Here is a 115343-nt window from a genome sequence, read left to right as displayed (position 1 = left end):
GCGGACGCGGGCATTACGCAGGCTCATCATGACCTCCGTTATATTCGATATCCGCCGTCATTCCCGCCGCCAGTCTCTGCCTCCGGCGCATGGCGCGCAGACCATGACCCAAGGTATCGCGCAGGGCCGGGACCGTGAGACCTTTCAGAACGTCGCGACCACGCGACATGTCGGCTCGCCACGTGCGCAGTCGCCCCTCCCGTATGGCTTGCGGCCAGCCATAGGCCCGCATGGCCGGGCCGACATAGGCGGGGCAGCCGTCGGTTCTGACAACCGGTCCGTTGCCTATGAACGCCGCCGTCAATGCCGCAGGATCGTGCGCCAGCAAATGCAGGCCCGACGTCGCGCGCGGATTGCACTCCAGCAGCCACAGCCTCCCGTCCCTGTCTTGCCGAAGGTCGCACGCGATCTGCCCCGTCAGGCTCAGCCCTGCGATCAGGGTACGGGCGATGGACTCCACCCTTTGCGACAGATCGGCCTCGACCGGATCGATATAGTAGCTGGCCCCGCCGCGCGTCCGCCACGCCGAACGATAAGCCGAAAACGCGGTCAGGCGACCGTCGCGGGCGATGGCGTAGAAACTCAGGTCTTCGCCGTGGATATGGCTCTGGATCAGCCACGGATTGCCGGGATCATGCGGTAACGTCGCCACCGTCCGTTCATCAGGGCGGATAAGCACCCGCGTTCCGAACCGTGAAAATTCCGGTTTGAGAACGGCCTTAGTCATGTCATCCCGCGCGTCGCCAAGGTAATGCGTGGTCGGTATGTTCAGGCCCAGGTCGCCCGCCATGCGGATAAAGTCTAACTTGGAATGGAGTTTGATCAGCAAGGATCGATCCGCCGCAAACAGCGGAATTTCAAGCTTCGCCCAATGAAAAATTTCCTCGCATAAACAAATGACTGCATCCATATGTTCAGCGATAGCCAGAGCATTGATCCTAAAACGTTCAGGCGCAAATACCGGCGAAGCGTAACGCGTGAACGAGGACACCGGCAAGCAATCGACGACGGCGCTGTGGCAGACATCGGCGGCGTGGACCTCATGGCCTTGCGAAATCAGGGCGCGGATCAGGTCGACAGCGACGGGCGCACGGACGCCGGTGACAAGTACCCGGCTCATGGCGTCCACCGGACATGGCGACGTTTAGGATAATCCTGCGCCGGATCGTAGGTCACGCGCGACACCGGCTGCCCGAACCTGCGCAAGGCCTTGGCCACGGCATCGGCGTCTTCATCGTGCGCCACCGAAAACACGATGCCGGTTACGCTGCCCGTTGCCGTCCAGCCGTGATCCGGCGGCAGACAAGGCGCGACCTGCGCCTCGACCTCGCCCGGAAAAACGGGCCTGTCACCCCAGCGCCAGATATCCTGAATCCGCCCTTCGACCGGCCTGACCGCCCGCAAAGCAGAGCCGCAGGGACAGGTCGCTTCCTGCAAAATATCGTCGAGTCTGAGACGGATCACCGCCTGCGACGTTCGCCGCAGATCGGTGACGACGGGCCGGAACCGCCCCTGATTGTCGAGCGGTTCGTGCTCGACGATCAGGCTGTCCTCGTTAAGATGCAGCGTCCCCAACCGGCAAGGCGCGCCTAGAAAACCTTCGGTCGCCTGATAGATGGGGTCGGGTCGAACACCGAGACGCGCGGTTATGCCGTCGCGTTCGATCGCATTGAGGGTTTCCGCGCCATAGAACAGGCGGTTCAACGACGGCATGGGGCGGAGCTTCAGCAGGACCTGCGGCGGCGCGACCAGCACCTCCGGATCGAAGGCCTCGATATCGGCCACGTCGCCCCCCAGCGGGAAGAAGCGTAAATCGAACCGCCCGGACCGGTAAAGATCGTTTGGCGCGCGCAGACACAGAGCGACGCGGCGGTAGCGCATCAGTTCAAGCGGCGTCAGCAACTTGCCCAGCAACTGTCCCATATAGGCTGCCCGCTCGATTGGCGTCGTCACGAACAGGCCGCGCAGCCCGCCGGAGGTGCCGGTCGAAAACCCGGCGCGCAGACCGGGCGATTGCGGCGCGCCGGTTTCCGCGCCTTCGGCCAAGGCCACGGCGTCCGTGTGGCTGAACCCCGGTGTAAAGGCGTCGAATCGCGCCCGAAAATCGGTGACGTCGGTGATCGGAACATCGCTCAAGGCGTCACCTGTAACCGCCGCAAAAGCGCGCACGCCGCGCAAGGCCGCGCGTTTACGCCGCCATAGCCTCCCCTGATGGCGCTCAAGCACGGCGCGCATCCAGTGGCGGCTGATCAGCGCCGTGCCATAAGCCGACAGGAAGGCGCGGACCTCAGCCACGTCGCACCCATTTTTCAGCCGTGCGCGCGCAATGCGACGGAATAATCTCAACGGTACCGCGTTTCGACAGGGCATTCAGCGCGTCGAGCGTGGCCCGATAGGTCGCTGTATGCCCCAGCAAGCCGGTCGTCAGGGCGGGTGGCGGCACGTTCTGTTCGACCGCCTCCAGCGACCACGCCGCGTCACCGATAAAGAACCGCCGCGCGTCCGGCACCCATAATCCCCAGTGCCCGGAACAATGGCCCGGTAACTCGATGCCCATTAGACGGCCATCGCCGATCAGATCGACGCCGTGCGCAAAGGGGCTTAAGGCGTCATCCAGCGCAACCGGCGACAGGTCTTCGAAAAAGGTCGCGCGGCTATCGATATCATCCGGCACCAAGGCGCTCAGCAAACCCCGCCGGACGCGGTTGAACCGTCCACCGCGCCGGGTCGCCTCTAAACCCGTACGGGCGCAAAAAATCCGCGCCTTGGGGAATTGCATCAGCCCGGCGACATGATCCCCGTGGAAATGCGAAACCACGATTCCGGCGATATCGTCGACGGCGTATCCGATATTTTCCAATTGTATATCAAGTGGTTGTGGCGGCAGGCTCACGGGTGTGGCGAGGCGGTAAAGCCGCTCTGGAAACGCTTCTGTCGCGGTTAAAAAGCGTTGATCGTAGCCGGTATCGAACAGGACCGGCCCAAGTTCGTCATGCAAGATCAGCCCCACCAGAGCCGGGAAATCGACCGGACACAGATGCCCGCCCTGCCGGCTCATGATCTCAGGATGGCGGCATGCCCCGACCTGTAGGATATGCACGGCCGACACGCTCATGACGCCGCCTCGATGGCGCTTTGAAAGGCATCGTAGCACGGTTTATACCCCAAACGCTCGCGCGCCAGGCTCAGGTCGAAGGTCTGCGAAAAGGCCAGGGTCGTAAGTCCGTAAACGGTCAGGGGCGGTTCCGGCTGACCGGGCAGGATACGGCACATGGCCTCCATCCCGGCGACGGCGACGCTCAAAGGCCCATAGGGCACGGGGACGAACCGCACCGGCAGGTTCAGGGCCTTGGAAAACCGTTCGATCATATTCCTGACCGGCAGCGCCTTGCCGCCGGAAATATTTACGACTTCGCCATTGAGCAAAGGCGCACGCTGTTCGGCCAACACCAAGGCTTGCGCCACATCGCGCACATCGGTCAGTTCGATCAGGACCTTGCCGCCTCTTAGAAGCGGAAACCGGCCCTTGCGCAGCAACCGAATGACGCGCGGCAGCAACACGGTATCGTCAGGCCCGATTATGGCGCGCGGCCGTATCGACACACAGGCCATGTCCGGACCGGCAAAAACGGCGACCCGGCGCTCGGCTTCGATCTTGGTCGCGGCATAGGCATTGAGCGGACGCTGTGTGACCGGATCGCTTTCTTTCAGGTCGGGCTGATCGACGGCACGGGCATAGACCGAGGGCGAAGACACGAAGACAAACCTCTGACATTTTTCGCTTTTGGCCGCCTGCAACAGCGCTTCGGTCGCCTCGACATTGATCGCGCGGAAGGCGGCTTTTGCCCCCCACGGACTCGACAGGGCGGCGGTATGAATGACGCTGTCCATACCGGCGACCAGCACCTGACCCACTCCCGGCGCGCATAGATCGGCAGCGATAAACTCGGCCCCCAAGGTTTCCAGTCGTGCGCCGCGTGCCATATCACGCCCTGTCGCCCGAACCCGATAGCCCTGCGCCCGCAGCGCCTCGACGACCGCCATCCCCAGTCCGCCGGTCGCTCCGGTTACCAGCACCCGCCTCACAGACGTAACACCATGGCGCCGATGCTGACTCCCGCCGAGGTGCCCAGCAACAGCGCCGTCGATCCCGGTGTCAGGCGGCCCTCACGGTGTGCCACGTAAAGCGCCGATGGCAGGGACGCGGCGATCTGGTTGCCGTGGTCGGCAAAGATATCGACCACGCGTTCGGGACGATCCTTCACCAGATGCCGGATATATTCCAGCCCCGGTTGGCTGGCCTGATGGCAGACGATCGTGTTGATGTCGTTGAGGGTCAGTCCGGCCTGCGCCAGAACCCGATCGACCATCGCCGGGACGTGGCGTCCGGCGGCCTTGAAAACGGCGAACGGGTCCATCTGAAACATGGCGGCCGCGCGCAAGGCGTCGATCCCGTCATCGATCCGCACCCCGGTCCCGCCCGCGCGCAACACCGCCGTATCCTTGCCCGCGCTATAGGTGGCAAATGCCGAGCCCAGAATGGCCGGGCCGTCCGATGCCGCCTCGACGCAGACTGCCGCCGCCCCGTCGCCGAAAATGGCCGAGATTTCAGGGTGGCTGTAATCGAGGCCCGCCGAGGCGATATCGCTGGCAAAAATCACCGCCCGCCGACAACGGCCTGCGGCGATATACAGGCTGACCGTATCCAGCGCCTGAAGGAAGGACAGGCAGGTCATGTTGATGTCGAAGGCCGTAATGCCGGATTTCGCCAGCCCCAACCGGTACTGCACCAATGGCGCGGTGCCAGGGATGGGCTGCTCCATCACGCCGCACGCCCCCACCAGCAGATCAAACTCGCCCTCGCCCCACCCGGCCTGCGTCAGGGCTTCGCGGCAAGCGCCCGCAGCCATGAACGAGGTCGTTTCCTCCCGGTCGGCGATCCCGCGCGAAGCAATACCGAACCGGGCCTCGGTCCAACCCTCAGGCTGCCCGAAACGGGCATCGAGCACCGTGGAAGGTTGCGCGGTTTTGGGTCGATAACGGCCAAATCCGGCTATCCTCATACCAATGGGAAATGTCATTCAGGCAACCCTACAGTCGACCGGTATGCACGGCATATATCTACGCTAACCCTGCGCGTCGTCCGGTCTCAGACTGTCCCCACTTTTGCTATAAAAGGCCCTCGCGCCGTTGTCTATCGGGCCATGACCAAAATTGTCTCACGATTATGTGCGATGGATTCTCACAGTTAAGTGGATGGTTACCTTATCCTGCTACCGTGCCCGGTATCATATTAGCGGCAAGCGATATGCCGAAACGTGCCAGGACGCTTTTTGGGGTTTTCGGCATATCGCGACAAACTCATCGAGGTAGCGATCTATATGGCATCGGCAACACACGACACGCATCGACTGACGGCGCTTATCCGCGCCGACCAGCTGGCGACCGTGCGGCGCAGCGTCAAGATCTCGATCCCGATCAATATCGCCCTGTCGCTGATCATCATGACGGTGACCGTCTATTACGGCCATGCCGAAGCCGGTGTCCTGTGGTTTGCCGCCGCGCTGGGCATCAATATGGTCCGCGTTGCCCTGTGTCAGGCCCCCTTCCCCGGCGCGACGGCCAAGGGCGCGTTCGCTGGTATGGCGAAACTGTCCGTCGATCGCCACCTGTTCATCGCGTCGCTGGCCGCGCTGGTCTCCGGCTCGGTCTGGGCGCTGATACCCGCCCTGTGCGAAGGCTACACCTCGGCACAGTTCGGCTTCTACCTCGTGGTCATCTGCGGGATTACGGCGGGCGCGGTCGTCCACGGCAATGCCTATGCCATCATCCCCATCTGTTTTATCGTGCCGCCGCTGATGTCGATGGCCGGTTGTCTGTTCTACGCCGGGGGCTTTGACCGTATCGGTCTGGCGCTGGCCACCCTGCTCTATCTGGGGGCGCTGATACGTTCGGCTTTGGAAAGCGAAGTCATGTTCCGCGACGGCAGCGGGCGCAAGAATGAGGCGACATCGCTGGCCGGATCGCTGAAACAGGCCCACGCCCGCACGACCGAAGTCGCCGAGGAGATGCGCCACCGCGCCGTCCACGACGCCCTGACCGGGCTTCTGAACCGCAGCGGGTTCGCTGCCGAGGTCGACCGTCGCGTGTCGCAGGACTCCACACCGTTGTGCCTCATGATCCTCGATCTGGACGGGTTCAAGTCGGTCAACGATGTATTCGGCCACCGCGCCGGGGACGATGTGCTGGTCGAGGTCGCCCGCCGCCTGAAGGACACCCCCAGCGACGGCTTTACCATTGCGCGGCTTGGCGGTGACGAATTCGCCGTTCTCTTCGACCCGGATAAGGTCGCCATGCCGGTGCCGGACATCGCCAACCGCATCATAACCGCCATAGGCGAGCCGTTCGACGGCTTCGACGCCGGTCGTGTCGGCGTGAGTATCGGCATCCATCAGACGCGCGAGCGCGTCAGCTTCTCCGAAATGATGGTCTGCGCCGACACCGCGCTTTACGCCGCCAAAAGCGGCGGCCGCAACCGTTTCCACCGGTTCGACGAGACTTTGAGCAATCGTCTGGGCATGAAGCGCGACATCGAACGCGATCTGCCGCGCGCCCTGTCCGAGCATCAGCTCCATATGTGGTATCAGCCCATTTTCAGCGACGGCGGGCGTCGGTTCAGCCATTTCGAAGCCCTGCTGCGTTGGGAACACGATAAGCACGGCTGGGTCTCGCCCGTCGATATCGTCGAAAACGCCGCTGTCCTAGGGCTGTCGGAGCCTTTGCTGAAATATATTCTGCGTGAGGCCTGCGCCATGACCGCGCGTCTCAAGGCCTCGGGTCTCGATCGATCATGGGTCGCCGTCAATATCTCGCCACGCGAAATGTCGCGCCTGCCGGTAGAGACGATGGTCTTCGAGGCGCTGAAACAGGCCAATGTCGCCCCGTCGACGATCGAAATCGAAATCACCGAAGAAACCGCGATGGACATGCGCGCCGTCGAAGGTAAACTAGCCGTTCTGGCGGAAGGCGGTATCCGCCTGGTCATCGACGATTTCGGCGTCGGTTATTCGTCTTTGTCGTCGCTGCGCCACCTGCGCGTCGATCGTCTCAAGATCGACAATTCCTTCGTCATCGGCCTGACCGACTCGACGTCGGCGCAGGTCATGGTGCAGGCCATCGTCAATCTGGGCCACTCGCTCGGCATGGAAGTCGTGGCCGAGGGTGTGGAAAACGCCGAAACCCAGGCTCTGCTGCAACGCTTCGGCTGCCGCAACATGCAGGGCTATCATCTGGGCCGCCCAATGACCGGCGATGCAGCTTTGGAATGGGCCATGAAAAAACCGGCGGACACATTGCCCGCCGGTCAGGTCGCTTAGTTTTTTTGTCGCGCATCTGGGTCCGAAAACCGCTGCACACTTTTCGGGATGCGCTTGTCTTAACTAAACAGCAATCCGCCGTTCACATCGAGGTTGAGCCCGGTCAGAAAGCTCGACGCGTCCGACGACAGATAGGCGACCACATCGCCGACATCGTCCGGATGGCCTTCGCGGCGCAACGGAGTTCCCGCCACGACTTTCGCGCGGCCTTCGAGGTTCGAGAAGGTGTCGTGGAACGACGTTCCGATCAGGCCGGGACACAGGGCATTGACGCGGATGCCCTTCGGCCCCAGTTCCTTGGCCATGCCACGCGTAAAGGCCATGACGGCGGCTTTCGACGCCGCATAGGCGCTGGCGCCCGGCCCGCCGCCGTCGCGTCCGGCCTGAGACGACAGGTTGACGATGGTCGCGCCCGCTTGCATGTGCGGCACGACGGCTTTCGTCATCAGGAAGGTCGAGGTGGCGTTCAGCCGCATGACATGTTCGAAGAATTCGATATCCATCAGATCGACGGTCTTGCGCGCCACCATGCCGCCGGTGACATTGACCAGCCCGTCGATCTTCGGTCCGAAGGCGTCGGTCGCGGCTGTGACCAGCGCTTCGCATTGCGCCGGATCGGTGACGTCGGCCCTGACGATGATCGCCTCGCCGCCGAAGGCCTTGGCGGCCTCAAGCGTCGCCTGAGCGGTTTCGGCGTTGGAATGATAGTTGATCACCACCTTCGCCCCGGCTTCAGCCAGTTTGAGCGAGACGGAACGACCGATGTCGCGCGCGCCGCCGGTAACGATAATGACTTTATCTTTGAGGGACATAGGAACAGACTTTCAAGTAAACAAACTAGGATTTTGGCCCTTCGAGGCGGCGCACACGGCCCCCCAGAAGCAGCAAGGCGAGGAGCGAAACGGGGACCAGAAGCCCCGCCATGAGGAAGACCGGCGCGAACGACACCTTGGTCGCCATCGGCACGACCCAGGTGGTCAGCAAGACCCCCAGATTGGCCGCCGTGCCGCCGAGGCCGGACAGGGAGCCGACCGACTTGCCGGAGAAATAGTCGCCCGGCAGGGTCTGAATATTGCCGATGGCCATCTGAAAGCCGAACAGGACGACGGCGATGAGCAATACGGCCAGCAAGGGCGTGGCGGCGTTCATGCACAGGACCAGCGCCGGGATCATGATCAGCGCGCCGATGATGATGACCGATTTGCGCGCCTTGCCGACACTGACGCCGCGGCGGATCAGGAGACCCGACAGGGCCCCGCCGAGCAGACTGCCGATGGCCGCGCCGACGAACGGCACCCAGCCGAACAGGCCGATCTGCTTGATGTCGAAGCCGAAGGTTTCCGCCAGATAGATCGGCAGCCACGAGACGAACAGCCACCAGATCGGGTCGAGAAAGAAGCGGCAGAGGATGATGCTCCAGCTTTCCTTATGCGACAGCAAGCCCTTGATATTGGGGGCGTATTCGGTCGTCGAGACCTGCGCGTCCTTGCTGACGCGATGCAGCAGGATGTAATCGCGCTCGTCTTCGGTCAGCCACGGATGGGTTTCCGGGTCTGCGCGGTAGACGAACAGCCACGGTATGATCCAGATAAAGCCCAGCACGCCGATCATCAGGAAGACCATCTTCCAGCCGATGAGCAGGAACAGGAAGGCGATCAGCGGCGCGGCGACAATGGCCCCGACCGAGGCCCCGGCGTTGAAAATACCCTGCGCCAAGGCGCGTTCTGTGGCGGGGAACCACAGGGCATTGGCCTTGGCTGCCCCCGGCCACGCCCCGGCTTCCGACATACCAAGCGTGGCGCGCAATATGCCGAACATCAGCAGCGTTCGTGCCAGAGCATGCCCGGCGATCGACAGCGACCAGATCAGGATGGCAATGGTGAAGCCGATCCGTGTGCCCACCGCGTCTAGTATCTTGCCGAACAGCGACTGCCCGAAGGCGTAGGACAGGGTGAAGCAGGTCAGCAGCAGGGCGTAGTCATCCTTGCTGAGGCCCAGTTCCTTGGAGATTTCCGGCCACATCACCGCCATGGCGTTGCGGTCGATATAGTTGATCACCGTGGCGATGGCGATCAGGCCGATAATAAACCAGCGTAGACCTTTGATTTTCATTGTACTCTTCCCTTAGCCTGTCACGCCGAAAGCGCCGCGCCAGGTTCGCGTCTTGCCGTCGAGGGTGACGCTGTTCTGATCCTCACCGTCCCAGGTAACGCCGATGGCCAGCGTCTGACCGGTCTTGAGCGTCAGGATGATCAGGTCGTTCGCGCCGTCCTGATGCAGGCGCACGCCCGTCACCGACGGCAGGATATCGCGCACGGACTCCTGGGCCGGATCGTAGTCGCCATAGGCTTCCAGCACGGAGACGCTGTTGAAATCCCTGGCGTTATCGGCGCGCAGGATCACCGCGCGTTCCGGCCGCAGATTGTCGTCCGGGTCATTGGCCCCCAGTTCTGTGAGGAAGGCCTTCGACACGCCCGGTGCGTCGTAATTGAGGCTGTAGAAGCGGTCGCGGTTGAACCACGACAGGCGCTGACCGCCTTCGGGGACCGCCGCCTCGGCCTTTTTCCACAGATGCTGATAGCCGTTCTTCGTCCCCAGCGGCGCAAGGCCGGTCGTGCTGGCCTTGAATTTCGTCGAAGCGTCGAGAAACACGCCCTTATAGTGCAGCGGCAGGTCGTAACGATGGGCGCTTTGCCCGCGCGCCCGGACCAGATCGATGACCACGGGCCGCCCCAGTTCCGGGCGCTCGACGACCATCACCGCACGCCAGATCGTCACCTCGCCATAGGCCTTGTCGAGCCGCGCCGAGGCGAACTGCACACCGTCCTTGGTCGCGAACGTCAAAAACGTCGTCGGCACCGGCTGCGCCGCATCGACATCGGCGTTGAACTGGCTCGTCTCGTCGACCACCAACGTATTGTGGGCAATGGATTGCTTGGCCCAGGTCTCGTTCTCAGCGAGATAGCGCCCGCCCTTTTTGGCCTCGACATTGAGGTAGCGCGCCGCGCCATAGTCGGCGACGGCCTCGCGTTTGGCGTCATAGAAGATGTAGCTCAGGCGGTCGAAATGGCCGTGGCCCATGCCCTGCGCGGTGGCCTTGAACACAAGCGCCTGCGCACGGTTGCCCTTGCCGGAGCGGATGACCGCCACCCCGCCCTCGTCGCCCTTGGCGCCGTCGCGGAAAAGCTGGGATTTGTAGTTAAACGGCTTGGATTTTCCCGCCGCGATATCGGCGGCGACCAGCGCCCCTTCGCGGGTGAAGGCGACCGTCCCCTGAGCCGTCGAGACCGACAGCAGTTGCGGGTCCTTGTTGCGCGCATAGACGATGGCCAGCGCCTGAATCAGCTCCGGCGAATCGATGCCCTTGTCGACGATGGCGTCGTTGAGCGGGAAGAATTTGCCCTCGTAGGACAGGTCGATCAGGGCATAGACCGCCTTGACCAGCATCCCATCGCGGTAATCGAATATCTTTTTCGCCGGGTCGTAGCGCTCGATAGAACCGGCGAAGACCTCGAACGGTTGCAGGGCGTAACGCTGATAATAGGGGCCTTCGGTATAGTAGCCGTCGGGCGAGAACAGCTCGTCGATCTGACGCAGGAAACCGGTCTTGCCGTCGCCTTTAAGGCCGTACAGCGCCGCCTTGACGTAGGCGGGCTCATTGATGACGTAGCCGGTCATGCCGACGCCCGCCACGGCCCAGGTCGCGTGGTTATGGATGCGCTCGAAGGTCTTCGCCGAATCGACCATCGAAAAGGCGCACATGGGCCGGAAGACATTGGCTTCGATGCGCTGACGGTCGGCGGGCGTCAGGACGCTGCGCACCTCGGCATAGCCCTGAATCGCCTCGACCAGCCAGACGGCGTCGTTCAGCGACTGCCAGAACAGCTTGCCCTTCTGCGGCGCAGCCTCGATCGGGTGCGGCTTGAGCCCCGGATAAAGGTCGGCATAGGCGAACAGCACGTCGCGCACCAGATCGGCATAGCGCCGCTCACCGGTAAAGGCATAGAGCATCCCGGCTTCGCGGATGACGCGGTAATTGTCCTTGTGGCGTTCATGGGTGTAGCCGCCGCCCGCGTCCTTGGGCACCGGCACATCGGGACGCTGTTTCAGGTACGGCGCGACCGATTTACGCGCCTTGTCGAGTGTGGCCTTGAACAGCGGCGCGGGCGGCGGGGTTTTGGTCGCAGGCGTCGCGGCTTGGGCCGACAGCCCGACCAATCCGGCACCCAATACGCCTGCGCCTAATAGTCGGCGGGAAATCTGCATGGACGTTCGCTCCGTGTCTTATTTTTTATTCGTGTAGTCGAAGTGTCTGGCCGCATCCGAGACCGTTAAGGCCACGCCATCGACGGTGATCACGGGCGCTCCGGCCTCGCGGACAAAGGTGACCGCGCCGCTGTTGATGAAGGCATTGCGTTCAAGCGTCACCGCCGTCGCACCGTGCAGATGCGCCGGAACCGATACCGTCTCGAACCGGTTGCCGGTCAGAGTGATGCGCGGCCCGAAGGTGCTTTCGTCGCGCCCACCGCGCAGGATATCGAGCGCGGGGCTTTTGAGATTGGCAAACCGGCTATCCGTCACGCGCACGATCTCGGCCTTGTAACCGCCCTTGACCGCCTGTTCACCCGACAAGGCGACGACCGGCGTGTCGAGGTTAGAAAACGTGCTATGGCTGATGTCGATCGAGGCGATAAACACCCCGTCATCGGCGGCAACCACTGGCCCGGTGACGTTTGTTACCGTGATCTTGTTCAGCGCGATGTGGTAATTATGCCCGCTGTTCGACGGCGTGGCGCGGATCAGCGCACCCTCGCCTGTGAGCGTCAAGCCGTCCAACGTCAGATCGCCTGTATTGGCCAGAGTGAACGCGCCCTCGACCGTCGCCGCACCGCGCAGCGTCACGGCGGTTTTGACCGTTACCGGTCCGATCTTGTAAACCCCTGCCGACAGGTTCAGCACATCGCCGGATTGGGCCGTGGCCATCGCCTGCGTCAGGCCGTCGGTCGTCGTTACCTTGATCATGCGGGTCGACACCTTGGCGTCGAGATTGGCTTTCGGATACCAGCTGACCCCCGTAGAGTCGCGATCGAGCACGGTGAGGTCGCGCGGCGCACCGGCTCCGGCGGGCGCGGTAATCTTAGGCAAGGTCAGGCCCTTGGCGATGTCGGCGCGCACTTCACCGGCGGCAAATCCCGGCAGCGGCGATTGCACACCCGCGCTGATCACATTGTCTGAAAACGCCACACCAGACATGTCGGCCAGCACCTTGATGCGCGACTTTCCGATGATCAGGTTGTCGTGAAAGCGGCTGTCGATAGCGGGCAGGGTGCGCTCGGCATCCGCGCCGCCGCCGAACAACAGATCGGAGACCTCGACAAACGTATTGTGGTGGATGTCGGCGTTTTTGACCTGATGGTAGCGGTTGAGCACCGAATTGGGCACGCCGTTCATGATCGTGAAGGCGCTCGCGAAGCCCGTCCCGGTCAGGCCGACAAAGACGTTATTGCGAACCGTCTGGTTGGCATTGATGACGCGGACGCCGCCGGTATTGGCTTCGCCGCCGCCGAAAAAGACATTGCCTTCAACCAGATTGCCGTTGCCGTGGCGCAGCGTCACCGTCCCTTGCGAACGGTTAAACAGATTGCCGCGCACGACATTGCCGCCGGACTTGACCGAGATGATTTCGACCTCGCCGGAACAGCCTTCGAACAGGTTGCTTTCCACGACGGTCAGCGAGTCCGACAGCGAATTATGGCTGGTGCCGATGCGAATTGTCTCGCCGCCATTGGCGCCCAGCGGCGGGCGCGGCCCGAAATAGGTGTGGTCGATGCGGTGGCGGTTTTGCTGGCTGACCTCGTCCTCGATGCGCACGGCCAGAGTCACGCCGGGGGTGATCTTGCCTTCGACGTGGTTGTGATCGAAGCGGTTATCGCGCCCGAACAGGGCGATCCAGATGTCGTTTTCGGGATTGGCCCCCGCCACACGCGGCTTGTTGAAACGGTCGACCACGGTTTCGGTCACCCGCGAATGCGTCGCCAGCCGCTTGCCGCTGCGAAAGGCGATGACCTCGTCGCGCGGCGAATAACCGTCGCGAAAGACCAGCCCGCTGACCAGCAGGTAGTCGCCGCCCAGTCGCAGGGCCGACTGCCCCGACAGAATCACCTTACCCGGCGTTTCGGCACGCAGGGTGATCGGCGCGGCTTCGGTGCCCTGCCCTGTAAAGTCGATATCGAAGTCGCGCCAGACGCCGTTTTTGAGAATAACCGTATCGCCCGCGCGCAGTTCCTTTGCCACGGCGGCATATTCCGCAGGCGTAGCCACCGTCACCGTCCGCGCGGCTTCGGCAGCGACGACCGGCGAGGCGGCGCATACAAAGGCACTGGCGATGAGATGATGTCGCAGACGGATCACGCCGTCCTCCCTTGGTATGATTATATGGATCAAACGTCCTTGCCGCTGAAAATGACAGCACCGACCATTTTGTCAACCTATGTTCATACCAATTTTAAAAAAAACGGTTGGCCAATTTTACAAATACCAAACCACCCACGCCTCCAAAATGGTATGTACGGGTGCAAAAATGCCGCAAAATCGCATAAATACAGGTATTTTCGGTAAATTTGGCGCCTTTAGATCGGTAAAGGCCGATCAATTTCTTAATTTTCTCCATACCAGTAGATTGACATTATGAAACATATAGGTCAACCATATTGCCAGACCCATAAACAAACCAATCGGGCATACGGAGGAGACATATAATGGAAACCCAATCCCGGGGCCCTGCCCTGCGCGCCGCTCTGTGCGGCACGACCGCCATCCTGGCCGCCATTATCTTTACGCCGGTTTTCGCGCAAGAGGCCGAACCCGCTAAATCTGATGATATTCAAACGGTTGTCGTCACCGGCTATCGTGCGTCGCTGCAAAGCGCCCTGACCACCAAGCGCAATTCCGAAGACATGGTCGATGCGATCAATGCCGAGGATATCGCCGACTTCCCGGACGCGAATCTTGCCGAATCGCTGCAACGCATCCCCGGCATCTCGATCGATCGCGACAATGGCGAAGGCCGCACCATCACCGTGCGCGGTCTGGGCGGCGACTTTACCCGCGTGCGCATCAACGACCTCGAAGCGCTCTCGACCGCAGGGACGAACGACACCAATTCGACGGCGATGAACACGACGCGGACCTTCGATTTCAACGTCTTCGCGTCGGAACTGTTCAACAGCCTCAAGGTGCGCAAGACCGCGTCGGCCGAAACCGACGAAGGCTCACTCGGCGCCACGGTCGATCTGCAAACCGGTCGCCCGTTCGACTACAAGAAGGACCGCTACGCCTTCGCCATCGAGAACGCCTATTACGACAATGGCGGCTACAATAATCCGCGCATCACCGGCCTGTTGTCGAAGCGCTGGGCCGGGGGCCGCCTCGGCTTCCTCGCCTCGGTCGCCTATTCGGAAAAGGATTCCGAGAACGATCAATACCGCCGTCAGATCGTCACCGGCGAATATGTCTACCGCTCGACGACCTGGGCGACGCTGGAAAATCCGCGTCGTTCAGGCTTTTCCGCGCCAGCCGGGACGACCTTCGGCAGCTCGCTGACCGCCGCCGGTGTGGTTCAGCCGACCACGCCCTCGATCACCAATGCCGCCTATATCGCCGCGGTCACCGGCTCCGACCCGACCGCCTATGCCATCCTGCACCCTGCCGCTGCGGACGGCACCATCGATGGGTCCAAGGTCATCTTCCCGGCCCTGGCTGGCCCGGAACAACAAGATCTGCATCAGGAGCGCCTCGGCCTGACCTCGTCCTTCCAGATGCAGATTTCGTCGAAAACCCGCGCGACGATCGACCTGCTCTATTCCAAGCAGAACAGCACCTCAACGCTGAATCAGTTGCTGCCGTTCGGCCTGAACCGCAACAACACCAACAATACCTACGCCAAGGCGAGCGCCACGACGGCGCTGGCGTCGAAGCGCGGCCTTTATCCCGGCACCTGTACCTATACGGCGGGCGGCGCCTATGCCTCTCCCATCGACTGCGGGCAGGCGCTTTATGGCAATACGCTGGTGGCGGGGACGAACTTCTCGTACAACCCGTATAATCTCGACGTCTACGATTACTACAACAGCCCGACCTCGGTCGGTTATGTCGCCTCTGCCGATGGCCTCGCCGTGCGCGACAAGCAGATCGGCCGTCCGGCCACCGACGTGCTGGCCGCCCATGTGACCAACGGCGTCGCCGACTATCTGCAACTGCGCAATGTCGACTGGTCGGCCCGCGCCGATCAGGGGTCCTATGAGACGACCTTCCAGCAGGTGTCGTTCAACCTGACGCACGAATTCACTGACAAGCTTAAAGGCGATTTCACCTACGGCGCGTCGAAGTCCTACCTCGACTCGACGGGCAAGATGGCCGAATGGGGCCTCTACGATCAGTCGGCGACCTTCACCTACGATGAGCGCGGTGGCGGCGACATGCCGCTGTTCGACGCGGGCTTCAACGCCGCCGATCCCACGCAGTGGACCATCCTCAAGGGCGTCTCCTTCCTGCGTCACCACAAGAAGTTCGTGGAAAATCGCTATGGTGCATGGAAAGCCGACTTCGAGTATGCCTTCAACGACAATCTGAACTTCAAGTTCGGCGGCACCGGTCGCGACTACAGCTTCTCGACCGCGCAGTATGAACGCCAGAACGTCCAGATCAATCCGACCGAAAAAGAAGCCGGCGTCACCATCGCCAGCCTCGGCAAGGTTATCAATTTCGGTCAGGGCCTCGACGTCCCGGCCGGTTCGACAACGGCCTGGTTCGGCCCGGATATCGACAAGTTCGATGCCCTGTTCGGCTTTACCTGTAACTGCATCAATAAGTGGGGCGATTGGCGACTGACCCAGTTCCGTCAGCAGGGCCGAGAAACCTTCGATGTGACCGAAAAGACCGGCGGCGTCTATGCGCAGGCCAGCTTCAATTACGACTTCTTCGATGGCTGGAACGCCTTCGGTAACCTCGGCGTGCGCTACGCGACGACGGATATCGTGTCCAATGGCCGTTCGACCGGCGGACGCAATGTTCAGGGGACCAATTCGTATTCGGATACCCTACCGTCGTTCAATATCGCCATCCGCCCGCGCGATAACCTCTATTTCCGCTTTGGCGCTGCCAAGACCATGTCGCGTCCGACGCTTCAGCAACTGGCGCCGACCATCACCGCCCTGTCGATCCCGTCGGACGGCAATTCGTCCGGTGCGACGCTCACCATAGGCAACCCGAAACTGTCGCCGTTCCGCGCCAATAATTACGACGCCTCGGTGGAATGGTACTACGCCAAGGGCGGCCTGATCTCGGTGGCCGTGTTCAAGAAGGAAATCGGTTCCTATCCGCAGACCGTGCGCTTCTCCGGCCCCCTGTCGACCTTCCTCGACGCCGCCGGTCGCCAGAGCCTGATTGAGCAGTACGGTGCGACCAGCGCCGAAGCCGCCTACATCACCAACGACTATCCCGCCACCGCGCGTCAGTTCCGCGATGCCCCCGGCGGCGAGCTGAAAGGCATCGAGATCAACTATCAGCAGGCCTTTACCTTCCTGCCGGGACTGTTGCGCAACACCGGCATTCAGTTGAACGCCACCCATATCGACTCGGAGCTGACCTATATCCTCGATCCGGGCTCTGACACGACACCGCAGGTCACCGGTAAGGGGCCGTGGCTGGGCGCTTCGCCGAATGCGGTCAACCTGACCGTCTATTACGAAGACGAGAAGATCAATGCCCGTATCTCGATGGCGCAACGTGACGGCTACTACACCACCTATCCCGTCGTCGCCGGTTCGTGCGCGGCAGGTGTGGTCAACGGCGTGGCCTGCGATACGCCGCTGATCAACGACTTCGGCGGCTCGGAAGACACCCTGAACGTCGATTTCGCCCTCAGCTACAATCTATCGAAGCGCCTGTCGGTCTCGCTGGAAGGTCTCAATATGACCAACCAGACGACCAACCGCTACTACTATTCCGATCAGCCGGTCACCGCGCTTTATGGCTCGACAGGCCGTCAGTTCACGGTCGGTTTACGCTATCGGATGTAAGCTCATCCCCGCCTCCTCTGCCAGTGGCTGACCTTTTGGTTTGACACTGGCAGGGACCTTCTTCCCAAGGGATGGGATTTTGTGTAACTTGTACTGTCCGCAATCACAGATTCGGACCACAGGAGTAGATGCAACCCCATGACGACCGACCGGCGTTATCAGCTTATCGCGAAACAGATCATCGGCCTGATCGAGTCGGGCGAATTTCCGGCGGGTAGCCGGTTGCCGGGCGAGCGCGAACTGGCCGAGCGTCTGGGTGTGTCGCGCGTCACCATCCGTGAAGCCGAAATCGCACTTGAGGCTCAGGGCTATATCGTCATCAAGACGGGCTCCGGCGTCTATGTGCAGGCGCGTCCGGCCCCCGACATTATCTTCTCCGCCGACGTCAATGCCTTCGAACTGACCACCTCGCGCGCGGTGATCGAAAGCGAGGCGGCGGCACTGGCGGCGCTCAACATCACGCCGTCGGCGCTGGAAGCGCTTGAGGCAACCGTGCGCGTCATGGCGCGCAACGGCGACGATGCCGAAGAGGCCGACGAGGAGTTCCACACGATCATCGCCCAGAATACGGGTAGCCCGATCATCGAACACTTCGTGCGCACCCTCTGGCGCATTCGCAACGAAGCGCCGCAAGTGGCGCATGTCTACGGCAATGTGTGCAAGGGCGGTTTCGAGGACCGCGTCGAGGAACATATGGTCGTGCTGGAGGCCATCCGTAACCGCGACCCGAACGCCGCGCGCAACGCCATGCGCGAACACTTCCGCCGTCTGTTCGAGGCCATGCTGGTCGCCGAAGAGAAAGAAGCGCTGGCCGAACTGCGCAAGAAGACCTTGGAACACCGCGACCGCTTCAAGCTATCGACCCAGCACAGCGCCGCGTAAACCGTAAGTTTCCCTCTGAACCTGCCCCCGCAGACCGCGGCCGTACCTTAGTAGACGGCGCGATCCCCCTTGGCCATTTCCCCTCTTTAACTCAAGGGTCTCCTGCGGGCTTTTTATCCGACAAAGGACGCGATATGAAAAAACTGATCTTCTGCCTCGCCCTGTTTGCCTTGCCCGCCGCCGCGCAGGACGCGGAGACGACTGACAAGACCCCCATCGCCACGGCCTATCAAAACATCGTCTATACGCACGATCAGATGGTCGATGTCTTCGTCAATCCGAACGCCACGGCGGCCAAACCGGCACCTGTGCTGGTCTATTTCCACGGCGGGGCGTGGGCGCGCGGCGAACGCCCCAAGGCGGCCTCCAGCTTCGGCTCGTTCATCAAGATGGGCTTTAGCGTCGTCAGCGTCGACTACCGCATGACCGCGCAGGCGACCGCGCCCGCCGCCGTGACCGACGCCCTGTGCGCCCTGTCTTGGGTCAGGGCCAATGCCAAACAGTACAATCTCGATGCCTCGCGCGTCGTCGCCTACGGCACCTCGGCCGGCGGGCATCTGGCCCTGATGGCAGGTATGCTGCCGGGTAATACCGACATCGCGGACCCGAAATGCGGCCCCTTGCCGAAGGTCGCCGCTATCCTCGACTATTACGGCCCGACCGATCTGGTCCCCGGCGTCACCGCCGAAAAGCCGTGGGCGTCGCTGGTCAACTGGATCGGTCCGGTCAAAGACCCCGCCGCCCTAGCCAAACAGATGTCGCCGATCAGCTATATCCGCAAGGACTTGCCGCCGGTGTTCATCGTTCACGGCACGGATGACCCGACGGTCGCCTATACGCAATCGACCCTGCTGCTCGACGCACTCAAAAAAGCGGGCGTCGCCACCGACATGTACAGCGTTCAGGGCGGTGTCCACGGCAAGTTCGTGCCGGAGGAAAAGACGAAGATCAATGCGGCGGTCAAAACCTTTCTTACTGCGCAGGGCGTACTGGATCAGGGCGTTTTGGGAAAGTAATCCGCATACCTCACCAATAATTAAGGATAACAGTGTATCAGTCACAGCGATCGCTTCCGAAAGGGGTTCGGAAGCCACCAGCAAGAAAGCGGGTACGGCGTGGCTGAAGGTTTGGCGTTGATCATCGAAGACAGCATGACTCAGGCGAATATCGTGGGGCGTATGCTTCAGGACGAGGACTGGGATTTTGTCGTCGCCCGCTCGCTGGCCGAATGTCACGAAGTCCTGATGCATCAGCGCCCCAACCTGATCTTCGTCGATGTGTTTCTGGGCGAAGAAAACAGCCTTGAGCACCTGACCCAGATCCGCGAACGCGCGCTCGATGCGACGATTGCGGTCATGACCGCCGGCAGCCGCAAGGAATCGATCGACGAGACGCTGAAACTGGCGCGCAATTCCAAGGTCGATTTCGTCCTGCGCAAGCCGTTTTCGCGTCCGCAACTGCGTTCTATCGTCGAGTCGGCCCAGGCCGACGCCGCCGAAGGCCGACGCCGCAAGCACGCCCTCGTCATCGACGACAGCCATACGGTCGCGACCCTTACCGCGCAGATCCTGACCGATAACGGCTACCGCGTGTCGATCGCCCATTCGATGGAAGAGGCGCTCGACAATACCGACATCGCCCACGTCGACCTGATCGTCACCGATGTCTTCATGCCGGGCATGGGTGGTCTGCAAGGCATTCGCGTCATCAAATCGACCTGGGACAATGTGCGCATTCTGGCCATGTCGGCGGGTTTAGCCTCGCGCGTCAGCTCGGATCGCGCAACCTCTGCCGCCGTCGCCGCCGGGGCCGATGCCGAGATTCAGAAGCCGTTCAAGCCGGTCGAACTGATCAACACGGCCATCCACCTGATGGCCTCGTAGGCCTGTGACATAATTACGTCATTCCGCGTGCCCTATAAAAAATTTACGCAACTGCGAAGAAAAGCAGTTGACGGATCATAAAACTTATATGACGCTGTTATGGTCAGCCAATGATGGCTGATCCGGGTTCGGGCCATTGGGGGCAAGAACCTACACAACAGGACAATGACGTCTCAGTCTTTACCGCACCGGGTTTCCGGCGGTTTGGCACTGGGGCGTTTTTTTTTGCTTTTCATTCAGGGGATATGACCGTGGCACCTTCTTGGCTACGTCGGACACGTGCGTCCAAATTTTTGTGCAGTGCCGCATTTTTGGCCCTTAATGTCGCCCCGGCTCTGGCCGAGGACACTTTTTCCGAAGCCCTGGCCGCCGGGAAACCGATCCTCGAATCCCGCCTGCGCTACGAAGGCGTCGATCAGGCCGGATTGAAAGAAGGCCACGCCCTGACCCTGCGCAGCCGCATCGGGTTTCAGTCGTCGGACTTCAAGAACCTGAAATTCCTCGTTGAATTCGAGGATACCCGCGCGCTGGACGACGACTACAACTCGACCACCAACGGCAAGACGCAATATCCGGCGGTCAATGACCCGACCGTGACCGAACTGAACCGTCTTCAGGTCGTATGGACACCGTCGAGCTTCACGACCGTCACGGCGGGCCGTCAGCGCATCATCCTTGATGACGCCCGCTTTATCGGCAATGTCGGCTGGCGTCAGGACGAACAGACCTTCGACGCGCTGAAGATCGACACCACGCTCGGCAAGTTCGCCGTTTCCTACGCCTATCTGTTTCAGGTCAACCGCGTGCTGGGCGAAACCGCCGACTGGGATTCCGACAGCCACCTGCTCAATGTGACCCTGCCGATCAGCGAGGCCCTGAAGCTTCAGGCCTTCGATTACGCGCTGGATTTCGAGAACGCCCCGGCCAATTCAACCAATACGCTGGGCCTGCGTGCCACGGGCCAGACCTGGCTGTCATCGGTAAAACTGGCCTATAGCGGCTACTACGCCAAGCAGACCGATTACGGCTACAACACCGCCGATTTCGACCTCGCCGCCTATAATGCCGACGCCGCCCTGACCTGGGACATGTTCACGTTCAAGGTCGGCTACGAAGTCTTCGAGGGCAACGGTACGCGCGGCTTCATCACGCCGCTGGCCACCACCCACGCCTTCAACGGCTGGTCCGACGCTCTGGCCTTTTCCGGCAACAAGACCCACGCCAACGGCTTCAAGAACCTCAGCTACGGCCTGACGGTGGCGGGCTACACCCATCCGTCCTTTCCGCTGATCAAGAACCCGACCCTGACGCTGGTCTATCACGATCTGGAAACCGAGCGCCTCAGCCAGTCGATCGGTACCGAATTCGACGCGCAGTTCGCCGCCGGCCTGACCAAGAACGTCTCGCTGCTGCTGAAATACGCCGACTTCGAGCGCGCCAACACCGCCATGCCCGCCTCCCGCACCAAGGTGTGGGTCGGTTTTGAATACAAGCTCTAAGGATCAATCGACATGACCGATCTTACCCGCCGCCAGGCGATTGCCGCCACCGCCGCAACGCTGGCCGCCGCCAAGCTGGCCCTGCCCTCCGGCGCTCATGCCGCTGGCAAGGGTCCGGAAGTCTCCGGCGCCAAGCTGGGCTTTATCGCCCTGACCGACTCCTCGCCGCTGATCATCGCCAAGGAAAAGGGCCTGTTCGCCAAGTATGGCCTGCCCAATGTCGAGGTCCTGAAACAGGCCTCGTGGGGCGCGACGCGCGACAATATCGTGCTGGGCTCGCAAGGCGGCGGCATCGACGGCGCGCACATCCTCAGCCCCATGCCGTATCAGTTCTCGCTCGGCGTCGGGGCGAAAAAGACCCCCATGTATATCCTCGCTCGCCTCAACACCAACGGTCAGGCGATCAGCGTCGGCAACGACCTGAAAAACGTGCAGGTCGGCCTCAATGCTGCGGGTGCCAAGGCCAAGTTTGCGCAGCTCAAGGCCGCGGGCAATATGGCCAAGGTCGCCATGACCTATCGTGGCGGCACGCACGACCTGTGGGTCCGCTACTGGCTGGCCGCCGCCGGGATCAACCCCGACACCGACGTCTCGACCATCGTCATCCCGCCGCCGCAAATGGTCGCCAACATGAAGGCCGGGACGCAGGACGCCTTCTGCGTCGGCGAGCCGTGGAACGGTCAGCTGGTCAACCAGAAGATCGGCTACACCGCCGCCACGACCTCGGAAATCTGGATGAATCACCCGGAAAAGGCGCTGGGGATGCGCGCCGATTGGGTCGACAAGTACCCGAACGCCGCCAAGGCCCTGATCGCCGCCGTGATGGAAGCCGCCCAATGGTGCGACAAGAACCGTCCCGCCATGTGCGCCATCACCGCCGGTCGTCAATATATCAACGTGCCGATCAACGACATCCTGCCGCGCCTTCAGGGCAAGATCAATTATGGCGACGGGCGCAATGTCGCCTCGACCCCGAACGTGATGAAGTTCTGGGCCGACAACGCCAACTTCCCGTTCAAGTCGCACGACACCTGGTTCGTCACCGAGAACAAGCGCTGGGGCATCATCGATAACGATGTCGACACCAAGGCGCTGGTCAACAAGGTCAACCGCTCCGACCTGTGGCGCGAAGTGGCCAAGCAGTACGGCATCGCCGCCCCCGGGGATACGCGCGGCGTGGAAAAGTTCTTCGACGGCAAGACCTTCGACTGGACCAATCCCGGTGCATACCTCAACAGCCAGCCGATCAAGAAACTGGTTTAATTTCCCCTCGCCCCTTGGGGAGAGGGTGGCCTGAAAGGCCGGGTGAGGGGGTCTTTGCGACGTCCAAACCCCCTCACCCCAACCCTCTCCCCCCCCCCTCAAAGCTAAAGAATGGGGAGAGGGGGCTATTCGTTAAGGCCTCTCCCCAATGCCATTCGAAGTTCAAAAAATGACCGCCGCACCCATTTCAGAACCCGCGACCGACCCGGTCGCCACGCAGGCCGAAAAGCTGCTGGCCGCCGCGCAGGCGAAACAGATCGCGGCTTCCAAACGCCGAAAGATCGCCGACAAGGCTGGGAATATTCTGATGCCGCTGCTGACCATCGGCGTTCTGCTCGCCGTATGGGAAGGCCTCGGTCAGGCCTTTCCCGGCGGCCTGCCCTCGCCGTCTATGGTGCTGCTGGAAGCGCAGGAGCTGATCTTCAATCCGTTCTACGACCGCGGCGGGGTGGATAAGGGCCTGTTCTGGCACGTCTTGACGTCTCTGTCGCGCGTTGGGATCGGCTTCGGTTTGGCCGCTGTTTGCGGCGTGCTGCTGGGTTCGTTCCTCGGCACGGTCGAATGGGCGCGCAAGGGCACCGACCCGATCATTCAGGTTCTGCGCACCGTGCCACCGCTGGCCTGGCTGCCGATCTCGCTGGCGGCGTTGCGCGAAGCCCAACCCTCGGCTCTGTTCGTCATCTTCATCACCTCGATTTGGCCCATCGTCATCAACACCATGGTCGGCGTGCGCAACATCCCTCAGGATTACGTCAATGTGGCCAAAGTCTTGCGTCTGACTCCGGCGGAATATTTCTTCAAGATCATGCTGCCCGCCGCCACGCCGCACATCTTCACCGGCCTGCGCATCGGGGTGGGCATGAGCTGGCTGGCTATCGTGGCGTCCGAGATGCTGCTGGGCGGTGTCGGCATCGGCTTCTTCATCTGGGATCAGTACAATTCGTCGCGCATGTCGGACATCATCGTGGCCCTGCTCTGGGTCGGTATGGTCGGCTTTGTCCTCGACCGTCTCGTCGCCTTGCTCGGTCAGTATGTGTCGCGCGGCACCGCGGCGGATTGATCCTTACTTTCCCTTCGCCCCTCGGGGAGAAGGTGGCTGAGCCTAGCGAAGCCGGATGAGGGGGTCTGCTCCCTCCGACAGTTGCCCCCTCACCCCAACCCTCTCCCCAATGGGGAGAGGGGGAGAAACAAAATGTCCAAACCCATTCTTTCCCTCGAAAACATCTATGTCGATTTCGAACGCGACGGCGTCATCTCGCAGGTGCTCGACAATGTCAGCCTCACCATCAACAAGGGCGAGTTCCTGTCGATCATCGGCCATTCCGGCTGCGGCAAGTCGACCCTGCTCAACGTCGTCGCCGGTCTCGTGCCGGTGACGCTGGGCGCGGCGATCCTTGAAAACAAGGAAATCACCGGCCCCGGTCCGGAACGCGCGGTGGTCTTCCAGAATCACTCCTTGCTGCCGTGGATGACGGTCTATGAGAACGTCCGCCTCGCCGTCGCCAAGCTTTACGGAGCCAAGGAAAACCTCAGCCAGCTTCACGACCGCACCATGCGCAATCTGGAACTCGTCAAGATGACCCACGCCAAGGACAAGCGCCCCGGCGAAATCTCCGGCGGCATGAAACAACGCGTCGGCATCGCCCGCGCGCTAAGCATGGAGCCCAAGGTGCTGCTGCTGGACGAGCCGTTCGGCGCGCTCGACGCCCTGACGCGCGGCCATTTGCAGGACACGGTGATGGAACTGCACGACCGCATCAAGGCGACGGTTCTGATGATCACCCACGATGTGGACGAAGCCGTGCTGCTGGCCGACCGCGTGGTGATGATGACCAATGGCCCCAAGGCGCGCATCGGCGATATCGTCGAGGTTAGGTCGCCTCGCCCGCGCGACCGCAAGGAACTTCTTAAAGATGCGCATTTTCAGGATTGCCGCCGCCGTATCGTGCAGTTTCTCGAACAGCACGACCACGCCGTGGCCGTCAAAGAGCCCGCCTGATCCCCCTTTACACCAAACTCACCCCCGGGCCTTTCTCAGGAAAGGCCCGTTTTTTTATAACGAGGGTGCTCCCAGTCCTTGCGAAATGCGCTTGGCATAGCTTTTGACGAGTTCCAGCGCCGCCTTGCGTGTCACCTGCTCGGTGCCGTCGATCAACTCCAGAAACGGCACGGTCAGGGTGCCCACCGCATAGCCGTCGAACCCGATGATCGGGCAGGCCATATCGGTCACGCCGCGCGTGCGGATGCTGGGCATCATTTCATAGCCCTGCGCGCGCACCTTTTCGATGCGCGCGGTTTCCTCTTCCGGCAGGACCGGGTTCTGCGCTAAAACCTGCGCGGCGATGGACGGCTCGCAAAACGCCATCAGCACATGCCCCGAACAGGTGCGAACGGCATCGATGGTCACTCCGCGCTTGACCACGAACGCCGTTGGCCCGGGACTTTCCTGCCGCATGATGATCAGACCCTTTGCCCCGTTCAGCACCACCACGTGACACGATTGCTGAATGGCCTGCGCCAGCTCCAGCATCAGTGGCGCGGCCACCAGCGACAGTTCATGCGTCGGCAAGGCCCGGAACACCGTCTCCAGCACCTTGTGCGTCACGGCATAACGATCCGTATCGGGATTCTTGGCCAGCCAACCGCGGCGCTCCATGACGATGATGATGCGGAAAATCTCGCTCATCGAGTTGAAACCCATCCGCGCGGCGATTTCCGACAGGGTCAGGCCGTCCGGTGCCGTCGCCAGCAGCTCGATAACGTTGAATCCCTTCTCCAGCGCGGGCGCGGAATAGGTGCTCTGGGGTTTGGATTGCGCGTCGTCGCGGGGAGATCTGGCCATGTGACAAATTCCTAAACCCTCTGACGCGGAATGCAAGTTTGGTTCGTTTCACCGTCCGCGACATTAGTGCTTGCTCATTTTCTTATGCGGCATTAATAACCAAATATAAAAAATATAGAGGTGCGTCGTGAAGGCGATTATTTGTGAAAAACCTTATGCATTAGGGATTGTCGAGAAACCGGCGCCCGTGCGTCAGACGGGCGAAGTCCTGATCCGCATCGATCGCATCGGCTTGTGCGGCACCGACTATCATATCTTCGCAGGCAACCAGCCTTTCCTCGCCTATCCGCGCGTCATGGGCCACGAACTGTCAGGCAGCGTCGCCGAGAGCGATCCTGATTCGCCGCTGAAGACCGGGCAGCGCGTCACCATCAACCCTTACCTGCCGTGCGGCACGTGCATCGCCTGCCGCAAGGCGAAACCGAACTGCTGCGTTAATATCAAGGTATTGGGCGTCCATATCGACGGCGGTATGACGGAGTTCGTCTGCGTCCCCGAAGCCGCCGTCATCCCGGTCGACGGTCTGACGCCGGATCAGGCGGCGATGGTCGAATTCCTGTCGATCGGTGCCCACGCCGTGCGGCGCGGCGACACGGGTTCGGGCGACCGGTCACTGATTGTCGGGGCCGGTCCCATCGGCGTCGGCGTCGCGCTATTCGCCGCCATGGCCGGGGCCGAGGTCACCCTGATCGACACCAGCGCCTCGCGTCTGGACTATGCCCGCGAAAAGGTCGGCATCGCGCATACGGTGGTTGTCGATGAAGGACTGGACGACTATCTCAAACACCGTACCGATGGTGACTATTTCGATATCGTGTTCGACTGCACCGGCAATGGCAAGGCCATCGAGAAAGGCTTTGCCTACGTGGCCCACGGTGGACGCTACGTGCTGGTCAGCGTCGTCAAGGACACGCTGAGTTTCGCCGATCCGGAGTTTCACAAACGCGAAATGCAACTGATAGGCAGCCGTAACGCCACGGCTCAGGATTTCCGCCACGTCATCGATTCGATCCGTTCCGGTGCGATTCCCACCGGCGTCCTGATGACCCATGCCTTCCCCATGCTGGATCTGCCCGCGCGCATTGGCGGATTGATCGATGATCAGGGCAGCGTCCTCAAGGCTATTGTGACCCTGTGAGGCATTGATCGACCAATCTTTCCAACCGTCCAAAATTGGTTGATATATTTAAGTGCGTTCTTTATAATGCGGCCAACCTCATTAAGGACGCTGCATGGCTACGGAAGATCGCGACCGTCGATTCTATCAGGTGATCGGTGAAAGCCTTTCCGAGCGCATCCGCGCCCGTGAATTCAGTCTGGGCGGCCGCTTGCCACCGGAACGCGAACTGGCCGAGGCCTATAATGTCGGACGCACGGTCATCCGCGACGCTCTGGTCATGCTGGAGGTCAAGGGGCTCGTCGAAATCCGCCAGGGCTCCGGCATCTACGTCACCCGCCGCGCCTATGAATCCGCCACCGAAGACAATACGGTCGAGATGCGCCCGCCCGCTGGTCCGTTCGAACTGCTTCAGGCCCGCCAATGGCTTGAAAGCCAGATGGCGCGACTGGCGGCGCTCAACGCCACCGAAGCCGATCTGGCCGCTATCCGCGAAGCCTGCGACGATCACCGCACCGCGGCCTGGGGCGAAGCCAAGGAAAGCATGGATATCCGATTCCACATGGCCATTGCCCGCGCGGCGCAAAATTCGGAACTGACGGCGCTGGTCGCCCAGCTGTGGCATCGCCGCGACAATAATCCGATGTGGCGCTCGCTGCATGGCCGCATCAAGGACACGACCTACCGTCAGCGCTGGGTGCAGGATCACGAGGCTATCGTGTCGGCCCTCACCCGCCGCGACCCTGAGGCGTCCTATGTCGCCATGTGGTCGCACATCGAAAACGTCAAAAACTTCCTCATGACCGCGGCTGACGTCGAAGACGACGCCGCGACACCTATCGACCGAAAGGATCAGGCCTCGTGACTACCCTTCCCTATCTTATGGAACAGACCATGCGCTGGTTCGGGCCCAAGGACCCGGTCAGCCTCCGCGACATCCGTCAGGCGGGCTGCGAAGGCGTGGTTTCGGCCCTGCACCATATTCCGAACGGCGAAGTATGGACGGTCGAGGAAATCCTGATCCGCAAGACCGAGATCGAGAACGCCGGCATGACCTGGAGCGTGGTCGAAAGCCTGCCCATCGACGAGCGCATCAAGACTCAGGCACAAGGCTTTGAAACCTGTATCGAAAACTACAAGACGTCTCTGCGCAATCTGGCGGCCTGCGGTGTTTATGTGGTGACCTACAACTTCATGCCGCTGCTCGACTGGACGCGGACGAACCTCAGTTTCGCCATGCCCGATGGCGCAAAAGCCTTGAAATTCGAGTTGGATGCCGTCGCCGCCTTCGACATCTATATGCTCAAGCGCCCCGGTGCCGAGGCCGACTACAGCGCCGACATCCTCGCCGCCGCCAAAACGCGCTTCGAGGGCATGGACGATGCCGCGAAAAATCTGCTGGAGCGCAATATCATCAAGGGCCTGCCGGGCTCGGAAGAAAGCTTCACCGCTGCCGATTTCCTCAAGGCCATTCAGGGCTATGACGGCATCGACCACGCGCGTTTGAAAGACCATCTGGTACATTTCCTGAGCGAAATCTGCCCGGTCGCCGACGAACTGGGCATCAAGATGGTCATCCACCCCGACGACCCGCCCTACACCATGTTCGGCCTGCCGCGCGTCGTCTCGACCGAAGCCGATATGGCCGACCTGTTCGAGCGCGTGCCGAATGTCTCGAACGGTCTGTGCTTCTGCGCCGGTTCGTTCAGCATCCGCCCGGACAACGATCTGGTCGCCATGATCAAACGCTTCGGCGAGCGCATCCACTTCACGCACCTGCGCAATACGCGCCGTGAAGACAATGGCGACTTCTTCGAATCGGCGCACCTCGACGGCTCGATCGACATGTTCGAAGTCGTCAGCGCGTTGCGCGAAGTGTCGGTGACCTACAAGAAGCGTATCCCGATGCGCCCGGACCACGGCCATCAGATGCTCGACGACCTCAACAAGACGACCAATCCCGGCTATTCGGCCATCGGCCGTCTGCGCGGCCTAGCCGAACTGCGCGGTCTCGAACTTGGCATCGCCCGCTCTCAGGGATAAGCTGCCGGTGGCGGAGCGTACAAACGCTCCGCCATAATTATAAAATGCAGGGATAAAGCGATGACCATAACCTCCCGGCGCACAGCGCTGCGCCTCGGCACGGCCTTTGCGGCGCTGCTCGGCCTTGGCAGTACGGCAAAGGCTCAGGAAACCGCGCTACTCGCGGTGTCACCTGCGGCATCGTTGCGTCCCGATATTCTGATGACCGGCGCCATCAATCGCGAAGGACTCGACCTATCCGGATCGTGGGCCTATTCCAAAGATCTCTATCAGACCGGCAAGACCGATATCCTCGGCTGGGCCGCCGCGCCGCGCGCCCAACGCTTTCGCGACGTCAATGTCGCCGTCGAAGAAGCCAAGGACAAATATACCTTCTTCGAATACGACATGGATCGCGGGCCGCGCATGACGTTGCCCGGTGCGTGGAACGCCGCAGAACCGGAACTGCGCTATTATGACGGTCTGATCTGGTTTCAACGGACATTCGATTCCAAGCCGCTCAACGGTCAGCGTGCCTTTCTGCGCTTCGAGGCGGTCAACTACCTGACCGAAGTCTATGTCAACGGACAAAAAGTCGGTACCCACGAAGGCGGCTTCACGCCCTTTACGTTCGAGGTGACCAAGTTTCTGCGCGGAGGTGAAAACCAGATCACGCTGGGCGTCGATTCCACCCACGGCGAGCACACCGTGCCGCCCAAGGTCACTGACTGGGACATCTATGGCGGGGTGACGCGCCCGATCCGTCTGATCCGCACACCCGCGACCTATATCGACGATTCCTACGTCCGCTATACCGAGGCCGGCCGCATCGTCGCTACGGTCAGGCTCAATGGTCCCGATGCCGGCGGTAAACCGGTCAGCCTCAGCATCGCGGCCCTGAAACTCACGTCCACGGCCACGACCGACGCGTCCGGTGAAGCCCGTTTCGACCTCAAGGCGCCCAAAGGCTTGAAACTGTGGGCACCGGACGCACCAACGCTTTACGAGGTAACACTGACGACAGGCGACGACAGCCTCACCGACCGCATAGGTTTCCGCACCATCGCGGTTAAGGGTACACAGGTCCTGCTCAACGGGCAGCCGATCTTCCTGCGTGGTATCTGCCTGCACGAGGAAGAATTCGGCGCCACTCCGGCCCGCCGCATCACCAAAGACACCGCGCGCGCTTTACTCACCGAAGTGAAGACGGGCCTGAACGGCAATTTCGTCCGCCTGTCGCACTATCCGCATTCGGAAGTCACCACGCGCCTGTGCGACGAAATGGGGCTTATGGTGTGGAGTGAAATCCCCGTCTATTGGTCGGTCGGCTTCGGCGACGCCAAGGCCTTCGAGGTGGCCCGCCGGATGATGGCCGAAAACGTCCTGCGCGACCGCAACCGTGCCGCGGTCGTCATCTGGAGCGTCGGCAACGAGACGCCTTCGACCCCGGCGCGCAACCATTTTATGGGGACTCTGGCCGACGATGCGCGCGCGATGGACCCGTCGCGCCTGATTTCGGCAGCGCTTCTGGTGCACAAGAAAAAGGTCGACGGCGTGCTGGAAGCCACCATCGACGATCCGCTGGTCGCGAAACTCGATATCATGTCGGCCAATACCTATACGGCGTGGTACGGTAACGATCGGCTTGAGGACGTGCCGCCGCAGCGCTGGAAAGCCCCGGTGGAAAAGCCGCTGATCTTCTCGGAATTCGGTGCCGACGCTCTGGCGGGGTATCATCCGGACGACCGGCGCAAATATTCCGAAGAATTCCAGGCCGATTTCTACCGCGCGACTCTGGCCAATGCCGATACCGTGCCGTTCCTCGCCGGCCTGTCGCCGTGGATTCTCAAGGATTTCCAGACCCCACGCCGCGAACACCCCGTCTATCAGAAAGGCTGGAACCGCAAGGGTCTCGTTTCTGAAACCGGCGTACGCAAACAGGCCTTCGGAGTTCTGGCCGACTATTACCGGGCAAAAGCCGCAAAGTGAAGCCAGCGGCTTGCCAAAGGTTGTAAAAGCCGCCATTACAAAACGCGAAACCGGTGTCAGTCAGGCTAATCGGTGCCGCATAAAAAGACGATCCGCCTCAGGCGGGCATGCACACGATACAATGGGAACAACCAAAAGGGAGACCGCGTTATGAACGCACCCGCCTTCGACGGGACCGTCAGCCCCCGGATGAGCAAGTACAGATGGGTGATCTGCGCCCTGTTGTTCATCGCCATCGGGATCAACTATATCGACCGCCAGATGATCGGCATTCTGAAGAGCACGCTTCAGGCCGATCTGCAATGGACCGAAATCGAATACGCCCAGATCGTCTTCTGGTTCCAGTGCTTCTACGCCGTGGGCTTCCTGACCTTCGGCCGCGTGATCGACAAGGTCGGTGTACGCATCGGTTACGCCGTAGCTTTCACCATCTGGACCATCGCCTCGATCGGCCACGGCTTGATCCACTCGGTGACGCAATTCGCCATCGCCCGCTCGGTGCTGGGTTTCGGTGAATCGGGCAGCTTCCCGTCGTCGCTGAAAGCCGTCTCCGAATGGTTCCCGCAAAAGGAACGCGCTCAGGCCGTCGGTATCTTCAACGCCGGCACCGCTATGGGCCCGATCATCACGCCGTTGCTGGTGCCTGCCATCACATTGGCCTGGGGCTGGCGCGCCGCCTTTATCTCTATCGGCATCGTGACCGCCGTCTGGCTGATCGCCTGGCTGATCATGTACCGCCGCCCGGCGGAGCACCCCAAGGTCAATGCGGAAGAACTGGCCTATATCCGCTCCAGCGACGACGCCGTCAGCACCGCCCCGGCAGAAAAGATTTCGTGGTTCAAGCTTTTGACCTTCAAGGAAACCTGGGCCTATGCGCTGGGCAAGTTCCTGACCGACCCGATCTGGTGGCTGTACCTGTTCTGGCTGCCGGACTTTCTGGGCAAGGCCTACGGCCTCGATCTGAAATCCTTCGGCCCGCCGCTGGTCGCCGTCTATATCCTCGCCGATTTCGGTTCGATTTTCGGCGGCTGGGCGTCCTCCGCTCAGATGAAAGCTGGACGGTCGGCCAATGCCGCGCGCAAATCGACCATGCTGGTCTGCGCCTTCCTCGTGACCCCGATCATCGCCGCACAGTTCGTTGACAATTTGTGGGCCGCCGTAGGTATCATCGGCCTCGCGGCCGCTTCGCACCAGGCGTGGTCGGCCAATCTGATGACCCTGCCGTCGGACCTGTTCCCGAAACAGGCCGTGGCCTCGGTCATCGGCATCGGCGGCACCGCCGGCGCCATCGGGGGCATGCTGATGACGACCTATAACGGCTACATTCTTGAGCTGTTCAAGTCGTATCAGCCGATCTTCATCGTTGCCGCCTCGGCCTATCTGGTCGCCATCGTGGTGATCCACAGCCTGACGCCGAAGCTGGCCAAGGTCGCGGAAGATCGGATTTTAAAATCGCGCTAAGCGACGGGCAGACTACAAAAAGCGCGGTAGGTCTTCCTGCCGCGCTTTTTTGCGTCTTGAATCCCCACCCGTCCAACCAATATCGAACCTATGTCCCTGCCAGAGAAATACGGCATCCTGCCAGACACGCACCTTGTACCCGATCTCTTGGCGCCCGACTTGAAGATCGTTTTCTGCGGCACGGCGCTGGGCCGCGTCTCGGCGGAGAAGCGCGCCTATTATGCGCATCCGGGCAACTTCTTCTGGCGCACCTTGCAGGCCATAAATCTGACGCCGGAGCGGATAGCACCGACAGACTATGCAAGACTTCTCGATTACGGCATCGGTCTGACCGACCTGTGCAAGGCCCACTATGGCAACGACAGCGAACTACCGTCGGAGGCCTGGGATGCCGAAGCCCTGCACATGAAGATAGTACACTATCAACCTGAAATCCTTGCCTTTACGTCCAAGACGGCGGCCAGCGCCAGCATAGGGAAACCGACTGGAAAAATCGCGCTGGGTTTTCAGGCGGAAACCATCGGCACCACACGCCTTTACGTCCTGCCCTCCCCGTCCGGTCAGGCGCGCACCTTCTGGGATCAATCCGTCTGGCAGACTCTGGCTAGTGCCGTCCCCATCTAATGTCTTGTTGGCCTTATAAGGCTGCGGTCGTAGCCCAATTCCGCCGCCCGCGTTTCCAGTTTCACCCACACTTCCTGTGACGGGTTGGCGGTACGGCTGAGTATCCACAGATACCGTCCCGAGGGCTCACCGACAATCGACCAGCTATAGTCGTCGGCGCGGTCCAGCACCCAGTAATTACCGATATAGAACGGTCCGGCAAACGACACTTTCAGCTTGGCATTGCCGCTGCCCTCGACGACCTTGGCCTTGCCTTCGGAGGTGGTCTTTTCCGCCGTGATCGAGCCCTTGCGGCAAGTATTGACGACCTTGATCTGCCCGTCCGGCAGAGCGCTATATTCGGCACGCACGCCTTCGCAGTCCTTCTCGAAGGCATTTTCATAGCGCGCCACCTCGTACCACAGGCCGGAATAGGCCGCGAGATCGACGGGCTTGGCCGGTTGCGGCACCTGACGGTTGCCGACCGGCCCGCCGGGAATAGCGGCGCAGGCGGTCATGGCGGCAAGTAATATTAAGGGCAGAAAAGCGCGTTGCGGTTTCATCGACATATCCCGGCTGAACAGATGCCAAGCTTCCGGAACCGCCGGTAAATATTCAATGCTACAGTTTGGGCGTGTTCATCCCCAACGCCTTGCGAAGTTTAAATTGTAGTTTGATGAACGGTTCCGCCGCCGATTTATGGATCTGTTTGACGTCGACAAAAGTCACGCCGTCTCGTCCCGACAGGGTGTGGAACCCGTCGGCATAGCCTTCCAACAAGCCGTCCGCCGTCAATCGCCCGACCTCGGTCGCGGCGAAAGCCTCCGGGGTCAGGGTGTCGATGCGCAGCAGGTTGATCGCCGCGCCATAGGTGCCGACGCAGTCCTGCATCGGCAGGTGCAATGCGCCGTCCTTGACGAACGGATCGCCGCCGGGGCGTGAGGTCTCAAAGCCCGTGCGCACCGGATTGGCTGCGTGTGGCGTCCACGGCCCCATCAGGTCGTCGGCATAGGCGATGTAAAGCTCACGCATCGCCTTGCCGTCTGCACCCGGCAGAGCATAGAACATCCACCACTGGCCGTCGTGCTTGACGACCGTGGCGTCGATGGCCGGGATATCGAGCAGAACCTTGACCGGCTCCCAGCGATCCGGAAACCGCGTACAGCGATAGAGCGTCAAAACGCCGCTCTTATGCGCTTCGGGCAGCATGTAGAGTTCGCCGCCGTCCTCGATCAGATAGGGATAGGACAGGTGAAACGGCGTCACCAGAGCCTCGCCCTGAGCGACCAGGTTTCGCTCCGCATCATACTGATAATAATGGATTTCGCCGCGCTTGACGCGATAGTCGTAGGCCTCGGCGAAGATCGTCAGCACGCCGTCGCGGCGCATGCCGAACGGGTCGGCGATAAAGCGAAACGACCCCATGAGCGGCAGCCATGCGATCTCATCGGACTTCGGGGCGTGGGTCGCGACGTCTTCGATGGACCGGTCAATAAAGCCGACATGCCACAGATCGATCACGCGCCGCTCCTATTCAGTTTCCTAGGAATTGCGGGGCGTTGAAGCCAATGTCAAGCCTAAGCCAGCGCTTCGATGGTCTGGCGCAGGCGGCGGCGACCGGCGTCGAAGCCGAAGGCGTCGATGGCATAGCTTTGCGCGACGCGGGCCTGAGACTGCCACGACGTCCAGTTGGCGAAAACCGAACCGACGGCCGCGGCCAGAGCCGATGCGTCTTCATTGGCGAACAGATGGCCGAACTGACCGGCCTTGAGCACTTCGCGCGGACCTTCGGTGTCCGACGCCACGACCGGCACACCCGCCGCCATAGCCTCGATCACGACCAGACCGAACGATTCCTGACGCGAAGGGACGACGAACAGATCGACACCGGCAAGGAACGACATCGGGTCGGCCCACCCGCAGAATTCGACACAATCATCGAGGTTCAGGCTGAACGCCAAGGCTTTCAAGGCAGGCAGTTCCGGGCCTTCGCCGGCGATTTTCAGCACGAAGCGCTGGCCCGTGGCACGCAGTTGCGCGGCGGCCTTGAGCAGGACGTCGAAGCCCTTGATGGCGTGCAGACGGCCCATCGCGCCGATGACCGGACAGGCGTTGGTCGCATTCTTGACCGGCAGGGCGCGCAGGTGCGAGAAATTGGCAACATCGAACACGCGAAGTTCGGGGAACTTCGCCTGAGCGCCTTCGCGCACCTTGTCGCTGACGCACAGGGCGGCGGAGACGTCTTTCAGATGCGGCTTGAACGAAGGGGTGTGCAAAACCTGAACCGTACGGCGGCGCGTGCCGATAAACGGCATCATGCACAGGCGACCGGCGCGGTTGCCGTGAGCGATAACCAGATCGGGCTTGAAATCCGAGGTATAGCCCGCAAGCTGCATGGCGGCGATCGGATCATGGATAAAGCGCGTGTGCAGTGGCTTGAAACCGCGTCCGGCGGTCATGTCCGACAGCATGCCGCCCGGCGCGCCAACGCTGAGGACGTCAAATCCTTCGGCAGTCAGGGCTTCGTGGTAGTGCTGGGCCATCAACCCGTCACCACCCCTGGCCTTGGTCAGCATGATATTCAGAAGACGCATCGCACTCAATTCCCGATAAGCGGTACTAAGTTTTGGAAATGGGCTGGAGGCTCCGACGTTTTCGACCGCTCCCCGCAGAGCTGACGATCCGCCTTCCGGAGGAGCCTCCTATTGCGATGACACCGCCGATCGCGGCCACCCTCACCGGAATCATAAATTTTCTATATTTTTTTCACGCGCACGTTTCCAAATTGCACGCCTTGCGCTTTTTAGCGCCGCGCATTTGATTCCGAAAACCGCTGCACACTTTTCGGAATGCGCTCTAAGCCCTTGCAAGCCAACGAAAAACGCCGCTATAGATTCGCGTCAGAGGGAGCGTGATGCCTGAGAACCGCCTGCTGACGGATACCTATTTCGCCAAGCGCGACGTGCTGCTGCGGTTTTTGACGCGGTTGTGCGGCGATGAAGCGTCGGCAGAAGACGTCCTTCAGGACCTCTATATCAAGGTATCCGGTGCGCGCCTCGACGGTGAGATACAGGAGCCTCTGGCCTTCCTGTTTCGCATGGCCAACAATCTCTACCTTAATCGTATCCGCGCGGCCTCCAGCCATAGGGCGCGCGATACGGCGTGGTACGATCTCAATCCGCAAAACGCCCTTGAAGGCTCAGGTATCGACGGCACCGGTGCGGATGCCAGCCCGGATGCGGAGTCTGTCGTCGCCGCGCGACAGGAGTTGCGCGCCGTGATGAAGGCGATCGAGTCCCTGCCGTCACGCACGCAGGACATCTTTCGCCTGCACAAGATCGACGGCCTCAGTCAGACCGAAGTCGCCCGACGGCTGGACATTTCGATCAGTTCGGTGGAGAAACATCTCAGCGGCGCGCTAAAACACCTGCTGGCGCTCAATCGAAGTCGGCACTGATTTTCAATCAGAAAATAGTTTTACGGGTAACCGTCGGCAGCGGTGTCAATGGTTCAGAGAGGCAGGTTCCCATGTCGTTTGACGACATAGACATCGACAGCGAGGCCGCGGACTGGGTGATCCGGTCGCAATCGGGCGCGATCAGCGAAACCGATATTCTTGCCCTGTGTGACTGGATGGACCGCTCCCCGCGCCATGCCGACGCCTATCGGCGCGTTGCTTTGCTTTGGTCGGGCCTCGATTCCTCCCCGGATGTCTCGACCGAGCCCGCCGCCGAACCGGTGCCTTCGGCCCGGCCCGTATATGGATTTCAGCGCCCCCCTCTGAAACCCGCCTATATGGCCGCGTTCGGCGGCGGCGTCGCGACGCTCATGGCCGCCGTACTGATGGTCAATGCCGGTGCGTTCACGCCCGCGACGGTCTATGAAACCCCCAAGGGCGAACGCGAAGAGGTCGTGCTGGCCGATGGAACGCACCTGACGCTCAATACCGATACGCGGATTTCCGTAAAGCTCACCGACCGTCAGCGTCACGTAACCCTGGAAAAGGGCGAGATCGCCGTCAATGTCGTGCATGACGAAGCCCATCCGTTCGTCATCAAAACCGGCAAGGTGACGCTGACCGATATCGGCACCCAATTCAACGTTTCGCGCCTTGATGGCGAGGTGCGTGTCGCTGTGCGCGAAGGCGAGGTCGAACTGGCCTCCGCTGCCACGCCGGCCAAACGTCTGTTGCCCGGCGACTACGGTGTACACACGGAAGCCACAGGTCGCAATGTCTTTACACGGACGGACCCTCAGGAGGCCTTTGCGTGGACGACGGCCCATGCTATCTATAGGGATCAGCCACTTTCCGTCGTTGTCAAAGACCTGAATCGCTATTTCGACAAGCCGATCATCGTCGATGACGCCGCCGGACAGTTGAGGCTGAGCACCATCATGACCCTCGATTCGCAGGATGCGGTTGCCGGGCGTTTAAGTGAATTCCTCCCGGTCCAAGTCCGCACGACGCATGAAGCCCTCTATATCAGCCGCCGCAGTTCTACTGGGCCTGCTTCTGGCGGGAACGGCATCTGACGCGTCTGCTGCGGATAAGCCTCAGGATATAAGGCTCGACGCCCGTCCCTTACCGCAAGCCCTGACGGCGCTGGTCATGCAGACCGGCATTTCGATCGGTGGCCTCGATCCGGCGAAGTGCGCGGCCAAACCACGCGCGATCACTGGCAAATTCACTGCGCATCAGGTTTTGAAAAAGCTGCTCGACGGTAGCGGTTGCGACGTTCAGCGCGTCGATAGCCTGACCTACAGGCTGGTGACCCACACAAAAACGACACCCAAACCTAAACCGCGCCCCGTAGCGGTCGCCGCCCCCAGCAATGACGACATCACCATGGTTGTCGTCCGCCATCCGTCACGTCAACTCAGCACGCCTGCCGGGGTCAGCATAGTCGCGCCACCACTGCTGTCCGGCAACGACACCGACCTGTCGCTGATCGCACCGCACGTATCGGGCATGACGGTCACCAATCTCGGCCCCGGCCGCGACAAGATTTTCCTGCGCGGTATTTCCGATAGCGTCATGACCGGTCGGACGCAATCGACCGTCGGCCTGTACCTTGACGACACGCCGATCACCTATAATGCGCCCGATCCCGATTTGCTTCTGGTCGACATGGCGCGCATCGAAGTGCTGAAAGGACCGCAGGGCAACCTCTACGGTCAGGGCGCCCTGTCCGGAGTCGTGCGTCTGGTGACCAAGAAGCCCGTCCTGACTGCCTTTGAAGGCGAGGTGGGTCTCGCCGCTGGCGTGGCGGACGGCGCCCGACCATCGTGGCGCAGCACGGTCATGTTCAATGCCCCCTTGCCGGGCAATACGGCGGCCGTGCGGGCCGTCCTTTACGATGAAAAATCCGCTGGATTCATCAAGGACGAGGCCCTGACGCGCAATGCGACCAACGACACCGAGCGTTCGGGGGGCCGTCTGGCGCTCAAATGGCAGATCCGGCCCGACCTGACGCTCGATGCGGCGGCGACCTTGCAGGATCTGCGTTCGTCCAATAGCCAGTATGTGGTCGGACGTCGCGGCCCTTACCGCCGCGCCCTGTCTCTGGCCGAACCCCACGACAATATCTTCCAGAACCTGGCCCTGAGCCTGACAAAGGAACAGCCGAACGGCACATGGCGGCTGTCGGTCAACCGCCTGCGCCACAAGATTCACTCCGGCTATGACGCCCAACCGGTCGGTCGCTACGTCGCGGTCGCCAATTCGGGCATTCTCTATTACGACGAAGACCAGACCATCCGCCTGACCAATATCGAGGCCAGCTATGTCTCACCGCCCGACCGCCCCCTGCGCTGGCTGGTCGGGGCGTTCGCCGCGCGAAGCGACGAAACCTTCACGCCGCACCTGATCGACGTCTATACCAACGTCACGCTCTATGACGAGGTGCGCGAGGATATCGTCGATGACGCCGCCATATTCGGCAAGCTGACCTGGGATTTCGCGCCGAAATGGTCGATGTCGGCGGGCCTGCGCGCCCAGCGCTCGCGTCACCGCACCGACAGCCGGATCAGCAGTGTGCGGCTGGTCGACTACCGCCCCAGCGGGGCGATTACGGGCGATATTTCGGCCTCACCCGTCTCGCACGAACTGATGCTCAGCTATCAGGCGCACGACCGTCTGCTGATCTACGGCCTGTCGTCCGACGGTTTCCGCACCGGCGGGTTCAACACCACGACCCTGACCAATACCGCCGTGCCGACCGTCTATTCCGGCGACAAGCTGCAAAGCCTTGAGGCGGGGATCAAGTACAAGACCCCCGCCGGTCGCGTGCGTCTGGACGTCGCCGTGTTCCGCATCGACTGGCACGACATCCAGAGCGATCAGTTGCGTGCCACAGGCCTGCCGATGACACTCAATCTGGGGGACGGCGAAAATATCGGTCTTGAGGTCGAAGCCGGCTGGCGTGTCCTTCCCGATCTGAATCTGCAATTCAGGGGACAGTTCAACGATCCCAAGCTCACCAGCGTGAACCCGCTCTATCCGCGTATCGCACTGGGCGGTATGCCCTATATATCGAAATCCAGCACCAGCCTGACGGCGCAATGGGCGCAATCGCTGTTCGGACATCCTGTGGACTACACGGCGACCCTCTATCACCGCAGCGCCTCACCGCTCAATTACGGCGTCACCGCGCCGGTTCAGATGCGTGGCTACACCAATCTCGATCTCGGTTCGACGCTGGCATTCAAAGGTTACAGCGTTGCCCTGCGTGTAACCAACGCCCTGGCCAACAAGAGCAACAGCTTCGCCTACGGCAATCCTTTCGCGCTGGATACGGCCGCCCAGACGACGCCACTGCGTCCGCGCACGGTGTGGCTTTCGGTCAATCGGAGTTTTTAAGAAAGTTACCGATCGCTGCGACGGCTTCGGGTTCGTCCAGCATTGGGGCGTGACCGCAATTGGCGATCGTCACCGATGTGAAATTTGGATGCGCATCTGCCATGCGTTGCAGGGTCTCCGCCGACAGCAGGTCCGAACGTCCGCCGCGAACAGTCAGTATCGGAATAGCTGACAACTTTGCCCACAACTCCCACAGTTCCGGCGGCGCGACGGCTTCCGAACCGGGGGCCATGCCTTCGGCAATCGCCGGATCGTAGGCCGGGACCGGTACACCATCCGTCTCGACGAACGTGCGCTTTGCAAAGGCCATCCAGTCATCCGGACCGTAATCGGGAAAAGCCTCGGCATTAATCGCCTGCGTTGCCGCCGCCGCCTCGGCCCAGTTCGTGATCGGTTTACCCTTACCGACGTAACCGCGGATGCGCGCCAGGCCTTCCGGCGACAGTTTCGGCCCGACATCGTTGAGGACGATGGCCTTGATGCGATGCGGCACCCAACCGGCCATCAGCAGGGCGATCAGTCCGCCCATCGAGGTACCGATAATCGTCACCCGCGGGATGTTCAGATGATCGAGCAGCGTCACCATATCCTGCGCGTAGACGAGTAAATTGTAGCGTGCTTTCTCGCTGTCCCATGCCGACCGCCCGCGCCCGCGTTGATCGGCGACGATGACGCGATGCCCCTCCTTCAGATGTTCGGCCAGCCACTCGAAATCGGCGCTGTTGCGCGTCAGTCCGTGCAGACATAGCACCGGATCGCCGCCGGACGGATTGTAGTCGCGGGCATAGAGCGTCAACGCCTTGTCGGCGCTGGTGTAGAAAATATCCTGATAGCTCATTGAAAATGCACCAGAATAAGCGCGGCAAAAGCCGGGAGAGCCTGCACGTACAGGATCGAGCGCTTGACCATAAAGCCGCCATACAGCCCTGCGATAACAACACAGGACAGGAAGAAGACCTTGATGTAGAGCCCATAGAACGGATCGAGCAGCCCCCAGATCAGGCCCGCTGCCAGAAAGCCGTTATACAGCCCCTGATTGGCAGCCAGCTTCGCCGACTCGGCGGCAAAACTCTCGCTCAGACCGAAGACGCGCCGCCCGAACGGCTTGCGCCACAGGAACATTTCGAGGATCAGAAAACCGATGTGCTGGAGCGCCACAAAGGCAATCACGATATTGGCGATGGTCTGCATGACCGGCTCCCTTTTGGCCGCGAGACTAAACCTTGCCGACCGCCTGTCAAGGTTGGTAAAAATTGAGACGAGAAATAAAATATCGGGACGACGGGTTTTTCCCTTACGCACGTGAGACTGATCTGATAGCTTAAAATCAATATAGGCGTGCCAACAAGGACACGCTCAACAGGGTGCGAGAGGCCGGAAACGGCCTGATAAATCAGTCTATTCAAAGCGTTTCGAAAGCTTCGAATCCTTGAATCGCGCCCTTACGTCAGAGGAGAGACCGATGGGTGCGACGCGTTGGCTAAGATATGGTCTGAGTTCTGTTTTGATATCCGGCCTGCTGGTCACCGGCGTCGCGGCGCAAACGCCCGTCCCTGAATCGCCCCCCGTCTTTGCCCCTGACGCCATCCCCGACCGTGAGGCCGTCCTGCGCGTCATCAAGCGCTCGGCCTCGGCCGAAGTCGCCCGCATGACCGCCATCGAGGCTAATCCGCAGGGCCAGCGCGGCGGCGTCAGCACCAACTGGATTGCGGCGACCTTCTTCGTCGGCGCGATGAAGCTGAACGCCGTAGCCGACATGCCGGACGTGCGCGACTACAGCCTGCGCACGGCGCGGCGCTTCAACTATGCCCTTCAGGGCGATGGCGCGCCGGTCCACCTGATCAATGCCGACGATCAGGCCATTGGCGACCTCTATCAGGCGGTCTATCTGCATACGGGTTCGCCCGGCACTTTGATGCCGCTTCAGCAGCGGCTCGATTTCACCCTCCCCTATCTGAGCAAGGCGCCCGAACCGGACAAGCTGGTCTGGTGGTGGTGCGACTCGCTGTTCATGGCCCCGCCCGTACTGGCGCGCATGTCGGCGATCACCAATGACCCGAAATATATCCGCGCCATGGACGTCCAGTGGTGGCGGACCTATGAGCGGTTGTACGACAAAGAGCAGCACCTCTATGCCCGCGACGAGCGCTTCATCGAGCGCCGCTCGCCCAACGGCAAGAAGATCTTCTGGGCGCGCGGCGAAGGCTGGGTGCTGGCCGGTCTGGCGCGCGTGCTTGAGGTCATGCCGGAGGATTTCCCCACCCGTCCGCGTTATGTGAAGCTGTTTCAGGAGATGTCGGCGCGGATTATAACCCTGCAACAGCCGGACGGTCTGTGGCGCGCCAGCCTGCTCGATACCGAGGCCTTCCCGGAGCCCGAAACGTCGGGAACGGCCTTCTATACCTACGCGCTGGCTTTCGGCATCAATCATGGATTGCTCGACCGCAAGACCTATCTTCCGCACGTCCTGAAAGGCTGGGCGGGCCTGAACCGCTACGTCCTGCCGAACGGCATACTGGGTCAGGTGCAGTCCGCCGGCGATCAGCCGGTGCCGACCAAGCGCGACGGCACGGCGCTCTATGCCAGCGGCGGGTTTATTCTGGCCGGACTTGAGGTGATGAACCTCGGCGCACCGGTCACCGCCCTGCCTGTCGCCTTGCCGAAACCGGCGACGCTCGATTACCACGCCAGCGATATGCGGCCCTCCGCACCCCTGCCCGCCGACGCCACGGCCGAGCAGAAATTCCAGTTCGAGCGCCGCGAGGCCGAACGTCAGGCCGTCAAGGATCACGCCTACGACCCGATGGTCGATGATAAGGAGTGGGTGTCGCCGGTCGCCGCCAAAACCATCGGCAGCGGTCTGGTCAAGCTGGTCCCCGCCACCGAAGCCGAACGCAAGCCGCGCGCCACGGTCAGGTTCGCGCCGGATCGCTTCGACGACATCCTGTGGGAAAACGACCGCGTGGCGCACCGCATCTACGGCCCGGCGCTGGAAGCGCGCGAACCGCCGTCGGGGTCGGGTATCGACGTGTGGTCCAAGCGTGTCCGCTGGCCGTTCATGGACCGGCAACTGGCGACCAAGGCCTATCATAACGATCAGGGCGAAGGCGCCGATGCCTATAATGTCAAGGGGACGCGCGGCGGCGGCGGGTTGGGCATCTGGCTCGACAACAAGCTATGGACCTCGCGTACCTTCCGCACCTACAAGATTTTGCAGAACGGGCCGGACGTGGCGAAGTTCAGCGTCACCTACGATCCGTGGCCGGTCGGTGTCGAGCGTAAGGTCTGGGAATCGCGGACCTTCACCCTGCCGCTGGGGACCAACTTCACGCGGCTGCAATCGACCCTGTCGTCGGATAAGCCCGATGAACTGATCGTCGGCATCGGTCTCGGCAAGGGCGCGACCGTTCCCGGCAAGGGCGGCCTGTTCGTCGACAAGGCGCGCGGCATCATCACCTACTGGGAGCCGAACGATCCCGATCACGGCAGCTTGGGCACTGCCGTCCGTGTCGATCCGGCCTCCGTTGTCGATATCAAGGCCGACGCCGACAACAACCTGATCCTCATCCGCGTCACGCCGGGCAAGCCGTTCGTCTACTATATCGGCTCGGCCTGGGATCAGGGGCTCGATTTCAAGTCGCGCGAAGAATGGGAAGCCTATGTGAAGGCGGAAAAACTCAGCTTCACACCGGAATAAAAAAACCCCGAACTCAATGAGTTCGGGGGTTTTCCTTAGATGCCGATCACTTACAGTGCGACCACACCGCCGTCATTTTTGGTGATGACGATGGTGGCTGACCGCGGACGCGAGGTCGGGGCGGCAGCCGTTTGGCTGGCGGGCCAGTTCGAGGTGATGCTGGTGCCCGAACCGAGTTCGCCCGGGTGCTGGATGTTGACGAACAGGGTACGACCGTCCGGCGTCGAGTCGATGCCGGTGATTTCGCACTCTTTCGGCCCCACCAGGAAGCGGCGCAGTTGAAGGCCCGGCGCCTTGCCGACGAAGGTCGCTTGCGTGGCGGTCGCACCGGCCGCGTTGGTGTTGGTGATGGTCTTCGCGCCGCCGTCGCCGACGGTGCCCGGCATGGCTGCCAGCATCATGCAGTTGGTGACGTCGGTATAGGCGCTGTCGTCGGTCTGGATCCACAGCAGCGGATTGACCAGACCGGCGGCGTTCGAGGTACGCGAGAACCACAGACCGTCCGGGCTGGAGAAGTCGTTGGTGGCATCAAGGCCCGACACGTTAATATTGGTGGCGTTGAGGTCCGCCCCGGCGCCGAACAGGTAGATGTCCCACTGGAAGGTGGTGGCTTCGGGGTTGTTCGAAGCTTCCTTCAGGCGGATGATGTGGCCGTTCGGGTTGCCGTAGTTGGCCGTCGTGCCGACCGGGTCGTTATAGTGACGCGGGTTGGCGGCGTCGGTCGCCGTGATCGGGCGCGAGGCGGCGTTGGTGTTGGTGAGCGTCAGATAGACCTCGCCATTGGCCGGGTTGACGGCAGCCCATTCCGGACGGTCCATCTTGGTCGCACCGACGACATCGGCGGCCAGACGGGTGTTGATCAGGACGTCGGCCTGGTTGGCGAAGCTGTAGGTCGTGTTGGCGGCGGTCAGGACGCCGGTGCCGAAGACGAGCGGCAGCCACACGCCGTTGCCGGTCGCGTCGAAGCGCGCGACGTAGAGCGTACCGGCGTCGAGATACTTGTCACCGACGGCGAGACGGTCGGTCGCCGTGGCGTCGGCGGCATCCCACGCGGTCGCCGAGACGAACTTGTAGAAATATTCGCCGCGCGAGTCGTCGCCCATATAGAAGACGGGCTTGCGACCAGCGACGAATGCAGCGGGCCAGGCACCTTCGTGGCCCATGCGGCCGAGTGCGGTGCGCTTGCGCGGCGTCGAGTCCGGGTTGAATGGATCGATTTCGACGACCCAGCCGTATTGGTTTGCCTCGTTACGGTAATCGCCCGTGCCGTCGGCAGCCTTGGTGATATCGACCGTCGTGTTCCACTTGGAGAAGTTCGCCTGATCGGCGCTGTTGGCGGCGGTGACGGTGGCCCAGTTATTGGCACCGGCGGCCCCCTGGGTCACGCCATAGCGGTTCAGCGCCACCACGGCCTTGGCCGAGCGGTTGACGTTGTCGGTGGCGCCGCGACGGAAGTAACCGGCCCAGTTTTCTTCGCAGGTCAGGTAGGTTTCCCACTGCGTGCGGCCGTTGGCGCAGTTGTTGATCGTACCGCGACCGGCGACGCCCGTCGGCGAATAGACGGTGCGCAGCTGCGCATCGCCGCGCGCCGGACCGTTGATGGCCATGACGGTGTTCGGCGTGATGCGGCGGTTGAGGGTCGAGTTCTGTACGTAGGTCCACGCACCGCCCGTTTGGACAACTTCGACGACGGCAACGCCGTGCGCTTCGATTTCCTTGACCGCTTCCGATTCCAGACGCGTCGCACCGGCGGTGACGCCGTTCATGTGCAGGTAGGATGCGGTGATGTTTTCGTGGTTCATGACCAGCAGGCCGCGCGTCGAATTATTGGCGTCGCGCGCCGTACCCGAAGCGGCCAGACCGAAATAGGCCATGCCGTCGTGGTGGTCGCCGGCGCGGTTGGCGAAGTTCGTGTCCGAACCGTTGTTGGCATAGGCCGGAGTCGCCGCGTTCAGCGGATCGCCGAGACGGTAGAGGACCGAGACCGTATAGCCTTCCGGCACGGTGACGACGTCGTTGCGGTTCTTGGCGACGGCGGTAAAGCCCAGCGCCGCCGGGTTGATGGTGACGGTCGTGTCCTGCGCGGCGGTCGCGCCCTTGATGTCCGTGCCGGTGATACGGAAAACGAGGCTGGTGGCGGCGGCAACACTGGGGGCAAGGAAGGTCGCCGTGCCGTTACCGGCTTGCGTCAGGGTCACGGTCGGACCCGAGACCTGCGTCCACACGCTCGACGCGGCCCCGACGACGGTGGCGTTGAGGCTGACCACGCGGCCCGACGTCGACGACCCGTTCTGACCCGCCGCGACGCCGACGGTCGCGCCGTCGTCCTTGTCGCTACCGCAGGCGCTGAGGCCGAACAGACCCGCCACGGCGACCATGCCGCCCAGAATGTTACGGCGCGAATGGCGCTCATTGATCACATCCGACAGGTTCGGATTGGCGGACAGGTTCAGTTCGAAGTCGCCATCGCTGTGGCGGCCAGTCAGCTTGTTGTCGGACATAGAGGGCCTCTCGGTGAGATTTTATGGTTGAACCCTCTACATCTCCCCGTTTTGTGAAACCCCTTTGCGATCCGCGTGTCGGTTTTGTGAAAAACCACACGGTGTCATTGTGTCGATGGCGTCTCCGGCACCACCTTGATGCGCAGGACGCGGTTTTCGACCAGATAGGTCTTCGCCAATCGTTGCAGGTCCTCGACCGTCACGGCCTTGTACTGCCCGGCCACGTCGCGGTTGAAAGCCTGCTTCTGCGGGTTGGCGCTAAAGCCCGGCAGCAAGGCGAACCAATGGTTGGTGGTGCGTTCGCTTTGCTCGACCCTCTCCAGCTCCGGCAGGCGCGCACGATCGAGCTCATCCTGCGTCACCGGCCTATTGCGCAGATCGGCGGCAATCGCCAGCGCCGTCTTGTAGAAGTCCTCGTCACGTTCGGGCCTCACCGTCGTCGTGACGCTGATATAGCCGTAGCCCTTGAAGCGCGGCGACATGAAACTCGACACGCTGACGCCATAGGTCGCCCCCTGATTTTCGCGCACTTCGTCGCGCAGGCGGTTGGCATAGACGCGCGCCAGCAGGTCGATTCCGCGCGTATCGCGGAGATTGGCGTAGAGGTCCGTCGTCGGGAAGGCGAGATAGCTCACCGCCTGATCCGCACGCCCCTGATGGGTGACGATGCGCGCGTTGCGGTCCTTCGGCAGGGAGATACGATCGGCGTCGCGCGCGACCTTGTAGTTGTCCGGCAACGGCGGCAGGGCCCCGAAGGTCCGGCCAACCGCATCGAGCGCGGCCTCCGGCGTGATATCGCCGACGATGGTAATCTCGATCGGCACATTGCGCAGGGTCCGCTCGATCTGGGCCTTGACCTGGGCGCTGGTTACCTGCGCGAAGGCTTCCGGCGTCGGAAAGACCAGACGCGGATCGTCAGAGGTCATATAGGACAAGCTACCCATGGCCAGCATGGTCGAGGGATTACTCTTCATCTGCCGCGTGGTAGCGGCAAAACCGGTCTTGAGATTGTCGAAGGTTTCCGGGCGATAGCCGGGGTCGCTGTAATAGGCCATCAGAACTTGCATCTGTAGCGGGAAATCAGACGTGGTGGTGGTCCCGGTCAGGGTCGCGTCGTCTTCGCCGAGCGCATATTTGATCGAGTAGGTATGGCCGTTCAGGCTCTTGTTCATTTCCTCGAAGGACAATTGTCCCAGACCGCCCGCCGCCAGATTGAACATCATGGCCGGCAGCAGGCTGACCTTGTCGTGCGGCGAAAACAGCATCCGCCCGCCCGCCAGACGCACCCCGACCGTGACGCGATTGCTCTGATATCGTACCGGCTTGAGATTGAGCTTCAGGCCGTTGGCGAAGGTATATTGCGTATAGTTCCACTCTTTGAAGACCTCGGTCTTGACGACCTTGCCCGGCGTGCCGAATTCCGTATAGGGCCACGGTTTGGCCGCCACGGCGACGAAGGGTTCGACCGGCAGGGCCTGAGCCGCCGTATAGGCCGCGACAAGCGCCGCTTCGTCGACGGCATCGCGGGCTTCGATAGAGCGCACGACAAGCGGGCCATCGCCGCTGCTGATAAACGCAATCTGCGCGTCGACGGTCACCTTGGTGAAGGACGGCTTGACCTGCTCCCACATGTCCAGCAGCTGCGTTGCCGACATATAGACTCTTCGGTCATTGATCGCGCTGACGATCTCGCTCATCAGCGCCGTGTGTTGCCGGGTCTTGTCGGCAGCCACGGCGTTGCGGAAGCCAAGATCGCGGCTGGCGATCAGGCGGTCCAGCTCCTCGTCCGTCACCCCGAACCGGACGAACTGATGATAAAGCCTGACGACTTCGATCAGGGCTTCGCGCGTCTTGCCGGGTTTGGGCTTGAACCCCAGCGTCGTGGCGTTGGCCGTCAGACGGTTGTTGGTGTAGCTCAGGCTGGCCGAAAAGAACGGACTGTCGGCGGCTCGCGCCCGCCTTGCCAGTCGGTCGTTAAAAACGCCGACGGCGAGCGCCTTGGCCATGCCGACGCGGCGCGCTTCCAGCGTATCGGGTATATCGACCACGGGGCGCGACCATCTGAGCGTGATATCCTCCGCCAGATTCGGATCGGTGAAGATATGCGCTGCGGTGCCTTTGGGCGTGTAGGTGCCGATATCGACCTCGGCGGGCGCAGGCCCCTCGCCCGCCCAGTCGCCGAACCGGTCCTGAATGCGCTGCTCGATCTCGGCGGGCAGGATGTCGCCAACAATGATCAGGGTCGCGCGCTCCGGACGATACCAGGTCCGGTAATAGTCGGTCAGGGCTTTCGGCGGTGCCGTGCGGATGATCTCCGGCAGGCCGATGGGACGACGCTCCGCGAACCGCTGCCCCTTGAAGGCGATCGCCGATACGGAGTCGGACAGGCGGCTGGCCGGACTGGCGCGGACGCGCTCCTCCCCCAGAATGACGCCGCGCTCGCGGTCGATGGCATCGGGCGCAAAGGTCAGGTTCGATGCCGTCTCCCGCAGGATAAAGAAGGCGGTATCGACGGTCTCGTTATCGGTATTGGGCAGGTCCAGCACATAGGCGGTGTTGTCATAGGTGGTGAAGGCATTGGCGTCCGATCCGAAACGAAACCCGTGCCGCGCTAAAATCTTCGTCAGTTCACCTTCGGGGATATTTTTCGAGCCGTTGAAGGCCATGTGTTCGACAAAATGCGCCAGACCGCGCTGATCGTCGCGCTCCTCCATCGAGCCCGCGCGGATGATCAGACGCAGGGCGGCGGTGTTGCGCGGGGCCGGGCTGCGGAAAATGACGTAGGTCATGCCGTTGGCCAGCTTGCCGATGCGCGGTTGCGGGTGCGGCGGCAGGTCGCTGGGGGCGCGCAACCACGGTTGTGCCAGTGTTTGAGGCACCGCGTCAGGCTTTGCCGGTTCTGCCGCCTGCGCCACAGGCAGCAGAAGACACATCGACAAGGCGAGCGCGCCGATCCAGCCGGCAATCGTTTTGCGATACATGATGTCCCCCGTTTTATGCCCGTTTATGTGGCATGCTGACGCGACGCACGCAATCGCATTTGCCGGACAAAATTATGGCCGCGAGGTGTCGGCTTTAACAGGGCTTGCGTTATGTATATGCGGCCAGCGCATATTAAGGGCATGCAGCACGGCCAGCGCTCCGGCACCGACAACGCTCATCAGGGTTTCGTAGTCGTGGAACGGCGGCCAGAACGCCGCAGACAGGAGCAACCCCAGACCGGTCAGCGCCAGTATGGGCCGCAGGGGTCGCTTCCAGCCGCCGGAACGGCCCAGCGCATAAAGGCTGACCGGGGCGGCCAGAAGTGCCAGCCCTTGATGGACCAGCGGATTGTCATTGAATGCACCCAAGAACGGCAGGGCGGCGAAGGCCAGAGGCAGAACAAGGCAGTGAACCAGACACAGGGCCGACAGCCCCATCGCCAGAGCATCGAAGGTGCGCGCGGCGCGGGACGAAGTGGCGGACATGGGCAACTCCTTGATAGGTTACAATGGCGCGTTAGTTATATTATAACATATCAAAAGACAATGACTTTTCGCCTCAAACGCTAAAAAGCGGAAGAGTGACCTCCCCCGCTTTTTTACTGAGTTAAATCCTAACGTTTTCGAATATGCCGCCCCAAAAACGCTAAAATCGTGGGGCGGCAATACGCGGCTAGATACGCACATTCTCCAGCATGCCGCCCCACGTCGTGCGCCAGCGGCGCTTGATCAGGGTCAGGCCGGTAAAGGCCACGAGCGCCAGAACCGCAAAACCAAGCAGACCCGGCTGATAGCTGCCGAGGGCCTGTTTCGAGAGGCCGAGGCTGGCCGCCAGATAGAAGCCGCCGATACCGCCGAACATGCCGACAAGGCCGGTCATCACCCCGATTTCGCTCTGGAAGCGTTGCGGCACCAGCTGGAACACCGCGCCATTGGCCATGCCGAGCGCGCCCATGCCGACGATCAGAACCCCCAGCGTCATAAACGCCGTCGGTAGCTTGAAGCTCATCACCACCAATGCGCAGGCCGCGACTATATACATGATCGACAAAGTGCGGATGCCGCCGATCTTGTCGGCCAGACCGCCGCCGACCGGACGCAGCAGCGATCCGGCAAACACGCAGGCGGCCGTGAAGAAGCCCGCCACGATCGGATCGAGGCCGTATTCCGAGTTGAAATAGATGTTCAGCGATGAACTAAGGCCGACGAAACCGCCGAACGACACGCCGTAGAACAGCAGGAACCACCAGGCGTCGGACTCCTTGAGGATCGCCATATATTGCGCAAAGGTCTTGCGCGGCGGTGGGTTCGGCGCGTCCTTGGCAAACACCAGATAGAAGACAAAGGCGGCGATCAGCGGAATGGCGGCAAAGCCGAAGACGGTCGTCCAGCCAAACGCCTTGGCCAGTGACGGCGCGAACAGCGAGGCGAACACCGTTCCCGAATTACCGGCTCCCGCAATGCCGAGCGCAATGCCTTGATATTGCGGCGGATACCAGCGCGAAGCCAACGGCAGGGCGACCGCGAATGACGCCCCGGCGACGCCCAGAACGACGGCCAAAGCCAGCACGCCTTCGTAGCTGTCGACCTTGAGGAAACAGGCCAGCAACAAGCCGGAAATGACGATGGCCTGACCGATGGCGCCGGTCTTTTTCGGCCCGATGCGATCGACCAGCACGCCCGCCACCATGCGCAGCAGCGCACCGGTGAGGATCGGCACGGCGACCATGAAGCCTTTTTCGGCGGGCGTCAGACCGAGACTGGCCGCGATCTGCACGCCCAGCGCGCCGAGCAGCACCCAGACCATGAAGCTCATGTCGAAATACAGAAAAGCCGACAGCAGCGTAGGTGCGTGTCCGGCCTTGAGGAACTCTTTGGAAATCATAGGAAAACCTGCGATTGCGACGGCCGCCGCTTTGGGCGTCCGCGTATGTTGGGGAGACTTTTTGTGAAGTACGACTGTCCGGTTCGTTCCGGAGGCTGACCCTCGTTGGCCAGTTCCCCAATCGCTTTATTTGGCGCTCATCCGATTCCGAAAACCGCTACACACTTTTCGGGACGAGCTTGTCGCGTAAGTAAGCCACCGATGGCCCGTCTCTGTCAAGCGGGGGTCGCGCGCTTTTTTCGCACACGCACATTCGCAAACATTTCAATGAAATTCGTTCGCAAATTTGCCCCTTGCGCAATGCACAATTTTAGGCGTAGCGATAAAAGAAAACGGCACCGAGTTTTGTAAAAACCCATGAACGTCCTGATCATCGACCCCGACGATGCCCGCGCGGCCCTTGTGGCCGAAGGGATTCGCATGGACGAAGTCCATCAGGCCGCCACCATCCATCACTGGCCGCGTTTTGAGCTGGCGCAGTGGCTTGAGATCAATCCGGACATGGTGATCATCGCCTGCGAAAGCCCGGACCGCGACACGCTGGACGCGCTTCAGGTGGCCAATGAGCAGGCCCCGCGCCCCGTCGCCATGTTCGTCGACCGCTCCGACGCCAATACGACGGCGCAGGCGCTGGAGGCCGGGGTCGCCGCCTATATCGTGGATGGTTATGCGCCCAATCGCATCGCCTCGATCCTCACCGTGGCGGCGCACCGCTTCAACCTCATGCAGACCCTGCGCAGCGATCTGTCGAAAGCGAAAGCCGATCTGGCCGCGCGCAAAACGATTGACCGGGCGAAGGGAATCCTTATGACTTCCCGCGGCATAAACGAGGACGAGGCCTATAAACTGATGCGTAAGCACGCCATGGATTCGGGCCGTCCCATCGCCGCCGTGGCCGCCGATATCCTGTCGATTGCCGACCTGCTCAAAACGGGAGGCGTGTGATGCTCAGCCTGCGAATCGGCTTTTCCCCGCTCAATGACGCGGCCCTGATCGTGGTCGCCGAAGCCCTCGGCACCTACGCCGCCGAAGGCCTCGACGTGAGCTTAAGCCGCGAGTCCAACTGGTCCAATATCCGTGACAAGCTGTCCTACGGTCTGCTCGATGCCGCCCACGTGCTGGCGACCATGCCGCTGGCGCGCGGTCTGGGTCTGGGGCCGACTCTGGGTCAGATCGTCGCCCCGATGGCGCTGGGGGCCAATGGCAACAGCGTCGTCGTTTCCTCGCGCCTGAAAGCGGTATTTGAGGACCACGGGGCCTCGACCCTGATCGCCACGGCGCGCGCGCTTCGCCTCGTCATCCAGAACCGCCGCGCCGCCAGCGACGCCAAGGTGACGCTCGCCATACCCTTCACCTACTCGCCGCACCATTTCGTCCTGCGCCACTGGCTGGCCGCCGCGGGAATCGACCCCGACCGTCAGGTGCAGTGGGTGGTCCTGCCGCCGTCGCGCATGGCCGACCACCTGCGGGACGGCGTCATCGACGGCTTCTGTTCGGGTTCGCCCTGGCCGCAGATGGCCGAACTGAACGGCGACGGCGTGGTGCTGTTCTCCGATCCCGCCTTCTGGACGTTGAAACCCGAAAAACTGCTGGGTGTGCGCGGCGTCTGGGCCGAAGAAAACCCCGACGGCGTCATCGCCTTGACCCGCGCCCTGCTCCGGGCGGCGCAGTGGGCGTCGGACCCGGCCAATAGCACCGATCTGGCCGAAATCCTCAGCCGTAAGGCCTATGTCGGTGCGCCCCTGGAAGCGATACAGGCGGCTCTGGGTGAGGGCGGCGCCGGACTGGTGCTCGATCCGCAGACAACGACCTTCCCGTGGATAAGCCACGCCAAATGGTTCATGGGGCAGTTTGTCCGCTGGGGCCTGACGACCGGCGATCACGACTTCGACGCCATAGCGCGCAAGGTTTACCGCCCCGACCTGTGGCGCGAAGCCGCGTCGGGTCTGGAACTGAATGTACCGGAGGCGGACGAAAAGGACGAAGGCGGACAAACCGCGCCGTGGTCCCTGCCCGCACGACCGGAACCGATCCTGATGCCCGCAAATGCCCTGTTCGACGGCGGTGTGTTCCGGTCGGTGGCGTCCTGATTTCATCCTTCCCTGTTTACGGGGAAGGATGTTTCCTCGCACCCGCGAAAAACCGCGATTGACATAAGGGCTTTCCTGTGGCCCAATAGGTGACAGGACCAAAGACGGTCCAAGACATTTGCCGCGCGGTGCCAAAGTCGGTTTCGCGCAGCCTCATCGGACAAAGATGTCCCGCAACCCTGACGGCTCCTCGCAGCCCAAGGGGTTGCGGGATTTTTTTTGGCCTAATCGCTTCCACGCTCTCCCACAAGAGTACCGAAAAATGGCCTTTAACCTCGATTCCCCTCCTAAACCGCGCATCGTCGTCATCGGCGCGGGCATGGCCGGCGGCCGCATCGTCGAAGAAATCCTCAAGCGCGATGACCGGATGTTCGACATCTCGATCATCGGCGCCGAAGCCTGCGCGACCTACGACCGCATACAGTTGTCGCCGGTGCTGGCGGGCGAAAAGACCTTCGAGCAGATCGTCACCCATTCGCAGGACTGGTACGACATCAACGGCGTCAAGACGCACTTCGGCTACTGGGTGCAATCCATTGATCGCGAAGCGAAACAGGTCGTTTTGCACGACGGTCAGATGATCGCCTACGACCACCTGATCCTGACGACCGGTTCCGATCCGATCCGCCTGCCCCTACCCGGCGCGGACCTGCCGGGTGTGGTCGCTTTCCGCGACCTGCACGATGTCGACCTGATGCAACAGGCCGCCGAAAAGGCCAAAGAAACTGGAAACAACGAAGCCGTCGTCATCGGCGGCGGCCTGCTCGGTCTCGAAGCCGCTTACGGTCTGGCTAAGCGCGGCATGAAGGCCACTGTCATCCACCTCGTCGATGTGCTGATGGAGCGTCAGCTTGATGAGGCCGCCGGGCGTTTGCTCGAAAAGGCCCTGCTGGAGCGCGGCGTCCATTCGGTACTCAACGCCCAGTCCGAGGCCATCCTCGGTGACACGCACGTCGAAGGCCTCAAGCTGAAAGACGGGCGCGTCATCCCCGCCTCGCTGCTGGTCATGGCCGTCGGCATCCGTCCGCACGTCGAGCCCGCGAAATCGGCAGGCCTGACGGTCGAGCGCGGCATCGTCGTCGACGATCAGATGCGCACCTCGGACCCGTCGATCTTCGCCGTCGGCGAATGCGTTCAGCACCGCGGCGCCTGCTACGGCCTCGTCGCGCCGATCTGGGATATGTGCCGGACGCTCGCCGACGTGTTGACGGGCAAGAACCCCGACGCCGCCTATTACGGCTCGGAACTGGCCACGCGGCTGAAGGTGTCGGGCGTCGATCTCTACTCCGCCGGACAATTCAACGGCGGTGAAGGCTGCGAGGACATCGTGTTCCGCGATCCCGGCCGTGGCGTCTATAAACGCATCGTCATCAAGGAAAACCAGCTCGTCGGCGCGGTCCTGTTCGGCGAAGCCGCCGACGGCGCGTGGTATTTCGACCTGATCAAGAAGGGCGAATCGATCGCCGATATCCGCGACACCCTGATCTTCGGTCAGTCGGTGACGGAGGCGCTCGCCGGCGTGGACCCTAATGCCGCCGTTGCAGCATGGCCCGACGACACGGAAGTGTGCGGCTGCAACGGCGTTACCAAGGGTACGGTGGTCGAGGCGATCTGCGGCGGCGCGGATAATCTCGACAAGGTGCGCGGCTGCACCAAGGCCTCGGCCTCGTGCGGCTCGTGCACCGGCATCGTCGAACAACTGCTGAAGGTGACGCTCGGCGACGCGTTCAAGGCGCAAACCGGCCCCAAGCCGATGTGCAAATGCACCGAGCACGGCCACGCGGTGGTCCGCAAAGCCATTGTCGAAGACGGCCTGAAAACCATCCCCGACGTCATGCAGGCGATGAAATGGACGACGCCCGATGGGTGTTCATCGTGCCGCCCGGCGCTGAACTACTATCTGCTGTGCGCGTGGCCGCGCGAGTATCAGGACGATCCGCGCTCGCGCTTCGTCAATGAGCGCAACCACGCCAATATCCAGAAGGACGGCACCTACTCCGTCGTGCCGCGCATGTGGGGTGGCGTGACCTCGGCCAAGGAGTTGCGCGCCATCGCCGACGTCTGCGACAAGTTCGACGTGCCGATGGTCAAGGTCACCGGCGGTCAGCGCCTCGACCTGTTCGGTATCAAGAAGCAGGATCTCCCCGCCGTCTGGGCCGATCTCAACGCCGCAGGCATGGTCTCCGGCCACGCCTACGCCAAGGCTTTGCGCACGGTGAAAACCTGCGTCGGTTCGGAATGGTGCCGTTTCGGGACGCAGGATTCGACCGGGCTCGGCATCAAGCTGGAGCAGGACACCTGGGGCTCGTGGATGCCGCACAAGTTCAAGATGGCCGTGTCCGGCTGCCCGCGCAACTGCGCCGAAGCGACCATCAAGGATTACGGCGTCATCTGCGTCGATTCCGGCTACGAACTGCATGTGGGCGGTAATGCCGGTATCCACCTGCGCGGTACGGACCTGCTGTGCAAGGTGGCGACCGAGGCCGAGGCACGCGAATATTCGATGGCCTTCGTCCAGCTCTATCGTGAAGACGCCTGGTATCTGGAGCGCACCGCCCCGTGGATCGAACGCGTTGGGCTGGAGTTCGTCAAGACGCAACTGTTCGACGATCAAAACCGCGTCAATCTGGCCGCCCGGTTCAGGGAGTCGCAAGCCGTGTTTCAGGTCGATCCGTGGGCCGAACACGCGCCGAAGTCGGAACCGGCCAAGGTCTTTTCGCCGCTGGCCGATCTGCGTACCGAGAAGAAGGAGTTCGCCCAATGAACGTCAATGTCGATTTGAAATGGGTGGATGTGGGGGCGGCGATCGACGTGCCGCATCAGGGCGCGCGCCGGGTGGATACGGATCTGGGGGCCATCGCGGTCTTTCGCACCGTGGACAACGAATACTACGCCGTCATGGACAAATGCCCACACAAGGGCGGCCCTCTGTCCGAAGGCATCGTCCATGGTCGCCACATCGCTTGTCCGCTGCATAACTGGTCGTTTTCGCTGGAGTCCGGTGAAGCGATCGGGGCCGACGCGGGCAAGGGCTGCACGCCGACCGTGCCGTTGCGCATCGAGGATGACCGCATTTTGCTGGGCCTTCGTTAAACCCCCCTCTCCCCTGTGGGGAGAGGGTTGGGGTGAGGGGGCCTGCTCGGTGTCCTTAACACCCCCTCACCCGGCCCTTTGGGCCACCCTCTCCCCCCGAAAAGCAAGAATGGGGGAGAGGGGAAGACTGCGAGACCGTCTGCGCCTTATGACCCCCACCCCTCACCAAACCACCTGCCCCTATTGCGGCGTCGGCTGCGGGGTCAAGGCGTCGCTCGAAGGTCGCAAAATGACGGTCAGGGGCGACGACACGCACCCGGCCAATCAGGGTCGCCTGTGTTCGAAAGGTACGGCGCTCGGCAATACGTTCGGCCTCGAAGGCCGTCTGCTGGAGCCGCGCATCCGCCGCAACGGTCAGCTTGAAACGGCCACGTGGGACGAGGCCCTGTCGCAGGTCGCGGCCAAATTCGCTCAGGTCGTCGCCGAACACGGTCCGGACGCGATCGCTTTTTATGTGTCAGGTCAGTTACTTACTGAGGACTATTACGCCGTCAACAAACTGGCCAAGGGCTATATCGGCACGGCCAATGTCGACACCAATTCGCGCCTGTGCATGAGTTCGGCCGTCGCCGCGCACAAACAGGCCTTCGGGGCCGATCTCGTCCCCGGCACCTATGACGACCTGACCGAGGCCGACATGCTGGTGTTCAGCGGTCACAACGCCGCCTGGACGCACCCGGTCCTCTATCGCCGCATCGAGACCCGTCAGAACCAGTTCCGCGTCTGCATCGATCCCAAACGCACCGATACCGCCAAGGCCGCCGACCTGCACCTGATGATCCGGCCGCAGACCGATATCCGCCTGTGGAACGGCCTGTGCGCGCATCTGATCGCCCGCGACGCGCTGGATCACGACTTTATCGACGCGCATACGCAGGGCTATTCGCGTCTGATGGCCGCTTTGAGCGCCGACGACCAGAGCATCGAAGCCGTGGCCGAGGACTGCGGCATCTCGACGATCGATCTGAAAAAATTCTACGACGCCTTTTTGCATACGCCCAAAGTCGTCAGCCTGTTCTCCATGGGCTCGAACCAGTCGGCGCAGGGCGTCCACAAGGGTCTGGCCCTGATCAACGCCCACCTTTTGTCAGGCAAGATCGGCAAGCCGGGGGCCGCGCCGTTCTCGATCACCGGGCAACCCAACGCCATGGGCGGGCGCGAGGTCGGCGGGCTGGCCAACATGCTGGCGGCGCATATGGATTTCGACGAGGCCTCGAAATCGCTGGTTCAGCGCTACTGGGATTCGCCGACCATCGCGCCGAAAGCCGGCCTGAAAGCCGTCGACATGTTCGAGGCCGTGCGCAGTGGCAAGATCAAGGCTATCTGGATCATGGCGACCAATCCGATGGTCTCCATGCCCGACACCAACAAGATCCACGAAGCCCTGTCGAACTGCGAACTGGTCGTTGTGTCGGACGTCATCGCGCGCACCGACACGATGGACATGGCGCACATCCAGCTACCTGCCGCCGCGTGGGGCGAAAAGGACGGCACGGTCACCAATAGTGAGCGCGTCATTTCGCGTCAGCGCAACCTGACGCCCCTGCCCGGTCAGGTCCGTCCCGACTGGGCGATCATCGCCGAGGTCGGGCGGCGGATGAATGCGGCGTGGGAAACGGCGTTCGACTGGGCCGGGCCGGATGAGGTTTTCGCCGAACATGCGGGCCTGACAGCGTTCGAGAACAACGGTAAGCGCTTCCTTGATCTCGGCGGTTTGGCGGGCATGTCGAAAGCCGAATACGACGCCCTGCAACCGGTGCGCTGGCCGTTTAAAGCCGATGGATTGCCCACGACGCGGTTGTTCTCTGACGGCAGGTTCAATACGCCCAACGGGCGGGCGCGGCTGGTGCCACCGATCGTCCGCGGCCCCGCCAATCAAACGACGCCGGAGTTTCCGTTCCATCTCAACTCGACCCGCGTGCGCGACCACTGGCATACCATGACCCGCACGGCCCTAGCCCCAGAACTGAACCGCCACCTGACCGAGCCCCTGCTCGATATCCACCCCAAAGACGCACGCCGCCTGCATATCAAGGACGGACGGCTGGCCGTCGTGACCACGGCCTATGGCGAGGCGATCCTCAAGGCCCGCGTGACGGATGACGTGCGCGAAGGCAACCTCTCCGTGCCGATGCACTGGACGCGGCAGTTCGCGCCATACGGACGCTCGAACCAGCTCGTCAATCCGGCGGTCGATCCGATGTCGGGTCAGCCGGAATTCAAGCACACCCCGGCCAATGTCAAAGCCTATAACGAGGCGTGGCACGGCTTTGTCATGACCCCGCGCGACTTCGACGGCGAACTGCCGCAATGGAGCGACGATACCATCTGGCGGCGGACGACCCACGCCCACGCCGACTGTTTCGAGATCGCCGGAATTGCGCCGCTGGACGTTTCGGCCTTCGTGGCCAGCCTGACGCTGGACGACGCCACGACCGGCGTGACCCGCCGGGTGCGTGTCGAAAACGACCGCCTGACGCGGGCGATTTTCGTGACGCCGATCCACAAGAAGCTGCCGCCGCGCGACTGGCTGCTGGAGCGCTTCGGCGACGACGCACTGACCGATGCCCATCGCGCCGCGCTGATTATCGGACGTCTGCCGGGGATGCAGGATAAGGGCCGCATCATCTGCGCCTGTCGCTCGGTGGGCGAAATCGCCATCACTGCCGCCATCGCCGACGGGGCCAAAACGGTCGAAGAGATCGGCGAGGTCACGACCGCCGGCACCTCGTGCGGTTCGTGCAAGGGCGAACTGAAACAGTGCCTGCTGAAACACGCCATGAAGAAGGAAAAAGTCGATGCCTAACGGTTTTGTTTCCCTCGTCGGCGCGGGTCCGGGCGATGCCGACCACCTGACCTTGGGCGCGTTCAAAACGCTGGAATCGGCGCAGGCCCTGCTTTACGACGCCCTGGTCAGCGAGGATATTCTGGCGCTGGCCCCCGACAAATGCGTGAAAATCTGCGTCGGCAAACGCGGTGACCGGCTAAGCGTTTCGCAGGACAAGACCAATGCCCTGATGGTGCGTCTGGCGCGCAAGGGCCTGCACGTCGTGCGGCTCAAGGGCGGTGACCCGTCGGTGTTCGGGCGCGTCGAAGAAGAGCGCGACTACCTCGATCAGCACGCAATCGACCACAAAACCCTGCCTGGTGTGACGGCGGCCTCGGCGGCGGCGGCGCAGTTCGCCTTTCCCCTCACCCATCGTGGCGAAGCGCGGTCGGTCACCTTCCTGACCGGGCGGACTAAGGACGGCAGCATCGACCTGAAAGATGCCGCCGTGTCCGATCCCGGCGTGTCGTTAGTCTTCTATATGTCGTCGCACAATGCCGCCCATATTCAAGCGCATCTGCTGGCTGCCGGTCGCGATCCGCACACCCCCATCGTGATCGTTGAAAACGCCGGACGCGCTTACGCCAACGCGCTTAAGGGCCGTCTGTATGATCTAGCTACACAGGTCGCCGAGGCCGCTTTCGAAGGTCCGGTGCTGATCGGGATCGGCGACGCGTTCCGCTTTGCGCGCGTCGAGATTCAGACGGCTCTCAATTCGCCGGGCCTGCCCCGACATTCCGCCGACACATTCGGCAAGGCCTTCGGCACCATGCGGTAACCGCGCTGATCGAGCAGGGTCATCAGCATCCGCGCCGCGTCGTACAGACCGTCATGCGGCTCGCTTCCCATCACCCAGCGCGCCTGCGCCGTAAAACGCACGGCCTCGCCCATCTGCGCCGAGGTCAGCAGCGCCAGCAACGACTCTTCGTCGCGCGTCAGTTCGATCAGGCCGGGCCGCCCCAGTTCCAGCTTGCGCTTGCCTTTCGACAGCGCGATCAGCCAGTCGTGAAACGCCCGCACCCCCGCCGACGGCTCCGGTCCGAAGGCATGGACAAACTCTCTTTGCAGCATCCGGCAATGCGGTGAACAGGCGACCGAGGTCCGCAAGGCCCAGGTCAGGAAATGTTCGACATAGCGCAGGCTGCGCAGATCGCGGCCCCGGTTTTCGGTTATCGGCTGTGCATTCATGGCGACTCGCCTCTTGTATTTGAGAATAATTCTCATTAACATTGCATTATAATGCTGGCAACCGTTTCATCGCGAAACAAAGTTCGGCGAAGCCAAGGGGAGAAAAATGTTCAGTGAACCGACGCTGAAAGAGATGCTCGACGACCCCGTCGTGCGGCTGCTGATGAAACGCGACGGCGTCCGGCCCGATGACGTGCGTCACGTTATGCGCGCGGTTATGAAAGGCTAAACCGACGTCAGTTCATCCAGTTTCGCCTGTAACTCGTCGGGCTTGAATGGCTTCGACATATAGTCGTCCATCCCCGCCGCCAGACAGGCATCGCGGTCGCCCGACAAGGCATGCGCCGTCAGGGCCACGATCTTGACCGGCGTATTGCGGCTGATGCGCTCGTACTGACGGATACGCCGCGTGGCCTCGTAGCCGTCCATGACTGGCATCTGAAGGTCCATGAGGATAATATCGTAAGCCCCGGTTTCAAAAGCCTTTACCGCCTCTTCGCCGTCTTCGGCTGTATCATAGGCATAGCCCAGCCGTTCGAGCAGAATACCAGCCACCAGCAGATTGGCGGGATTGTCCTCGACCAGCAGGATGCGCGGGGTTTTGACGGTGCCCATGCTCATAACGCAAAGACACCCTTGCGCCGCAAGGGTGTCCTAAACGTGACGAAGGCTATGGACATCATATACCGGAGACCCGAATCGAGGTTGCACATTAACCTTGAGGAACTCACAGCGGTTGTAAAAAATCCATCATAACCTATGCTTAAAGGCCTGATCTGGTACGTCAGATCAGGTCTCGCCGATCAGGGAATCAGATCACGGCGCAGGTCCGGCACGACCCGGGCCAGTTCCTTCGTTACCAGCGTCGCGAAGAAATCCGCACCGTCACGCCCCAGATGGGTATAGTCGAAACTCAATTTCGTCTGGCCCATCGGCTCGATGGAATCACGCATCTGCTGTTCGGTCAAAGCCGGGGCATTGGGCGCGGGGGCCACGCCGGTCGACCCGGCGATGGTGTTGCCGGTCTTGCCGGCCGCCAGCACCTCGGCGGAAGGCGGCTTTTGAGCGAACTTCATGGCTTCGGTCGCGCCCAGAGCCTGAACGGCTTCCTGCGAGCGAGCATAGAGATCGACCAACGGCACGTTCAGTTCCTTTGCCACCTTGCGCGCGGCCTCGGCCCATGGCCCCAGATCGTTTTCGACCTTGCCGTCTTTGAAACCACGCCGCGTCAAAGGCGTGACCAGCACCGGAATACCACCCGCCGCGCGGACCTCATCGACATATTGTTTGAGGAACAGCGGAAACTCGGTCGTCAGATCGGTGGACCGTCCGGGCTTGCCCGGCTGGTCGTTATGGCCGAACTGGATCAGGACGTAGGTCTGCTTATAGGCCTGCGCTCCGGCCTTTATTTCGGCCAAAGCGATGTCCCACGATCCTTCGGCGCGGTAATTCCAGCTCGACCGGCCCCCGCGCGCCAGATTGATGCACGAGACGAACGAGGTCAGGTGATAGCCGCAAAAGCTCGGCCCCCAGCCGCCGACGACGGCAGTGGTCGAATCGCCGACCAGAATGATCTTCTTGGCGGTGATTTTCTTTACCTGCGCGCGGGCTTCGGCATCGGTCAGAACCGGGGCGGGCGCAGGCGTTTGCGCCCACACAGGCGTTGCAGCGGCGATCAGCCCCGCGATCAGAAGCGTCCTCATGCGTGGGTTTCCTTCCATTTGGCATACTTGCTCAGCGCACTGGCAGCGCTGTTATTGAACCAGGAATAGCCACGGCGGCGTTCCGGCTCAACGTCGTTGATCGTGTCGTGCAGGGTCTTCGAGCGGTTGCCGAAGATCGGCTTAAGCGTCTTCATGTCGTAGTAACGCGACCATAGCGGCCCCGCGCCGTCTTTCGGCGTCAGCAAACGGTCCTGACCGTCGGGTGTTTTTGAAAACACCATGCCCTCGATCTTCAGCTTTTCCAGCATAGCCGCCCCGGCGTGGACCGCGGCGACGATGGCTTTCGACGGCGCGTTCAGCTTCATCAGATAGGTCAGGACCGAAGCACTTTCGCTCGACGACAGGGCCGGCGGCTCGTAGTTGCGCGCCGAGGTCGGCGTCAGGGTCAGGGGGTCGTATTGCTGCGCCCAGAGGGTACGTTTGCCGTCGATGATCACCTGAGCGTCCAGCAGAACCTGAATGGCGCGGGTTTCGGCGGCGGCGGTCTTGGTACGCAACTCAGCAGGCACAGCGGCAAAGTCGCCCTCCCCGCGTCCGGCGTCGCCCATCAACTGCATGACCGACGACATGGCGTTGTCGTTCAACGTCATGCCGTCGTGATAGCCGCCGGTCAACGGCCACACCTGCGGCCAGCCGCCGTTCGGGAATTGCGCGTTGAGCAGATATTGCAGCCCGCGCAACGCGCTGGCGCGATAGGCCTCCACCTTGGTCGCCGCAAAGACCTTGAGCAGGAAGCGCGTTTCGGTGATCGTCGCGTCGTTGTCGATAGTCCCGACATAGCCCCAGCCCGGCAGGTGCGGCGCGTCGAAATCGTCCGGCTTCTGGTTCGGCGGCATGTTGTTGGCGACGTAATGCTGCCCCTTGAGGCGCACCGGGCCGTTGTGCGGCTGGTTCTTGCCCCAGCCGCCCGCAGGGGTCTGGAAGCTAACAATATTGTCGGCCACGGCCTTCGCTTCAGCAGACCCGTACCATTCGGCGGGCTTGTCGAGCGGCATAGTCGCTTCGCCGTTGCCGCCTTTTGGACCGTCGGGGATGGTCGTCATCCCCTCGCGCTCGGCCTTGAGCGCCGCCTGATCGGCGGCTATCGCGGCCTTGGAGCGGTTCAGATAGTCCAGCCACGCCTGACGCTGGGCGACCGGCAGGGTGTTGATGCGCTCGACGCTCAGTTCCGGGAACGGCGTATTGACACCGATCTGCGCAGCAAAGGTGGGGACGGCGGCGGCCAGCGGCAGCACGGCCAGACTGGCGAGAAGAAAACGACGGTTCATTAAAGGGCCCTGTAGATGAAGTTCTTGAAACGCACCTCACCTTCGCCCGCCGCATAGAGGCCGGGCTTGAGCATGAGGAAGCCGCCGCGCACATTGTGATGATAGCCGGATACTTCCATCCCGCGATCGAAGCGCTTCCAGGTTACGCCGTCCGACGAGGTATGGAAACTGACAATATGGCGATCATTGCGCAGGCGCATCTTCATCTTGCGGCCATGCGGATTGGCCGGACGGCCGCGCTCGATGCCGTACTGGTGCGTGACGAAATTCTTTTCGTCGAAGCCCAGCCCGCAATAGAGCTTTGAGTCGTAAAACAAGATCAGGCCGCCGCGCGTTTTTGGATCGATCTCGATCTCGCATTCGATCTCATAGGCCTGATCGCCGGTGACGAAGATCAGCGGCGAAGACGTCGACGGGGCTTCGCCGGTCGCCTTGAGATGCATCACGCCGTCCTTGCGCACGATACGCTGGGCTTCGGTCGCCGAGGGATTGAAGAAGTTCCACTGGGTGCCGTACTTGTCGGTCTTGAAATCGTCCGACAAGGCCAGACCGTGCGGCACGGCCTTGCCACCCTTGGGTTTCGGCAGTGGCTTCGACAGGTCGCCGCCGCCGAAATCGAACCAGCCGTCCTTCGACCACGTCACCGGGGCCAGCAAGGTCTGCCGCCCCAGCGTCCAGAAGCCGTTTTCATAGCCGTGATAGACGCTCCACCAATCACCCGCAGGCCCTTCGACAAGCGTAGCATGGCCGCGCGACCACCATTTTTCGTCCAGCGACGTCGTGCGCACCAGCGGGTTGCGCGGATGCTGCTCCCACGGGCCGTTGATCGACTTCGAGCGCGCGGCGATGACCATGTGCCCGGTCGGCGGGCCCGCCGTGCCGCCCACGGCGAGGATCAGGTAATAATAGTCGCCGTGTTTGGTGACCTTAGGGCCTTCGGGCGAGAAGCCCTCGACATCCCAGGTATCCGGATAGCGCCACGGATCGTAGACGTGCTCGGTCGCGCCGACCGTGCTCAGCCCGTCGTCGCTCAGGCGGACGCGATCACCGCCCGACAGGAACAACCAGCGCGAGCCGTCTTCGCCGACCGCGTGGCCGGGATCGATGTGGCGCGGCAGATTGAGATCGATCGGCTCGGACCACGGACCCTTGATATCGTCGGCCCAGATAACCCACGAGGTCGTCTTCGAATCCGGGGCCGAGGTCTTCTTGGTCGGGATATAGAGGTAGAAGCGCCCCTTGTGCTTGGTCAGCTCCGGCGCCCAGACCGAGCCGACGTTTTTCGTCAGGGCCGCGGTGATCGGCTGCCAGTTGACCAGATCCTGCGAGTGCCAGATGACCAGACCCGGATAGGCGTCGAAGGTCGAAAAGGTCATATAATAGTCTTTGCCATCCTTCAGGATCGACGGATCGGGATGGTCGCCGGCCATGATCGGATTGAGGAAGGTGCCGTCGCCCAGATCGGCCTTGCGCTGCCCTTCGATCCCCTTGGCCCAGGTTTTGGGCTTGGCGGGGGCCTTTTTGGCGGCGGCTTCGGCGGACAATGGCGCACCGAACAGCAGCGCGCCCAGCCCTACCGATTTCAGGGCGTTTCTCCGATTGGTCGTCATGGCATTTCCTTTTATTTTATGAATATTTTTGGATTAAACGTCCGACGCGTCGCGGTCCGTTGCGGATACCCGCCGACCTCGGCCTCGGAATCGATCAGCTTGCCCCTGCCCGCCTTCGCGTCGGCGACGATGCGGGCGTCGATCGGGTCGCGTGCCCACGGGCGGCTGCCGACATTTTTATAAACCGCCGCCTCGACCTGAGCGGCGGGACGGACCACCAAACCGGTGGGCCACAAGGCCTCCTTGGGCATCGACCGGATATAGGCCTGCGCCACATAGGGGCCGCTGTCGAAATAGCCGTCGGGCCGCGCCTGATAATAGCCGATGGCGGGAATCGCCGAGCCGTCGGTTCGCGTGGCGATATTGTCCATCGCGTGCAACATCAGGTCACCCTGCCCCCCGAACAACAGCAGCGGCGTGTCCTTCGGCGTATCGATCCCACCGCGCAGGACGTTGCCGCGCAGGAGCATCCGGCCCGGTTGCGGCGTGCGGCCCGTCCACTGTTCGGCAACCAGCGTATATTGCGTGCAGGTGTGGCCCGGATTGACGAAAACGTTGTTGACGATGACCGCTTCGGCGCCGCCCTTGACCAGCGGGTGCCTCTCGTTGTTGTGGGCGTAGAGATTGCCGGTGAGCAGCACGCCCGTGACATTATCGTGGATCAGCGAGCCCATAGAATGCGGGCCCTTGGAATGGCTGGCGTCACGCAGGGATTCGGCGATCAGATTGTTCGAGAAGGTGATGTTGTGCGAGGTGTTGCGCCGCCAGTCCTCCAGTTTCTCACCCTGAAAACGCGGACCCGACGCCGACAGGGCCTCGTCCACCGCCCAGGTAAAACTGCAATGATCGATCAGCACATTGTGAGACGCCACGGTCGACAGGCCGTCCGGCTCGAAGCCGCTTTTTTTCGCCATGCCCGCCGTGCCGGGACGGATAGCGATGTGGCGGACGATGACGTCGTGCGCCGAAATCTGCATCCCGCCCTTGATCAGGGTGATGCCGGGGTCCGGCGCGGTTTCGCCTGCAATCGTCAGGAACGGTTCGGTGATCTTCAGCGACGCCTTGTTCAGGTCGATGACGCCGCCGACCTCGAAGACCACGATGCGCGGCCCCTTGGTGTCCAGCGCCGCCTTCAACGAACCTTCACCAGACGGGTTGAGATTAGTCACGCGGAGGATTTGCCCGCCTGTACCGCCCTTGCCCGTACCTTGTTGAAACGGCGCAGCCTGCGCCGAAGCATAGGCCCCCGTGACAGCGATAGCGGGGATCAGCCCGAGGGCGCGACGGCGGGTCAATAACGACATCAATAGTTCCGTCTATCCATTTACAAACACAGACAAAAATACGGACGACCGCACCGAAGCGCCGCCGTCCGCTCAAGTGGCCAGCTTGAAACCTCACAGTCGAGGTAACGGGGAGCTGGAGACCGGACAATGCCGCCGCTGACCGCAAACGGGACGGGCGGCGGCATCGAAACTCACAAAAAAGGCGCCCGGATGACCGGAAGACATCCGGGACGCCATAGCCAGGAAAGATGTCCGCGCCTCAGACAAAAGCGCGGACAAGATGCTTGGATTTATAGTCGTGCATTCAATCCAAAAACCGCTGCACACCACTTAGTATTTGTAACGCAGACCGACGCGGTAGTTGACACCGACCGAGGCGTAGTTGGACACTACCGGATCGGTATAGGCGTAACGCTCGGACTTCTGATCCGTCAGGTTCAGGGCCTCGAAGGTCACGGCGATCTTCTTGGTCGGCTGATAACGCACAGACATATCGACGTTCAGCGTTTCTTTCGAGCCACCGAATTCGTTGATCAGCGGCGCATCGCAGGCAGCACCCGTCGTTTGCAACCCGGGCTGACAGTTGCCGGCGGCCAGCGGATAGGTCGTGTAGTATTCGTCACGCTGCGACGCCGAGATACGGGCATTGAACTTCTCGGTTTCGTAGAAGACCGTGAAGTTGATGGCGCGCGGCGACGCCCCCAGCCACGGGCCGGTACCATAGACGGGTGCCGTGATGACGGCGCCGGTCGTGGCATTCTTCGTGCCCGGATCGAGGATGTAGTTCAACTCGGTATCGAGGTTGGTCATGTTGAACTGCACACCGACGTTCTTGAAGTACCACGGCAGGAAGGTAAGGTTCTGCTGATAGCTGAATTCCCAACCCTGAACCGTGCCGCCCGGCGCATCGCGAACCTGACGCGCCTGGACCGGATAGTTCCCGTCGATATAGGCCAGACGGAAGTTGTCCGCCGCCGTGCCGGTCGAGAACTGCGCCTTGAGCTGGGCAATAGCCTCGGCGTCGAGGAATTGCGACAGCGGGGCGTCGTACAGGATGGTCTGCGGATACGAGTTGATTTCCTTCTTGAAGATGGCGAAGGAGACCAGCGCGCCCTTGGCGAAGTACCATTCGGCGCTCATGTCGTAGGCCGTGCCGCGGAACGGCGACAGCTTCGGGTTACCGACCGACAGGGTACCGCCGACCGTCGTGCCGTCGCCGGGGATCGAAATCCCGGTGACCGCCGGCGACAGGTTGCCGAGCAGCGGACGGGCGATAACCTTGGCCGCGCCGACGCGGATATAGAGGTCGTCATAGACTTCCCACGCCGCGTTGAACGACGGCAGGGTGTCATCATAGCTGTTGCTGCCGTAGATGGTGCGGCCTGCCGTGGTCTGACCGGTGGAGAGCACCTCGGTATGGGCCTGACGGACGCCGATATTACCGAACAGATTACGGCCCAGAACATCGTAGTTGAAGTTCAGCTGGGCATAGGTCGCGCTGGTCTTTTCCGTCACCGCAAAGGTTGTCGTGCGGTTACGCTTGGTCGTCACGCGCCAGTCGCCGTACTTGTTAATGCAGTTGCAGGTGAAGCCGAAGACGTTGTCGAAGGCTTCGATCGACGGGGCAAAGAAGCTGGTCGTCGAGCCCGCCGGTACGTCGAGGCCCTGACCGAACTGAATGACGCGACCGAGCGAAGCCACGGTAACGCCCGCTTCCTTTTCGGTCGGGTTCAGCGTGTCGTTGTTGCGCTCAAGCTGATTGGTCGAGAAGTCGTACTTGCGTGTAACCGCCCCGAACTTCCAAGTCAGGTTATCCGTCCAGTCGTAGGTGAAGTCGGCCTTGAAACCCGAATAGTCGTTCTCGGTCGTGCGCAGATAGTTACGCATGCCGGAGAAGCCCTTGACGATCCCCCACTTCGTCGGATCGGCGGCGTTGAAACCGACGTCGAACTTCGGCATGGCGGGGCTACCGCGTTCGTCGAAGATGAAGGGCTCCTGCGCGTCCATGTAGTTGAACTCGACCAGAGTCCCCTGGTTCTTGTTCGTCGACTTCGACGCGCCATAGGTGAACTGGCTCGACAACTTGTCGGTGAAGCGGTGCGTCAGATCGAACGAGACCTGAGCGAACTCGGTCGTGTAGGCACCGCGGTCGGCAGCAGAGCGCCAGTCTACGTTTTGCAGCTTAAGATATTCGGCGTTCTGACCGATCACGTCGGCTTCGAGCACCTTGACCGACGGACGGCCGATCAGGTCGCCACGGAACGGCAGGGTGGCCGCTGCACCGGCATAGCCGGGCGAGGTCGGATTGGTGTAATATTCGTAGGTGTCACGGTTATAGGGGTTGTAGCTGAAGGTGTAGCCGGTCAGCGGCGTGCGGCCATAGACGGCCTGACCGCAATCGATGCCCGGTGCGAGATCGGTTTCGATGACTTCCGTACAGGTATTCGGATAGAGCGCGCGACGCTGAACGTCGGTGAAGGCCGTCCCCGTGCGCGCCGTTGCCGTCGGCAGGTTTTGGCCATAGGCAAAGGTATCGCTGGTGTTGTTGCGGTTCAGACCGACCGGCGACAACTGATAGTTGGTGCTTTCGCTCTCGAACTTCGAATACATCCCGTCGATGGTGAAACGGGTTTTTTCCGAAACCTGAATCTGGAACGACGAGGTCAGGCCGAGACGCTCGGTATAGGTGTCGCGCTGCTGGATCGCCGGGAGAGCCGGGAAACGGATCTGCGAGTCGTTACAGCCCGGTGACGTCGGCGTCAGGCTGGCCAGCGATTGCGCCGCCGCAGCTGCGCAGCCCGGATAAAGCTTGGCATAGGCCGCCGCGTCGGACCCGGTCAGTTCGGCATAGGCGGCCGGATTGGCGACAGGGTTATAATAGTTGGCGGGATCGGCCTTGTAGGCGTCGAGCGCCGTTCCGGTCAGGGTCGTCGGGATCAGCGCCTTGAACACCGTACCTGTCGGCGCGGCAAAACCGGCGCGGCCGGGCAGTTCATTACCGGTCCAGGTCGAGCCGCGATAGACGTAATCGGACGAACCGACGCCGCGCGAATAGTTGTCATCTTCCGAATTGCGCTTGGCATAGGCCACCGACATCAGGAAGCCAAGACGACCATCGGCCCAGCGCTTGGAGAACAGACCGGCGACGCGCGGGCTGTGGGTTTCGCCATTCTGATAATAGGAGTCCTCAAAGGAGAACGCGTAGGCGTCCTTCTTGTAATCGAAAGGACGGCCGGTGTTCAGATCGACCGTCGCCCCCAGCGACCCTTCGTCGGTCGAGGCCGAGGCCGTTTTCTGGACGCGCAGGCTGTTGAACAGTTCCGAAGCGAAGGCGTTGAAATCGAAGGCGCGCGAGCGGTTCGGCGACGAGCCGGCGTCGTTCGAGGCACCTGTCGACAGGGCTTCCATGTTGTTGATACGAACGCGGGTGAAGTCGCCGCCCAGGCCGCGCACCGAAATGGTGCGGCCTTCGCCGTTATCGCGGTCGATCGAGATACCCGGAATGCGTTGCAGTGATTCCGCCAGGTTCGAATCGGGGAAATCGGCGATGTCTTCGGCATTGATGGCGTCGAGCATGACGTCGGCCTTGCGCTTGGTATTCAGCGCGCTTTGCAAGCTGGCGCGGTAGCCGGTCACGACGACGGTCGTCGTATCGTCCTTGGCGTCTGACGCTGGCGCGGCGTCCTGAGCAAACGCGCCGCCCGCCGCCAGAAGCGTGGTCATGGCCGCAAGAGAGATGCCTTTCCGCAAAGCGGAAGACACATTTCGACTGTCGGTTTTCAAGTATTTCATAATAAACATCCCTGTTGTGCTTTTGAACCGTTCTACGGTCCATGCTTGTTATTTAAGCTGCCGTTTAATCTGATACCGGTGTCATATCCGGGCGCAAATCGCACGATCATCTTTGCGCCATTGTTACCGCTATCTTTTGCAATCCCGCAAGCCAAAACCCGCTTGAGTTTCGTTTTTTTTAGTCCGCGCCTCGTCTTGAAAGCCGGTTGTGTTTTTTTTGACACTTAAAAGGGCATTATTTTGGCAGTGCAATAAAAAGGAGGCACTATTTATTATACAATAAGCAATCCCGCAGAACAAATAGACAGCGCTGTCAAAACTATACTGTCTAAAGCCTCAGCCTATCACAATGGCGCGAGCTCATCTGTCGGCGCGAATCGCAGATTCAAGGGCGCCACCACACAAAAAAGTGTCTTTCTAATAAGTTTCATTTGATACTAAATACCTGTTAATCAGGGAGGTATCCAATGTACAGTCACAATCCTTTAGGCCTCAACGGTTTCGAGTTCGTGGAATTTACCGGCTCCGACATCGAGGTCATGGCCTCGCATCTTCTGGCGCTCGGATTCACCGCCGCCGCACGCCATCCATCCAGGGCCATCACCCGGTATAAGCAGGGGCGCATCACCATGTTGCTCAATGCCGAACCGACGGGACAGGCGGCAGCGTTTCGGACCCTGCACGGCCCGTCGGCCAATGGCATGGCGTTTCGCGTCGCCGATCCGAAAACCGCTTTTGAGGGCGCGTTGAGGCGCGGAGCGACCGCCGCCGATCCGGCCTCCGGCGCACTGGGCGAAAATAGCTACGTGCTGAACGGCATCGGGGGTTCGTATCTTTATCTCGTGCCCGATCACGGCGATCTGTACGCGGACTGGACGCCGATCGCCGGTGCCGAGAACGCCGAAGCGGCCAACAGCGTCGGACTGGACGTGCTCGATCACCTCACCCACAACGTCCACCGCGGCCAGATGCGTACCTGGGCCGAATTCTACAACCGCATCTTCGGCTTCGAAGAGCAGAAATATTTCGATATCAAGGGTCAGGCGACCGGTCTTTTCTCTCAGGCCATGATCGCGCCGGATCGCGCCATCCGTATCCCCCTCAACGAATCGCAGGACGATCACAGCCAGATCGAGGAATTCCTGCGCGAATACAATGGCGAAGGTATCCAGCACCTCGCCCTGACGACCGACAATATCTATGAGACCGTCGAAAAACTGCGGGCGCGCGGCGTCCGCTTGCAGGATACGCCGGAGACCTATTACGAGCTGATAGACAAGCGCGTTCCCGACCACGGCGAGGACCTCGACCGCCTGCGCAAGAACCGCATTCTGATCGACGGCCATGTCGGTGAGGAAGGTCTACTGCTGCAAATCTTCACCGAACCGATGTTCGGTCCGATCTTCTTCGAGATCATCCAGCGCAAGGGTAACGAAGGCTTCGGTAACGGTAATTTTCAGGCTCTGTTCGAGTCGATCGAACTGGATCAGATCCGTCGCGGCGTCGTGAAGGCTTCGGCCTGACTATTCTTTTTTGCAACCGGATACCTGTAAATGCGGTGGATCGCCACCGCATTTACAGGCCAACCCTCCGCCACATGTCGTCCCCGCAACCATATCGACGCTCTGAAATGTAAATACCAAATTTGATGTGAAATTTTGGCATTATACAATCAAAATTGATCATAACAAAATATTCAAGAAACAAACTATGCTGTATTTACAATAGGTAGTTTCGATTGCATGACGTTTTAATGTCTATTTATTGACTAACTTAATTACATATTTTCACATGATACGGTCTGCACTGCCGTAGTGCCGAGTTGTCGCAAGACTCAGGATCGTACAGTAATGAAAAAATCTCCCCGAAACGGGTTTATGGCGGCGGCCATAAGCTCGACCGCCGTGATGGTCTCCCTCCTTTCCGCCGCCGCCGTCCACGCCCAGACCACGACTGCGGCCGCGGAAAAAGACGTCTGCACCACAGAAACCGCCGATAAGACCGCCTGCAAGGGCGAAAAGATCGAGGAAGTCATCGTCACCGGCACGCGCCTGCGCCGCTCGGAATTCAACGCCACCTCGCCCGTTCAGATCATATCGGCGGACAAGGCCGACCTCGAAGGTCAGATCGACGCCACGCGCATCCTGCAAGGCTCGACCATCGCCGCCAGCGCATCTCAGATCGACAACAACTATACCGGCTACAACGTCACCGGGGGGCCGGGCGTCAATACCCTGTCGCTGCGCGGTCTGGGGTCCAACCGCACCCTCGTCCTCCTCAACGGCCACCGCGTCGGCCCCGCCGGTACCCGCGGTTCGGTCGGCCCGGTCGATCTGAATACCATACCCGGCTCGCTGGTCGACCGCTATGAAATCCTCAAGGACGGCGCATCGGCGGTGTACGGCTCCGACGCCATCGCCGGTGTCGTCAACATCATCACCAAGAAGAACGCCGTCGGGGGCTCGGCCAAGGTCTATGCCTCGTTGCCGGAACAGGGCGGCGGCGAAACCTACAGCGCCAGTCTGGCGCAAAGCTTTGTCGAGGGCCGCTGGCACGGTTCGTTCGGCTTCGACTATTACAAGCAGGAAGCCCTGCGCAACAGCGACCGCGACTACCTCGCCTGTCCGCAGCACCGCATCACCGACATCAACGGCAATCGCCTCGACCTGATCGACCCGTCAACCAACGATTACAAGTGCTACGGCCTGATATCGGACGTCCTCTACAACACCTCGACCGGACGTTACTACGTTTACGACGCGACGGCGGTCGCCGGCGGCGGTTACGGCGATCTGGCGGGCCTGAAACGCGTCAACGGTTCTGTCAACGCCTCAGACGCCCGCGCCGCACGTTCCATCACGCCGCAGCTTGACAAGGAATGGCTGGCCAAGACCGTCATCTCGCCGGTGACCCGCAAGACGCTCAGCCTGTTCGGCGGCTATGATTTCGACAACGGCACCGAGCTTTACGGCGAACTGATGCACAATGTGCGCGAGTCGCGTCAGGAGAGCTGGCGCCAGTTCTATCCGACGGTCAATGCCTCGAACCCCTACAATGTGCTCAAGGCGTCGGGCTATCCGATCATTCTGGTCCCGTACAATGTCGATCAGCGGGTGCTCTATACCCGTGCCCTGGTCGGTATGAAAGGCGACCTGCCCGACTTCGGCGTGTTCAAGAACTGGAGTTACGATGTCTATGGTCAGATTTCGCAATCGAAGGGCACCTACGGTTACGACTTCATCTATAACGACCGCGTCACCGCCACGACCGGCGCCACCCTGTGCAATACGGCGGCCCTGACGACCGCAACCGCCTGCCCGACCGCGGGCGTCAACTACTTCCGTCAGTCGACCGTGGAAACTGGCGTCTTCACCCCCGAAGAAACCGCCTTCCTGTTCGGTTATGAGACCGGCACCACCACCTATACGCAGAAATATATCGAAGCCACCTTCTCCGGCGACCTGTGGGATCTCCCCGCAGGCACGATGGCCGGAACCTTCGGCTTCATGCTGCGCAAGGAAGCCATCGACGACCAGCCGGGCATCAATGCCCAGAATTCCAACTATTGGGGCCTGACGACCGCCGGGCGCACCAAGGGCGAGGATTCGATCAACGAAGCCTATCTGGAACTCGGCATCCCGGTCCTGAAAAGCCTGCCGCTGATCCAGAAGCTGGACATCACCCTGTCGACCCGTCTCAGCGACTACGCGTCCTACGGCTCCAACAGCACGTGGAAGGCGGGCCTCAACTGGCAGATCGTCGACAGCCTGCGTCTGCGCGGGTCGCAAGGCACCTCGTTCCGCGCCCCGGCGCTGTACGAGCAGTATCTCGGCAATCAGGTCGGCTATTCGTCGCAGTCGTCGATCGACCCCTGCTATGCCTATGGTTCGTCCACTTCGATCTCCGAGACGGTAAAGACCAACTGCAAGGCGCTGGGTCTGGCGGAAACTTATTCGGCGTCGGGCTATTCGTCGGCAACCATCTATACCGGCGGCGGCAAGGCGGCAGGCCTTCAGCCCGAAACCTCCGAAAACCATACGGTAGGCCTGATCTGGACGCCGAAGTTCGCCAAGCTCAATGTGGCGCTGGACTTCTTCGAAACCAAGATCAACAACCAGATCACCACCTACGGCTCGTACAACATTCTGTACGAATGCCTGAACTCGGTGAACATGTCCTCGCCCTATTGCAGCCTGTTCACCCGCGATACGGTGTCGACCTCTACCACCTTTGGCCGCATCACCTCGGTACAGAACTCCTATGTCAACGTCGCCGAACAGTTCATGCGCGGCTTCGACCTGACCTTCGCCTACAACCACGACTTCGGGTTCGCCAAATTCGCGCTCAACAGCCAGCATTCGTTCATCCGCAAATGGACCTATCAGCTGATGAATTCGACGACGCCGACCAACTATCTCGGCTATGTCGGTTACCCCGAATATGTCGGCAACCTGTCGACGACCCTGACCCGTGGAACCTACACCTTCGGCTACAGCGTCAGCCTGGTCGGCGAAACCTCGGATCGCGATTACTATGGCACCAACTGTTACACGGGGACGCTCTACGGCGTGTCGGGCACGACCTACTGCTACGATATGAACACCGAGTTCTACGCCAACCATACCCTGTCGCTGCGCAAGAGGTTCGACACCTTCTCGGTGACGGCGACCGTGCGCAACGCGCTCAACGAGGACCCGCCCGCCATCTCGGGCAGCTACACCTCGTACCGTCTGGGCAATGCGCCGCTGACTAGCCAGTACGACCAGCTGGGCCGCACCTTCACGATCGCCATCGAGAAGAAGTGGTAATCATGCCGACCTCGCGATCCCGGCTTCGGTCGGGGTCGCGTCCATTCTGGCTTCAAGCCGCGCCAGATAGAACTCCATCGCCTGACTGTGACCGCCGGGTAAGGGCGAAACAGCGGGATCGAACACCGCCGCCCGCAATCGTTCCAGCTCGGCCAGCCGGTCGGGCGCTGCCGTCACCTGTATCAGGGCCGTGGCCATGACCAGCCGTTCCAACGCCATGGTCATGCGGTAATAGTCGTCCAGCATATCGCTGAGGGCATCCTGTGCGGTCAGAGGCATACAACGTCTCCTTATCAAGCTCGCTCACATATTCTAGCAAAGGTAGAATGAAGCGAAAGTTTACACACGCACCGTATGCAAAACCACACACGCAGTGCCTACCGCAGGCGGAGAGCAGAAATTTTCAGAAAGTAATAATAATCAATGCATTGGGAAGTTATTTCGCACGCGCGAAGCACGAAAATGTGAAAAATAACCCGCCCCGGTTGAACCACATATATCACGATCAACCCAATATCTTTGCCTTGATATCCACAGGCTTTGAACCTCATTGTCCACTTATGGGGTTCGGGCGCACGCTCACGGTCAGAGGAACCCGACATGACCGTGAACATTCAATTCCAGGACATCCGCACTATCGAGCGCAAGCTGGACCTGCTGCTCTACGCCTATGCGACCGATGATGAGGCCGAGCCGTTGATCATCCGGGAACTGGCGCTCCTGATCAGCGATCCCCTGCCCGACCTGACGGGTGGCGACATCACCCGTATTCAGGCCTTCATCTATCACGCGCTTCAGGGATTCTATGCACCGACGATCAATTACGCGGCCATCCGGCGCGAATTCGTCATCGCCATCCTTGCCGCGCGAAAGGGCAATCAGACCCTGAACCGCGTGATTGCCTGATTATATTGACTTGAACCACGATACCGGACACCCTGCCTCACTTAAGGGGGAAATAGGGTGTGGATTTATCGGTCGGAAAAACGATTGCGCGTATTCTCAAGGTCAATCACGCTGGGGAATTCGGGGCCATTCGCATCTATCGCGCCCAAGCGTTTGTCGCACGTCGGCTGATACCTGATCTCCTCCCGTTCCTTACCGAAACGCTTGATCATGAGATCGATCATTGCCGTAAGTTCCGGGCGGCCATGCCGGAACGTGGCGCGCGTCCATGCTATGCGATGAACCTATGGGGTATCGGCGGCTACGCTCTGGGTCTGCTCACCGCCCTGATGGGTCGTAATGCTGTTATGGTCTGCACCAAGGCCGTCGAGGCCACCGTTCACCGACATCTGGAAGAGCAACTGGCTTTTCTCACCAGTCGAGACGAAGCGCTGAAAGCCCTGATCACCGAGATTCAGATTCAGGAACTCGGGCATCTCGAATACGCTCAGATGCGCATTCGTCCTTCACGCTTTAATGCACCGCTGGAACGTTTGATCGTGGTGGCGACCGAGACCGTTATATGGCTATCGACTCAGGGTGCGGTCACGCGGATGATACGCGCCCTTAGAGCACGTCCCGATCCTGATGCATCGTGACGTGTTCTGAGTTTTGTTTTTGTCGCGCATTTGACTCCAGAAGCCGTTTTACCCTTTTCGGAAAGTAGTTCCGCGAAGCCAATGCGCTCTAAACAGGCTTACCCCCACAAACCATGACGTTTGGCAAACGCCGTCCACGGCGTGGTGTAGTCCTGCCCGCTCAGGCCATGCCCGCCTAATTCGAAGATATGCAATTCTGTCGGGGTCTTTTGTGCCCGCAGGGCCTGATAAAGGATCAGGCTGTTTTCCGCCGGTACCGTCTTGTCATCACCCGCATGAGCGAGGAAGGTCGGCGGCATGTCCTTGGGCAGGTTGAATTCCAGCGACACCTTTTTCTTGTCCTCGTCGGTCGCGCCATCGGGGAACATGCTCTTGACCGATCCGGTGTGGGCATAGGGCGCCAGCATGGTCATGACCGGGTAGAACATGCCAGTGACCAAAGGTTTGGCCGACTGTGTGTCTGCCGCATCGATTGGAGTATAGGATTCGCGTTCGAAGCTTTCCGACAGCCACCCGGCCAGATGCCCGCCGGCCGAGAAGCCCATGACGGCGATACGGTTGGGATCGATGCTATATTTGGCGGCATTGTGTCGGATGAGGCGCAGGGCGCGTTGCGCATCCTGAAGCGGGGCCAGTTGCGCCGAACCCCAGTTGTCGTTGGGCAAACGGTAGGTCATTATGAACACTGTCGTACCGGCATCGGCCAGTTCCTTGTCCGACAGGCCCCCGGCACGGCTCACGGCGACGCGGACATAGCCACCGCCGGGAATCATCAGGATCGCCGCCCCGTTGGGCTTCGCCGCGCGGCGGACCATCAGAATCGGTTCGGCGACGTGAGTCGCCGCGGTATCATTGGGATCACCGGCCTTGGGGTTGCGTAGAATCCATTCTTCCTTGACGGTTACGCCTTCGGCACCCGGCATCTTGCCCTTCGGCCAGATCGGAAAGCTTTCCAGTGGCGGCAGCAACGGCTTCTGCGTCACCGCCGGATCGGCGGCAGCAACCTTGCCCGAATCCTGAGCGCTGGCGCTGGTCACGACCGGCAGCAGGGCAGCGACGGCCCCGAAAGAAAGAAGTTGGCGGCGATCCATAGGCAGCATCCCTGATTATATGTGCGCGTTTGCGGTGAGTTTAGGCGTTAATTCCGGCAGGGAAAAGACCTATAGACCAAAGTCGTAGCCTTCTCCCCCGTTGAATTTTTACACACCGGTGCGGCATGGCTCCGTCTAAGTCGTATGGAGCCGCCTATGTCTGAGCCCGTTATTCTTACCGCTGCCACGACCGCACTGGTCATGATCGACCTGCAAAAAGGCATACTGGCGCAACCGCTGGAACCGCGCCCTTCGGAAGCCGTGGTCGAGGGAGCCGAAACTTTCGCCCTCAGATGCCGGGCGGCGGGCATCCTCGTCATCTGGGTTCACGTCGGCTTCGGTACGGATTTTGTCGAAGCCCCGCCGACCAATGTCGATCAGCCCATCCCGCGTCCGGAAGGCGGTTTACCCAGCAATTACAGCGATTTTGCGCCGGGACTTCAACAGCCGGGCGACCTTGCTATCTTCAAGCGTAACTGGGGCGCCTTTTACGGCACCGAACTGGATGTCGTCCTGCGCCGTCGCGCCGTTACGACGATCATGCTGGCCGGTGTCGCCACGCCGTTCGGGGTGGAATCGACCGCGCGTCAGGCGTGGGAGCGCAACTACGACGTAGTAACGCTGGAGGACCTGTGCGCCGCGCCGAACGCGGTTTTGCACTGGAACAGCATCGACAATATCTTCCCCCGACTGAGTCGTGTGCGCCAGACCGGGGATGTGACTTTCGTCTGATTGTCAGGCTGCGCGGCACACCCTATGATCTGTCGCAATAATAATCGATCAGGGACTTTTACATGCGCCGCCTTCTGCTTTCGCTCGCCGTCGCCACCACCTTTGCGGCGACCGGCGCCTATGCCGACGTCAAGCTGCCCAATATCATTTCCGACCACATGGTGCTGCAATCAGGGCAGCCGGTGGCGATTTGGGGTACGGCGGACGCGGGCGAAAAGGTCACGGTCAAGCTGGCGGGCCAGACCCTGCGCGCCACGGCGGGGACGGATGGCAAATGGAAGGTGATGCTCAAGCCGCTCACCGCCTCGGCCACGGCGGCGGAGATGAACATCAAGGGCAAAAACAGCCTGACCGTTTCCGACATCCTGATCGGCGAGGTTTGGCTGGCCTCGGGTCAGTCGAACATGGAAAAACCCTTCCGCAATCAACCGGGTCAGAAGGATGTCTTCGGCGCGGAAACGGAACTGTCGCTGGCCAATAATCCGCAGATCCGCCTGTTCAAGATCAAGAAAACGCGATCGAATACCCCTGCCCCCGATGTCGAAGGCAAATGGATCGTCACGACACCGCAAAGCCTTGATGAATCGCGTTTTTCAGCCACGGCCTTCGTCTTCGGCAAGAACCTGCACACGACATTGAAGACACCGGTCGGTCTGATCGATTCGACCTGGGGCGGCACGCGGATCGAGCCGTGGACCGCACCCGAAGGCTTTGCCGCCGTATCCTCGCTAAAACGCTACACCGGCAATGCGCCCGGCACCAAGGTCGACAATACCGTCGCCTCCGAACTCTATAACGCCATGATCGCCCCCATCGTCCCTTACGGCGTGAAAGGCGCGATCTGGTATCAGGGTGAATCGAACATCACGGTGCCGGACTTTCCCGGTGCGTTCGGTGACTACTCCGACAAGATGGCGGCCCTGATCGGCGGCTGGCGCAGCGTGTTCGGGCAGGATCTCGCCTTCTATTATGTGCAGATCGCCCCGCACACCTACCATATCGTACGGCAAAATCAGGTCGTGTCGCCGGAAATACTCCCGCGCATGTGGGAAGCCCAGACCGACGCCCTGCGCATTCCCAATACCGGCATGGTGGTCACGACCGATCTGGTCGACGATCTGGCCGACATCCACCCGCGTGAAAAGATCATCGTCGGCCTGCGGCTGGCCGGTCTGGCTCTGGCCAAGACCTATAAGCAATCCGGTCTGGTGATCAACGGTCCGAAGTTCCGCGCGATGACGGTCGAAAACGGCAAAGCCGTGCTGAGCTTCGACGATATAGGTGGCGGACTGATGGCCAAGGACGCCAAACCCCTGACCTGGTTCAATATACGCGGTGCCGACGGTGTCTGGTTCCCCGCTACGGCGACGATCGAAGGTAACACCGTCGTCGTCTCGAGCCCCAGCGTTACCACTCCGGTGGCCGTGCGTTTTGCCTGGGACGAAGCCGCCCGCCCGAACCTGATGAACAAGGAAGGCCTGCCCGCCCTGCCATTCAGGTCGCAGCGGGACTAAAGCCTGGCTAACGCCTCCTGAATTTACCCTGAGCGCAAGCTCAGGGTATTTTTATGTCCGAGACAGACAGAGGACACGCCGTCTTTATGTGATTTAAAATATCTATATTACGTCAAAAATAATCTATACCGGCCACTTTCGATCATATTTACGACCTTTATGATGTCATATTTGGCACAACCGGACCCCAAAAGTGGTCAATTTCCGACAAACTTGTCAAAATCGATCTTGACTTGAAACGATTGCACGCTGATTAGTTGGTCTGACAAGGCCCTGCTGAGTCATCATGCCTCGACACAGGTCTGCCGCACATTACCGGTCACCCGCACAGTCCGGATTTTTTCTACATAAAAATAAGGGGTTACAAGCCCCTCCAACAGGGAGTCCACCATGCAATCTCACAAAACGCCAGGAATCCGTCGTGCGCTGACCGCCGGCACGGCCCTGGCCATGATCGTTTTCATCTCCGGTCAGGGTACGGCCTTCGCTCAGGATGCTGCACCCGCCGCCAATGACGACGCCACGACGGTCATCGTGACCGGCGTGCGCGCTTCGCAGCGCACCGCCATCGACCGGAAGAAAAAGGCCAAGACGGCCACCGACTCGATCATCGCTGAAGACGTCGGCAAGTTCCCGGACAAGAATATCGGTGAAGCCATTTCGCGCATCGCGGGCGTCGCCCTGTCGCGCAGCGATTACGGCGAAGGTGAAACGGTCAGCGTGCGCGGCGGCACCTCGGCGCAGACCAGCATCGAAATCGACGGCCTGGGCGTGCAGAACACCTCGACGACCGGCGGTCTGGCCTTCAACGGCGACGGTCGTTCCAAGGACTTCCGCGAATTTCCGGCCGACCTGATCAAGAGCGTCGACGTTATCAAGGGCAATACTGCGGCCCAAACCGAAGGCGGCATCGGCGGCGGCATCGTCATCCAGACGCGCAGCCCGCTCGACTTCAAGAAGCCCTTCGTGTCGTTCCGCTACGATATGACTCAGAACTCGCTGAGCAAGAAGTGGACGCCCGAAGTCAATCTGATCGCGACCAGCAAGTTCTTCGACGGTCGCCTCGGCATCCTGTTCAATGCCTCGCAATCGAGCATCCAGAACGACAACAACGCCGTTCAGAACTCGACGTCGGGCACGCAGGGCCTGTCGCGCGCCTTTGTCGGCGCCGGTACCGGCAACGTCATCGGCACGACTTCGATCGATCTCGACAACTCGGCGGAAAAGACCTTCACCTTCAACCCGTCGACCCTGTCGGGTGCGGGCATCAATACGGTTTTCGCCAACAGCACCGAAACGCCCTTATCGCTGGTCACCAAATCGGCAGCGGCCAAGACCAAGGCCGAATGTATGGCGGCCTTCCCGATGCTGACGGGTAACAGCGCGGCAACGGCTCAGCGCACCAACGAACTGATTACCTGCCTCAATCAGTGGGGCGATTATACGCCGTCTCTGGTTCGCTATTTCGTTCGCCAGAACAAAGAATTGCGCCAAACGGTTGATCTGCGCGCCGACTATCGCGTCAACGAGCACCTCGATGTTTACGCTAAGGTGATGTACAACAAACGCGTCGTCGAAGACGTGCAATTGACCCTGACGCCGGGCCAGATCCTGTTCAACTCGGCCACGACCGCCTTCCCAGCCAACGGCAGCTTCGCGGCCTATAACGGCGCGACCTATACCGACACGGGCAATGTACGCAGCGCCATTGCCGGTTCGGGCTACTATCTGTACGACGGCATCAGCTTCGGCAGCGTCACAGCGCCGAACAATGCGGCCGCTACGGCCAACGGCGTTATCGGCGCCGTCTCGAACCTGATCCCCAGCTCGCTGAAATTCGATGCCAACCACCACCTGATTGCCGGGACCATCACCGACGGTTCGACCACGCTCGATCAGGTGCAGAACACCAACGACATTAGCTCGAAATACTTCTCCGCCGGGGCCGATTTCCACCGCGGACCGATCAAGGCGACCCTGCTCTATGGTCACGCCGAGTCGGAATATACGCGTTACGATTACCGCATCAATCCCGGCCTGTCCTACGCCTATGGACAGGCGAATCTGACGCTGGAAAACGGTCTGTGGAACTTCTCGCTGCCGGCTAATTTCGATACCGGCAATGCGTCGAACTACACCATTACCCGCGCAGCAGCGGCAAACCGTGCGGCCTGTACACCCACCGGCACCAACCCCTGCGTGACCGGCCAGACGGGCCTTTACACGGTCGCCCAGCAACCGTGGACCAGCTTCAATATCGGCATCCAGATGTCGCCGAAGCTGAGCGAAACCTCCGAAGATACCCTCAAGGGCGACTTCACCTACAATTTCGAAGACAAGATCCCCTTCATCAAGACCTTCCAGCTCGGCTTTAACAACCGCAAGACCGAGTCCTATGGCTGGGATGGTTCGGGCCGGACGATCTCGCCGGAAAATACCCATATCGTCAACGGTGTGGCGACCACGCCTTACGGCACCGCCGGTTATGTGGCCCCGGTCGTCATCGCCCGTCAGAACCTGCGCGGCGTCGTGCGGGCCTGTGACGATACGCGTTACGGCACGACCGGCACGGCAGCTCCCGCAGGCGCCCTGCCCTGTAATTACGGTTATCTGGCCAATACCGACCTGTCGACTCGCTATGAGGGCACCTACACCATGCGCCCGGCCGATCTTCAGACCATACTGAGCCAGGTGCTTGTCGGTCCGACGAACCAGTTCTTCGCCGGTTTCCCGGATCGCGGCAACCTGATCAACGGCTTCAGCCAGATCGACGTGCACAAGTTCTATAACCTGATCGCACAATCGGCGACCGGGGCCTATGGTGCGGGCGGCAATCCGCTGGAACACTATAATTTCGACTGTATGAAGGTCTGCACCGCCAGCGACGGCAAGCAATACGACATGCTGTATCGTCACGCCCTCGAAGAAACGACCGCCGCCTACTGGATGGTCGAATTCGAGCAGGAACTGCCCTTCGACATGCTCTTCAACGGCAACGTCGGTACCCGTATGGTCAAGACGGACGTCGAAGGCACGGGCTTCATCACCCTGTCCAGCGTTCGCTGCTCCAGCACGGCAAACTGTAACGCCTCCACGGCCACTTCTGGCACCTACACCCTGACGGCCCAGACCAATGTCGCGGTGTCGAGCCATACGACCGACTGGCTGCCCAGCTATAACTTCAACCTGTGGGTCCTGCCGGATCAGCTGGTCGTGCGCTACAACACCTCCAAGTCGATGTCGCGCCCCAGCATCGCGCAACTGCTGCCTGCCGGGACCTGTACCTTCGATCAGCGCTTCGACGGCGCGGGTGCGGATAACGGCTGCGGCACCTTCGGCAATCCCGGCCTGAAGCCGCTGAAAGCCAAGAAGAAGAACCTGTCGATCGAATGGTATCCCAACAAGGATACGCAGTTCTCCTATGCGCACTTCGAGGATGACATCACCGGCAGCGTCACTACCGGTACCGTTGCCGATGCCAAGCTGCTGACCGGCACCGGCGCCGTCGATCCCGTCACCGGGCGCGACGTGTCGAACGACGACTTTGCTTACACGACCTACGTCAATGCCGGCGGCTTCCTGCGTGAAGGTGACGAATACTCCTTCAAGAGCGCCTTTACCTTCCTGCCGTGGAAACTGCGTTACCTCGGCGCCGACGGTAACTACGCCAAGATCACCTCGACGACGAACAGCGCGGCGGTCCGCGACCCGAACTCCGGCACCGTCCTGCCGCCGATCGGTGAGCCGAGCTACTACGCCAACGCCTCGCTGTGGTACGATGACGGTCAGACCAATGCCCGCATCTCCTATCAGGCGCGTTCGGAAGTCTTCAACTGTATCGCGGCGTGCGGCGCGAACACGGCGGCCAACTATCTGGGCGACGGATACACGAACGTTCGTCTGCCCTATAACCCCGGCGCACCGACCTATACCGACGAATCCAAGTACGTCGATATCAAGGTCAGCCATAAGTTCCGTCCGGAAGTGGAAGTCTTCTTCCAGATGACCAACGCCCTGAAGCAGGAGACCCGCAAGGATCAGGGCAGCTTCGTGACCTATGCCGACGGCACGCCTTCGGTGCTCGAAGTCGGCTACGGCGGCTACCGCGTCACCGCCGGTTTCACCCTGCGCACGCGCTAAAAAACGGAAACCGCCGCCTGTGACACAGGCGGCGGTTTTTTGTCTACCGGAGTATTCAGATCCTCCGTGTGACGGCCTCTGGGCTCCCCCAGCCTGTTGGAAGAGGTCGACTTGATCCGTCAGGCCCGTGACTGACGGATTCTTTATTGCGATCAGGACAGGTTTACGAGCCTTCCGTTGACGGTCACGTTCTCGGTCCTGAGACCGGTGACTCCGGAAATATTCAGCTTCTCCTGCTTCAATTCGACGGAGACGTCCTTAAGCCAAATATCGCTGATGGTCGTCTGGCCTGGATTAGGCTGAATATTGCCGAAGCCACCGTAACGCCCCTTGATGCCGATCAGTCGCACATTGCGTACCCGCGACTGCGGCGGCGCTTCGCCTTTGAGATTGATATACTGGCTCCACGGCTGGATGCGCACGATATTGCCCCCCGCCGCATCGAGCGTGATGTTGCGATAGAGGATGTTTTCGTAGCGTTGCGGCGTATCGGGCCGAAGCTTGAGCATCAGGACGCTCATCCCGCCGGTCACGGTACAGTTTTCCACGATCACATCGCGGACAATAGTCGCCTCGCTGCCGCAGGTGAACATGTTGTGCCCGCGCTTGAAGACGCAATTGCGCACGCGGATTCGCTCGACCGGCGGGCTGTCGGTGTCGCTCAGGGCATGCGGACCCTTGGTGCCCTTGGCGGCGATACAGTCGTCGGTCACCGAGAACGTGCAGCCCTCTACCGTTATGTCCTGAGAGGAATCAAGGTCGATGCCGTCGGTTGACGGTGCCTGCTTGTAGTCGTCCGGCACCCGAAAGCTGGCCTTGCGCACGGTCACGCCTCGACAGCGGTAGATATGCAGGTTCCAGAACTGCGAGTCCTTGAACGTCACGCCCTCGATCAGGACATTTTTCGAGTTTTCGATAAGCGCCAGCCGGGCGCGCGGAATGCCGATATTGGGAAATTCGTTCGGCACCGGGGCGGCGTTACGCAAGGCCCAGAATTTATCCCAGATTATGCGGCCGTTACCATCGAACGTCCCCTCGCCTGTGATCCTCAGCCCGTCGCAGCGATCGGCATTTATAAGGGCCGGGGTGAATTTTGCCTCGAAATGGCCTTCGATGCGCGTGCGCCGCGCCGGGAAGTGGTCCGCGACCTCGGTCGAGCATTTGAGAACCGCACCCTTGTCGAGATGCAGGTGAACCTTGGGTTTCAGGAAGATAGCGCCGGTGACGAAGACGCCTGCCGGGACGACAACCGTGCCGCCGCCTTTGCCCGCTATTTGGTCGATGGCTTTCTGAATTGCGGGGGTGTTGACGGTTTTGTCGTCCGCCACGGCCCCGAAATCGACAATCGAGGCGCGTCTTGTGGCAGCAGCCTGCGCCGATACAGCGCCCAGCGCCGTCAGCCCCGAAGCCGACACGACCCAGCGCCGGGTATGAGAACGCAGAATCATATTTCCTCCGGATCTTTTGCCGCACCCTTAGCGATGCGCTTTACTGTTTTATACGTCCGTTTGAGCCATAACCGGCGGTGTATCGCAAGTCTATTGACACAGAGCATCTGGCCAGACAATTTAATGCCAAATATGGAATTAATTTCCGTAAAAGAAATTCACACAGGGCTTTACCATGCTTCCCACAAAACGTCAGTTCCTACACGGCGTCAGCACGCTTAGTCTATCCGGAGGCCTGTCCGGCGTACTGACAGCCGGTGCCAATGCCGTCGAATTACCCCAGCCGGGTTACGACGCAATCGCCGACGGCCCCTTCAAACCGACATGGGACTCGCTGATCGCCGGATACAAGACACCCGACTGGTTCCGCGACGCCAAGTTCGGCTTGTGGGCGCACTGGGGCCCGGGCTGCGTGCCGGAATACGGTGACTGGTACGCCCGCAAGATGTACCAGCAAGGCAACCCGTTTTACGAGCACCATGTCAAAACCTACGGCCACCCGTCTGATTTCGGCTTCATGGAGTTTTATCCGCGTTGGAAAGCCGAAAACTGGAATCCCGAAGACCTGCTCGACCTCTATGTGAAGGCGGGGGCGAAGTATTTCGTCGCCATGGCCAACCACCACGACAATTTCGACATGTTCGATTCGAAGTTCCACGACTGGAACGCGACGCGCATCGGGCCCAAGACCGACATCATCGGGCGGTGGGAAAAGGCGGCGCGCCAGCGCGGCTTGAAATTCGGCGTCTCGAACCACTCGGCCCACGCCTGGCACTGGTTCCAGACGGCCTACGGCTACGACCCCGAAGGCCCGCGTGCCGGGGAACGCTACGACGCCTACAAACTCAGCAAACTGGATGGCAAAGGCAAATGGTGGGAAGGGCTCGATCCGCAAGAACTCTATACCGGCGCCGTCATGCCCCTGCCACCGGGGATCACGACGATTGCCGATGCCAATAAATGGCACGAAGCCAATGATCGCGTGTGGACCGAAGAACCGCCGCTGCACAATCCGGCCTTTACGCGGCAATGGTATCTGCGCTGCAAGGACCTGATCGACAGCTACAATCCCGACCTCCTCTATTTCGACGACTTCGACCTGCCTCTCGGGCAGGCAGGGCTCGATATCGCCGCCCACTATTACAACGCCTCGGTCAAACGCCACGGCAGCGTGCAGACCGTCCTCAACATCAAGCCGCAGGGTACACCCCGGGGCGGCTATGTTGCCGATGTCGAGCGTGGTTTTCGGGCCGAAATCAGCCCCGATCCGTGGCAAACAGATACCTGCATCGGGCAATGGCACTACGACCGCCGTATCTATGACTCTAAAAAATATCTACCTGCTGCGGCGGTCATCCACCGCCTGTGCGATATCGTCTCGAAAAACGGCAATTTGCTCCTCAGCATCCCGGTGCGCGGCGATGGCTCCATCGACTCCGAGGAACGCAGAATCGTCGAAGGGATCGGCGAATGGATGGGCCGCTTTTCGGAAGCCATTTACGGCACGCGTCCGTGGCAGGTCTTCGGTGAAGGCCCGACCCAGGTCGGTGCGGGCATGTTCGGTGAAAGCAAGCAAAAGCCCTATACGCCACAGGATCTGCGCTTCACGACCAAGGGCAAGGCGCTTTATGCCATCACCCTCGGGCGCCCGGAAAACGGACAGATCACCGTGACCAGCCTGGCCCGCGGCTCGAAACTGGCGCGGGGCAACGTCAAACGCGTCGAAGCTTTGGGTAGCACCGCGCCGCTGACCTTCCGTCAGGACGACAAAGGCCTGCACGTGACCCTGCCCGACGCCGCGCATCATGATATCGGTGTGGCAATAAAGATTACCGGGGTGATTTAGCCGTGGGATAAGGAACCCTCGCCGCTCACGCGCGGCAATTGTCAGTTGCCAAGCATCATCATGAGTCTATGATCGGTCGAAAGTGACGCAAACGAGGCACGAATGGATCTGATCAATCTGGACTCTCTGGCCAACCTGCCGGCCTATCTGGTGTTTCTGACGACCGGGTTCATCGTCTGGCTGGTGGGGATAACGGTCTATCTGTGGATCACGCCGATCCGGGAACTGGAGGAAATCCGCAAAGGCAATATCGCCGTCGCCATTCATTTTCTCGCCGTCAGTCTTGCTCTAGCCCTACCCATCCAGTCGGTCGGACATTCGACCTTCAATCCCGGCGACATGCTTCTGTGGGGTGGGATCGGCATTTTGTCTCAGATCTTGTTGCATGCGGTGGTGCGTATCTTCTGGAAAACGCTCTATGCCCGCCTGACCGATCCCGCCAATGAGAAGGGCTGCATCGCCGCGGCGTTGGCCCTGTCCGCCCTTAGCCTGGTCGTGGGGCTGCTCAACGCCTCGGCCCTGTCCTACTGAGGTCGCCAGAATGGTTACGCACAATGCGACTAAGGCTTACCAGAGCCGCTACAAGGCTGAAGTGAATCGGCGCCGGGCGCGTCAGGCCGCTATGCTCGCCGGCACGGTATCGGTGCTGGCCATGCTCGGCGCTTGCGATTCGCCGCAGTCCTCGGCACCAACACCGACCACAGAGCAGATGCTGGTTTATAAGACCCTCGACGAGTGCAAGGCCGCGCAGGCCGACGACAAACTGTGCGAAACGGCTTTTGCCGAGGCGTGGGGATGGCAGGGCCAGCAGACCGGCTATTCCGAAAAGGGCCGTTGTGAAGCGGAATATGGCGAGGGTCACTGCGAAAGCCGCGCCACCGCGTCAGGCGGCAGCTGGTTCGTGCCGCTGATGGCCGGGGTCATGCTGTCGAACCGGATGAACAATATGTCTTACGACAGCTACCGGCGTGAACGGGAGCGCGATGGCCATTCCGGCGCCTATCCGGTCTATGTCAATCGCCGGGGCGACGTCTCGACCTATGCGGGTTCGGGGATGCGTCCGCTGGGCTACAGCCTTACCTCGTCGGGCCTGCCGTCGCGGATGGACGTCGAGGCCGATCCGTCCGGCCGCGGCTACGTCGCCAAAGGCACCTCGGACAGCCGGTACCGGGCCTCGTCGCGCGGCGGGTTCGGAAAGTCGTCGACGATGCGCGGCGGCTGTTGCGGATGAAGCGTTGTCTTGTGCCCCGGCGTCCCGGCTGGGAGGCCCGCGTGGAGGCGGAGGGCATGCTGTGGCACACGACGGGCGGCGTCCCCTACTGGAACGAAGGCGTGGCCTACCATTTCAGCACCGAAGACATCGACGCGATCGATGAGGCTACGGCGGCCTGTCATCGCATGGCGCTCGAAGCCGTCGAGGCGATCATCACGGCGAAGGAACTGCCGTCTTACGGTTACGACACCGACGCCATTCGTCTGATCGAGCATAGCTGGCAGACACGCGAGCGTGACATCTATGGCCGGATCGACTTCGCTTATGACGGCTCAGCCCCGCCGAAAATGCTGGAATACAACGCCGACACCCCGACCAGCCTGCTCGAAGCCGCTGTGGTGCAGTGGTCGTGGCTGACCGACACGCACGGCCCTGACGCGACGCACCAGTATAACGACCTGCACACTGCCCTGGTCGAGCGGATGCGGGCCTTGAAGCGCGACCGCGACGACGGCCTGCTGGGGGCGCGACAGCGCTCTGCGCCGTTGCACGTGAGCTGCGTGTTTCCGCACGACGAAGACACCGGGACGGTGGCCTATATTGAAAGCGTGGCGCGCGAGGCCGGGATCGAGGTCGTCTTCGTGCCGATAGACAGTATCGGGTTCAGCCCGGCAGACGGCGGCACCTTCGTCGACGAAGCGGATCAGCCGATCCGTCTTCTGTTCAAGCTCTATCCGTGGGACTGGCTTCTGGCCGACGACTACGGCCCACACCTGACCGACGCCGTGCTGAAAAGCCGCATCCGTCTTTTCGAACCGGCATGGAAGATGCTGATGGCCAACAAACTACTGATGGTCAGGATGCGTAAGATGAATCCCGACAGCCCCTATCTGCTCGACACCGCCCGCAGCGATCAGCCGTTCCGGACGGCCAACCGGCCCTTTGTGCGTAAGCCCACCCTCGGCCGCGAAGGGCAGAATGTCGATCTGTTCGCGCCCGGCGCGGCCACCGCCATAGAGCACACAGACGGCAACTATGCCGACAACACATTCATATATCAGGCCTTTGCCGACCTGTTCCGCGACGAGGCAAGCGGCACCTATGCCCTGATCGGTAGTTGGGTGATCGACGGCGAACCGCAGGGCATGGGTATCCGCGAAAGCGACCGCGCCATTACCGACGACCGGTCGCGCTTCGTGCCGCATAGCTTCGATCCGGCGCCTACTTCATCGTCGGAATGACGAAACTCTGATCGACGACCGGACCGCCATTTCTCGAATTTGGCGGCCATTTCTGGGTGACGGTTTTGGTGCGGGTATAGAAGCGTACCCCGTCCATGCCGTACTGGTTCAGATCGCCAAAGCCCGACCGCTTCCAGCCGCCGAAGGAGTGATAGGCGACCGGCACCGGGATCGGCACATTGATGCCGACCATGCCGACCTCGACGGTAGAAGCAAATTCACGCGCCGCGTCGCCGTTACGCGTAAAAATCGCCACGCCGTTACCATAGGGGTGCTTCGATGGCAGCGAAATGGCCTCTTCCAGCGTCTGGGCGCGGACAATTTGCAGCACCGGCCCGAAGATTTCGTCCTGATAGGATTTCATATCCGGCGTCACGTGGTCGAACAGCGACGGCGCAAGGAAGAAACCCTCCTCGTGGCCCTGTAGCTTGAACCCGCGTCCGTCGAGGACCAGTTCAGCGCCTTCATCGACCCCCATCTGAATATATTGCTCGATGCGCGCCTTGTGCGCCGCGCCGACGACCGGGCCGTAATGCGCCTCCGGATCGGTCGAAACGCCCACGCGCAGGCTTTCCGCCGCGGCGACCAGCCGTTCGCGCAGAGCCTCCGCCGTCGCCTGGCCCACCGGCACTACGACCGGCAAGGCCATGCAGCGCTCGCCCGCCGAGCCATAGGCCGCACCCATGATGTCGGCCACCGCCTGATCGAGGTCGGCGTCGGGCAGGATGATGCCGTGGTTCTTGGCGCCGCCCATGCACTGCATCCGCTTGCCGTTTTGCGCACCCTTCGCATAGACGTAGTTGGCAATGTCGCTTGAGCCGACGAAACTCACCGCCTTGATGTCCGGGTGGTCGAGGATGGCATCGACGACCGTCTTGTCGCCGTGGACCACATTGAGCACGCCTTCGGGCAGACCGGCCTCCAGCAGCAACTCAGCGAGCATTACCGGCACCGACGGATCGCGCTCGGACGGCTTGAGGATAAAGGCGTTGCCGCAGGCGAGCGCCGGGGCGAACATCCACATCGGAATCATGGCCGGGAAGTTGAATGGCGTGATCCCCGCCACGACGCCCAAAGGCTGCCGCATCGAATAGACGTCGATGCCCGGCCCCGCCCCTTCGGTATAGTCCCCCTTCAACAGGTGCGGGATGCCGCAGGCGAATTCGACGACTTCCAAACCGCGTTGGATATCGCCTTTCGCATCGGAAATGACCTTGCCGTGTTCGGACGACAGGAGATGCGCCAGCTTGTCCATGTCGCGTTCGATCAGACGCTTCATCTCGAACATTACCCGTGCGCGGCGCTGAGGATTGAGCGCCGCCCAGCCGGTTTGCGCGGCCTTCGCCACGGCCATCGCGTGGTTCAATTCCTCAACCGTCCCCAGATCGACGCGCGCCTGTATCTGTCCGGTATTGGGGTCAAAGACGTCGCCGAAACGCCCCGAAGTGCGCTGAACCGTCTGGCCGCCGATGAAATGGGAAATGGTGCGCATGCTGATAATCCTTATGTCGTGATCACAGCTAAAGCGCATTCCAAAAAGTGTGCAACGGTTTTTGGAACCAAATGCGCGACAAACCAAAGTCTATCTTATTCAGGCCGCATGAAAAGTCCCAATCTGCGACGCCACCTGCGACTGTGCGCGCCGCCATATTCCGCCCTTTGCAACAGGTTGCGACACGCGTGGAAACGTCGTTATGCGGCATGCTGAGAGTCATCCGGCGAACAGACTTAACTCAATAGGTGACCCTCATGATCAGATCCTTGCTGAAACCCCTACTCCTGAGCGGCGTCGCCGCTTTGCTCTGCCTGCCCTTAACGGCGCAGGCCGTCGAAGTGGACAAGATGACCGGCGAACGTGATCCTGACGGCAAGTGCCGGGACACGACCAGCCCGCGTTTCCACTGGCAGGCCTTCGCCAATGTCATCCCTGTCCTCGGCGTCAGCGGTTCCGGTACGGAACGCGTCGAATTTTACGGCCACTACATGGACACGGTGTACGACGACAAGATTTACTTCGAGAACCTGCCCCGCGCCACGGTCAAGCGGATTCGCGGCCATTCCGGCTTCATCAACAATACCGCCGATTGCGGCACCAAGGGGTCTCTGGCGCTGGAGATCACCCTTCCGGTCTATACGAGTAAAACCAACGGCACGCTGGTGATCGACAATGTGCGTATCCCCTTTTCGGTGTCGCCGCGCCACATGACCGATATCCAGTGGACCCGCGACAATATCGATAATTCGTCCGCCAGCGATATGGCCGACGGGGCGACCCAAGGCACGTCGGTCCCCAATCCGGCTTACGAGGCCCAGCAACGCGCCATTGCGGCCCGTCAGGCGCGCTGCGCGGGCGTCGATCCGAACGTCGCGAACAACAGCGGTTGCGGGCCGGTCGTCGTTCTTTTCGTCGATCCCTATATCACTCAGACCAATGGCTATACCAGCCGAAACCGGACCTTCGTGCGCTGCATGGACGACTTTGGCGGCCGGTCGTCGCAACCGGGCTCCGGTCAGTTGCGGGTCGTTTTGCCGACTAACCTGCCGACGGACGCGTTCAAATGCTTCGCGCGCCCATTCGTCAGCGACTACGAGCTGACGCCGTTCCGCGATGGCAATTCCCTGTTCAAGGCCGAATCGCTCGATCCGACCATAAGCCTTGTGGCGCCAGGCTTGCCGACGATGGTCGGCGATGCCGAGGCAGGCTATATCCGGGCGTTTTTCCAAGACCCGTCCGACGTCCTGACAATGGTGGGCGAATATAGTTACACGGTCAGGATCAGGTATGCGGACGGGCGTTCGCCGACCACTTCGCCCCTGACGGTAACCTTCGTGTCCGATCCGCCTTACGGCGTTAATCAGGTCCTGCCTCCCTTTGTACCCGCCAACGGCCGCTTCAACGACGCCGTGCCGGTTATCGTAAAGCCTTATCAGCGCACCAAATCCGGTCAGTCCTTTGCCTGGACGATAACCGGCAATCGCGCTGCGGAGTGTTTTGCCACCGTCACCGGCACCTTGACCCCTAACGCTGGCGTGGACAGCTTCGCCCTGCCGCTCAAGGCCACCGATGCCAATGGCTGCGGAGCGATCACCTTCACCGCCGAGGTTCTGCCGGACGCCCTGCGCGGTCAGACCATTCAGAACAACCGGTTTGTGGCGCGGACGACGTTCAAGATTCCGCCGAGCCAGCAGCTTCAGAATCTGCCCGATCGAAAAGTCCTGCCCGACGGCGTAACGATCACACGCCCCCTACAAAATCCATAGGCCTGCCTCTCAGCCTTTGTAATCCGTCACCCCCTTGTTCGGGGGTGACGGCGTCCGGCAATCGATGCCATGATCCGGACGCGCCGCCGATGGATGGACTTTTTCAGTTGCAGTCCATTTCAAATTTTCTTTTTTCATGCTCTTTTTCAGGCGTCTGTCCGTCGGCGGCGCAGTCCGGCCTGAGGTTTTCAATGAAGATATTCCCCGTTCTCACGGTTTTTATTGCCCTTTCGGTCTCTTCGGCAGGGGCGAAACCGCCGGTACTGGACGCCGTGCCGCAGGCGCAGTGGGGGCAGGATCGCCATGATCCGGACCGTCACATATGGGTCCACCCCAAGGGCGATATCGGCCTCAGCACCCCTGACGACTGGACGTGGACCTTTGTCACGCCGCGCACCCACGAACTGACGCTGCTTCAGGTGTTTTCGCCGCGCACCGGTGGCCCGGCGCGGGCCTGCACCCTGATGCGCGAGGCGCTGACCGAGGGCCAGGGCGTCTATAACAGCTTCGCCGCCGCGCAAACCGCCCTGCCCTCGCTGCTCGACGACTATGCCGACGAAATCCGCCTGAACGTCCGCGATATCTTCCCCGAAGCCAATGCGAAGATCGAGATCACCAAAAAAGGCTTGGTGCCGATGATTTCGGCGCCGATAAGCGGCCCTCAGGTCAAGTTCGTTTCGGTCGATATGAGCATCGAGGTTGGCGCCGAAGCCTATCTGATGCGCAGTGTCGGCCTCGACCTGCCGGACAAGACCTTCGTGACCCTGAGCTGTCTGGTCGGGCCTGATGACGCGGCATGGCTCGATACCCTGCCCGCCATGTTGAGGGTGCATTCGGCGGTGCTGACGCCCGCGGATCGTTAAACAAACAATCGCCGCGCCTTTTTGAGCGCCTCGATCCCGCGATAAAGCGTCTCATCACTCTTGGCGAAACATAGCCTCACGACCGGCAAAGGCGGGCCATCCGGCGTGCAAAAAGCCTCCAGCGGAATGGTCGCCACGCCCGCCTCACGCACCGCGCGCAAAGCAAAATCGGCCCCGCCCAAATCGATCCCCGTCGCCTTTAAATCAATATTGAGAAAATAGGTGCCTTCCGACGACAAGGTGCGAAAGCCTTCGGCCGCCAGCCCCGCCTGCAACAAATCGCGTGACCTTTGCAAACCGGCCACCGCCTCGGCAAAGCGCGCGCTCGGCAGATTCAGCCCGAAAGCCACGGCGGTTTGCAGCATCGGCGGCGTGGCAAAGGTCAGGAACTGATGCGCCTTGGCGATCTGCGCCACCAGAGCCTCCGATGCGCAGACAAAGCCGACTTTCCAGCCGGTCAGGGCGAATATCTTGCCCGCAGAACCGATCTTGACGCCCAGCCCGGCCAGTTCCGGCAGGTTGAGAACGCCGACGTGGCGAACACCGTCAAATATAACCTGCTCCCACACCTCGTCCGAAATAACATAGGCCTCATGAGAAACACAAAACCGCGCCAGTAAGGCCCAGTCCTCCGGCGATATCAGCCGTGTCGTCGGATTGTTCGGCGTGGTCAGCAACACGGCCCTGGTGCGCGGGGAAAACGCCGCAGACAACTGCGCCTCGGTAAAGCGCCAGTCCGGCGGCGACAACCGTATCCGCACCACCACTCCGCCCGCGCGCTCGATCAGCGGCGCATAGGCGTCGTACATCGGCTCGAAAACGATAACCTCGTCGCCCGGCGAGATCAGGGCGAACAGCGCCGCCGCGATGGCTTCGGTCGCCCCCGACGTCACCAGCACTTCGCGCGCGGGATCGAGGCATACACCCTGCGTCCGGCCATAGAACCCGGCCACGGCCTCCCGCAACGCCGCCGTGCCCTTCATCGGCGCATACTGGTTCGAGTCGTGTACGACTGCGCGGGCGGCCTCGGTGCGGACCTCAGGAAAGCCGTCGGTTTCGGGAAAGCCCTGCCCCAGATTCACAGCCCCCAGTTCCACCGCCAGCCCCGACATGGTGGTGAAGATGGTCGTGCCGAGTTGGGCATAGATCGGGTTCATGAGCGCTTCCTGTTTTGGGCACCCTACTTCCCTCTCAGCATTTGTAAATTGTACGCGACAGACATCCCGCTAAAAATCACGCAACCTTCAGGAGCCCATCATGCGCCACGCCCTTATCCTTCTCGCCCTCATTGCCACGCCGTCGTTGACGCTGGCACAATCGCCCGACGATACGGCCTACACCAAGGCCATCATGCACGCCGAAGTCTTCGACAAGCTGGGCGACGCCATGATCCAGAACGCGTCGATCGCCACCGAAAACAATAACAAGACCGAAGCCTGCGAAGCGCTGGAAAGCGCCGCGCGCAACTACACCAAGGCCATCCCGCTCTACGCCGCCGCCATCGCCGCCCCCGCCGATCCGCGCGACAAGGACCGCAAGACACCCGAAGCGCTGAAAGACGCCAGTGACTTTGCCATCACCAAGCGCGATCGCACCCAGGGCGTTTTCGACAAACATTGCAAACCGGCGTGAGCCCGGAGAATCTGTCAGGACTACTGGCAGGTCATTATTTGCGAATAATTCTCATTGACATGCACGACAGCACGTGGTCTATAGGGTTACTGTATTCGCTTCGTCAGAAGCGTAACCCCAAGCCGACAAGAGCAGCGGAATGCCTCCCTCCCCTTGTCCGCTTACCCTGAGCGGCCTCGGCCTCTCTTGATTCCTCGGTGCACTTGAAAAGCCTGCTTCCCTCGTGGAGCAGGCTTTCTTTTTATTTGAGCGTTGCCCCCTCTTAACGCCCGCCGTGTTTCGTGGTTAATATGCGCGGTGACTCTCATTTGGGTTTGCCGCTATCTGGCTTTTGGGGATTGAGACGCAAGCGTGAACCAGTATCTGCCGACCATCATCATCCTGACGGCCGCCGCTCTGGCCGTGCTGCTGGTGCTTTACCGGATCTGGGATTCCCGCGTCGAAGCCCCGAAGAAGCTCGAAGACGAGGTGACCGAAGCGTTGAACGGCGCGCGGCCCGACGTGGTCTCCATCGAACCGGCGCGCAAGGCCGCCGCCGCCCTTTCGTACCTCGCCAATACCTGCGTCATCGTGCGCGAATTCGGCAAGGCCCCGACCCGCGTCTATGGCATGGTTGAAATCATCGGCATCGAGGTCTTCGTCAACAACAAAGTCGCCGCCCGCATCATCCGCAGCGGCGCGCACAAGATGTTCGACGACATCGCCCCGCAGGTCGACCGCGTGACGATCCGCCTGATGTTCAACGACCCGTCGCGTCCCGATTTCGAACTGGTCCTGTGGGATCCGAACGACGCCCTCACCGCCCGCGCCGAAGGTCCGCGCGCCGCGATGGAAACGGCTCGTCGCTGGTTCTATCACGTCGAAGCCATCATTCGCAAGCCCTTGACCGATATCGAAAAAGAGCTGAATCCACCGCCCCCCCCGGCCCCTGCGCCCCCGCCGGAACCCACACCTCCGGTCGTCCATACCCATACACCGGACGAAGACGCACCGCCCCCCCCGCCCAAGCCCAAGACCGACGGCCCCCAGAATGGCCCCAAGGATGGTGACGTCCTCAACGCTCCGCTTATCCAGTATCTGTAAAGGCCAAGATTTTCATGTGGACCCTGGCCCTGGCCTGCGCCTTCTTTATCTCCATCCATGTCCTGATTTCCGGCAGCCGCCTGAAAGATCAGTTGATTGACGCCATCGGAGGGGTGGCTTATAAGATTCTGTTTTCATTGCTGTCTTTAGGCGGCTTTTTCTGGATGGTCAGCGCCTTTTTCGCCGCTCGAAACGACGCCTATAATCACCATTTCTGGGAAGCGCCGTTCATCCTGAAAACCATTGCCTTCGTATTCAACTTCATCGGTCTGATGCTGCTGATCGTCGGCGCCCTGAGCCCCAGCCCGACCAACCTCAAGGGCGCCAAGAAATGGCCGGACGAGCCGGTCAGCGGCATCATCCGCATCAGCCGTCACCCGGTACTGGCGGGGATCGCCTTGCTGTCGGCGACGCACCTCGTCTGCAACGGCAATCTGGCGGCGTGGGTATTTTTTGGCACCTTGCTGGCCTTGAGCCTGCTGGGCGCCAACAGCATCGACCGCAAGCGGGAAGCGGTATTCGGCGATGCCTATGCCTCCGTCATGCGCCGGACATCGATCGTACCGTTCCTGGCCATCTTTCAGGGCCGCGTTGCGTTCGAGCCCGCAGAACTCGGCGTTTTACGCGTCATGGTGGCGACCTCTGCCTTTACAGTGCTGGTGGTGTTGCACGAACTCCTCTTCTTCAGGCCCGCGCTCTGAACGCCCTGCATAATTCCATTGATATCATCACAAATATTTGAATAACTGCGGGTATAGGGTTAGGCGGGGGCATTCAGAGGGCTTATGAAACCGACGGCAACGACAATCTTGCTGTTTTTGATCTCGGTGACCCTGGTCTTCGCGAGCCTGATCGGCTGTTTCCGTCCGTTCGAGGGCGAAGCCGTGGACGTCATGACGCAATACAAATACGCCTTCATGGGCGCGGGCTATGCGGTGCTGGCCTTTGCGGTGCTGTTCAAGAGCCGCTGAAGATGATCTTCGGACCCAATTCCGGACGCCGCAGCATCAAGAGAACCTTGATCATATTCTTACCCTTCATGCTGTTTGCAGGCGTTCAGGTTCTCGCGGCCACCTATCCTAACAACTTCGGCAACCTACTTCTTATCAGTCATGATGAGATTGCGTTCGCCAAAGACTTTTTCGTTATCGGCGCCATTTTACAAGGCTGTAGCTGGCTAGCCTTAAGCCTATTCAAGCCCTTGCCTTAGCCGATCATCCTTCCGCAATCGCTTCGTCGATGGCCAGCGCCAGAGTCAGCGCCTTCAACGCCTCATTCCCCGTGGCCAAAGGCCGCTCCCGCAGCCCCGCCACCTTGTCGAGGAAGCGAAACACGCTGGTGCCTAACGGATCGCGGGCGATATCGGCCTCGGCAAAATCCGGATTGAGTGCAAACGGCGTATTGTTCTCGAATTTGCGGTTCAACAGATCGATGAACAGTTCGCCTGACGGATAGACGATGCGCATGGTGCGTTCGCGGGCCTCGGCCATGCGCGACGCGGCAAAGGTCGCCACAAAGCCATCGTCGAACTTCACCTCGGCAGAGGCTTCATCGGCGCCGACCGCCTGATAGCCTTCGTCGGTGCGGAACTTTGCGGATACATCAATGCCGCCCGCCTCACCCGCGGCGAGGGTCAGCCCCAGATCGAGATCGTGGATCATCAGATCCAGCACGACCGACACATCGAGATTGCGCGTCGAGACCGTCCCGTTGCGCACGGCCTCAAGCCGCAGCGGCCGTTCAGGCACATCGTACAATCCCATCGCCTCGAACACCGCGCGTTCCTGATGCCCGCAGGCTAGAACAACGCCTTTTTCGGCGGCCAGCGCGACCATCGCGTCACCGTCGGGCTCAGTAATAGCCAATGGCTTCTCAACATAGGTATGCACCCCCGCCTCAAGCGCTTTCAAGGCGACCTGTGCGTGGGCAAAGGCGGGTACGGCGATGGTGATGACATCGATCGCCGCCAGAAACTCCGGCAATTGCTCACTATAGAAAGCTTTCACTCCGAACTTTTCCGCCGCTGCTTCGGCGCGCGCCTGATCGAGGTCGTAGATGCCGATAAATTGCACCTTTCCGGCGGCTTCGGCTTCCTTGTACTTGTTGGCGTGATAGCCTCCGAACACCCCGGCGCCCGCGACGCCCGCTTTCAAAATGGTCATAACTCTACCTTTTATCCAAGCGCCCGAAGTGTGGGCGGATATTTGTACACAGGATTTCCAGCCGGATGGAAATACAAAATGGCGCATAAAACCGACAATGCACAGTTTAGAGTTTGGTGCGGCGCGTGGCATGGGCTAAAACCCCCGCCAGTTGTTAAACTCTTGCCTAAGGTGTCATCATGGCGCGTCTGTTCGGAGCCTATGTGATCGTTGACTGGAGCGCCGCCGAAGGCAAAAAAACCGGCGAGTCTTCGGTATGGATCGGCGTCATGAAGCGCGACGTGCGCTTCCGCCTGTCTTACGAGTCGCATAATCCGGCCACACGCGCCGAAGCCGTCGCCCTCCTGAAGACGATCATGGGCGATCTGCATAAGCGCGGCGATCGCATTTTCCTCGGCTTCGATTTCAATTTCGGATTCCCGCGCGGCACGGCGGCGAAGCTGGGGCTGACGGACTGGCAGTCGATGTGGGATTTCGTGGTGAAAAACGTCGTCGACAAGGCCGATAACACCAATAACCGCTTCGCCGTCGCCGCCAAGATCAATCGTCTGACGACCGACGAGGCCTTTCCGTTCTGGGGCTGCCCCAAGAACGCCGCGCAGAAGTGGCTGTCGACCCTGAAACCGGCCAGCTATGGCGACTTCCCGGAGTTTCGCCTGACCGAGGATGCCGCGCGTAAACTCGGTAAGCACGCTCAGGCCAAGACGGTATGGCAGATGCACGGCGCGGGCGTGGTAGGCGGTCAGACCCTGCTCGGTATCCCCGCTGTGCGCGCCCTGCGCGACTCCCTGCCGAAATCGAAGATATGGCCTTTCGAGACCGGCTTCGCGGCCCTGACCGAGGCCGATCTCGACGGCACCGACACGGTCATCGCCGAAATCTACCCGTCGCTCTATCCCGGCGCGTCCGAACATCTGGAGGTCAAGGACGCCGCCCATGTGCGCCTGACCGCCACAGCCTTGGCCGAATTCGACGACAAGGGTACGCTGGGGGCGCTGTTCGGCGCGCCGAAGGGCCTGAGCGAGGACGAGATCGATATCGCGCTCAACGAAGAAGGCTGGATATTGGGGGTTTAGAGCGATATGCCGAAACGAAGTTCGGCGCAGCCAAAAGTGTGAGCGATTTTCGGCTATAATATCGCGACAAAACAAAAACTTAGAGCAAAACGACGATTCTATCTAAAGTCATTCCGCTTTAGGTGTCTGTGGCGTCTTTCGCAGCAAAAAAAGGGCCGCTGAACGCGGCCCTTTTTCATGTATATCGTACCTGACCTTACGCCGCCTTGGCAGCGGCATCCTTCATCGCGTGCAGCCGTTCGGCCACGAGGAAGGATAACTCCAGCGCCTGATCCGCGTTCATACGCGGGTCGCAGTGCGTGTGGTAGCGATGGCTCAGTTCATCCTCGCTCAGAGCGTGGGCGCCGCCGATGCACTCTGTGACGTTCTGCCCCGTCATTTCCAGATGCAGACCACCCGGATGCACGCCTTCGGCCCCGGCCACATCGATGAACGAGCGGACTTCCGAGAGGATACGGTCGAACGGACGCGTCTTGTAGCCGTTGGCGGCCTTGATGACATTGCCGTGCATGGGGTCGATAGACCACACAACCGGCACGCCGTGTTCGCGCGTCGCCTTCATCAGCTTGGGCAGGCGCTCATTGACCTTTTCCGAACCGAAACGGCCGATCAGGGTCAGGCGACCGGGAATGGCTTCGGGGTTCAGCGCGTCGATCAGACGCTTCAGGTCGTCGGGTTCCAGCGTCGGGCCACACTTGACGCCGATCGGATTCTTGATGCCCTGCATGAAGTGGACGTGCGCCCCATCGAGCTGACGCGTGCGCTCGCCGATCCACAGCATGTGCGCCGAGGTGTCGTACCAGTCGCCGGACGTCGAATCGACGCGGGTCAGGGCCTGTTCGTAGTTGAGCAGCAGGGCTTCGTGCGAGGTGAAGAAGTCCACCTGGCGGATTTCCTGCGCCTTGTCGGACGTGATGCCGATGGCCGACATGAAGCTCAGGGTTTCGCTGATCTTCTCGGCCAGCACCTTGTAACGCTCACCCTGCGGCGAGCCCGACACGAAGCCGAGCGTCCACTTGTGGATGTTGTAGAGGTCCGCATAGCCGCCATTGGCAAAGGCGCGCAGCAGGTTCAGCGTCGCCGACGACTGATTATAGGCCTTCACCAGACGCGACGGGTCCGGCAGACGCGCTTCGGGCGTGAATTCCATGCCGTTGATATTGTCGCCGCGATAGCTGGGCAAGGTCACGCCGTCGATGGTTTCGACGGGCGACGAGCGCGGCTTGCCGAACTGACCGGCGATGCGGCCGACCTTGACCACCGGCTTACCGCCGGCAAAGGTCAGGACGACGGCCATCTGAAGGATCAGGCGGAAGGTGTCGCGGATATTGTCGGCGGAAAATTCCTTGAAGCTTTCGGCGCAGTCGCCGCCTTGCAGCAGGAAGGCTTCGCCATTGGCGACCTTACCGAGCGCGGAGGTCAGGCGACGGGCTTCACCGGCGAAAACCAGTGGCGGCAGGGTGGCGATTTCGGCCTCAGCGGCACGTAACGCCGCCGCATCGGGGTAATCGTCAGGAATGTGGAGCGCGGGGCGCGCGCGCCAGCTATGGGGGGACCAAGACTTGTTCATGCGGCCTATTTAAGCCGCCGCGAAGGCAAACTCAATATCCACATGCGCGTAAAAGCATTGCAGCGGCGCAAAAATGACTTAAAAGTCAGTATTTTATAGTTTAATTTGAAACTTCAAACCGCATTAATACTGTAATTCGACGCGATTTCGCGCCACACGCCATCTATTTTCCGACAAAACTGAGGGCTTTTTTGGTCATGACCAGCACAGCGGCGACAATAGCGGCAAGCGCCAGCCACCACTCCTGCCAGATGCCGAAGCTGAGTTGTGCCAGGGTGAAGAACGCCGCCACGCTGGCCAGAACGTAGGGTCGCGTATCGATACCGTCGCGGTCGCTGATATCCCTGAGAGCCCGTGGATCGTTGCCTTGCGCAGGGCCGCCCTGACCTACCCGCAGGATCAGCAATACCCAGAAGGCGGCAAGAATGAATAGCCCGACATAGCCGAGTTCGAGGCCCACCTGCATCGACATATTATGCGGGTGCAGCGGGATCGCCTTGCCGAAATGGCGGCTGGCGTCGAAGCCCCAGCCGAGGAACGGCTTCATCATGATCTTTTCGGCGGTGAACATCCAGATATCGACGCGCGCATCCCAGGACGGCGGCAGGAACTGATGGACATTGTCATCCCATTTCATGACCTTGATCAGGTGCATGATCACCGGGAAGTAGAGAATCTTGAAAGCGACGACGAAGGCCGCCCAGTAATATATGCTGATCTTGCCGATATAGGGGAAATAGCGCGCAATCAGGAAGACGATATAGGAAACGACCATGGCCAGTACCGGCGCATTGGCACCGGTGATGATCGGCGTCAGGACACAGGCCCCCAGCGCCACGACCTGAACGCCACGCGATTTGAATTCGCCGACCAGCATGATCGGCCAGTAGAGCAGCACGAAGGCATAGGTGGCGATCGACAGTTTGACCATGGCGAGGTCGGGCCGGATTGGCTTATAGATGGTCGCCGAAATAGCCTGATAGATGGCCGCACCGCTCAGGGCATCGACGATAATCAGGACGCACAGACCGATAAAGGCATAGAACAGTCCGCCGGTCAGTTTGAAGGCGTCTTCGTCCTTCATTTTCATGGCGCCCAGAATCAGCGCACCATAGGATATGGGCTGAAGGATCATCTTGAGCCAGGCCTGATCTTCCCAGGTCTGATACTGGCCGAAATCGGCACCGCTTTGCATGTCGTAGAGCAGCGTTGAACGTCCGACAAGCCAGACCAGCAGCACGACCATTGCCAGTCCTGCCCAGCCGAAGACTTTGGCATGGCGCCAGTAACCCAGCAACAAAAAGCCGCCGAAGGTCGCGGTCAAGGCATAGCCCAGCGAGCCAAAATAGGTAAACAGGACGAAGAAGGCGAGCGTGATAAACATCACGCCTTGCGTATAGGACGGAAGTTTGAACCCTGCCGCCGACATCTTCGCTACCGCCATAGTCCCTCGCAAAACAAACGCTTGCGACTCCCTTACATCCTTCCCCGTTGCCGGGAAAGGTTTAAGCCGTCCGTTTTTCGCGCAGGGTGACAAATTCCTCCGCCGCCGTCGGATGCACGGCGCAAGTGGCGTCCCACTGCGCCTTGGTCAGACCGGCCTTGACGGCGATCCCGGCCATCTGAATGATCTCGGCCGAATCCGGCCCGACCATGTGGACGCCGAGCACCACGTCGGTCTTATGATCGACGATCAGCTTCATCAGGGTGCGGTTATCGCCACCGACAAAGGCCGTCTTCATCGTCTTGAAACGCGCGGTATAGATATCGACGCGGATGCCCTGCGCCACCGCGTCCTGCTCGGTCAGGCCGACCGTGCCGATCTGTGGCTGAGAGAAAACCGCCGTGGCGATCTGTCCGTGGTCATAGGCCTGCGGATTGTTCTTGAACGCCGTCTCGACAAAGGCCACGCCCTCGCGGATCGCCACCGGCGTCAGGTTGCAGCGGTTGGTCACATCACCGACGGCGTAGATATGGTCGATGGCGGTCTTCGAGAACTTGTCAACGACCACAGCCCCGTCGCGGTCCAGACCGACGCCGATCTCTTCCAGTCCCAGATTGCGCGTGTGCGGGCGACGGCCCGTGGCATAGAGCACGGTTTCGACCGTCAGTTCGGTGTCGTCGGTCAGAGTAACCTTGATACCATCTTCCACCTGCACCAACGACTTGGGCTCGGCATGGGTCATGATGCGGATGCCCTTCTTGCCCATTTCCTGGGTCAGGTGCTCGCGCACCTCCTGATCGAAGGCGCGCAGGATCTGGTCGCCGCGGTAGAGGATGTGGGTTTCGACGCCCCAGCCGTTCAAAACCCCGGCGAATTCGACCGCGATATAGCCGCCGCCGACGATGGCGATGGATTTCGGCAGCTTTTCGAGGTGAAACATCTCGTTCGAGGTGATGGCCAGTTCCTTGCCCTCGACGTCGTCCGGTACGAAGGGATGGCCGCCGACGGCGATCAGGATCGTCTTCGCGGTCACCTCATAAGGTTCGTCGCCGTTCGACGGCGTCAAATGTACCGTGTGTTCGCCGGTCAGTTTGGCGCGGGCGTTGATCAGGTCGGCCCCCGCCTTGACAAGGTTCGAGGCGTAGATATCCGACAGGCGATTGACCTCGGTCGTATTGGCGTTGCGGAACTTGACCCAGTCGAATTTGCCCGATTGCGCTTCCCAGCCGAGGCCGCGAGCATAGGCGATCTGTTCCGGCACTTCCGAAGCATAGACCATGAACTTTTTCGGGACGCAGCCGCGCAGGACGCACGTGCCGCCGGCCTTGTCCTCTTCGGCCACCGCGACCTTGAGGCCCAGTTGCGCCGACAGCCGCGCCGCGCGCACCCCGCCGGAGCCCGCGCCGAGGACAAACAGGTCATAATCGTAGTCGGACATTCTGAATCCTTTAGGGGTACAATACCTTCACACCTTCATCGGTGCCGATAAGCGCGATGTCGGCCAGATCGAGGAACAGGCCGTGATCGACCACACCGGTCGTGGCTTTCAGCGCACTGGCCAGACCCGACGGGTCGTGGATCGCCCCGCAGGCCACATCGAAGATAAGATTGCCGCCGTCGGTTACAAAGGCCTCGCCGCTTTTTTTGCGCAGAACCGGCATTTTCGCGATATCGAATTCGCTCAAAACATCGGTGATGCGGTTGATCGTGCCCTTATAGGCAAAGGGCTCGACCTCGATCGGCAGGGCGAATTGCCCCAGCACCGCGACGTGCTTGGCGGCGTCGGCTATGACGATGCAGCGGTCGGCCATTTCCCAGATCAGCTTTTCACGCAACAGCGCCCCGCCGCCGCCCTTGATCAGGGCCAGCCCCTCACCGATCTCGTCCGCGCCGTCGACACAGAGATCGAGCTTGCCGACATCGTTGATGTCCTTGATCTCCAGCCCCAGCGAGTGGGCCAGATGCGTCGTCTGGTTCGAGGTTGAAACGAGCGTCAGCTTCATGCCCGCCTTGACCTCGTCGGCGATAGCCTTGACGAACCAGGCCGCGGTCGAACCGGTGCCAAGCCCGACCTTCATGCCATCCTTGATGTGGTCGATGGCCGCAAGGCCGGAAATCTGCTTCTGTGTGTCGGCGCTCAACGGCTCTATCCTTTTTTGAGAGCGGCTTTTTCAGCCAGTTTGCGCTCACGGAAGGCCTTGGCCCAGCCGGGTTTTTCGGTCTGACGCGCCCGCTCGAAGGCCAGCGCATCGGCGGGAACGTCCTGCACGATGACCGAGCCGGAGCCGGTGATCGCGCCCGCCCCGATGGTGACCGGCGCGACCAGCGCCGTGTTCGAGCCGACGAAGGCGTTTTCGCCGACGATCGTCTTGTGTTTGAAGAAGCCGTCGTAATTACAGAAGATGGTTCCCGCGCCGATATTGGCCTTCGCGCCGACCTCGCCGTCGCCCAGATAGCTGAGGTGGTTGGCCTTGGCACCTTCGCCCATCCTGACGTTCTTGACCTCGACGAAGTTACCGATATGGACGTCCTTACCGATCTCGGCCCCGGGACGCAGGCGGGCATAGGGGCCGATCAGCGCGCCGGCACCGACCTTCGCGCCTTCTAGGTGCGAAAAAGCCCGGATGACCGCGCCGCTCTCGACGCTGACGCCTTCGGCGAAGACGACGTTCGGCTCGACGATAACACCCGCCGCGATCTGCGTATCCCACGACAGGAAGACGGTGTCGGGGGCCGTCATGGTCACGCCGTCGCGCATCAGTTCATGGCGGCGGCGCGTCTGCCAGATACCTTCGGCGACCGCGCGTTCGGCTTGCGAATTGACACCGATCACGTCGTCTTCGGCGACGAAACACGTCTTCGGTTTCAGGCCGCGCCCCTTGGCCAGCCCCACCACATCGGTCAGATAGTATTCGCCCTTGGCATTGGCATTGGTCACCTCGCCCAGCAGCGAGAACAGCGTCGCGCGGTCGGCGGCCAGAACGCCGGAATTACAAGCCGTTATGGCCAACTGCTCAGGGCTGGCTTCCTTGGCCTCGACGATGGCCGAGAGGTCGTTGTCGCCCTCGATGATCAGGCGGCCATAGGCGCCCGGATCGGCGGCCTCGAACCCCAGCACGGCCAGATCGGACGTGTCGGCCAGATCGAAGACGGTTTTCAAAACCGCCGTGTCGATCAGCGGGCAGTCGGCATAGGAGACCACCACCTGACCGTCGAAATCGGCCAAAGCGTCCTTCGCGGCCAATACCGCGTGGCCGGTCCCCAGCGGCGGGTCCTGAATGACGACGTTTTCGACGCCCAGCCGCGCCCGCGCCGTTTCGCCGACCTGCGGCGAGTGCGCGCCGACCACGACGACGATGCGATCGCAGCCCAGACCTTCGGCGGCGTCGATGGCGAGGTCGAGCATGGTGCGTCCGGCGACGGTGTGCAGAACTTTCGGCACAGGCGATTTCATCCGCGTGCCCTGCCCTGCCGCCAGAATGACCGCCGCGCGTTTCGTGTTATGGCTCATGATCGTCGATTCACCCGTTGCCGTTTGTCTGGATTTAGAGCGCAAATAGCGGCCTGTGAAGTCGTTTACTTCCGACATCTCTCTTTTCATACTCCCCCGCCACGCGGGGGAGGTGGATTTTTGCGTAGCAAAAAGACGGTGTGGGGCCTTATAAAGCGGTTCAAAAGGCCCCCTCTGTCACTTCGTGACATCTCCCCCGCGTGGCGGGGGAGTATTTATGGGCATCGACATTAAGGCTTGATATGACCACCCTCCCCGATCTGACCGGATACTGCCTCGCCTTCGATCTCGACGGGACGCTGGTCGAGACCGCGCCGGACATCATCGGCACGCTGAACGAGATTCTGGCCGACTATAAGGTGCCGGAATTTGCCTATAGCGACGCGCGCAAGCTGGTCGGACGCGGGGCGCGGTCGCTGATCCAGCGCGGGTTCGCCGCCGCCAATGTGCCGCTCGATACCGCCGCCGAAGACCCGATGGTCGCCCGCTTTCTCGACATCTATCGCCACCGCATCGACCGCGAAAGCACGGCTTTCGAACGGCTGGAGGACACGCTCGACGCCCTGTCCGCCGCAGGCGCCACGCTGACGGTGTGCACCAACAAACCCACCGACCTGTCGGTGCTGCTCCTGACCAAGCTTGGCCTGATCGGGCGTTTCGGTTCGGTGCGCGGCGCCGACAGTGTGCCGGACAAGAAACCGCATGCCGGGCATTTGCAGGCCTGCATCGACGATGTCGGCCTGACCATGGCCAAAACCATCCTGATCGGCGATTCCGAAACCGATTACCTGACCGCGCAAAACGCCGGTGTCCCCTGCGTGCTGGTCAGCTTCGGCTATTGCGACACGCCGCTGGAGGAGATGTCCCCTGCCGCCCTGATCCATCATTTCGACGAACTGCCCACAGCGATTGCCGGGATCGTGAAATAAAACCCCTTGTCAGGCGGGGATGGAGCGGCTAATACCGCCGTCCTCGCAACGTGGTAACGGACTCGTAGCTCAGCGGGAGAGCATTCGCTTCACACGCGAAGGGTCACAGGTTCAATCCCTGTCGGGTCCACCATCTTCTCTTTCCGTTCAGACAGTTAAGTGCGCACCGCGCATCACGACGCCCTAATTCGCTGACTTGTGGGCACTATTTCCAATGTGCTTTGTCATGGCCGGATGGGAGGTGCGCGCATTTCCGGCTTTAGTCCTTAAAAAGGCCCCGCGTCTCCGCGAGGCCTTTGCCGTATGGACGTTTTTGAGGTAGGCTCAAAGCCAGCCATAGTGCGCGACCTGTGCGTCCCATCTGAACGGCATATGTTCGACCCGCGTCAGATAGAGTGAAGGAACTTGCCGTTTATGCGGAGATTGTTGGACGTGAAATGTGCAACCTCCGTCATGTCGAGCTTGTCTTTCTTCAACTGAAGATCAAAATCCTCCACACGAATTTTTTCAATATCTGCCTGACCGGGATCGGGCTTGATGACCCCGAAAGCCCCATACCGCCCGCTGAAGCCCGCAAGCCGCACGTTTCGAACGACAGACCGGGGTAGTGCGCCGTCACGGGATACTGCAAACTGGCTCCACGGCTGGATCGAGAAAATAGCGCCCCCCTCGGCATCGAGCTTAATGTTTTGCAAGAAAATGTTTTCGTAGGTCTGAGGCGTATCCGTCCTTAGTTTGAGGTTCAGCACGCTCATCGATCCGGTGATCCGGCAGTTTTCAACAATCACATCGCGTACAATCGTGGCCTCGCTGCCGCAGGTCATCAGGGCATGGCCACGACGAAAAACGCAATTTCGCACTCTGATCCGTTCGACGGGCGGGCTATCCGTGTCGGCCAGCGCGTCAGGCCCTTTGGACCCCTTGGCGGCGATACAATCGTCGGTCACCGAAAAGTGGCAGCCCTCGATAAGGACATCCTGACTGCTATCGATATCGATCGCATCGGTGCTCGGTGCCTGCTTGTAGTCATCGGGCACCTCAAAGCGCGCACCGCGAACGGTTACGTTCTGACACCTGTACAGATGCAGGTTCCAGAACTGTGAATCTTTGAAGCAAACGCCTTCGATCGTCACACGACGGGAACGCTCGATCAGAATCAGTCGCGCGCGCGGGAGGCTTAGGTTCGAGAAATTCTTTGGGTCCGGCGACGCTTTCCTGAGCTTCCAGAAAAGATCCCAGACCGGTCGCCCGTCACCGTCGAGTGTCCCCTCGCCCGTGATGCTGAGACCGTCGCAGCCCGCCGCATTGATCAGGGCGGGTGTGAATTTTTCTTCAAAATGGCCTTCGATGCGTGTCCGATGAGGCGGAAAATTCGCCATGTCGGTTGAGGCTTTGAGCACGGCGCCCCGTTCGAGATGCAGATTGACCTTTGGTCTCAGATACAGGGCCCCGCAGACAAAAACGCCTGACGGGATCACGACCGTTCCACCGCCTTCAGCAGCAAGGCGATTTATGAGCGACTGAATGGCGGCGGTGTTCAAGGTCGCGCCGTCACCCACGGCACCTGACCGCGTTACCGGCACGCGACCGGGTTTTGCTTGCGCCGCCGGACCGACAAACGCTGTCATGGTCATTAAACCGGCAAGACGGCGGCGGGTATAGGTTTGTACAGTCATTTCGACGTCCCTTTTGCAGCGATCTTGAAACCGATTGAAAAAAGATCCGCCAGAGCAACTGGCGGATCAAAGTTGGCTTTGCTGCAAGTGGGGAGTTGGCCGCTTGCAGCCGGGGAGTGAATGCAGACAGACGTACTGGCTACGCGCCGACCGGTCATACCCGACATTCAACACGGAGACGGCGGCGCGGGGGTGCCGCGCCCGCCGGTGTTACTGAAGCTTGTAGGTCATCCCGATATTGAACCGCTGACCGCCATAGCTGGCCGCAAAGTACTTATCTTCGTCGCGCCCGCTCATGATGACATTGGCCTTTTTCATCAGGTTTCGGCCTTCCCAATAGATCTCCACATTCTTGGAAATCTTATGGCTGATCTTGGCGTCGAGGTAGAGGTAGCCTTGGGTATAGGTTGGCTCTCCGGGATTGTACGGGAACGCCACGCGTGTCCGCGGGTTATCGATCGGGAAGTCCGAGATACCGTCGATCGTCGTGCCGCACGAGGTGACACAGCGCAGGACCTTGTCGCGTTGCTGGAAGGCGAGACGAGCATTGGTCTTGCCGTCGTCGTACCAGAAGGTCAGGTTGTTGTAGTATTTCGACCGCCCGGGAACGCCAAGCGACTCTCCGGTAATCGGATCATGATAGCCGACATCACCCGACTGCTCATTGGTCGAAATATTGAAGTCGATACCGGTATAGCGCAGACGCCACGGCAGGAAGGTCAGCGACGTTTTCGCCGCCAGCTCCCATCCCTTGCCCGTCCAGCCCGGACCGTTGACATAGGTCCGGTACGAGAATTCGATATCGGACAAGGGCTGTCCGGTGGCCGGATCGACTTCATCCGATCCGGCGAAAACCGGCGAATCCGTGACATTGATCGCTTCCGGGCGACCGATTTTGACTTTCTGACGATAGTAGGCGAGCGAGATCGACGTATCCCTGTTCGGATACCATTCGATGGAATAATTGTTTTTGTTGGCCTTGTATGACTTCAGCGAGGGATTACCAAAAGTATCGCATGCCATGTCGGTTGCGTCTTCGCCGTCTTCACTTTCGTCGATGCCGGTTTCGAATTGCCCTTCCTTCCGCTCGTCGACCGTACAGGTTCCCACTGGCCACAGACGACCGATCGGGGGTGGCGCCACCGATCTCGCCCAAGAGTATCTGATGAGGAGTTTGTCATCGATCACCCACAGGGCCGCATTGTAGCTCGGCAGCCAGTAGCGCTCTTCGCGGTTGACATAGACCGCCTTGCTGATGCGTGTGGTCGTAACCCGGTTATAGCCGCCGGTCGCGGTGGTGTCTTCGTTCCAGTCGTTGTTCGGGTTGCCGTCGTCGGAAAAGTTCTTCCGGATCGACTGAAGCGCCACCTGTCCCGCCGCCTGAACATTACGCTGGACCATGCGAAGGCCGAAGTTACCCGAAAACTGCATTCCCCACGGCAGATCCTGCTCGAACGACAGCATAGCATAGGCGGCGGAGTTCTGCTCCGAAGAGCGGCTAACCGGCTGATCGTACATCTTGCCGTCCGTGCCCATACAGACCTTCATACAGTCGAAATTGATGTACTGGCTGAGGCCCATCATCGACAGCGCTTTGTCGACATCGACCGTGTTCCACAGCTTCAGCCCCTGCACGCCTTCATACCCGTTCATGAACGCGCCCGTATTCACCTCGTTCGAATTCTCGAAGATCGAAATCAGTTGCGCCCGGGTGATCGTCTCCGTTCCGGCATGGGTGAGCTTACCGGTGCCCCAGGTGATGCCGTATTTGCAGGCATTGGCTGCCGTCGTCGTCGCCTGATTTTCACAGGCGCGGATGGTGCTGTCGAGCGAGGTTTGCGGGACGAAGAAGGTGTTGTTACCGCCGGTATAGCCCCCCGCCCCCCAAGCCCGGCTTTGGGATTTGCTGTAGCTGACACCCGTCTTGAACGAGGTGAAGAACGGGTACTTGTCGAGACGATAGATCACGTCGATCTTGGCGGCATCATTGTTGCCTTCGGTGATCCGCGGTGTGAAGGTCACGTCGATGCTGCTTGTATATTTTGCCGCAGCGGCTTGCTGTGCTGCCGTACCGGTGAGCGCCACGAACGGCACAGACTGTTCCATATTATCCGGATTGAAGCCTTCGGGATATTTGATATCCCACAGACCGTGGTCCAGCATGGTCAGGGTGCCGGTACCATAGGTGATGTTGCGACGGAAGCGGGTGTCGGTGCGCTGATAGTAGGAGTCGCTGTGACTACCCTGAAACTTGATGTTCAGAGGGCCACGCTTGTATTCGCCACCGGCCAGAATGTACTTGTTCTTCCAGTCCTGATCGTTGGCGATATTGTCGTAGTTGATCGAGGCATTGGTGATCTGGGCGCCCGTGACGTAGTGGTTTTCGGTCGTCACGCTGCCGGGGACGACGTTCAGGACCGTGCCGTAACGGGGAAAGGCGTTGTTGACGACCGATCCGGCCAGTGTGCTGTCGAGCGTCGACACGCCCACCGGTTGATCCTTCATGTACAGCGTGTACCCGCTTCCGGCGACTTCGCCATAGCGATTGATACTGCCGTTCGGAATATTGGTATTTGTCGTCAGACTCTGGGTGAAGTTCAGAGTATTGGACGTCGCCCCAAGGCTGCCGCGTGTCCGGGCTCGACGCCGTTCGTCCTGCTCCCGATTGGCGACCTGATATTTGGCGTAGACGGTGAGATGACTGTTGACGCGGTAGTCGAAGCGGATATCCCAGGCCAGCCGGTCTTCATACTGCGACACCCAGTAGTCCCGCGTCAGGCCGGGCGAATAGTCGTTCCACTGGTTGAGGCAGGTGATCTGAGCATTGATGTTGACGGCCTGTGCCGAGGCCCGCGTACCGTTATTGGTTCCCGCCGGTATGGCCGCCAGTTGTGCGTCGGAAAGCAGCGGAAACGCCGAGATACATTCCGCCTTGGTCTTTGCGGCGGCAGATCGCTTGACCACTTCCAGTGGCGTCAAGGTCGAGTTGGTGAAAGGGGTCGTCGCACCGTCACCGTTGACCATATCCGGATTGAAGACGAACGTCTTCTCCGGCGACCCGTCGAAATCCCAGGTTCGTGCATATCCGCCATTGTTGGCTGAACCCGCACCATTGATCTGGTGGCTGTCGTTCAGACGGCGGGACTTGCTGACGTTAAAGATCACCCCCAGACGATTGTCGAAAAACTTGCGCGACGCCACGATGCCGAAGTTCGGCGACCAGCGCTCGCTCAGGGTGTTCATTTCCTCTGCAACGCGCAACTGAACATAGGGTTTCTTGAAATCCAGACCGCTGCGAGTCTGGATCAGGACCGATCCCCCAAGCCCGCCTTCGGTCATGTCGGCAGTCTGACCCTTGATGACATCGACGCTCTTGATCAGATCAGCCGGCAATTCGCGCAGGTCAGCGCCGCGACCGGCGCCGTCACCGCCACTAACCGCGAGATCCTGCCCGGCGGAGTTCACCGACATGCCGTCCATCTCAACATTGGTCAGGTCCGAGCCATTGCCTCGCAGGCTGATACCCTCCCCCTCACCGGTTTCGTTACGGCCGAGCGCCATACCGGGAATGCGAGAAAGCGCTTCGGCCAGATTGCGATCCGGAAACGAACCCACATCGTCCGCAACGATCGAATCCGACGCGGTTGCAGCGCGCTTTTTGCGTTCGATGGCCGATTGTTGCGAGGCGCGGGAGCCAATGACGATGACCTCGGTCAAGCCATCGTTCACCGACACCGGTGTCACGGGAGAACCTGCCGAATCGCTAGTTCCCCCCACGTCGTTTCCCCCTGTTTTCGTCCCCTTGACGCGAAGTGCGATCACCCCGTTCCTGTTGGACGCGATTTCAAGATTGGTGCCGGCCAGCAGCAGGTTCAGGCCCGTGACGGTGTCGTAATCGCCGACAAGGGCGCGCGTGGTGACGCCTTCCAGCAAGCTGACCGGGGCGATGATCTGAATTTTGGCCTGAATGGCAAACGCCGGGATCGCCGTTCTGGCGGGCTGGGCCGGAACGTTGAAATCCGCCGCGAACGCGCAACCGGCGTATAGCAGGCCGATGACTGCTACGCTCGCAAACAGGTGTCTCTTAGCTTTGGTGTGCATTTTCCCATTTCCTCATACCGCCGGTTCTTTTCATTTCTGTGCGGTTCGGAAGGGCTAGACGCATCGGATTTGAAAATCCGTGTGGTCGCTTATAATTTTTTTACGCGGACGTCGAAGTTTTGAAATTTTTTTTAGCAAGATGGCTAAAAAACATCGTCATTTGGCCGGCGGGACGCGGCTCAGGCCGCTTTTCGCGAAAGATATATCCGGTTTTCCTGAATATCGATGCGCAGGTCGAAGCTGAGGGCCACGGTCTCCGCGAATCCGACCGGGTCGTTGTTCTGAAAGACACCGGCGATTTTCTCGCCCCTGAGGCCGGGGTCATCGATAATCAGTTCGATGTCGCTATACCGTGCAAACGCGCGCGTCGCTTCATCGAGGGTTTCCCCCTTAAACGAAATCCGACCGCTGCGCCAGGCCATGTCGTCATCGACCTGAACCGTTGAAATCTTCTCGATCTTCAGGACGGGCATCGCCGCCGTAGGCTCGAAGCGGACGCGCGTATTGGCATCGAGCTTGACCGGTTGCCCTTTGCCATCGGCGCGGTCGATTTGCAGAACGCCCTCGCTAACCACGACCGTCAGGGGACGATCCGGCAAATCACCGACCGTGAAGCTCGTCGCCATCGCCGTCACGAAGGCCGACTTTGCCGACACGACGAAGGGACGCCCGACATCTTTGGCCACCGTGAACATCGCCTCGCCGCCGAACAGGTGGACGAGCCGCCGCTTTGCACTGAAAGCCACGCGCACTTTGGTGTCGGTGTTCAGGCTGATCGACGAACCGTCCGAAAGCGTCACCACCTTCATTTCGCCCTTGCGCGTTTCGTATGTCCCCGCCGCCGCCATAGTGGCATAGGACGCGATACCGAGTGCGGACAGGCCCGCAGCGGCGGCACCATATTTATAAACGTCCCGCCGACTGAGGCCCGCCTTCGCCTTATGCCGGGCCGCCAGATCATCTATTATCGCCGCATCAAGCGCGACGGCCTTTTTCGAGGCCTCGATATAGGCCTCCGCGCGCGCCAGAGCGCCGACGCAGCGGATGTCGGAATCCAGCCACAGATCAAGCGCCCGCGCCTCCTCATCCGGGAGCGGTCCATTATCGAGACGCGTCGCCCAGGCGACGGCGATGTCCTCAATTTGGTGTGCGGTTTGCTTTTGGGTCACGGTCAGGTCGAATGCGTGTCAATCGTTCAGTCCCCATAGACGCATCAGGGGGACGGTTTCCGTCTTCCGAAAGTGATTTTGTAATCAGAAAATTGGCTCTGCGCATCCGCATTTCGACAGTCGATTCCGGGATCGACAGTTCCTGCGCGACCTCGCGCTGAGACAGATCGTTTATCCGGCGCATCATGAACACCTGACGCACCTTCTCGGGCAGCGCCACCACCACGTCGAGCAAGCGGCCCAGTTCCTGACGATGGATGGCCTGATCCTCCGGCGTCGGCTCATCCGGCGTGACGTTGAGCGTATTCAGGTCGTCTATCGCCTTGAAATGAACGATACGCGATTTGCGAAGATGCGACGCCATGATCGAATAGGCGGTCTGGAACATATAGTTTTTGACGTTGAGAATATTGTCCGTGCTCTCGACGCTGGCCAAACGGGCATAGGTTTCCTGAACGATGTCGTCGACTTCGAGACCGGGTATCTGGCGTCGCCTGAGCCATGCCCTGAGGGCCGGTTCATGCCGGATGACATGCCGGGCTAACCAACTTCGACGTTCGTACGAAGCTCTCATTGTATATTCGGCTCACCTGACATGCGCTCCGGCGCGAATTCTCGCGACGGACCTGAATGACCGATGGATGCACGCCTTCCCTGAGCTTTTTATCTGGATGAAGTATCAGCGTTCATTGAAAAACTGTCCAGCGCTTTATCATACAATTTTCTTCACACCATGCCGGGCGAAGATCGCTACGTTTTATGACCGACACGGGATATTCAATGAGCATTGAATGCCCGCATTAGCCGTTCCCAGATTTAAATCGCCTACGCGCCCATTCCGGATATCGCGAGGTCGAGCCGATAAGCCGCCTGTTAGCGGACATTGCGACGATCGCGGGCTATCTACTCACGAATTAAATGCTCCGACAAATCCGGTGCGGTTCAGAGATCGACCTTCAGCGCGTCCAGCACCTGCGTCATCAGGCGTCGTGACTGTACGCCGCGCATAGCTGGATCGAGGACCGCCAAATCGCGGCCCATGCCCTGCAACAGAGTCGATACGAGGCCTGCCGCCTGCGGCGTCAGCGGCCCGGATTCACGTGGCAGACGGCTCAGGCGCAGATAGGTGCTTTGCCCGCGGTTATAGCGGATCATCGCCCCCATATCCCTGAAGCTGTGGTCGCGCGCCGCCTGCGACAACAGCGCCTCCATGGCCAGCACGTCCGGCTTTTGCGCGTCCTGCGCCGCATACTGCGTCAGGCCGTCGACATAGATTTCGCGCGACAGGGGACCGGTCTCGGTCGCCTGATGCGGGCGGGTCAGGCGCAGATAGATATGCGCCCACGCCGCGGCCATCAGCGCGCCGCCAGTCGCGAAATGATAGGTCACCGCCCCCAGATTCAGCCCGGCCGCCTGCGCCACCGCCCGGTGCGTGACCGCCGCCGCGCCGTCGTGGCCAACGATGTGCGCCG

89 protein-coding genes and 1 tRNA gene (1 of these 90 running past the window's edge) are annotated in these 115343 nt (G+C 60.9%); 47 read left to right on the top strand and 43 right to left on the bottom strand.

The features are described 5' to 3' along the window. The 6 genes in view from AEYBE204_RS34415 to AEYBE204_RS34390 are tightly spaced (at most 5 nt apart) and all read right to left on the bottom strand, a layout consistent with a single transcriptional unit that may run on beyond the window. Positions 1-30: the 5' portion of a GNAT family N-acetyltransferase gene (locus tag AEYBE204_RS34415; RefSeq protein ID WP_081724723.1), read on the bottom strand. It extends 954 nt beyond the left edge of the window; only the first 30 of its 984 coding nucleotides appear in the window; it begins with the start codon at positions 28-30; its stop codon lies off the left edge, out of view. Further along, a complete protein-coding gene (locus AEYBE204_RS34410; RefSeq protein ID WP_023463164.1) occupies positions 14-1120 on the bottom strand; it encodes an ATP-grasp domain-containing protein in 1107 nt (368 codons plus the stop codon). The genes AEYBE204_RS34415 and AEYBE204_RS34410 overlap by 17 nt, the downstream gene beginning before the upstream one ends. After that, positions 1117-2295 (bottom strand): hypothetical protein, encoded by a 1179-nt coding sequence (locus tag AEYBE204_RS39640; protein WP_023463163.1) that lies wholly within the window; start codon positions 2293-2295, stop codon positions 1117-1119. Before AEYBE204_RS39640 ends, AEYBE204_RS34410 begins: the two co-directional genes overlap by 4 nt. Then, positions 2288-3115 carry an MBL fold metallo-hydrolase gene (locus AEYBE204_RS34400; RefSeq protein ID WP_023463162.1) on the bottom strand — a complete coding sequence of 276 codons (828 nt, stop codon included), beginning with the start codon at positions 3113-3115 and terminating at the stop codon, positions 2288-2290. The genes AEYBE204_RS39640 and AEYBE204_RS34400 overlap by 8 nt, the downstream gene beginning before the upstream one ends. After that, positions 3112-4077 (bottom strand): NAD(P)-dependent oxidoreductase, encoded by a 966-nt coding sequence (locus tag AEYBE204_RS34395; RefSeq protein WP_155908444.1) that lies wholly within the window; start codon positions 4075-4077, stop codon positions 3112-3114. Before AEYBE204_RS34395 ends, AEYBE204_RS34400 begins: the two co-directional genes overlap by 4 nt. Positions 4078-4082: 5 nt before the next feature. Next, on the bottom strand, positions 4083-5081 hold the full coding sequence (locus tag AEYBE204_RS34390; protein WP_031231116.1) for a 3-oxoacyl-[acyl-carrier-protein] synthase III C-terminal domain-containing protein: 999 nt from the start codon (positions 5079-5081) through the stop codon (positions 4083-4085). Between the two features lie 300 nt (positions 5082-5381). Between AEYBE204_RS34390 and AEYBE204_RS34385 the strand changes: the two genes are divergently transcribed. Next, positions 5382-7376 carry a bifunctional diguanylate cyclase/phosphodiesterase gene (locus AEYBE204_RS34385; protein WP_052019490.1) on the top strand — a complete coding sequence of 665 codons (1995 nt, stop codon included), beginning with the start codon at positions 5382-5384 and terminating at the stop codon, positions 7374-7376. 59 nt (positions 7377-7435) lie between these two features. Here the strand turns inward: AEYBE204_RS34385 and AEYBE204_RS34380 are convergent, their stop codons facing one another. From AEYBE204_RS34380 to AEYBE204_RS34365, 4 genes are read right to left on the bottom strand one after another with little or no spacing between them, the layout of a single operon-like run. Beyond that, positions 7436-8188: an SDR family NAD(P)-dependent oxidoreductase gene (locus AEYBE204_RS34380; protein WP_023463158.1), complete on the bottom strand. Its 753-nt coding sequence runs from the start codon at positions 8186-8188 to the stop codon at positions 7436-7438. Positions 8189-8213: 25 nt separating this feature from the next. Further along, a complete protein-coding gene (locus AEYBE204_RS34375; RefSeq protein ID WP_023463157.1) occupies positions 8214-9488 on the bottom strand; it encodes an MFS transporter in 1275 nt (424 codons plus the stop codon). A gap of 12 nt (positions 9489-9500) precedes the next feature. Beyond that, complete coding sequence (locus tag AEYBE204_RS34370; RefSeq protein WP_081724722.1) at positions 9501-11642, bottom strand: heparinase II/III family protein; 2142 nt, start codon at positions 11640-11642, stop codon at positions 9501-9503. Positions 11643-11660: 18 nt separating this feature from the next. Continuing rightward, on the bottom strand, positions 11661-13787 hold the full coding sequence (locus AEYBE204_RS34365) for a polysaccharide lyase 6 family protein (protein ID WP_023463155.1): 2127 nt from the start codon (positions 13785-13787) through the stop codon (positions 11661-11663). A gap of 347 nt (positions 13788-14134) precedes the next feature. Between AEYBE204_RS34365 and AEYBE204_RS34360 the strand changes: the two genes are divergently transcribed. The 8 genes from AEYBE204_RS34360 (at position 14135) to AEYBE204_RS34325 (ending at position 24981) form a co-directional block, all read left to right on the top strand. Next, a complete protein-coding gene (locus tag AEYBE204_RS34360; protein ID WP_023463154.1) occupies positions 14135-17455 on the top strand; it encodes a TonB-dependent receptor in 3321 nt (1106 codons plus the stop codon). 138 nt (positions 17456-17593) lie between these two features. Then, positions 17594-18337 (top strand): FadR/GntR family transcriptional regulator, encoded by a 744-nt coding sequence (locus AEYBE204_RS34355; RefSeq protein ID WP_023463153.1) that lies wholly within the window; start codon positions 17594-17596, stop codon positions 18335-18337. Positions 18338-18471: 134 nt separating this feature from the next. After that, entirely contained in the window at positions 18472-19353 is an 882-nt protein-coding gene (locus tag AEYBE204_RS34350; RefSeq protein WP_023463152.1) for an alpha/beta hydrolase, read from the top strand. A gap of 99 nt (positions 19354-19452) precedes the next feature. After that, on the top strand, positions 19453-20220 hold the full coding sequence (locus AEYBE204_RS34345; RefSeq protein WP_023463151.1) for a response regulator: 768 nt from the start codon (positions 19453-19455) through the stop codon (positions 20218-20220). Positions 20221-20531: 311 nt separating this feature from the next. Then, positions 20532-21719 (top strand): alginate export family protein, encoded by a 1188-nt coding sequence (locus AEYBE204_RS34340; protein WP_023463150.1) that lies wholly within the window; start codon positions 20532-20534, stop codon positions 21717-21719. Between the two features lie 12 nt (positions 21720-21731). Then, a complete protein-coding gene (locus AEYBE204_RS34335; protein WP_023463149.1) occupies positions 21732-22982 on the top strand; it encodes a CmpA/NrtA family ABC transporter substrate-binding protein in 1251 nt (416 codons plus the stop codon). A gap of 148 nt (positions 22983-23130) precedes the next feature. Beyond that, positions 23131-24042, top strand: coding sequence for a nitrate ABC transporter permease (gene ntrB / locus AEYBE204_RS34330; protein ID WP_023463148.1), 912 nt, complete (start codon positions 23131-23133; stop codon positions 24040-24042). Between the two features lie 132 nt (positions 24043-24174). Continuing rightward, positions 24175-24981, top strand: coding sequence for an ABC transporter ATP-binding protein (locus AEYBE204_RS34325; RefSeq protein ID WP_023463147.1), 807 nt, complete (start codon positions 24175-24177; stop codon positions 24979-24981). 54 nt (positions 24982-25035) lie between these two features. Here AEYBE204_RS34325 and AEYBE204_RS34320 read toward each other — a convergent pair whose 3' ends face one another. Beyond that, positions 25036-25824 carry an IclR family transcriptional regulator gene (locus AEYBE204_RS34320; protein WP_023463146.1) on the bottom strand — a complete coding sequence of 263 codons (789 nt, stop codon included), beginning with the start codon at positions 25822-25824 and terminating at the stop codon, positions 25036-25038. A gap of 187 nt (positions 25825-26011) precedes the next feature. On the opposite strand from AEYBE204_RS34320, the gene AEYBE204_RS34315 reads away from it, so the two are divergent. From AEYBE204_RS34315 to AEYBE204_RS34290, 6 genes are all read left to right on the top strand, one after another. After that, positions 26012-26962, top strand: coding sequence for a zinc-binding alcohol dehydrogenase family protein (locus AEYBE204_RS34315; protein ID WP_235068226.1), 951 nt, complete (start codon positions 26012-26014; stop codon positions 26960-26962). A gap of 94 nt (positions 26963-27056) precedes the next feature. After that, positions 27057-27806: an FCD domain-containing protein gene (locus tag AEYBE204_RS34310; RefSeq protein WP_023463144.1), complete on the top strand. Its 750-nt coding sequence runs from the start codon at positions 27057-27059 to the stop codon at positions 27804-27806. Beyond that, entirely contained in the window at positions 27803-28984 is a 1182-nt protein-coding gene (uxuA, locus tag AEYBE204_RS34305) for a mannonate dehydratase (RefSeq protein ID WP_200862191.1), read from the top strand. Before AEYBE204_RS34310 ends, uxuA begins: the two co-directional genes overlap by 4 nt. 60 nt (positions 28985-29044) lie before the next feature. Further along, on the top strand, positions 29045-30952 hold the full coding sequence (locus tag AEYBE204_RS34300) for a glycoside hydrolase family 2 protein (RefSeq protein WP_023463142.1): 1908 nt from the start codon (positions 29045-29047) through the stop codon (positions 30950-30952). Positions 30953-31102: 150 nt separating this feature from the next. After that, complete coding sequence (locus tag AEYBE204_RS34295; RefSeq protein ID WP_023463141.1) at positions 31103-32413, top strand: MFS transporter; 1311 nt, start codon at positions 31103-31105, stop codon at positions 32411-32413. Positions 32414-32503: 90 nt separating this feature from the next. After that, on the top strand, positions 32504-33037 hold the full coding sequence (locus AEYBE204_RS34290; RefSeq protein WP_031231098.1) for a mismatch-specific DNA-glycosylase: 534 nt from the start codon (positions 32504-32506) through the stop codon (positions 33035-33037). Here the strand turns inward: AEYBE204_RS34290 and AEYBE204_RS34285 are convergent. Genes AEYBE204_RS34285 through AEYBE204_RS39635 form a run of 3 tightly spaced genes read right to left on the bottom strand, consistent with a single transcriptional unit; the run spans position 33034 to position 35610 of the window. Beyond that, entirely contained in the window at positions 33034-33579 is a 546-nt protein-coding gene (locus tag AEYBE204_RS34285; RefSeq protein ID WP_035442191.1) for a lipocalin family protein, read from the bottom strand. The two genes, AEYBE204_RS34290 and AEYBE204_RS34285, sit on opposite strands and share 4 nt — an antisense overlap. 58 nt (positions 33580-33637) lie before the next feature. Beyond that, positions 33638-34537 (bottom strand): hypothetical protein, encoded by a 900-nt coding sequence (locus tag AEYBE204_RS34280; RefSeq protein ID WP_023463138.1) that lies wholly within the window; start codon positions 34535-34537, stop codon positions 33638-33640. A gap of 56 nt (positions 34538-34593) precedes the next feature. Then, on the bottom strand, positions 34594-35610 hold the full coding sequence (locus AEYBE204_RS39635) for a glycosyltransferase (RefSeq protein ID WP_023463137.1): 1017 nt from the start codon (positions 35608-35610) through the stop codon (positions 34594-34596). 320 nt (positions 35611-35930) lie between these two features. On the opposite strand from AEYBE204_RS39635, the gene AEYBE204_RS34275 reads away from it, so the two are divergent. The 3 genes from AEYBE204_RS34275 to AEYBE204_RS34265 all read left to right on the top strand — a co-directional run bounded on the left by AEYBE204_RS34275 (position 35931) and on the right by AEYBE204_RS34265 (position 39875). Further along, the gene (locus tag AEYBE204_RS34275; protein ID WP_023463136.1) at positions 35931-36473 is read left to right on the top strand and encodes an RNA polymerase sigma factor; all 543 of its coding nucleotides are present in this window, start codon (positions 35931-35933) and stop codon (positions 36471-36473) included. 71 nt (positions 36474-36544) lie between these two features. Then, entirely contained in the window at positions 36545-37549 is a 1005-nt protein-coding gene (locus AEYBE204_RS34270) for a FecR domain-containing protein (RefSeq protein ID WP_023463135.1), read from the top strand. Further along, a complete protein-coding gene (locus AEYBE204_RS34265; protein ID WP_081724720.1) occupies positions 37485-39875 on the top strand; it encodes a TonB-dependent receptor in 2391 nt (796 codons plus the stop codon). The genes AEYBE204_RS34270 and AEYBE204_RS34265 overlap by 65 nt, the downstream gene beginning before the upstream one ends. On the opposite strand, the gene AEYBE204_RS34260 is transcribed toward AEYBE204_RS34265, so the two are convergent. Both AEYBE204_RS34260 and AEYBE204_RS34255 read right to left on the bottom strand, forming a co-directional pair. Beyond that, on the bottom strand, positions 39859-40713 hold the full coding sequence (locus AEYBE204_RS34260) for an alpha/beta fold hydrolase (protein WP_023463133.1): 855 nt from the start codon (positions 40711-40713) through the stop codon (positions 39859-39861). The two genes, AEYBE204_RS34265 and AEYBE204_RS34260, sit on opposite strands and share 17 nt — an antisense overlap. Beyond that, positions 40710-41066: a DUF1304 domain-containing protein gene (locus AEYBE204_RS34255; protein ID WP_023463132.1), complete on the bottom strand. Its 357-nt coding sequence runs from the start codon at positions 41064-41066 to the stop codon at positions 40710-40712. Before AEYBE204_RS34255 ends, AEYBE204_RS34260 begins: the two co-directional genes overlap by 4 nt. A gap of 271 nt (positions 41067-41337) precedes the next feature. On the opposite strand from AEYBE204_RS34255, the gene AEYBE204_RS34250 reads away from it, so the two are divergent. After that, positions 41338-43572 carry a glycoside hydrolase family 88 protein gene (locus tag AEYBE204_RS34250; protein ID WP_023463131.1) on the top strand — a complete coding sequence of 745 codons (2235 nt, stop codon included), beginning with the start codon at positions 41338-41340 and terminating at the stop codon, positions 43570-43572. 50 nt (positions 43573-43622) lie between these two features. On the opposite strand, the gene AEYBE204_RS34245 is transcribed toward AEYBE204_RS34250, so the two are convergent. The 4 genes from AEYBE204_RS34245 to AEYBE204_RS34230 all read right to left on the bottom strand — a co-directional run bounded on the left by AEYBE204_RS34245 (position 43623) and on the right by AEYBE204_RS34230 (position 50939). Continuing rightward, positions 43623-46073, bottom strand: a complete 2451-nt coding sequence (locus AEYBE204_RS34245) for a PhoX family phosphatase (protein WP_023463130.1) — start codon at positions 46071-46073, stop codon at positions 43623-43625. Between the two features lie 104 nt (positions 46074-46177). Continuing rightward, entirely contained in the window at positions 46178-49054 is a 2877-nt protein-coding gene (locus AEYBE204_RS34240; protein WP_023463129.1) for a pitrilysin family protein, read from the bottom strand. 72 nt (positions 49055-49126) lie between these two features. Next, complete coding sequence (locus tag AEYBE204_RS34235) at positions 49127-49540, bottom strand: MerC domain-containing protein (protein ID WP_023463128.1); 414 nt, start codon at positions 49538-49540, stop codon at positions 49127-49129. Positions 49541-49727: 187 nt separating this feature from the next. After that, positions 49728-50939: a NarK/NasA family nitrate transporter gene (locus AEYBE204_RS34230; RefSeq protein WP_023463127.1), complete on the bottom strand. Its 1212-nt coding sequence runs from the start codon at positions 50937-50939 to the stop codon at positions 49728-49730. A 357-nt stretch (positions 50940-51296) separates the two neighbouring features. Between AEYBE204_RS34230 and AEYBE204_RS34225 the strand changes: the two genes are divergently transcribed. The 6 genes from AEYBE204_RS34225 (at position 51297) to cobA (ending at position 59727) form a co-directional block, all read left to right on the top strand. After that, positions 51297-51884 (top strand): ANTAR domain-containing response regulator, encoded by a 588-nt coding sequence (locus AEYBE204_RS34225; protein ID WP_023463126.1) that lies wholly within the window; start codon positions 51297-51299, stop codon positions 51882-51884. Continuing rightward, positions 51884-53029 (top strand): ABC transporter substrate-binding protein, encoded by a 1146-nt coding sequence (locus AEYBE204_RS34220; RefSeq protein WP_023463125.1) that lies wholly within the window; start codon positions 51884-51886, stop codon positions 53027-53029. The genes AEYBE204_RS34225 and AEYBE204_RS34220 overlap by 1 nt, the downstream gene beginning before the upstream one ends. A gap of 262 nt (positions 53030-53291) precedes the next feature. Continuing rightward, positions 53292-55793, top strand: coding sequence for a nitrite reductase large subunit NirB (nirB, locus tag AEYBE204_RS34215; RefSeq protein WP_023463124.1), 2502 nt, complete (start codon positions 53292-53294; stop codon positions 55791-55793). Next, a complete protein-coding gene (nirD, locus tag AEYBE204_RS34210; protein ID WP_023463123.1) occupies positions 55790-56122 on the top strand; it encodes a nitrite reductase small subunit NirD in 333 nt (110 codons plus the stop codon). Before nirB ends, nirD begins: the two co-directional genes overlap by 4 nt. Positions 56123-56270: 148 nt before the next feature. Then, positions 56271-58928: a nitrate reductase gene (locus tag AEYBE204_RS34205; RefSeq protein WP_023463122.1), complete on the top strand. Its 2658-nt coding sequence runs from the start codon at positions 56271-56273 to the stop codon at positions 58926-58928. Next, the gene (gene cobA / locus AEYBE204_RS34200; protein ID WP_023463121.1) at positions 58921-59727 is read left to right on the top strand and encodes a uroporphyrinogen-III C-methyltransferase; all 807 of its coding nucleotides are present in this window, start codon (positions 58921-58923) and stop codon (positions 59725-59727) included. The genes AEYBE204_RS34205 and cobA overlap by 8 nt, the downstream gene beginning before the upstream one ends. Here cobA and AEYBE204_RS34195 read toward each other — a convergent pair. Next, the gene (locus AEYBE204_RS34195) at positions 59649-60137 is read right to left on the bottom strand and encodes a hypothetical protein (protein ID WP_023463120.1); all 489 of its coding nucleotides are present in this window, start codon (positions 60135-60137) and stop codon (positions 59649-59651) included. The two genes, cobA and AEYBE204_RS34195, sit on opposite strands and share 79 nt — an antisense overlap. Before the next feature lie 106 nt (positions 60138-60243). On the opposite strand from AEYBE204_RS34195, the gene AEYBE204_RS40990 reads away from it, so the two are divergent. Further along, positions 60244-60366, top strand: coding sequence for a hypothetical protein (locus tag AEYBE204_RS40990; protein ID WP_023463119.1), 123 nt, complete (start codon positions 60244-60246; stop codon positions 60364-60366). On the opposite strand, the gene AEYBE204_RS34190 is transcribed toward AEYBE204_RS40990, so the two are convergent. From AEYBE204_RS34190 to AEYBE204_RS34165, 6 genes are all read right to left on the bottom strand, one after another. Then, positions 60363-60758: a response regulator gene (locus AEYBE204_RS34190; protein WP_023463118.1), complete on the bottom strand. Its 396-nt coding sequence runs from the start codon at positions 60756-60758 to the stop codon at positions 60363-60365. The genes AEYBE204_RS40990 and AEYBE204_RS34190 overlap by 4 nt on opposite strands. 182 nt (positions 60759-60940) lie before the next feature. Beyond that, the gene (locus AEYBE204_RS34185; protein ID WP_023463117.1) at positions 60941-61840 is read right to left on the bottom strand and encodes a rhamnogalacturonan acetylesterase; all 900 of its coding nucleotides are present in this window, start codon (positions 61838-61840) and stop codon (positions 60941-60943) included. Continuing rightward, positions 61837-63129 (bottom strand): pectate lyase, encoded by a 1293-nt coding sequence (gene pelA / locus AEYBE204_RS34180; protein ID WP_023463116.1) that lies wholly within the window; start codon positions 63127-63129, stop codon positions 61837-61839. The genes AEYBE204_RS34185 and pelA overlap by 4 nt, the downstream gene beginning before the upstream one ends. Further along, on the bottom strand, positions 63129-64739 hold the full coding sequence (locus AEYBE204_RS34175; RefSeq protein WP_023463115.1) for a family 43 glycosylhydrolase: 1611 nt from the start codon (positions 64737-64739) through the stop codon (positions 63129-63131). The genes pelA and AEYBE204_RS34175 overlap by 1 nt, the downstream gene beginning before the upstream one ends. A gap of 11 nt (positions 64740-64750) precedes the next feature. Beyond that, the gene (locus tag AEYBE204_RS34170; RefSeq protein WP_023463114.1) at positions 64751-66043 is read right to left on the bottom strand and encodes a polysaccharide lyase family 1 protein; all 1293 of its coding nucleotides are present in this window, start codon (positions 66041-66043) and stop codon (positions 64751-64753) included. Between the two features lie 312 nt (positions 66044-66355). Then, complete coding sequence (locus AEYBE204_RS34165; RefSeq protein ID WP_023463113.1) at positions 66356-69748, bottom strand: TonB-dependent receptor domain-containing protein; 3393 nt, start codon at positions 69746-69748, stop codon at positions 66356-66358. Between the two features lie 536 nt (positions 69749-70284). Between AEYBE204_RS34165 and hppD the strand changes: the two genes are divergently transcribed. Continuing rightward, a complete protein-coding gene (gene hppD / locus AEYBE204_RS34160; protein ID WP_023463112.1) occupies positions 70285-71340 on the top strand; it encodes a 4-hydroxyphenylpyruvate dioxygenase in 1056 nt (351 codons plus the stop codon). A gap of 327 nt (positions 71341-71667) precedes the next feature. Then, a complete protein-coding gene (locus tag AEYBE204_RS34155; RefSeq protein WP_031231087.1) occupies positions 71668-74625 on the top strand; it encodes a TonB-dependent siderophore receptor in 2958 nt (985 codons plus the stop codon). Here the strand turns inward: AEYBE204_RS34155 and AEYBE204_RS34150 are convergent, their stop codons facing one another. Further along, a complete protein-coding gene (locus AEYBE204_RS34150) occupies positions 74626-74904 on the bottom strand; it encodes a hypothetical protein (protein ID WP_023463110.1) in 279 nt (92 codons plus the stop codon). It abuts the gene before it with no gap. A 321-nt stretch (positions 74905-75225) separates the two neighbouring features. Between AEYBE204_RS34150 and AEYBE204_RS34145 the strand changes: the two genes are divergently transcribed. Together AEYBE204_RS34145 and AEYBE204_RS34140 are read left to right on the top strand one after the other, a co-directional pair. Continuing rightward, entirely contained in the window at positions 75226-75531 is a 306-nt protein-coding gene (locus AEYBE204_RS34145) for a hypothetical protein (protein ID WP_023463109.1), read from the top strand. A gap of 59 nt (positions 75532-75590) precedes the next feature. Beyond that, positions 75591-76169, top strand: a complete 579-nt coding sequence (locus tag AEYBE204_RS34140) for a demethoxyubiquinone hydroxylase family protein (protein WP_023463108.1) — start codon at positions 75591-75593, stop codon at positions 76167-76169. 98 nt (positions 76170-76267) lie between these two features. On the opposite strand, the gene AEYBE204_RS34135 is transcribed toward AEYBE204_RS34140, so the two are convergent. Then, positions 76268-77260: an alpha/beta hydrolase gene (locus AEYBE204_RS34135; protein ID WP_023463107.1), complete on the bottom strand. Its 993-nt coding sequence runs from the start codon at positions 77258-77260 to the stop codon at positions 76268-76270. 156 nt (positions 77261-77416) lie between these two features. On the opposite strand from AEYBE204_RS34135, the gene AEYBE204_RS34130 reads away from it, so the two are divergent. From AEYBE204_RS34130 to AEYBE204_RS34120, 3 genes are all read left to right on the top strand, one after another. After that, on the top strand, positions 77417-77992 hold the full coding sequence (locus AEYBE204_RS34130; RefSeq protein ID WP_023463106.1) for an isochorismatase family protein: 576 nt from the start codon (positions 77417-77419) through the stop codon (positions 77990-77992). A gap of 62 nt (positions 77993-78054) precedes the next feature. After that, a complete protein-coding gene (locus tag AEYBE204_RS34125; protein ID WP_023463105.1) occupies positions 78055-79506 on the top strand; it encodes a sialate O-acetylesterase in 1452 nt (483 codons plus the stop codon). 390 nt (positions 79507-79896) lie between these two features. Continuing rightward, on the top strand, positions 79897-83646 hold the full coding sequence (locus AEYBE204_RS34120) for a TonB-dependent receptor domain-containing protein (RefSeq protein WP_023463104.1): 3750 nt from the start codon (positions 79897-79899) through the stop codon (positions 83644-83646). A gap of 152 nt (positions 83647-83798) precedes the next feature. Here the strand turns inward: AEYBE204_RS34120 and AEYBE204_RS34115 are convergent, their stop codons facing one another. Beyond that, positions 83799-85094, bottom strand: a complete 1296-nt coding sequence (locus tag AEYBE204_RS34115; RefSeq protein WP_023463103.1) for a glycoside hydrolase family 28 protein — start codon at positions 85092-85094, stop codon at positions 83799-83801. Positions 85095-85269: 175 nt separating this feature from the next. On the opposite strand from AEYBE204_RS34115, the gene AEYBE204_RS34110 reads away from it, so the two are divergent. The 4 genes from AEYBE204_RS34110 to AEYBE204_RS34090 all read left to right on the top strand — a co-directional run bounded on the left by AEYBE204_RS34110 (position 85270) and on the right by AEYBE204_RS34090 (position 89394). Continuing rightward, complete coding sequence (locus AEYBE204_RS34110; RefSeq protein WP_023463102.1) at positions 85270-86940, top strand: alpha-L-fucosidase; 1671 nt, start codon at positions 85270-85272, stop codon at positions 86938-86940. A gap of 102 nt (positions 86941-87042) precedes the next feature. Next, entirely contained in the window at positions 87043-87471 is a 429-nt protein-coding gene (locus AEYBE204_RS34105) for a DUF350 domain-containing protein (RefSeq protein ID WP_023463101.1), read from the top strand. A gap of 10 nt (positions 87472-87481) precedes the next feature. Then, the gene (locus tag AEYBE204_RS39630; protein WP_023463100.1) at positions 87482-88171 is read left to right on the top strand and encodes a DUF1190 domain-containing protein; all 690 of its coding nucleotides are present in this window, start codon (positions 87482-87484) and stop codon (positions 88169-88171) included. Next, positions 88168-89394, top strand: coding sequence for a glutathionylspermidine synthase family protein (locus tag AEYBE204_RS34090; protein ID WP_031231079.1), 1227 nt, complete (start codon positions 88168-88170; stop codon positions 89392-89394). Before AEYBE204_RS39630 ends, AEYBE204_RS34090 begins: the two co-directional genes overlap by 4 nt. On the opposite strand, the gene AEYBE204_RS34085 is transcribed toward AEYBE204_RS34090, so the two are convergent. Continuing rightward, positions 89375-90886 (bottom strand): CoA-acylating methylmalonate-semialdehyde dehydrogenase, encoded by a 1512-nt coding sequence (locus AEYBE204_RS34085; protein WP_023463098.1) that lies wholly within the window; start codon positions 90884-90886, stop codon positions 89375-89377. The genes AEYBE204_RS34090 and AEYBE204_RS34085 overlap by 20 nt on opposite strands. 257 nt (positions 90887-91143) lie before the next feature. On the opposite strand from AEYBE204_RS34085, the gene AEYBE204_RS34080 reads away from it, so the two are divergent. Next, the gene (locus AEYBE204_RS34080) at positions 91144-92655 is read left to right on the top strand and encodes a hypothetical protein (RefSeq protein ID WP_023463097.1); all 1512 of its coding nucleotides are present in this window, start codon (positions 91144-91146) and stop codon (positions 92653-92655) included. 191 nt (positions 92656-92846) lie between these two features. Beyond that, positions 92847-93518, top strand: coding sequence for a hypothetical protein (locus AEYBE204_RS34075; protein ID WP_023463096.1), 672 nt, complete (start codon positions 92847-92849; stop codon positions 93516-93518). Here the strand turns inward: AEYBE204_RS34075 and AEYBE204_RS34070 are convergent. Next, positions 93515-94675 carry an aminotransferase gene (locus AEYBE204_RS34070; RefSeq protein ID WP_023463095.1) on the bottom strand — a complete coding sequence of 387 codons (1161 nt, stop codon included), beginning with the start codon at positions 94673-94675 and terminating at the stop codon, positions 93515-93517. The two genes, AEYBE204_RS34075 and AEYBE204_RS34070, sit on opposite strands and share 4 nt — an antisense overlap. Before the next feature lie 100 nt (positions 94676-94775). Here AEYBE204_RS34070 and AEYBE204_RS34065 point away from each other — a divergent pair, with 100 nt between their 5' ends. From AEYBE204_RS34065 to AEYBE204_RS34045, 5 genes are all read left to right on the top strand, one after another. Then, positions 94776-95150 carry a hypothetical protein gene (locus tag AEYBE204_RS34065; protein WP_023463094.1) on the top strand — a complete coding sequence of 125 codons (375 nt, stop codon included), beginning with the start codon at positions 94776-94778 and terminating at the stop codon, positions 95148-95150. A gap of 351 nt (positions 95151-95501) precedes the next feature. Continuing rightward, a complete protein-coding gene (locus AEYBE204_RS34060) occupies positions 95502-96233 on the top strand; it encodes a hypothetical protein (RefSeq protein ID WP_023463093.1) in 732 nt (243 codons plus the stop codon). Positions 96234-96247: 14 nt separating this feature from the next. Beyond that, positions 96248-96934 (top strand): NnrU family protein, encoded by a 687-nt coding sequence (locus tag AEYBE204_RS34055; protein WP_023463092.1) that lies wholly within the window; start codon positions 96248-96250, stop codon positions 96932-96934. A 108-nt stretch (positions 96935-97042) separates the two neighbouring features. Then, on the top strand, positions 97043-97204 hold the full coding sequence (locus AEYBE204_RS34050; RefSeq protein ID WP_235068223.1) for a hypothetical protein: 162 nt from the start codon (positions 97043-97045) through the stop codon (positions 97202-97204). A 2-nt stretch (positions 97205-97206) separates the two neighbouring features. Beyond that, positions 97207-97443 carry a hypothetical protein gene (locus tag AEYBE204_RS34045; RefSeq protein WP_023463090.1) on the top strand — a complete coding sequence of 79 codons (237 nt, stop codon included), beginning with the start codon at positions 97207-97209 and terminating at the stop codon, positions 97441-97443. Positions 97444-97447: 4 nt separating this feature from the next. Here AEYBE204_RS34045 and AEYBE204_RS34040 read toward each other — a convergent pair whose 3' ends face one another. After that, complete coding sequence (locus tag AEYBE204_RS34040; protein ID WP_023463089.1) at positions 97448-98395, bottom strand: Gfo/Idh/MocA family protein; 948 nt, start codon at positions 98393-98395, stop codon at positions 97448-97450. A gap of 179 nt (positions 98396-98574) precedes the next feature. Here AEYBE204_RS34040 and AEYBE204_RS34035 point away from each other — a divergent pair, with 179 nt between their 5' ends. Then, a complete protein-coding gene (locus AEYBE204_RS34035) occupies positions 98575-99471 on the top strand; it encodes a hypothetical protein (protein WP_023463088.1) in 897 nt (298 codons plus the stop codon). 196 nt (positions 99472-99667) lie between these two features. Here AEYBE204_RS34035 and AEYBE204_RS34030 read toward each other — a convergent pair whose 3' ends face one another. From AEYBE204_RS34030 to glmU, 5 genes are all read right to left on the bottom strand, one after another. After that, positions 99668-101041 carry a class II 3-deoxy-7-phosphoheptulonate synthase gene (locus tag AEYBE204_RS34030; protein ID WP_023463087.1) on the bottom strand — a complete coding sequence of 458 codons (1374 nt, stop codon included), beginning with the start codon at positions 101039-101041 and terminating at the stop codon, positions 99668-99670. A 163-nt stretch (positions 101042-101204) separates the two neighbouring features. After that, positions 101205-102485: an O-antigen ligase gene (locus AEYBE204_RS34025; RefSeq protein WP_023463086.1), complete on the bottom strand. Its 1281-nt coding sequence runs from the start codon at positions 102483-102485 to the stop codon at positions 101205-101207. Positions 102486-102546: 61 nt separating this feature from the next. Continuing rightward, positions 102547-103923: a glutathione-disulfide reductase gene (gene gor / locus AEYBE204_RS34020; protein ID WP_023463085.1), complete on the bottom strand. Its 1377-nt coding sequence runs from the start codon at positions 103921-103923 to the stop codon at positions 102547-102549. Between the two features lie 10 nt (positions 103924-103933). Next, entirely contained in the window at positions 103934-104626 is a 693-nt protein-coding gene (gene rpiA, locus AEYBE204_RS34015) for a ribose-5-phosphate isomerase RpiA (RefSeq protein WP_023463084.1), read from the bottom strand. 5 nt (positions 104627-104631) lie between these two features. After that, the gene (gene glmU, locus AEYBE204_RS34010) at positions 104632-105996 is read right to left on the bottom strand and encodes a bifunctional UDP-N-acetylglucosamine diphosphorylase/glucosamine-1-phosphate N-acetyltransferase GlmU (protein WP_031231077.1); all 1365 of its coding nucleotides are present in this window, start codon (positions 105994-105996) and stop codon (positions 104632-104634) included. Positions 105997-106238: 242 nt separating this feature from the next. On the opposite strand from glmU, the gene AEYBE204_RS34005 reads away from it, so the two are divergent. Both AEYBE204_RS34005 and AEYBE204_RS34000 read left to right on the top strand, forming a co-directional pair. Next, a complete protein-coding gene (locus AEYBE204_RS34005) occupies positions 106239-106925 on the top strand; it encodes an HAD-IA family hydrolase (protein WP_023463082.1) in 687 nt (228 codons plus the stop codon). 58 nt (positions 106926-106983) lie between these two features. Continuing rightward, positions 106984-107058 (top strand) — tRNA-Val (locus tag AEYBE204_RS34000). 253 nt (positions 107059-107311) lie between these two features. Here the strand turns inward: AEYBE204_RS34000 and AEYBE204_RS0120570 are convergent. The 5 genes from AEYBE204_RS0120570 to AEYBE204_RS40585 form a co-directional block, all read right to left on the bottom strand. Next, a complete protein-coding gene (locus AEYBE204_RS0120570) occupies positions 107312-108601 on the bottom strand; it encodes a glycoside hydrolase family 28 protein (RefSeq protein WP_023463081.1) in 1290 nt (429 codons plus the stop codon). Between the two features lie 210 nt (positions 108602-108811). Then, on the bottom strand, positions 108812-112702 hold the full coding sequence (locus AEYBE204_RS33995) for a TonB-dependent receptor (protein WP_023463080.1): 3891 nt from the start codon (positions 112700-112702) through the stop codon (positions 108812-108814). 179 nt (positions 112703-112881) lie between these two features. Further along, complete coding sequence (locus AEYBE204_RS33990) at positions 112882-113871, bottom strand: FecR domain-containing protein (protein WP_023463079.1); 990 nt, start codon at positions 113869-113871, stop codon at positions 112882-112884. Further along, entirely contained in the window at positions 113840-114445 is a 606-nt protein-coding gene (locus tag AEYBE204_RS0120565) for an RNA polymerase sigma factor (RefSeq protein WP_081724719.1), read from the bottom strand. Before AEYBE204_RS0120565 ends, AEYBE204_RS33990 begins: the two co-directional genes overlap by 32 nt. Before the next feature lie 368 nt (positions 114446-114813). Further along, the coding region (locus AEYBE204_RS40585; protein WP_023463077.1) for a TetR/AcrR family transcriptional regulator at positions 114814-115343 on the bottom strand (530 nt) is incomplete at its 5' end.

The organism is Asticcacaulis sp. YBE204 (assembly GCF_000495855.1).
Classification (GTDB): domain Bacteria; phylum Pseudomonadota; class Alphaproteobacteria; order Caulobacterales; family Caulobacteraceae; genus Asticcacaulis.
This window is presented reverse-complemented; position numbering and strand designations above follow the sequence as displayed.

Excerpts from the sequence above, each read along its gene's own strand:
- AEYBE204_RS34350 (WP_023463152.1), top strand. The coding sequence starts at position 18,472 with ATGAAAAAACTGATCTTCTGCCTCGCCCTGTTTGCCTTGCCCGCCGCC.
- AEYBE204_RS34110 (WP_023463102.1), top strand. The coding sequence starts at position 85,270 with ATGCTTCCCACAAAACGTCAGTTCCTACACGGCGTCAGCACGCTTAGT.
- AEYBE204_RS34410 (WP_023463164.1), bottom strand. The coding sequence starts at position 1,120 with ATGAGCCGGGTACTTGTCACCGGCGTCCGTGCGCCCGTCGCTGTCGAC.
- AEYBE204_RS34375 (WP_023463157.1), bottom strand. The coding sequence starts at position 9,488 with ATGAAAATCAAAGGTCTACGCTGGTTTATTATCGGCCTGATCGCCATC.
- AEYBE204_RS34090 (WP_031231079.1), top strand. The coding sequence starts at position 88,168 with ATGAAGCGTTGTCTTGTGCCCCGGCGTCCCGGCTGGGAGGCCCGCGTG.
- AEYBE204_RS34080 (WP_023463097.1), top strand. The coding sequence starts at position 91,144 with ATGATCAGATCCTTGCTGAAACCCCTACTCCTGAGCGGCGTCGCCGCT.
- AEYBE204_RS34255 (WP_023463132.1), bottom strand. The coding sequence starts at position 41,066 with ATGCAGACCATCGCCAATATCGTGATTGCCTTTGTGGCGCTCCAGCAC.
- AEYBE204_RS34355 (WP_023463153.1), top strand. The coding sequence starts at position 17,594 with ATGACGACCGACCGGCGTTATCAGCTTATCGCGAAACAGATCATCGGC.
- AEYBE204_RS34130 (WP_023463106.1), top strand. The coding sequence starts at position 77,417 with ATGTCTGAGCCCGTTATTCTTACCGCTGCCACGACCGCACTGGTCATG.
- AEYBE204_RS34040 (WP_023463089.1), bottom strand. The coding sequence starts at position 98,395 with ATGACCATTTTGAAAGCGGGCGTCGCGGGCGCCGGGGTGTTCGGAGGC.
- AEYBE204_RS34155 (WP_031231087.1), top strand. The coding sequence starts at position 71,668 with ATGAAAAAATCTCCCCGAAACGGGTTTATGGCGGCGGCCATAAGCTCG.
- nirB (WP_023463124.1), top strand. The coding sequence starts at position 53,292 with ATGGCCTTTAACCTCGATTCCCCTCCTAAACCGCGCATCGTCGTCATC.
- AEYBE204_RS34005 (WP_023463082.1), top strand. The coding sequence starts at position 106,239 with ATGACCACCCTCCCCGATCTGACCGGATACTGCCTCGCCTTCGATCTC.
- AEYBE204_RS34085 (WP_023463098.1), bottom strand. The coding sequence starts at position 90,886 with ATGCGCACCATTTCCCATTTCATCGGCGGCCAGACGGTTCAGCGCACT.
- AEYBE204_RS34385 (WP_052019490.1), top strand. The coding sequence starts at position 5,382 with ATGGCATCGGCAACACACGACACGCATCGACTGACGGCGCTTATCCGC.
- AEYBE204_RS34115 (WP_023463103.1), bottom strand. The coding sequence starts at position 85,094 with ATGATTCTGCGTTCTCATACCCGGCGCTGGGTCGTGTCGGCTTCGGGG.
- AEYBE204_RS34360 (WP_023463154.1), top strand. The coding sequence starts at position 14,135 with ATGGAAACCCAATCCCGGGGCCCTGCCCTGCGCGCCGCTCTGTGCGGC.
- AEYBE204_RS34225 (WP_023463126.1), top strand. The coding sequence starts at position 51,297 with ATGAACGTCCTGATCATCGACCCCGACGATGCCCGCGCGGCCCTTGTG.
- AEYBE204_RS34150 (WP_023463110.1), bottom strand. The coding sequence starts at position 74,904 with ATGCCTCTGACCGCACAGGATGCCCTCAGCGATATGCTGGACGACTAT.
- AEYBE204_RS34240 (WP_023463129.1), bottom strand. The coding sequence starts at position 49,054 with ATGTATCGCAAAACGATTGCCGGCTGGATCGGCGCGCTCGCCTTGTCG.
- AEYBE204_RS34270 (WP_023463135.1), top strand. The coding sequence starts at position 36,545 with ATGTCGTTTGACGACATAGACATCGACAGCGAGGCCGCGGACTGGGTG.
- AEYBE204_RS34055 (WP_023463092.1), top strand. The coding sequence starts at position 96,248 with ATGTGGACCCTGGCCCTGGCCTGCGCCTTCTTTATCTCCATCCATGTC.
- AEYBE204_RS34370 (WP_081724722.1), bottom strand. The coding sequence starts at position 11,642 with ATGCAGATTTCCCGCCGACTATTAGGCGCAGGCGTATTGGGTGCCGGA.
- AEYBE204_RS34045 (WP_023463090.1), top strand. The coding sequence starts at position 97,207 with ATGATCTTCGGACCCAATTCCGGACGCCGCAGCATCAAGAGAACCTTG.
- AEYBE204_RS34205 (WP_023463122.1), top strand. The coding sequence starts at position 56,271 with ATGACCCCCACCCCTCACCAAACCACCTGCCCCTATTGCGGCGTCGGC.
- AEYBE204_RS34170 (WP_023463114.1), bottom strand. The coding sequence starts at position 66,043 with ATGTCGTTATTGACCCGCCGTCGCGCCCTCGGGCTGATCCCCGCTATC.
- AEYBE204_RS34290 (WP_031231098.1), top strand. The coding sequence starts at position 32,504 with ATGTCCCTGCCAGAGAAATACGGCATCCTGCCAGACACGCACCTTGTA.
- AEYBE204_RS34145 (WP_023463109.1), top strand. The coding sequence starts at position 75,226 with ATGACCGTGAACATTCAATTCCAGGACATCCGCACTATCGAGCGCAAG.
- AEYBE204_RS34335 (WP_023463149.1), top strand. The coding sequence starts at position 21,732 with ATGACCGATCTTACCCGCCGCCAGGCGATTGCCGCCACCGCCGCAACG.
- AEYBE204_RS34285 (WP_035442191.1), bottom strand. The coding sequence starts at position 33,579 with ATGAAACCGCAACGCGCTTTTCTGCCCTTAATATTACTTGCCGCCATG.
- AEYBE204_RS34035 (WP_023463088.1), top strand. The coding sequence starts at position 98,575 with ATGGCGCGTCTGTTCGGAGCCTATGTGATCGTTGACTGGAGCGCCGCC.
- AEYBE204_RS34230 (WP_023463127.1), bottom strand. The coding sequence starts at position 50,939 with ATGATTTCCAAAGAGTTCCTCAAGGCCGGACACGCACCTACGCTGCTG.
- AEYBE204_RS39635 (WP_023463137.1), bottom strand. The coding sequence starts at position 35,610 with ATGCGTCTTCTGAATATCATGCTGACCAAGGCCAGGGGTGGTGACGGG.
- AEYBE204_RS40990 (WP_023463119.1), top strand. The coding sequence starts at position 60,244 with ATGTTCAGTGAACCGACGCTGAAAGAGATGCTCGACGACCCCGTCGTG.
- AEYBE204_RS34120 (WP_023463104.1), top strand. The coding sequence starts at position 79,897 with ATGCAATCTCACAAAACGCCAGGAATCCGTCGTGCGCTGACCGCCGGC.
- AEYBE204_RS34295 (WP_023463141.1), top strand. The coding sequence starts at position 31,103 with ATGAACGCACCCGCCTTCGACGGGACCGTCAGCCCCCGGATGAGCAAG.
- AEYBE204_RS34400 (WP_023463162.1), bottom strand. The coding sequence starts at position 3,115 with ATGAGCGTGTCGGCCGTGCATATCCTACAGGTCGGGGCATGCCGCCAT.
- AEYBE204_RS34165 (WP_023463113.1), bottom strand. The coding sequence starts at position 69,748 with ATGACCACGCTTCTGGCGGCGGGCGGCGCGTTTGCTCAGGACGCCGCG.
- AEYBE204_RS34065 (WP_023463094.1), top strand. The coding sequence starts at position 94,776 with ATGCGCCACGCCCTTATCCTTCTCGCCCTCATTGCCACGCCGTCGTTG.
- AEYBE204_RS34250 (WP_023463131.1), top strand. The coding sequence starts at position 41,338 with ATGGGTGCGACGCGTTGGCTAAGATATGGTCTGAGTTCTGTTTTGATA.
- AEYBE204_RS39630 (WP_023463100.1), top strand. The coding sequence starts at position 87,482 with ATGGTTACGCACAATGCGACTAAGGCTTACCAGAGCCGCTACAAGGCT.
- AEYBE204_RS34310 (WP_023463144.1), top strand. The coding sequence starts at position 27,057 with ATGGCTACGGAAGATCGCGACCGTCGATTCTATCAGGTGATCGGTGAA.
- AEYBE204_RS34260 (WP_023463133.1), bottom strand. The coding sequence starts at position 40,713 with ATGAGCTATCAGGATATTTTCTACACCAGCGCCGACAAGGCGTTGACG.
- AEYBE204_RS34325 (WP_023463147.1), top strand. The coding sequence starts at position 24,175 with ATGTCCAAACCCATTCTTTCCCTCGAAAACATCTATGTCGATTTCGAA.
- AEYBE204_RS34195 (WP_023463120.1), bottom strand. The coding sequence starts at position 60,137 with ATGAATGCACAGCCGATAACCGAAAACCGGGGCCGCGATCTGCGCAGC.
- pelA (WP_023463116.1), bottom strand. The coding sequence starts at position 63,129 with ATGAACCGTCGTTTTCTTCTCGCCAGTCTGGCCGTGCTGCCGCTGGCC.
- AEYBE204_RS34190 (WP_023463118.1), bottom strand. The coding sequence starts at position 60,758 with ATGAGCATGGGCACCGTCAAAACCCCGCGCATCCTGCTGGTCGAGGAC.
- AEYBE204_RS34185 (WP_023463117.1), bottom strand. The coding sequence starts at position 61,840 with ATGAGGACGCTTCTGATCGCGGGGCTGATCGCCGCTGCAACGCCTGTG.
- nirD (WP_023463123.1), top strand. The coding sequence starts at position 55,790 with ATGAACGTCAATGTCGATTTGAAATGGGTGGATGTGGGGGCGGCGATC.
- AEYBE204_RS34105 (WP_023463101.1), top strand. The coding sequence starts at position 87,043 with ATGGATCTGATCAATCTGGACTCTCTGGCCAACCTGCCGGCCTATCTG.
- AEYBE204_RS34030 (WP_023463087.1), bottom strand. The coding sequence starts at position 101,041 with ATGAACAAGTCTTGGTCCCCCCATAGCTGGCGCGCGCGCCCCGCGCTC.
- AEYBE204_RS34220 (WP_023463125.1), top strand. The coding sequence starts at position 51,884 with ATGCTCAGCCTGCGAATCGGCTTTTCCCCGCTCAATGACGCGGCCCTG.
- AEYBE204_RS33995 (WP_023463080.1), bottom strand. The coding sequence starts at position 112,702 with ATGCACACCAAAGCTAAGAGACACCTGTTTGCGAGCGTAGCAGTCATC.
- hppD (WP_023463112.1), top strand. The coding sequence starts at position 70,285 with ATGTACAGTCACAATCCTTTAGGCCTCAACGGTTTCGAGTTCGTGGAA.
- gor (WP_023463085.1), bottom strand. The coding sequence starts at position 103,923 with ATGTCCGACTACGATTATGACCTGTTTGTCCTCGGCGCGGGCTCCGGC.
- AEYBE204_RS34380 (WP_023463158.1), bottom strand. The coding sequence starts at position 8,188 with ATGTCCCTCAAAGATAAAGTCATTATCGTTACCGGCGGCGCGCGCGAC.
- AEYBE204_RS34175 (WP_023463115.1), bottom strand. The coding sequence starts at position 64,739 with ATGACGACCAATCGGAGAAACGCCCTGAAATCGGTAGGGCTGGGCGCG.
- AEYBE204_RS34390 (WP_031231116.1), bottom strand. The coding sequence starts at position 5,081 with ATGACATTTCCCATTGGTATGAGGATAGCCGGATTTGGCCGTTATCGA.
- AEYBE204_RS34300 (WP_023463142.1), top strand. The coding sequence starts at position 29,045 with ATGACCATAACCTCCCGGCGCACAGCGCTGCGCCTCGGCACGGCCTTT.
- AEYBE204_RS34265 (WP_081724720.1), top strand. The coding sequence starts at position 37,485 with ATGAAGCCCTCTATATCAGCCGCCGCAGTTCTACTGGGCCTGCTTCTG.
- AEYBE204_RS34320 (WP_023463146.1), bottom strand. The coding sequence starts at position 25,824 with ATGGCCAGATCTCCCCGCGACGACGCGCAATCCAAACCCCAGAGCACC.
- AEYBE204_RS34135 (WP_023463107.1), bottom strand. The coding sequence starts at position 77,260 with ATGGATCGCCGCCAACTTCTTTCTTTCGGGGCCGTCGCTGCCCTGCTG.
- glmU (WP_031231077.1), bottom strand. The coding sequence starts at position 105,996 with ATGAGCCATAACACGAAACGCGCGGCGGTCATTCTGGCGGCAGGGCAG.
- AEYBE204_RS34235 (WP_023463128.1), bottom strand. The coding sequence starts at position 49,540 with ATGTCCGCCACTTCGTCCCGCGCCGCGCGCACCTTCGATGCTCTGGCG.
- cobA (WP_023463121.1), top strand. The coding sequence starts at position 58,921 with ATGCCTAACGGTTTTGTTTCCCTCGTCGGCGCGGGTCCGGGCGATGCC.
- AEYBE204_RS34245 (WP_023463130.1), bottom strand. The coding sequence starts at position 46,073 with ATGTCCGACAACAAGCTGACTGGCCGCCACAGCGATGGCGACTTCGAA.
- AEYBE204_RS34125 (WP_023463105.1), top strand. The coding sequence starts at position 78,055 with ATGCGCCGCCTTCTGCTTTCGCTCGCCGTCGCCACCACCTTTGCGGCG.
- AEYBE204_RS34075 (WP_023463096.1), top strand. The coding sequence starts at position 92,847 with ATGAAGATATTCCCCGTTCTCACGGTTTTTATTGCCCTTTCGGTCTCT.
- AEYBE204_RS0120570 (WP_023463081.1), bottom strand. The coding sequence starts at position 108,601 with ATGACTGTACAAACCTATACCCGCCGCCGTCTTGCCGGTTTAATGACC.
- AEYBE204_RS34275 (WP_023463136.1), top strand. The coding sequence starts at position 35,931 with ATGCCTGAGAACCGCCTGCTGACGGATACCTATTTCGCCAAGCGCGAC.
- AEYBE204_RS0120565 (WP_081724719.1), bottom strand. The coding sequence starts at position 114,445 with ATGAGAGCTTCGTACGAACGTCGAAGTTGGTTAGCCCGGCATGTCATC.
- ntrB (WP_023463148.1), top strand. The coding sequence starts at position 23,131 with ATGCCATTCGAAGTTCAAAAAATGACCGCCGCACCCATTTCAGAACCC.
- AEYBE204_RS34070 (WP_023463095.1), bottom strand. The coding sequence starts at position 94,675 with ATGAACCCGATCTATGCCCAACTCGGCACGACCATCTTCACCACCATG.
- AEYBE204_RS34025 (WP_023463086.1), bottom strand. The coding sequence starts at position 102,485 with ATGGCGGTAGCGAAGATGTCGGCGGCAGGGTTCAAACTTCCGTCCTAT.